Source organism: Bilifractor sp. LCP19S3_H10, from assembly GCF_052119185.1.
GTDB lineage: Bacteria > Bacillota > Clostridia > Lachnospirales > Lachnospiraceae > Bilifractor.
Window position 1 is genome coordinate 1 of sequence record NZ_JBQKFT010000006.1, and the last position, 115,343, is coordinate 115,343.

The 115,343-nt window shown below is 52.1% G+C and carries 98 protein-coding genes (1 of these 98 running past the window's edge); 89 read left to right on the forward strand and 9 right to left on the reverse strand.

Annotation, left to right across the window (positions count from 1 at the left end):
- The 9 genes from ACTQZS_RS06150 to ACTQZS_RS06190 all read left to right on the forward strand — a co-directional run.
- The coding region (locus tag ACTQZS_RS06150) for a phage holin (RefSeq protein ID WP_441475184.1) at positions 1-105 on the forward strand (105 nt) is incomplete at its 5' end.
- 119 nt (positions 106-224) lie between these two features.
- A complete protein-coding gene (locus tag ACTQZS_RS06155) occupies positions 225-485 on the forward strand; it encodes a type II toxin-antitoxin system HicB family antitoxin (RefSeq protein WP_441475042.1) in 261 nt (86 codons plus the stop codon).
- A gap of 34 nt (positions 486-519) precedes the next feature.
- Positions 520-1,593, forward strand: coding sequence for a GH25 family lysozyme (locus ACTQZS_RS06160; RefSeq protein ID WP_441475043.1), 1,074 nt, complete (start codon positions 520-522; stop codon positions 1,591-1,593).
- Positions 1,594-1,839: 246 nt separating this feature from the next.
- Positions 1,840-2,526, forward strand: a complete 687-nt coding sequence (locus ACTQZS_RS06165) for a transposase (protein ID WP_441475044.1) — start codon at positions 1,840-1,842, stop codon at positions 2,524-2,526.
- A 137-nt stretch (positions 2,527-2,663) separates the two neighbouring features.
- The gene (locus tag ACTQZS_RS06170; protein WP_441475045.1) at positions 2,664-3,200 is read left to right on the forward strand and encodes a transposase; all 537 of its coding nucleotides are present in this window, start codon (positions 2,664-2,666) and stop codon (positions 3,198-3,200) included.
- A 76-nt stretch (positions 3,201-3,276) separates the two neighbouring features.
- Positions 3,277-4,479, forward strand: coding sequence for a site-specific integrase (locus tag ACTQZS_RS06175; RefSeq protein ID WP_441475046.1), 1,203 nt, complete (start codon positions 3,277-3,279; stop codon positions 4,477-4,479).
- A complete protein-coding gene (locus ACTQZS_RS06180; RefSeq protein ID WP_441475047.1) occupies positions 4,476-5,441 on the forward strand; it encodes a tyrosine-type recombinase/integrase in 966 nt (321 codons plus the stop codon). The genes ACTQZS_RS06175 and ACTQZS_RS06180 overlap by 4 nt, the downstream gene beginning before the upstream one ends.
- On the forward strand, positions 5,431-6,456 hold the full coding sequence (locus tag ACTQZS_RS06185; protein ID WP_441475048.1) for a tyrosine-type recombinase/integrase: 1,026 nt from the start codon (positions 5,431-5,433) through the stop codon (positions 6,454-6,456). The genes ACTQZS_RS06180 and ACTQZS_RS06185 overlap by 11 nt, the downstream gene beginning before the upstream one ends.
- Positions 6,457-6,632: 176 nt before the next feature.
- Positions 6,633-6,866 carry an IS3 family transposase gene (locus tag ACTQZS_RS06190; RefSeq protein ID WP_441475049.1) on the forward strand — a complete coding sequence of 78 codons (234 nt, stop codon included), beginning with the start codon at positions 6,633-6,635 and terminating at the stop codon, positions 6,864-6,866.
- Between the two features lie 235 nt (positions 6,867-7,101).
- On the opposite strand, the gene ACTQZS_RS06195 is transcribed toward ACTQZS_RS06190, so the two are convergent.
- Positions 7,102-7,731 carry a hypothetical protein gene (locus ACTQZS_RS06195; protein WP_441475050.1) on the reverse strand — a complete coding sequence of 210 codons (630 nt, stop codon included), beginning with the start codon at positions 7,729-7,731 and terminating at the stop codon, positions 7,102-7,104.
- A gap of 613 nt (positions 7,732-8,344) precedes the next feature.
- Between ACTQZS_RS06195 and ACTQZS_RS06200 the strand changes: the two genes are divergently transcribed.
- The 12 genes from ACTQZS_RS06200 to glmS all read left to right on the forward strand — a co-directional run bounded on the left by ACTQZS_RS06200 (position 8,345) and on the right by glmS (position 18,097).
- Entirely contained in the window at positions 8,345-8,731 is a 387-nt protein-coding gene (locus tag ACTQZS_RS06200; protein ID WP_279198801.1) for a hypothetical protein, read from the forward strand.
- Between the two features lie 60 nt (positions 8,732-8,791).
- Complete coding sequence (locus tag ACTQZS_RS06205; protein WP_441475051.1) at positions 8,792-9,085, forward strand: hypothetical protein; 294 nt, start codon at positions 8,792-8,794, stop codon at positions 9,083-9,085.
- A gap of 78 nt (positions 9,086-9,163) precedes the next feature.
- Positions 9,164-9,895: a LytR/AlgR family response regulator transcription factor gene (locus ACTQZS_RS06210; RefSeq protein ID WP_279198803.1), complete on the forward strand. Its 732-nt coding sequence runs from the start codon at positions 9,164-9,166 to the stop codon at positions 9,893-9,895.
- A gap of 20 nt (positions 9,896-9,915) precedes the next feature.
- The gene (locus ACTQZS_RS06215; protein ID WP_279198804.1) at positions 9,916-10,233 is read left to right on the forward strand and encodes a hypothetical protein; all 318 of its coding nucleotides are present in this window, start codon (positions 9,916-9,918) and stop codon (positions 10,231-10,233) included.
- Positions 10,234-10,338: 105 nt separating this feature from the next.
- Complete coding sequence (locus ACTQZS_RS06220; protein WP_441475052.1) at positions 10,339-11,040, forward strand: TIGR00266 family protein; 702 nt, start codon at positions 10,339-10,341, stop codon at positions 11,038-11,040.
- 310 nt (positions 11,041-11,350) lie between these two features.
- On the forward strand, positions 11,351-11,677 hold the full coding sequence (locus ACTQZS_RS06225) for a hypothetical protein (RefSeq protein WP_441098975.1): 327 nt from the start codon (positions 11,351-11,353) through the stop codon (positions 11,675-11,677).
- 113 nt (positions 11,678-11,790) lie between these two features.
- Positions 11,791-12,651, forward strand: coding sequence for a patatin-like phospholipase family protein (locus tag ACTQZS_RS06230; RefSeq protein WP_441475053.1), 861 nt, complete (start codon positions 11,791-11,793; stop codon positions 12,649-12,651).
- Positions 12,652-12,716: 65 nt separating this feature from the next.
- Positions 12,717-13,085, forward strand: coding sequence for an ACT domain-containing protein (locus tag ACTQZS_RS06235; RefSeq protein ID WP_441475054.1), 369 nt, complete (start codon positions 12,717-12,719; stop codon positions 13,083-13,085).
- A 158-nt stretch (positions 13,086-13,243) separates the two neighbouring features.
- On the forward strand, positions 13,244-13,852 hold the full coding sequence (locus ACTQZS_RS06240) for a histidine phosphatase family protein (RefSeq protein WP_441475055.1): 609 nt from the start codon (positions 13,244-13,246) through the stop codon (positions 13,850-13,852).
- A 112-nt stretch (positions 13,853-13,964) separates the two neighbouring features.
- A complete protein-coding gene (locus tag ACTQZS_RS06245; protein ID WP_441475056.1) occupies positions 13,965-14,642 on the forward strand; it encodes an acyltransferase in 678 nt (225 codons plus the stop codon).
- Positions 14,642-15,979, forward strand: coding sequence for a phosphoglucosamine mutase (gene glmM, locus ACTQZS_RS06250; protein ID WP_441475057.1), 1,338 nt, complete (start codon positions 14,642-14,644; stop codon positions 15,977-15,979). Before ACTQZS_RS06245 ends, glmM begins: the two co-directional genes overlap by 1 nt.
- A 279-nt stretch (positions 15,980-16,258) precedes the next feature.
- Positions 16,259-18,097, forward strand: coding sequence for a glutamine--fructose-6-phosphate transaminase (isomerizing) (gene glmS / locus ACTQZS_RS06255; RefSeq protein ID WP_441475058.1), 1,839 nt, complete (start codon positions 16,259-16,261; stop codon positions 18,095-18,097).
- 283 nt (positions 18,098-18,380) lie between these two features.
- Here glmS and ACTQZS_RS06260 read toward each other — a convergent pair whose 3' ends face one another.
- Complete coding sequence (locus tag ACTQZS_RS06260) at positions 18,381-19,178, reverse strand: type III pantothenate kinase (RefSeq protein ID WP_441475059.1); 798 nt, start codon at positions 19,176-19,178, stop codon at positions 18,381-18,383.
- A gap of 20 nt (positions 19,179-19,198) precedes the next feature.
- Positions 19,199-19,825, reverse strand: a complete 627-nt coding sequence (locus ACTQZS_RS06265) for an ECF transporter S component (protein WP_441475060.1) — start codon at positions 19,823-19,825, stop codon at positions 19,199-19,201.
- Between the two features lie 415 nt (positions 19,826-20,240).
- Here ACTQZS_RS06265 and ACTQZS_RS06270 point away from each other — a divergent pair, with 415 nt between their 5' ends.
- Positions 20,241-20,948 carry a 4'-phosphopantetheinyl transferase family protein gene (locus ACTQZS_RS06270; protein WP_441475061.1) on the forward strand — a complete coding sequence of 236 codons (708 nt, stop codon included), beginning with the start codon at positions 20,241-20,243 and terminating at the stop codon, positions 20,946-20,948.
- Positions 20,941-22,020 (forward strand): HAD hydrolase family protein, encoded by a 1,080-nt coding sequence (locus tag ACTQZS_RS06275; RefSeq protein ID WP_441475062.1) that lies wholly within the window; start codon positions 20,941-20,943, stop codon positions 22,018-22,020. The genes ACTQZS_RS06270 and ACTQZS_RS06275 overlap by 8 nt, the downstream gene beginning before the upstream one ends.
- Positions 22,021-22,743: 723 nt before the next feature.
- Here the strand turns inward: ACTQZS_RS06275 and ACTQZS_RS06280 are convergent.
- Positions 22,744-23,286 carry a cation transporter gene (locus ACTQZS_RS06280; protein WP_441475063.1) on the reverse strand — a complete coding sequence of 181 codons (543 nt, stop codon included), beginning with the start codon at positions 23,284-23,286 and terminating at the stop codon, positions 22,744-22,746.
- Positions 23,287-23,717: 431 nt separating this feature from the next.
- On the opposite strand from ACTQZS_RS06280, the gene ACTQZS_RS06285 reads away from it, so the two are divergent.
- The 21 genes from ACTQZS_RS06285 to ACTQZS_RS06385 all read left to right on the forward strand — a co-directional run bounded on the left by ACTQZS_RS06285 (position 23,718) and on the right by ACTQZS_RS06385 (position 56,688).
- Entirely contained in the window at positions 23,718-24,278 is a 561-nt protein-coding gene (locus tag ACTQZS_RS06285; RefSeq protein ID WP_441475064.1) for a prolyl-tRNA synthetase associated domain-containing protein, read from the forward strand.
- Between the two features lie 208 nt (positions 24,279-24,486).
- Positions 24,487-25,362 carry a helix-turn-helix domain-containing protein gene (locus tag ACTQZS_RS06290; RefSeq protein ID WP_441475065.1) on the forward strand — a complete coding sequence of 292 codons (876 nt, stop codon included), beginning with the start codon at positions 24,487-24,489 and terminating at the stop codon, positions 25,360-25,362.
- Between the two features lie 556 nt (positions 25,363-25,918).
- A complete protein-coding gene (locus tag ACTQZS_RS06295) occupies positions 25,919-26,455 on the forward strand; it encodes a hypothetical protein (RefSeq protein WP_441475066.1) in 537 nt (178 codons plus the stop codon).
- Between the two features lie 388 nt (positions 26,456-26,843).
- The gene (locus ACTQZS_RS06300) at positions 26,844-31,961 is read left to right on the forward strand and encodes a hypothetical protein (protein ID WP_441475067.1); all 5,118 of its coding nucleotides are present in this window, start codon (positions 26,844-26,846) and stop codon (positions 31,959-31,961) included.
- A 22-nt stretch (positions 31,962-31,983) separates the two neighbouring features.
- Complete coding sequence (locus ACTQZS_RS06305) at positions 31,984-36,171, forward strand: Ig-like domain-containing protein (protein WP_441475068.1); 4,188 nt, start codon at positions 31,984-31,986, stop codon at positions 36,169-36,171.
- A gap of 222 nt (positions 36,172-36,393) precedes the next feature.
- Positions 36,394-37,674 carry a DUF4430 domain-containing protein gene (locus ACTQZS_RS06310; RefSeq protein WP_441475069.1) on the forward strand — a complete coding sequence of 427 codons (1,281 nt, stop codon included), beginning with the start codon at positions 36,394-36,396 and terminating at the stop codon, positions 37,672-37,674.
- The gene (locus ACTQZS_RS06315) at positions 37,664-38,767 is read left to right on the forward strand and encodes an energy-coupling factor transporter transmembrane component T (protein WP_441475070.1); all 1,104 of its coding nucleotides are present in this window, start codon (positions 37,664-37,666) and stop codon (positions 38,765-38,767) included. The genes ACTQZS_RS06310 and ACTQZS_RS06315 overlap by 11 nt, the downstream gene beginning before the upstream one ends.
- 84 nt (positions 38,768-38,851) lie before the next feature.
- Complete coding sequence (locus tag ACTQZS_RS06320) at positions 38,852-40,732, forward strand: ABC transporter ATP-binding protein (protein ID WP_441475071.1); 1,881 nt, start codon at positions 38,852-38,854, stop codon at positions 40,730-40,732.
- 45 nt (positions 40,733-40,777) lie between these two features.
- The gene (locus ACTQZS_RS06325) at positions 40,778-41,644 is read left to right on the forward strand and encodes an ECF transporter S component (RefSeq protein ID WP_441475072.1); all 867 of its coding nucleotides are present in this window, start codon (positions 40,778-40,780) and stop codon (positions 41,642-41,644) included.
- Between the two features lie 20 nt (positions 41,645-41,664).
- The gene (srtB, locus tag ACTQZS_RS06330; RefSeq protein WP_441475073.1) at positions 41,665-42,513 is read left to right on the forward strand and encodes a class B sortase; all 849 of its coding nucleotides are present in this window, start codon (positions 41,665-41,667) and stop codon (positions 42,511-42,513) included.
- Between the two features lie 223 nt (positions 42,514-42,736).
- Positions 42,737-44,101 (forward strand): adenosylcobinamide amidohydrolase, encoded by a 1,365-nt coding sequence (locus ACTQZS_RS06335; protein WP_441475074.1) that lies wholly within the window; start codon positions 42,737-42,739, stop codon positions 44,099-44,101.
- 30 nt (positions 44,102-44,131) lie between these two features.
- On the forward strand, positions 44,132-44,554 hold the full coding sequence (locus ACTQZS_RS06340; RefSeq protein ID WP_441475075.1) for a C40 family peptidase: 423 nt from the start codon (positions 44,132-44,134) through the stop codon (positions 44,552-44,554).
- A 172-nt stretch (positions 44,555-44,726) separates the two neighbouring features.
- A complete protein-coding gene (locus tag ACTQZS_RS06345; RefSeq protein WP_441475185.1) occupies positions 44,727-45,104 on the forward strand; it encodes an ABC transporter transmembrane domain-containing protein in 378 nt (125 codons plus the stop codon).
- Positions 45,105-45,306: 202 nt separating this feature from the next.
- Complete coding sequence (locus ACTQZS_RS06350; protein WP_441475076.1) at positions 45,307-46,386, forward strand: ABC transporter substrate-binding protein; 1,080 nt, start codon at positions 45,307-45,309, stop codon at positions 46,384-46,386.
- Between the two features lie 690 nt (positions 46,387-47,076).
- Positions 47,077-48,027, forward strand: coding sequence for an ABC transporter permease (locus ACTQZS_RS06355; protein WP_441475077.1), 951 nt, complete (start codon positions 47,077-47,079; stop codon positions 48,025-48,027).
- On the forward strand, positions 48,028-48,825 hold the full coding sequence (locus ACTQZS_RS06360) for an ABC transporter ATP-binding protein (protein WP_441475078.1): 798 nt from the start codon (positions 48,028-48,030) through the stop codon (positions 48,823-48,825).
- A gap of 368 nt (positions 48,826-49,193) precedes the next feature.
- A complete protein-coding gene (gene tadA / locus ACTQZS_RS06365; protein ID WP_441475186.1) occupies positions 49,194-49,652 on the forward strand; it encodes a tRNA adenosine(34) deaminase TadA in 459 nt (152 codons plus the stop codon).
- Between the two features lie 164 nt (positions 49,653-49,816).
- Complete coding sequence (gene rpsO / locus ACTQZS_RS06370) at positions 49,817-50,083, forward strand: 30S ribosomal protein S15 (protein ID WP_441098961.1); 267 nt, start codon at positions 49,817-49,819, stop codon at positions 50,081-50,083.
- Between the two features lie 234 nt (positions 50,084-50,317).
- Positions 50,318-52,465, forward strand: a complete 2,148-nt coding sequence (locus ACTQZS_RS06375) for a polyribonucleotide nucleotidyltransferase (RefSeq protein ID WP_441475079.1) — start codon at positions 50,318-50,320, stop codon at positions 52,463-52,465.
- Positions 52,466-52,821: 356 nt separating this feature from the next.
- Positions 52,822-55,329 carry a TIM-barrel domain-containing protein gene (locus ACTQZS_RS06380; protein WP_441475080.1) on the forward strand — a complete coding sequence of 836 codons (2,508 nt, stop codon included), beginning with the start codon at positions 52,822-52,824 and terminating at the stop codon, positions 55,327-55,329.
- Positions 55,330-55,497: 168 nt separating this feature from the next.
- Positions 55,498-56,688, forward strand: coding sequence for a trimethylamine corrinoid protein 2 (locus tag ACTQZS_RS06385; protein WP_441475081.1), 1,191 nt, complete (start codon positions 55,498-55,500; stop codon positions 56,686-56,688).
- A gap of 6 nt (positions 56,689-56,694) precedes the next feature.
- Here the strand turns inward: ACTQZS_RS06385 and dut are convergent, their stop codons facing one another.
- Both dut and ACTQZS_RS06395 read right to left on the reverse strand, forming a co-directional pair.
- Positions 56,695-57,132 carry a dUTP diphosphatase gene (gene dut, locus ACTQZS_RS06390; protein ID WP_441475082.1) on the reverse strand — a complete coding sequence of 146 codons (438 nt, stop codon included), beginning with the start codon at positions 57,130-57,132 and terminating at the stop codon, positions 56,695-56,697.
- Positions 57,129-57,476, reverse strand: a complete 348-nt coding sequence (locus tag ACTQZS_RS06395) for a DUF1292 domain-containing protein (RefSeq protein WP_441475083.1) — start codon at positions 57,474-57,476, stop codon at positions 57,129-57,131. Before ACTQZS_RS06395 ends, dut begins: the two co-directional genes overlap by 4 nt.
- 398 nt (positions 57,477-57,874) lie before the next feature.
- Between ACTQZS_RS06395 and ACTQZS_RS06400 the strand changes: the two genes are divergently transcribed.
- On the forward strand, positions 57,875-60,721 hold the full coding sequence (locus tag ACTQZS_RS06400; protein ID WP_441475084.1) for an NYN domain-containing protein: 2,847 nt from the start codon (positions 57,875-57,877) through the stop codon (positions 60,719-60,721).
- A 382-nt stretch (positions 60,722-61,103) separates the two neighbouring features.
- A complete protein-coding gene (locus tag ACTQZS_RS06405; RefSeq protein WP_441475085.1) occupies positions 61,104-61,649 on the forward strand; it encodes a TetR/AcrR family transcriptional regulator C-terminal domain-containing protein in 546 nt (181 codons plus the stop codon).
- 37 nt (positions 61,650-61,686) lie between these two features.
- Here ACTQZS_RS06405 and ACTQZS_RS06410 read toward each other — a convergent pair whose 3' ends face one another.
- Positions 61,687-62,748, reverse strand: coding sequence for a hypothetical protein (locus ACTQZS_RS06410; protein WP_441475086.1), 1,062 nt, complete (start codon positions 62,746-62,748; stop codon positions 61,687-61,689).
- A gap of 257 nt (positions 62,749-63,005) precedes the next feature.
- Here ACTQZS_RS06410 and ACTQZS_RS06415 point away from each other — a divergent pair, with 257 nt between their 5' ends.
- From ACTQZS_RS06415 to ACTQZS_RS06480, 14 genes are all read left to right on the forward strand, one after another.
- A complete protein-coding gene (locus ACTQZS_RS06415) occupies positions 63,006-64,127 on the forward strand; it encodes a 4-hydroxybutyrate dehydrogenase (protein WP_441475087.1) in 1,122 nt (373 codons plus the stop codon).
- 283 nt (positions 64,128-64,410) lie between these two features.
- The gene (rpsF, locus tag ACTQZS_RS06420; RefSeq protein WP_441098951.1) at positions 64,411-64,701 is read left to right on the forward strand and encodes a 30S ribosomal protein S6; all 291 of its coding nucleotides are present in this window, start codon (positions 64,411-64,413) and stop codon (positions 64,699-64,701) included.
- Positions 64,702-64,728: 27 nt separating this feature from the next.
- Entirely contained in the window at positions 64,729-65,019 is a 291-nt protein-coding gene (rpsR, locus tag ACTQZS_RS06425) for a 30S ribosomal protein S18 (RefSeq protein WP_441098950.1), read from the forward strand.
- Between the two features lie 178 nt (positions 65,020-65,197).
- Positions 65,198-66,424 (forward strand): FtsW/RodA/SpoVE family cell cycle protein, encoded by a 1,227-nt coding sequence (locus tag ACTQZS_RS06430; protein ID WP_441475088.1) that lies wholly within the window; start codon positions 65,198-65,200, stop codon positions 66,422-66,424.
- Between the two features lie 289 nt (positions 66,425-66,713).
- Positions 66,714-66,953, forward strand: a complete 240-nt coding sequence (gene acpP, locus ACTQZS_RS06435) for an acyl carrier protein (RefSeq protein ID WP_441098948.1) — start codon at positions 66,714-66,716, stop codon at positions 66,951-66,953.
- Between the two features lie 79 nt (positions 66,954-67,032).
- Positions 67,033-67,770: a Sir2 family NAD-dependent protein deacetylase gene (locus tag ACTQZS_RS06440; RefSeq protein ID WP_441475089.1), complete on the forward strand. Its 738-nt coding sequence runs from the start codon at positions 67,033-67,035 to the stop codon at positions 67,768-67,770.
- A gap of 98 nt (positions 67,771-67,868) precedes the next feature.
- The gene (gene gltX, locus ACTQZS_RS06445) at positions 67,869-69,317 is read left to right on the forward strand and encodes a glutamate--tRNA ligase (RefSeq protein WP_441098946.1); all 1,449 of its coding nucleotides are present in this window, start codon (positions 67,869-67,871) and stop codon (positions 69,315-69,317) included.
- Entirely contained in the window at positions 69,317-71,179 is a 1,863-nt protein-coding gene (locus ACTQZS_RS06450) for an ATP-dependent helicase (RefSeq protein ID WP_441475090.1), read from the forward strand. The genes gltX and ACTQZS_RS06450 overlap by 1 nt, the downstream gene beginning before the upstream one ends.
- Positions 71,180-71,205: 26 nt before the next feature.
- Positions 71,206-71,622, forward strand: a complete 417-nt coding sequence (locus ACTQZS_RS06455; RefSeq protein WP_441475091.1) for a zf-HC2 domain-containing protein — start codon at positions 71,206-71,208, stop codon at positions 71,620-71,622.
- 65 nt (positions 71,623-71,687) lie between these two features.
- A complete protein-coding gene (polA, locus tag ACTQZS_RS06460; RefSeq protein WP_441475092.1) occupies positions 71,688-74,411 on the forward strand; it encodes a DNA polymerase I in 2,724 nt (907 codons plus the stop codon).
- 78 nt (positions 74,412-74,489) lie between these two features.
- Positions 74,490-75,101: a dephospho-CoA kinase gene (coaE, locus tag ACTQZS_RS06465; RefSeq protein WP_441475093.1), complete on the forward strand. Its 612-nt coding sequence runs from the start codon at positions 74,490-74,492 to the stop codon at positions 75,099-75,101.
- 32 nt (positions 75,102-75,133) lie between these two features.
- Positions 75,134-75,931, forward strand: a complete 798-nt coding sequence (locus ACTQZS_RS06470) for an MBL fold metallo-hydrolase (protein ID WP_441475094.1) — start codon at positions 75,134-75,136, stop codon at positions 75,929-75,931.
- 110 nt (positions 75,932-76,041) lie between these two features.
- A complete protein-coding gene (locus ACTQZS_RS06475) occupies positions 76,042-76,314 on the forward strand; it encodes an ACT domain-containing protein (RefSeq protein WP_441475095.1) in 273 nt (90 codons plus the stop codon).
- 16 nt (positions 76,315-76,330) lie between these two features.
- Positions 76,331-77,695 (forward strand): PFL family protein, encoded by a 1,365-nt coding sequence (locus ACTQZS_RS06480; protein WP_441475096.1) that lies wholly within the window; start codon positions 76,331-76,333, stop codon positions 77,693-77,695.
- 19 nt (positions 77,696-77,714) lie between these two features.
- On the opposite strand, the gene ACTQZS_RS06485 is transcribed toward ACTQZS_RS06480, so the two are convergent.
- Positions 77,715-79,016, reverse strand: a complete 1,302-nt coding sequence (locus tag ACTQZS_RS06485; RefSeq protein ID WP_441475097.1) for a tRNA(Met) cytidine acetate ligase — start codon at positions 79,014-79,016, stop codon at positions 77,715-77,717.
- A 313-nt stretch (positions 79,017-79,329) separates the two neighbouring features.
- Between ACTQZS_RS06485 and pta the strand changes: the two genes are divergently transcribed.
- The 29 genes from pta (at position 79,330) to ACTQZS_RS06630 (ending at position 114,755) form a co-directional block, all read left to right on the forward strand.
- Positions 79,330-80,328 (forward strand): phosphate acetyltransferase, encoded by a 999-nt coding sequence (pta, locus tag ACTQZS_RS06490; RefSeq protein WP_441475098.1) that lies wholly within the window; start codon positions 79,330-79,332, stop codon positions 80,326-80,328.
- A gap of 176 nt (positions 80,329-80,504) precedes the next feature.
- Positions 80,505-81,707 carry an acetate kinase gene (locus ACTQZS_RS06495; RefSeq protein ID WP_441475099.1) on the forward strand — a complete coding sequence of 401 codons (1,203 nt, stop codon included), beginning with the start codon at positions 80,505-80,507 and terminating at the stop codon, positions 81,705-81,707.
- Positions 81,708-81,808: 101 nt separating this feature from the next.
- A complete protein-coding gene (rpmF, locus tag ACTQZS_RS06500) occupies positions 81,809-81,994 on the forward strand; it encodes a 50S ribosomal protein L32 (protein ID WP_441475100.1) in 186 nt (61 codons plus the stop codon).
- 392 nt (positions 81,995-82,386) lie between these two features.
- Positions 82,387-83,130, forward strand: coding sequence for a hypothetical protein (locus ACTQZS_RS06505; protein WP_441475101.1), 744 nt, complete (start codon positions 82,387-82,389; stop codon positions 83,128-83,130).
- Between the two features lie 123 nt (positions 83,131-83,253).
- On the forward strand, positions 83,254-84,321 hold the full coding sequence (plsX, locus tag ACTQZS_RS06510) for a phosphate acyltransferase PlsX (RefSeq protein ID WP_441475102.1): 1,068 nt from the start codon (positions 83,254-83,256) through the stop codon (positions 84,319-84,321).
- 9 nt (positions 84,322-84,330) lie between these two features.
- The gene (locus ACTQZS_RS06515; protein ID WP_441475103.1) at positions 84,331-84,600 is read left to right on the forward strand and encodes an acyl carrier protein; all 270 of its coding nucleotides are present in this window, start codon (positions 84,331-84,333) and stop codon (positions 84,598-84,600) included.
- Between the two features lie 224 nt (positions 84,601-84,824).
- On the forward strand, positions 84,825-85,568 hold the full coding sequence (gene rnc / locus ACTQZS_RS06520) for a ribonuclease III (protein WP_441475104.1): 744 nt from the start codon (positions 84,825-84,827) through the stop codon (positions 85,566-85,568).
- Positions 85,559-89,125, forward strand: a complete 3,567-nt coding sequence (gene smc, locus ACTQZS_RS06525; protein ID WP_441475105.1) for a chromosome segregation protein SMC — start codon at positions 85,559-85,561, stop codon at positions 89,123-89,125. The genes rnc and smc overlap by 10 nt, the downstream gene beginning before the upstream one ends.
- Positions 89,126-89,266: 141 nt before the next feature.
- Positions 89,267-90,196 (forward strand): signal recognition particle-docking protein FtsY, encoded by a 930-nt coding sequence (gene ftsY, locus ACTQZS_RS06530; protein ID WP_441475106.1) that lies wholly within the window; start codon positions 89,267-89,269, stop codon positions 90,194-90,196.
- 112 nt (positions 90,197-90,308) lie between these two features.
- Complete coding sequence (gene ilvA, locus ACTQZS_RS06535; RefSeq protein WP_441475187.1) at positions 90,309-91,520, forward strand: threonine ammonia-lyase; 1,212 nt, start codon at positions 90,309-90,311, stop codon at positions 91,518-91,520.
- A 77-nt stretch (positions 91,521-91,597) separates the two neighbouring features.
- A complete protein-coding gene (locus ACTQZS_RS06540) occupies positions 91,598-92,233 on the forward strand; it encodes an epoxyqueuosine reductase QueH (RefSeq protein ID WP_441475107.1) in 636 nt (211 codons plus the stop codon).
- Between the two features lie 145 nt (positions 92,234-92,378).
- Positions 92,379-93,755: an argininosuccinate lyase gene (argH, locus tag ACTQZS_RS06545; protein WP_441475108.1), complete on the forward strand. Its 1,377-nt coding sequence runs from the start codon at positions 92,379-92,381 to the stop codon at positions 93,753-93,755.
- A 97-nt stretch (positions 93,756-93,852) separates the two neighbouring features.
- Complete coding sequence (gene asd / locus ACTQZS_RS06550; RefSeq protein WP_441475109.1) at positions 93,853-94,938, forward strand: aspartate-semialdehyde dehydrogenase; 1,086 nt, start codon at positions 93,853-93,855, stop codon at positions 94,936-94,938.
- 257 nt (positions 94,939-95,195) lie between these two features.
- Positions 95,196-97,238, forward strand: a complete 2,043-nt coding sequence (locus ACTQZS_RS06555) for a DNA topoisomerase (protein ID WP_441475110.1) — start codon at positions 95,196-95,198, stop codon at positions 97,236-97,238.
- Between the two features lie 121 nt (positions 97,239-97,359).
- On the forward strand, positions 97,360-98,052 hold the full coding sequence (locus ACTQZS_RS06560; protein WP_441100399.1) for an iron-sulfur cluster assembly scaffold protein: 693 nt from the start codon (positions 97,360-97,362) through the stop codon (positions 98,050-98,052).
- Between the two features lie 18 nt (positions 98,053-98,070).
- Positions 98,071-99,090, forward strand: a complete 1,020-nt coding sequence (locus ACTQZS_RS06565; protein ID WP_441100397.1) for a GGGtGRT protein — start codon at positions 98,071-98,073, stop codon at positions 99,088-99,090.
- A gap of 94 nt (positions 99,091-99,184) precedes the next feature.
- Positions 99,185-101,107 carry a YgiQ family radical SAM protein gene (locus ACTQZS_RS06570; RefSeq protein WP_441475111.1) on the forward strand — a complete coding sequence of 641 codons (1,923 nt, stop codon included), beginning with the start codon at positions 99,185-99,187 and terminating at the stop codon, positions 101,105-101,107.
- Complete coding sequence (locus tag ACTQZS_RS06575) at positions 101,104-103,047, forward strand: BMP family ABC transporter substrate-binding protein (RefSeq protein ID WP_441475112.1); 1,944 nt, start codon at positions 101,104-101,106, stop codon at positions 103,045-103,047. The genes ACTQZS_RS06570 and ACTQZS_RS06575 overlap by 4 nt, the downstream gene beginning before the upstream one ends.
- A gap of 22 nt (positions 103,048-103,069) precedes the next feature.
- Positions 103,070-103,756 (forward strand): metallophosphoesterase family protein, encoded by a 687-nt coding sequence (locus tag ACTQZS_RS06580; RefSeq protein ID WP_441475113.1) that lies wholly within the window; start codon positions 103,070-103,072, stop codon positions 103,754-103,756.
- A 318-nt stretch (positions 103,757-104,074) separates the two neighbouring features.
- Positions 104,075-104,629, forward strand: a complete 555-nt coding sequence (locus ACTQZS_RS06585; RefSeq protein WP_441475114.1) for a DUF3793 family protein — start codon at positions 104,075-104,077, stop codon at positions 104,627-104,629.
- 122 nt (positions 104,630-104,751) lie between these two features.
- Positions 104,752-106,185, forward strand: a complete 1,434-nt coding sequence (locus ACTQZS_RS06590; protein WP_441475188.1) for an MATE family efflux transporter — start codon at positions 104,752-104,754, stop codon at positions 106,183-106,185.
- Between the two features lie 238 nt (positions 106,186-106,423).
- Positions 106,424-107,080 carry a DUF3786 domain-containing protein gene (locus ACTQZS_RS06595; protein WP_441475115.1) on the forward strand — a complete coding sequence of 219 codons (657 nt, stop codon included), beginning with the start codon at positions 106,424-106,426 and terminating at the stop codon, positions 107,078-107,080.
- Complete coding sequence (locus ACTQZS_RS06600; protein WP_441475116.1) at positions 107,073-108,176, forward strand: MurR/RpiR family transcriptional regulator; 1,104 nt, start codon at positions 107,073-107,075, stop codon at positions 108,174-108,176. The genes ACTQZS_RS06595 and ACTQZS_RS06600 overlap by 8 nt, the downstream gene beginning before the upstream one ends.
- 27 nt (positions 108,177-108,203) lie before the next feature.
- Positions 108,204-109,484 carry an NAD(P)/FAD-dependent oxidoreductase gene (locus ACTQZS_RS06605; protein ID WP_441475117.1) on the forward strand — a complete coding sequence of 427 codons (1,281 nt, stop codon included), beginning with the start codon at positions 108,204-108,206 and terminating at the stop codon, positions 109,482-109,484.
- Between the two features lie 407 nt (positions 109,485-109,891).
- Positions 109,892-110,575, forward strand: coding sequence for a (d)CMP kinase (gene cmk / locus ACTQZS_RS06610; protein ID WP_441475118.1), 684 nt, complete (start codon positions 109,892-109,894; stop codon positions 110,573-110,575).
- 13 nt (positions 110,576-110,588) lie between these two features.
- Entirely contained in the window at positions 110,589-111,440 is an 852-nt protein-coding gene (gene ispH, locus ACTQZS_RS06615; RefSeq protein WP_441475119.1) for a 4-hydroxy-3-methylbut-2-enyl diphosphate reductase, read from the forward strand.
- Complete coding sequence (gene rpsA, locus ACTQZS_RS06620) at positions 111,421-112,503, forward strand: 30S ribosomal protein S1 (RefSeq protein ID WP_441475120.1); 1,083 nt, start codon at positions 111,421-111,423, stop codon at positions 112,501-112,503. The genes ispH and rpsA overlap by 20 nt, the downstream gene beginning before the upstream one ends.
- Positions 112,504-112,855: 352 nt before the next feature.
- On the forward strand, positions 112,856-113,467 hold the full coding sequence (locus tag ACTQZS_RS06625) for a TetR/AcrR family transcriptional regulator (protein ID WP_441475121.1): 612 nt from the start codon (positions 112,856-112,858) through the stop codon (positions 113,465-113,467).
- A 4-nt stretch (positions 113,468-113,471) separates the two neighbouring features.
- On the forward strand, positions 113,472-114,755 hold the full coding sequence (locus ACTQZS_RS06630) for a cation:proton antiporter (protein WP_441475122.1): 1,284 nt from the start codon (positions 113,472-113,474) through the stop codon (positions 114,753-114,755).
- Positions 114,756-114,862: 107 nt separating this feature from the next.
- Here ACTQZS_RS06630 and ACTQZS_RS06635 read toward each other — a convergent pair whose 3' ends face one another.
- Positions 114,863-115,343, reverse strand: the 3' end of a protein-coding gene (locus tag ACTQZS_RS06635; protein WP_441475123.1) for a ribonuclease H-like domain-containing protein. It continues 752 nt past the right edge of the window; the window shows 481 of its 1,233 coding nt (coding positions 753-1,233); its start codon lies off the right edge, out of view; it ends in the stop codon at positions 114,863-114,865.

Here is a 115,343-nt window from a genome sequence, read left to right on the forward strand (position 1 = left end):
GTCACCGATCCGACTACTACGGGCGTCTCGGACAGCAAGCAGGCGATGAGCTACGACAGCCCGAAGAGCGATAAAATAAACGATAACACCAAAGATAAGCGATAAAAATAAAAGCGGCCGGAGGTGGCGCAAACCTTCGACCGCTTAGAAATATGAATTGTTCGTGAAATGAGTTGATCAAACTGATATAATACAGTCACTATTTGATAAAGGAGGATGGTGACATGGCAAAATATACATATCCTGCTGTCCTTACCCCGGAGGAGGGCGGAGGATATTCTGTCTGCTTTCCGGATATTGAAGGCTGCTATACTCAGGGAGATAACGTCAAAAATGCTATTTTTATGGCAGAAGATGCGTTGAAATTGATGCTTCGTGAATATGAGGATAGCGGAAAACAGATCCCGGAGCCATCAAGTGCGGACAAAATTAAAACAAAAAACGGAGAAATACTTCACTGCGTTTCGGCCAACACAATGAACTAAAATGAAAAGGAGTCTCTGCGGAGGCTCTTTTTTCATGCCCAAAAAGGAGGATTTCAACATGGAATTGAACGGAATTGATATCTCAGGCTACCAGGCAAATATTGACCTGTCAAAGGTGGCGGCAGATTTTGTAATCGTAAAGGCAACGGAGGGAATCAGCTATGTATCCCCTGTGTGCGATCATCAGTATCAGCAGGCAAAAAAACTCGGGAAGCTGCTCGGAGTGTACCATTATGCACACCCGGAATACAACTCGGCGATCTCGGAGGTGGATTTTTTTGTAAAAAATATCAAAGGATATCTCGGCGAATGTGCAATCTTTCTCGACTGGGAGTCTTCCGGGTTGTGGAATGTATCATGGGCATTGCAGTGGTTGCAGTATTTCAGGCAGAAAACCGGGATCGCTCCGGTATTTTACACCTACGAAAGCGTACTGCAGAGGTATGATTGGTCTCCGGTTGCAAAGGCTGGTTTTAAACTCTGGGCGTCAAAGTATCGCGATTACGGCATCGATAATAATTACGATATGACAAATGCCGGCTCTCGGCCGCGGCTCGGCGCATTTTCGTCCATGATCATGTGGCAGTGGACCTCTGTCGGCCGGTTGAACGGCTACGGCGGAAATCTGGACTGCGATAGATTCTACGGCTCTCCGGATGACTGGCGTGCACTGTATGGCAAAATTGCGCCGACGCAAAAGACACAGACACAGACGAAAACAACAGCGGTATACCGGTTGTACAATCCCACCAGTCAGGATCATTTCTATACGATAGACTCTGGAGAGAAGACTCAGCTTGTCGGAACTGGATGGAGGTACGAGGGTGTTGCATGGATGTCTCCCTCTTCAGGAACTCCGGTTACTCGATTCTTTAATGCAAAGACCGGAGATCACATGTATACCGCATCTGGATCAGAAGGAAATAACCTTGTGAAAACCGGATGGAAACGAGAAGGAACAGCATTCTTCTCGAAGTCTTCCGGGACACCTGTGTTCAGGTTGTATAAATCGAAAACCTGTGACCACCTGTTTACAGCGAGTACGCAGGAAAAACAGTCCGCGCTTTTGATTGGATACAAGGATGAGGGTACGGCATTCTACGTGTAAAATAAATGCAGAATGCCAATCCAAGAGCGACGTAATTCATCTAGCAAACATCTAGCAAAATGTAGTGTTTTGGTGTATCATACCATAAGAAGAAGTTGTGTAATGGGTCTGTTTGTACGGAGGTGATAGGCTTATAAAGTCCCACCACCGGCAGTATAGTAATCCCCGGAAAGCCTTTAAATTGATATGCTCCCCATATGGTAGACATTGGAAACATCCAAAATCTATCATATGAGGAGCATTATCATGTCTAGAAGAAAGTATTCCAAAGAATTTAAGTTAAAGGTACTGGCAGAGCATGAAGAGAAAGGTCTCTCCTTCTGGAAATTAGGAAAGAATTATGGTATAGAGGCGAGTATCATCAGACGCTGGTGGCATGCTTTTGATGCATACGGTGAGAAAGGCCTTGAAAAACACAACAGCGATCTTTGCAACTTCTCTGCGGAATTCAAGGAGATGGTTGTAAAAGAGTACCTGGATGGAGGAATATCTCAACAATCGCTTGCAAAAAAACATGGGATTTTAGCTCCAAGCACTATCGGATGTTGGGTTAAAGCGTATAATAATCATGAGGAATTGACCGAGTCACGGCCGAAAGGGGAATATCTCATGATTAAGGAAAATAAGAGCAGGAAGACAACTCTTGAAGAACGCCTTGCTATAGTTGAGCACTGCACTGCTAATAACAATAACTATGCGCTTACAGCAAAGGAGTACCATTGCTCCTATGAACAAGTGTATTCCTGGGTAAAAAAATATGAAACAAAAGGCGTCGAAGGATTATACGACCGGCGCGGTCGGAGTAAGCCAATAGAAGAACTTACAGAACTGGAAAAGCTCAAAGCAGAAAACCGGCTACTTAAGGCTCAGGCCAAACAGCAGCAGATGGAGATTGACTTCTTAAAAAAACTCGATGCCGTCGAGAGGAGGTGATTCTGAAGCGAACACGGCATCTGGATATCTATATCACAATAAAAGAGCTTATTGAGGAACATCCTGATTATCCGGTAAACCGTCTGTGTAAATTTGGCCATATCACCAGAGCTTCTTACTACAAATGGAAAAATCGAGTGGATAATGAAAATGATGTTCTTAATAAACGAATAGCTGAAAAAATGGAGCAGATCCATGATGAACATCCAGACATGGGATACAGACGTATCCGTGATATTCTGGAACACGACTACAATATCAAAGTCAACGATAAGCGAGTTCTTCGTATATGCCGGAAAAAGAAAATCCGATCCATAATCAAACACCGTTATAACTGCTGCACAAAACCAGCGTCAGATCCGGCCTATGTAGCAGAGAACATACTGAATAGGGAATTCCATGCCGACAAACTCAATGAGAAATGGGTTACAGATGTCAGCGAGTTCAAATTTGGTACTGGTGAAGACGAACGGAAGGGAAAGATATATCTGAACGTTATACTGGATTTGTGTGACAGGCGACCGGTTGCATATGTTTATGGCGATCATAATGATAATCCACTTGTATTTTCCACATTTGACAAGGCCATGGAGAACACTCCTGGAGCAACCCCGATTTTCCATAGTGACTATGCCGAAGAAAAAACTATGCCGAAGTTTTGCTGTGTTACCTGAAGTTTCTGTAATGATGAAAAATTCTTCGGCATAGTATTTTATACTTGAAGCATCAATTCTAAGGAGGTGCTTCAAGATGGATATAGATACTGTCTGCATGTTACTTATCAATGCCTTGAAAGATGCCGGATATAATGATTCCACCATTTTTAATTACCAAGGTGCTGTACGAAGGTTTAAGACATTCTGCAAAGAACACGATGTTGCGGAGTATAACCATGAAATAGGCAAGCTTTATGCCGATTCTGTAATCAGTCCCAAAACCGGAAAGTTCAGTAAAGAGCGTTATCATCTTCAAGGCCGTTTTATCAGGCTTATTGACTCGTACATCAGGACCGGTCAGTTTGTTTTTACGACCACTTCAAGGTCAAGATTGCAACCGGAGAATGCGTATTATCGAAAAGTCTACACGGATTACTGTTTCTATCTAAAAGATGAGTATGAAAACGAGAACACTCGCCATTTTTATGAGTATGGAATGTATGCATTCCTTTCTTTCCTTGAGGGAAAAGAGGATGTGGTCCCATTAGAAGATCTCACAGCAGCTATCTTCCTTGACTACATAAAGAATTCGAAACCCGAACGGCAACGTGGAATTCTTTGTGAAATCAGGAAAATCTGCCGATACCTTGAGCGGGATGATCTGCTGGCGGCACTGTCAGGCATTCACGCCCTGCGACATCATCGAATCATCCCGGTTCTCGAAGCAGAGGAACAAGAGCGTATTAAATCTGTTACTGATGATGATACTACACCATTGCGTGACTCCGCCATGATTCTCCTGGGATTATCCACAGGTATCCGTGCATGCGATATAATCAAGCTTCGACTAACAGATATCGACTGGCGGAACGATACGATCTCATGGAGACAAAGCAAAACGGGAAATCTCGTTTGTGTTCCCTTAACACCGGCCGTGGGTAATGCGATTGCCCGATATCTGACCACGCAGCGTCCAAAGACACCAAATGATTACCTGTTTGTGAGACTTATTGCTCCGTTTGATCCGCTTTCATGTCATTCATCCTGCTACATGATGGTCAAGCGTATTCTTGAGAAGGCAAGTGTATCTACTGATGACCGTATTCTCGGAATGCACATGCTTCGGCATAACGCTGCATCGACAATGGTCAGGAATGAAGTTCCTGTTGAGACGATCGCTGCCATACTTGGGCACTCGGATCCCGATACTACCGGAATCTATATCACAACTGACGAAAACCGGCTTAAAGAGTGTGTCCTTCCTTTTGATGGTATTTCAAGGGAGGTGCACACATGACGACTTTTGTTAGTAGGCTCGGCCCTTCAATATCTGACTTTCTGGATTACAAGCATGCTTTGGGTATTAAATATACATCAGCGTCCGTGTATCTTCGAGAATTAGACAGATACAATGCCGCACACGGAGATCATCACACCCTTATCAAAGAGGTCGTTGATGGATGGGCACTGGAACATGCAGAAAAATCAACTACCAGCGACAGAAGCTGGGTCTCACCGATCCGTGAATTCGGCAGATACCTTGTCAATACCGGCGATATCAGCGCATATGTATTGGATAATTCATTTATCATCCAACGCTATCGTCCGGAAGTTTACCTGATGACAGAGGCTGAAATCCATTGCTTTTTTAAAGAATGCGATCAGTACGTACTCAGAAAAAAAGTCCCGGGCAGGGCATATGTCCTTCCAGCGCTATACCGTTTTATGTATTGCTGCGGCGTCAGATCAGCAGAAGCAAGACAGTTAAAGTGTCAGGATGTTCATCTGGATAAAAGCTATGTCGATATCCTGTGGGCTAAGGCACACCGTGACAGGCGACTTTTTTTATCAGAAGAACTGACGCAGTATCTTATAGATTATGATGCTGCCATACACAAGGTATTCCCGGAAAGAGAATACTTTTTCCCTGGTGGGCGTGGAGGAATCTGTTCCAGTACTGCTTTATCCGTAAACTTCAGAAATATCTGGCTGTCAGCAGGCTTAAAAAGAGACGGCAAAGTCAAGCCTCGGGCTTATGATTTTCGACATCACTTTGCATGCGCAAATATCATGCGTTGGGCGTCGGAAGGCAAAGACATCCACGCAATGCTCCCGTATCTGATGCGGTACATGGGGCATTCTTCATTGGAAAGCACTTATTACTACATACACCTGATACCAGATTTCTTTCCCCAATACCATGGCATGACTGCCTCCACAGAAGAATTGATACCGGAGGTGGATGCCGATGAAGTATAAGAGGAAGAAAGATAAAGACTTCTGGCAGATGGCACGGGCATATCTTCATGATTTTATGCCGGCGGTGCGCAACCAGTCGGATAAGTCCGTAGCAGCTTACAAACAATCCCTGAATTCTTATCTCACCTTTTTGGAAAGCAAGAAAGGGTTAAAGGAAGATCAGGTGACATTTGATGCATTCAGCCGAAATAACGTCAAGGATTTCGTTGAATGGCTGCATAAGAAGAAGTACGCCCCCAAAACGATAAATCTGAAGCTGACTGCAATCCGCTCTTTCCTTAAATACTGTGCTGATGAGGATTTTGAACTCCGCGGCATTTATAATGATGTCTGCACAGTCAGAAAAGTCAAGGAGGAGAAGAAACCAATCGAATACCTGCAACCGGAAGCAACAAAGGCCATACTGACGTCATATGATACCAGAACAGCCAAGCATCGCCGGAACCGTATGATCCTGATACTCCTCTACGATACAGGAGCTAGAGTACAGGAACTATCCGACCTGTCGATCTCATCGCTTCATCTGGATGTGCCCCATCCTTATGTTACGCTGATCGGAAAGGGACGAAAAACCAGAAATGTACCGGTTATGAATAAAACAGTTGCTCATTTAAGAAAGTACCTTAATGAATTTCATCCCGACTTGAAGGAAGCTCCGCTGTTCTATAGCCGACTTGACGGAAAGCCTCATCAGCTTTCTACGGACAGCATAAGCCTGATTCTAAAAACGGCAGCGAATGCAGCGCGTGTTACTTGTCCGGAGGTTCCGAAAAACGTTCATTGTCATTTGATCCGTAAAACAAAAGCAATGGATCTATATCGCAATGGAGTGCCGCTTCCTTTTATCATGCAGCTGTTGGGTCATGAAAGTATGTCAACAACATCCGGCTTTTATGCGTTCGCAACCCTTGAAATGATGACAGAAGCAATGAATAAAGCCGCCCCGGCATTTGAGGATGACGAAAAAATCTGGAAGAAAGCTGCTATAAAGAAGCTGCTCTATTCTCTGGATTGACCCGAAATACTATGCCGAAGAATCTTTTAACATCGAAGAAAACTCAAGCGACAAAGAAAAACTTCGGCATAGTTTTTTCTTCGGCATAGTCTGAATTATGCCGAATTCAGGATAATTCAGACAGAGGGTACCAATACACATCAAAAGAATTCCGGCAGAAAATCGTGGATGCAGGAATGACGCAAAGCATGTCAAGAGTGGCTCATTGTATAGATAATGGCCCCATGGAAGGCTTCTGGGGAATCATGAAACGAGAGATGTACTATGGACATAAGTTCAAGACGAAAGAAGAGCTTTTGCAGGCCATTGAAGAATATATGACCTATTACGCAACCAAGCGCGTACAGAGAAATCTGAACGTTATGACTCCAATGGAATACCACGAAATTAAGTTGAAGGAAGCAGCATAAAAACTGCCCGGCAGTAATACCGGGCAGAAAAAACTTTTGTGTTTTTTGATTGTCTACTTGACGGGTCGCACACCAGGATAATGACAATTTTGACTTTTTATTTGTCTCAAAAAAGCAAAAATCCGAGGCGTTGTGCCTCGGACTTTGTCTACAGTCTGAAGAGAGCCCGTTTTGGGCTCTCTTTTTTACAAAGTGTCTTCCTGGAGATGGTCAGACTCTGCAAAGAACTGGCTTTTTACTGACCATTTGCTGCAAGTAAACCAACTGCAGTGCCAAAGTAAGTGATGGTCTGATCTGCATCCAGGTACTCCGCAGTGTAGGTAGTGCCATTCTGATCATAGAAAGCAGCAGAGCCGTCGTCTCCCTCAACACATCCGATGCTGAAGCTATTACCGGTATATACATCTGTTCCGTCCAGTACCGTCCACGTAATTCCGTCATCGCCGGATTCCTTCTGGGTTGCAGTGTACTGTCCGCAGAGGACGTCTCCGGTACCATCTGTATCCACAGTGATAAGTGCTACATAATTATTTGCATCCGATCCCTGGAACAGAGCGAATACAAGCTCATTTCCGTTGTCATCCTTTGCGTACAGGCCAGTCTGAATCATATCAGCAGTAATATCGCCAAGAGAGAAGGTACCGTCCGAAGAAGTGCTTGCAGTATCCACGGAAGCGCTTGCGGACGCAACGGAGTCACCGGAAACATCTTCATAGCTGCCGGAATTTGCATAGCTGCTTGCGTCTTCTGTATAGCTGCCGGAGCTTGCAGATGCGCTGGATGCATTGCTGCCGGACCCGCATCCGGCGAGTACGGAAACGGAAAGTACACCAGTTACAAGAATCGTGACAAGTTTGTTTTTCATAATTTCTCCTCCTGATATTGTGGGATAATTCCCGGATTTATTAGATTTGCTGTGGGACGATGGCTTCAGGATCTGTCTCATTTCACCAAAAGCCTTATCATCTTTTTAGGGAAGAAAGATGATGTGTTGTCCGCAATATCTTTAAACACATTATGCATGAACAGCGGCGTGTGAAAAAGTACAGCTTCTCGACAAAAAAAATCAAAATTGGTACTTGACAATAGAAAAGATGATAGAAAAGGCGATAAAAAAGGCAGGAGCTGGGCAGAAGTTCAGACTATTGATAAATTTGCAAAACAAATAATTATATTATATCTCAAAATAATAATCAATAACCGATTTTACCGGCTGTATCCGATTTTCTGTACTACAAAGAGCCGATTAACTCTGACATAATGGAATCGAAGCAAGGAGATAGGAACGCAGCAAGGAATATTGAATTCCCTGAAACCAGACAAAGCGTTCCCTCAAACGAGATAAAACACGCTGCGCGAGTTTTATCTCGCTATCGCGACGCTCGCCGCACACGAATACTTCGCATTCGGCTGCGGCTCACTGTTCGCGTAAATAAGAGCTTTTATAATACTTATATACTTATGAGGAGGTTACAAAGATGCTAGGAGTAAAAATCAAAACAGTGAAGACAAAGAATGAGTACACCATCGAGGAGTTCTATGATGCGATTAAGGACAAGAGCTTCTCCGCCGGAGCACCGGCATTGACAAAGCATGGATTCAGCACCATCGTAACATTCCCGCCGCTGGATCGCAGAAATCAGATCTGGATTGTTCCGGTATTAGGCGTCGGCAAAAAGAAAGCAAGCAAATTCCAGCTTTCCAAGCAGGAGATCGCAGGAGCAGGCAACGCCGCCGTCAATATGGCATTAAATGATCTTACAGGCGGACTGCTGGGACTTCGAGGCATTGCCGGAAAGAATACAAAGACAGCGGAGAAACTGATCGACATCACGGTTGAAGAGCTGAATGCATTAGGACTTTGATAAACAGGTAATTCCTATTATGGGAAAACATAATTCGCTGAAATAAAAGGAGAAATAATTATGAACCAGAATGCACCCGCTCATGGGAAAGCCATAGCAAGTTTAATATGCGGTATTGTAGGATTTATTTTCTGCTTCTTTGGTTACTCGGCGATTGTCTCCGTCATTCTCGGAATCGTTGGAATAGTTCTTTCAAGGAAAGCTAAGGAGGAAGGCAACGATGAGGCTATTCGCAAGATCGGATCTATTATTTCAATTATCACAGTGATCGCGGGAATTATCGGCATTATTGTTGCGGCGTTTGTTGTAGGTGCTGTAGTAAGCGGACTTGGCGCTATAGGAAGCAGTATGTAATACAATAAGCAGCAGGATTGCCTGGCTGCGCAAATAACAGCCCTGGAAAGGAACGGTTGACACATGGAGCAGCTTCGGGTGGGTATATGTGAAGATGATAAGGAATCGCGTATCCGGCTTCTGGGTATGGTGACGGATTCCGCAGAGAAAGTTACCGCAGAGGCATTTGAAAGTGCTGAAGATCTGCTGGATCATTTCTTTCCCGGAAAATTCGATCTTCTGATACTTGACATCTATCTGGGAAAGATGACCGGAATTGACGCTCTGGAACAGATCCGAAGAAAGGATACACGTGTGGTGGCGGCGATTGCCACAACCAGTCAGGATTTTGCGCTGGAATCCTATCGTCTTCGTGCCGCCCGTTATCTGGAGAAACCTGTAAAAGAGGATGATATCCGGGACCTGATCCGGGATGTTATTCACAAGAAAGAATCTGAGCCGCATTTCGAAGGTGAATCGGGAGGCAAGAGGATACGGGTGCCTTTTGACTGTATTCTCTTCGCAGAACAGAGAGGGAAAAACATATGTCTGCATATGGATGACGGAGAAGAACTGGTCTTCCGCGGAAAACTGGATGACGAGAAGAGCAAATTTTCGGAGAAATATTTTTTTCGCTGTCATAAGAGCTTTCTGGTTAACCTCTCGAAAATTTGCGGTATAGACCGCGAGCTGCTGACCTTTGTCATGCAGGGGGGAGAACAGGTTCATATTCACCGACAGGGATTTTTTGCCGCAAAAAGAGCATATGAACATTATCTGTTTTCCATTGTTGAAGGGTGGAAAGATGAAGGACAGGGGACGGACAAGTAAACGAATGCCGGGAGGTAATCATGAAAAACGTTCTGAAAAAGCTTTGGCAGGCACTTTGCATCCTTTGGGAAGACGTCATGATCGGTCTGAAAATACTTTTTTACGTCTTGGTTATCATATTTTTTCTGTTCGGTGTGATTGCATTGTTTTCAGGAGGTCCTGAACTTGGTATCGTTCTGATAATTGTTAACTTTTTACTTTTTCTGCTTCTTCGTAAACTGGACCATGTCGCAGACTTGAAATTTGAGGAAGAGTTCAAGGAAATCACACGTAGAAATCGTGAAGAGTCAGGTGTGCAGGAACAGCAGTGCAAGGAGAGAAAAGACCTTGGGGGATGAAGATCCGAGCGATGGATTCTTCCTGTATATGTATGAGACAACAGGTATTTTTTAACATCAATAAACAATAACAGTTAAATTCTTATAGAACAAGGAGGTAACGAAATGAATCTGGAATTAATCGGTGATGCAGGATCTCAGCTGGCGAAAATTCACCTCGGAAATGGCGAGGCCGCTAAAATTGAAAATGGCGCAATGGTTTATATGCAGGATGTGAAGCTTGAAGGAAAGCTGAACAGCAGCAAGAAGGGTCTCGGCGGTCTTCTCGGCGCAATCGGAAGAAGTCTTGTCAGCAATGAGAGCATGTTTATTACGCAGGTTGTTGGTACGGCTCCGGAAGGCGTTGTTGCAATTGCCCCCTCAGTTCCCGGAAAGATTGCAAAGCTTGAGGTTGGTGCAAAACAGTACCGTTTGAATGATGGAGCATTCTTTGCCTGTGATGATTCCGTAAACTACAAGATGCAGAAGCAGAATATCAGCCAGGCGGTATTCGGAGGATCCGGCGGACTGTTTGTTATGGAGACAGAAGGACAGGGAGATCTGCTGATCAGCGCATTCGGCGATCTTATTGAGCTGGAGTGCACACCTGCGAAGCCGATCACCATTGACAATGAGCATGTTGTAGCATGGGATGCAAGTTTGAATTACAGTATCGAGGTAGCGTCCGGAACCTTCGGTTTCACAACGGGCGAGGGACTGGTTAATAAGTTTACCGGGAATGGAAAAATCCTGATTCAAACCAGAAATATTCATTCTCTTGCAGATGCTGTTAAGCCGTTCCTGCCGGATAAGTCGGATGGAGATTGAGCGTTAGAAATTGTTAAACAAAAGCCCCGGTTTCCGGGGCTTTTTATGTTGCAGTTGTAATTTACGTGCATTTCCCTTTATACTTAGGATTACAGGGACCTGTAACAACAAGATGGCGGGGAACTTCAATACAAAAACCGCCGCTTGAAATTCTAGCTCTGCCCCACACATTAAAAGTCCTATTGATTTAAGCGGTTTAATGCAGTATGATATAGAATAATGAATCAACACCGGCATATTACTTACCCGGAAATCTGTCGTATCGGATTTTCGGGTATTTTCATGGAAAACGAGGAAATGTAAAGCAATCATGATGAGTCTGGAGAACCGAGAAAACATGTATGATACGGACGAATTCTACCACCTTGAGAAAATTTTTGTCGGACTGATTATCGCAGCCGCGATACTGATCGGCGTTGTTTTCGGTTTTTTTATCGACCATACCCGGATACCCAGAATTGTGTTCGGGGCAGTCGGAGCCACTTCTGTGATTTCCTCTCTGGCGGGAATCATTCTGATCAATTCTCTTCAGCTCGGTTACTGCGATAACGCGCTGCCGGTGAGAATTCTTCTAATTGTATCAGCTGGTCTCATGGTCTGTTTCCTGGTTCTCGCAGTGATCGGCCTTTGCATCTGATCTCACCTGAACCTGTGGCTTCATCCGCAGGGACTATTTCACCTGAACCTGTGGCTTCATCCGCAGGGACTATTTCACTTACAGCTGCGTTTCCAGCAGAAAGAGGCAAAAGAATGAGCAAAATCGGACTTGTAGTCGAAGGCGGAGGTATGAAATGCGCATACAGCGCCGGCATTCTGGATAAATTTCTGGACGATACGATCTGCTTCGATTATGTGATCGGCGTGTCCGCTGGATCGGCGAACTGTGCCTCCTTTCTGGCAGGCCAGCGAGAGAGAAATCTTCGCTATTACACCGAACATCTGAAGAGAAAGGAATATTTTGGATTTAACAGTTTTCTGAAAACAGGTGATCTCTTCGGGTTGGATTTTATATACAGCACAATGACGAACCACGACGGCGACGATCCCCTCGATTATCCGAAACTTTCGGCGAATCCGGCCGAATATGAAGTCGTCGCTACCAATGCGCTCACCGGCGTTCCAGCCTATTTTTCCGGGAAGCAGATGTCCCAGGACAACTATGAAATTATCAAGGCGTCCTGTGCCCTGCCTGCCGCATGCAGACCCCGCTTTATCAACGGTACTCCGTATTTTGACGGCGGCGTCTCCGACCCGATTCCTGTCGACCATGCTCTTCGTCAGGGCCGCTGTGACAAGATCGTTGTCATTCTCTCAAAACCCAGGGATTTTCAGAAAAAGCCAGAACATATGCGGTTATTCTACTCTCTGCGTATTATGAAATATCCAAAAATCGTGGAAGCGCTGAACAACAGGCACATCAGCTATATGCAGCGTTTCCGCAGAGTCTTTGAGCTCGAGAAGGAGGGGAAGGCTTTTGTATTCGCGCCGAGCAGGCATCTTGAGATGAGTACCTACGCGATGGATCCGGAAGAAAACCGCCGCCTCTATGATCTCGGAATAGAGGACTACCGGAATGAGAAGGATCGTCTGGGTGAGTTTCTGACTCATTGACAACGGGTATCTGTTTCAACTGACAGGTTGCTGTAAACTATATCAAATATGTTTCGGAGGATGATATGAATATCAAGGTAATAGACGAGGAATTTTCCGTCTGCAAGGTAAAGGATTTCAGTGAGACAAATCTGGAGAAGAATTTCTGCTTCATGGAGCGTACCGATGAAGAGAATTCTCTGGTCTGCCTGACCAGATATATCCCGGAAAACGCCACCGATGTCGACTACGGATGGAAGGCTATGAGATTCGATGGACAGCTTGATTTTAATCAGATCGGTATCCTTGCAAAGATCTCGGAAATACTCGCAGAGAACAGCATCAGTATTTTCGTAGTCTCTACCTATAATACAGATTATATCATGGTCAAGAAGCAGAACATCGAAAAAGCGCTCCACGCGCTGGAAAATGCCGGCTACCATATTGACCTGTAATGTTAAAAACAGACTCCTCCGGCACCTGTTACCGCAATTTCAAGATGATTCCGGCTGTTGCTGCCGGGTTTTCCAGATGATTCCGGCTGTTACCGATGGAATCTCCAGATCATTTCGGTCATTATTCCGATATCCATCCACGAGCGAAAGGATCTATTATGAAAATCTATCTTCTGAGGCATGGCGAAACCAGGATTAACGCGCTCGGCGGCCGGTTCCAGGGTCAGATTAACACCCCGGATGCCGCTCTTACCGAAAAAGGCAGGAGGCAGGCCAGGGAAGTCCGGGAAGAATTCCGGACAATGGGACTGCATTTTGATCTCGTATACACAAGCCCGCAGGAGCGCGCGGTGGAGACCGCCATGCTTGCGACAGGTCTTCCGGCCGAGCGGCTGACCATGGATGACCGGCTGAAAGAGATCAGCTTCGGGCCGTTTGAGGGACAGAAGTGGGAGAAGATGAACCCCAAAACCCTGCACACCATGTTGTATGACTTCGGCAACTATATTCCCGGTCCGGGCATGGAAAGCGGAATCCGTCTGATCCAGCGGGTGAGCAGTTTTCTCGAGGATTTGAAAAGAGAAAAACCGGCAGAAAGCATTCTGATATCCACTCATGGAGGCGTGATCCGTGCCGCTCTCGTTCACATTCACGCAGACCCCCTGAAGACCTTCTGGGAGAATCCTGTCGGAAACTGTGCGTGGTTCGAAATCACATGCGAAAATGGCGTCTTAACCTTGACAGGCTGCGACAGGAAAGAAAACTAAAGAAGACTGACCGGTGCGCGACATCACGGCGAGACCAGGGCAGTAGCGCTTCCTTACATTTTGTGATATAGTAATAAACTATATATTATTCCAACATATAGAGGAGCATCATATGTACACTATCAGAGATTTGTATGATCTGGATCATACTCTTGCAAAGGACTATCTCAGCCGTTTCACCTATCCCTGGGAGGCTCTTGCAGGAATTAAGGACCTGATTCTCTCCCTTGGCAGGGATCTCGACAAAAATGAATATACAGAGGTTTCCGAGCACGTCTGGGTTCATCGGACAGCACGGGTTTTCCCGTCTGCCTACCTCGGCGCACCGTGTATCATCGGACCGAACACAGAGGTCAGGCACTGTGCCTTTATCCGTGGCTCCGCCCTTGTCGGCGCTGACTGCGTAGTCGGAAATTCGGTTGAATTGAAAAATGTCATTCTCTTTGACCATGTTCAGACGCCGCACTACAACTACGTCGGGGACTCGATTCTCGGATATTTCTCCCATATGGGCGCAGGATCCATCACCAGCAACGTCAAATCCGACAAGCTCCCGGTGGTTGTCCACGGACAGGATGAAAATATCGAGACCGGTCTCAAGAAATTCGGAGCCATGCTCGGAGATCATGTGGAAGTCGGCTGCAACAGCGTCCTCAATCCGGGCACGGTCATCGGAAGAAACTGCAATATTTATCCGACCTCCTGTGTCAGAGGAGTTCTTCCTGAGAATTCCATCTGGAAGGACAACGGAACAGTAATCAGAAAAATTATCCCGGAGGAGAAGAGATAATGGGAAGATATTTCGGTACAGACGGCATCCGCGGCAAGGCAAACGAGGGTCTCACGGCGTCCCGCGCTTTTGAGGTTGGCAGATATCTCGGCTATTATTACAGCAGGAACGGCAGAAGCAAAATCATCATTGGAAAGGACACCCGTCTTTCCTCTGATATGCTGGAGAACGCGCTTGCTGCCGGCATTGCTTCCGAGGGATGCGACGCATATCTGGCAGGATACTGCCCGACCCCGATGATCTGCTACCTCACGGTTCATGAAGATTTTGCCGTAGGCGCCATGATCAGTGCCTCCCATAATCCGTTCTATGACAACGGAATCAAAATTTTTTCAAAGGACGGCATAAAGCTCCAGGGCGAGGTGGAAGCTCTGATCGAGGATTATATCGACGGCAAGGAGACCATTCATTTTGTGACAGATGAAAAAATCGGACGTGTAATTCCCTACCCGCAGGGCATTGAACATTATATCGATTTTATCTGCCGTACATTCCCGACAGACCTCACCGGAATGCGTGTTGCCATGGACTGTGCAAACGGATCCAGCACCTATACGGCAGAAAAGGTTCTGACCCGTCTGGGCGCATCCTGCACGGTTATGAACAACAAGCCCAACGGTATTAACATCAACAACAACTGCGGCAGCACCCACCCGGATGCTTTCCGCGAATTTATGAAGACAGGAAGCTTTGATCTCGGCCTCACCTTTGACGGAGACGCGGACCGGCAGATCCCGGTACGGCCTGACGGCGCACTTGTAGACGGAGACTTTGTGCTTTATATCTGCGGCAAATATTATCGTGACAAAGGAATGCTGAAGGGGAATACCGTCGTCACCACTGTCATGGCAAACCTCGGTCTCTGGAAAGCGATGGAGCGTGAGGGCATCCATGTGGAAAAAACCGACGTCGGCGATAAGTATGTCTATGACTGTATGCTGAAAAACGGCTATATCGTCGGCGGAGAGCAGAGCGGTCATATCATCTTCAGTGAATACGAGACAACGGGCGACGGACTTGTCACCGCCCTCGCGCTTCTGAAGATCATGAAGGAGACCGGCCGCACGATCAATGAGCTCTGTAAAGGACTGAAGATCTACCCGCAGCTTCTGGTAAATGTAAAGGTTACCGATAAGAATCAGGTCATGGGCGATCCGGAGGTTCAGGATGCCATCGATCAGGCGAACAGGAGCCTTAACGGCAACGGACGAATCCTGGTGAGACCGTCCGGCACGGAGCCACTGCTCCGGATTATGGCAGAGGCAGAAACCGACCGGATCTGCGAAGATGAATGTGAGAGAATAGCCTGCATCATCCGCAGAAAATACGGGGCCTGAGAACTCTGCCGGCTGTCTCGGTTCATGACATTAATTTCACAGCTCTGCTGTATTCACGAACCGGCAGACATTTCACTGCCCTGCTGTATTCACGAACCGGCAGGCATTTCACAGCTCTGCTGCATTCACAAACCGGCAGGCGCTTCAGATATGGCGGTCCGTGCCGCCCGGGTTGATTTTCTCCGGGTACTGATGTATGTTAGATTATATGCAGGCGGAAGGGTCTGTTCCCTTCCGCCTTATGCAGATTCATATGAAGAAAGACAGGAGATATTTATCATGTGTGGAATAGTAGGATATACCGGCGACTGCCAAGCGGCTCCGATCCTTCTTGAGGGTCTGACACGGCTGGAATATCGCGGATATGATTCCGCCGGAATCGCCGTACGAAATGGAGACAAGACAATCATCGTCAAGGCTAAGGGCCGTCTTTCCGAACTGAAGGACAAGACCGACAACGGCGCTGCTGTTCCGGGCTTCTGCGGAATCGGGCACACCAGGTGGGCAACACACGGTGAACCCTCGGAGATTAATGCCCACCCTCACTGCAGCGATGATATGAATGTCGTCGGCGTCCACAACGGAATCATCGAGAATTTCCAGGAGCTCAAGGCAAAGCTTCTGCGCCATAACTACACCTTCTACTCCGAAACCGATACGGAGGTTGCGATCAAGCTGATCGACTACTATTACAAGAAGTACGAAGGTACCCCGATCGACGCCATCAACCACGCACAGGTTCGTATCCGTGGTTCGTATGCTCTTGCCATCATGTTCAAGGACTATCCGGGTGAAATCTATGTAACCCGGAAGGACAGTCCCATGGTGCTCGGCACCAACAAGGACGGCTCCTTCCTCGGTTCCGATGTTCCTGCCATTCTCAAATATACCAAGAGCGTGTATTACATCGGAAACATGGAGGTCGGACGGCTTACCAGAGACGGAATCACCTTCTATAATCTGGACGGCGACGAGATTCAGAAGGAACTCAAGACCATTGAATGGGATGCGGAGGCAGCGGAAAAGGGCGGCTACGAGCATTTCATGATTAAGGAAATTCATGAACAGCCGAAGGCGGTCAGAGACACGGTCAATGCCTATCTCAGGGACGGCCATGTAAACCTCGAGGCACTTCATCTGACCGAAGGACAGCTTGCGGATCTCACCCGCGTATACATTGTGGCCTGCGGTTCTGCCTACCATGTCGGAATGGTCGCGAAATACGCGCTCGAGAAGATGACTGACATATGCGTAGAGGTTGACTTCGCCTCGGAATTCCGTTACCGGAACCCCAAGCTTCAGAAGGAACATTCTCTCGTTATTATCATCTCCCAATCGGGAGAAACCGCCGATTCACTGGCTGCACTTCGCCTGGCCAAAGACCGGAATATTCCGGTTCTCGCCATTGTCAATGTTGTCGGATCGTCGATCGCACGTGAAGCCGATCACGTGATGTACACCTACGCCGGACCGGAAATCGCAGTTGCCACTACAAAGGCATACAGCTGTCAGCTTATTGCCAGCTACCTCCTCGGCATTGCAATCGGTACCGCACAGGGCTCTATCTCTGAGGAACGGGAAGCACAGTATATCGACGCCCTTCTGGCGCTCCCGGATCACATCGAAAAGGAGCTTGAGGACAAAGAGCGCATCCAGTGGTTTGCGGCAAAATATGCCAGCGCCCACGATGTCTTCTTCATCGGCCGTGGTATTGACTACGCGATCTGCATGGAAGGCAGCCTTAAGATGAAGGAGATCAGCTATATTCACTCCGAGGCATATGCTGCAGGCGAACTGAAACACGGAACAATCAGCCTGATCGAAGACGGGACTCTTGTGGTCGGTGTCTGCACACAGCAGGATCTCTATGAGAAGACCCGCAGCAATATGGTCGAGGTCAAGAGCAGAGGCGCTTATCTCATGGGGCTTACCACCAATGGAAATTACAGCATCGAGGACGTCGCGAACTTTGTCGTATACGTTCCGAAAACGGAACCGGCTTTCGAAGCAAGCCTTGCCGTAATTCCGCTTCAGCTTCTGGGCTATTATATCAGTGTCGCAAAGGGCCTCGATGTTGACAAGCCGAGAAATCTAGCGAAATCCGTAACCGTAGAATAACCGCAGAATAACTTCAAGTGGATGTAAAAAAACGCCTGCAAACGCTGCCATCGCCATATGACAGTGCGCAGACGGTTACAGCCTGATCGTGCAGATTATTTACAGGTTGTTAGCGCAGACGATTACATCCCGATAAGGACTACAAAGCCGGGAAAAGCGGCACCTCCACGGTGCCGCCTTTCCCGGCTCTATCTTTTCCCCGATATTCTAACCATTCATCGGAATTCTCCGTTCTGATTCAATTTTTCGTTTCGTTCTGATTCAGTTCATCGGGATTTTTCGTTTACTTCTGATTCAGTTTCCAGATAATTCCCAGTCCTTTCAGAAGCAGTTCATTGTCTACAATGATCGAATGACGGCAGAACGGCGCGATCAGCCGTCCCATACCGCCAGTGGCAAGACATGTAGGTGAAACCTCTCTTCCCTCAATATCAGAAAGTTCTTTCGTGAACCGGTCCAGAAGACCGTCTATCTGTCCGGCAGAGCCGTAGACGATACCGCTGCGGATCGCGTTCACAGTATCTTTTGCTATTGCCCGGTCCGGCGCTATAAAATCAACGGCGGGCAGAAGAGAAGTATCCGCAATCAAGCCCTTCAGAGCAGTTCCCGGCCCTGGAAGTATGCAGCCTCCCAGATAAACTCCCCTGGACGAAAGAGCGGTCATCGTAGTCGCCGTTCCCATATCGATGATCAAGGCCGGCATCGGATATTCCGCCTTTGCGGCGACAGCGGTTGCCAGCAGATCCCCAGCAATTGCCGACGCGGGAATTCCGTTCATATCAAGTTCCAGACCGACCTCGACGCCTTCTCCGAGGATTCGTGCATTCTCACCGGTCAGAAGCCTTACTGCCTCAGCCACCACATGGGTGACAGACGGTACAACCGATGAAATCAGACACCCCCGGAATTCCTTCGGGTCTATCTTCTCCAGAGCAAGTATTCTGCTGATTTCGGCGGCATATTCATGGTAGGTCTCGATTTTGTTGGTACTCATCTGAATGTGACGAATCACTTTATTATCCGACTCACGGATACAGCCGAGAACCATATGTGTATTTCCGATGTCGATTGCGAGAATCATTTGTATTCCCCCGTTTACGCTCAGCTTCTGTCTTTCTTCACAATCCGGAGAATGCGGATGATTACCGGGGTGAGTGCGACATTGATTATGAACTCAACTACGAAGTTTAGTCCGATAAAGGTTGTCAGAAAAACGCCGAGCAGATTCTGGTCTGTTCCGAGCGCACCTGCAATGAGTCCGCGGAAAATCGTAAGCGCGGTGACACTGAAAATTCCCGTATTTATGATCGGCGCGATAATCGCCGCCAGGACAACTCCTGCGTAGAAATTGATTCTGGAGAACAGACGGAAAAACAGTCCGCTCACCAGACCGGCAAAGGTTCCCTTCAGGATGCAGACGAGAATCGTAGCCACCGGCTGGTACTCAAGCATCATTGTCGAAAAAGCGCCTGCCGCTCCGGTAATAACCTGAATCGATACCACGACCCCGAATACTGCTCCCAGAAACGCTCCGCCTGCCGGGCCATCAAGAATCGCTCCGATAATAATCGGAACCAGTGTCAACGTGATGGTGAATGGCCCGAGCGGTATGCTTACTGCCGCCTGCAGGATGATTACAATCGCCGCCAGGATCGCAAGCATGGTCATACGCTGAACCCTGCTCCTTGGTTTGTTTACAGAATCCTTTGTTACTGCTGCTGTATTCATTTTTTTCCTCCTTGCTGCTGTTTTGGTCAATCCAAATATAGCGCAGAATTACTGTAACATACTTTTCCCCGCATGTTAACCTTTTGTCAAAAAAAATGCTACAATGTACTGTATAAAGCCGTCGTCAAGCGGGCAGTTTTTGGGCATGCGAAGCATGCACAGAAAACTGCATGCTTGAACGACGCTAACATGTATGAGCATGGAGCGGTGTGAAACACCGCGAGAATGCGAATATACGCGGGCAGTGAGCCACACCCGCTCACACAAAGTGTGAAGCGGTGGGGCGAACGCCGCGACAGACCGACGAAGTCGGTCACATGTGGCAGCTGCGAGAGTTGCGAAGCAACGGAGCAGCTGGCTTTATACAGTATCGTAGTCTCATCAGCTCTTCGAAAGCGCATACAGGAGACATTCTATGACCATTCGTCTGTATATATTCGACAACAATTGCCCCATTCAGAGAGAAGATCGTATCCGGGCTGCTGTCCGTTCTTTTACACACGACTCTCAGGGCAGCCTGACCGCATCTATTAAAATTTGCAGGACGAACAGGGGCCGCCCATATCTGGTTCAAAACGGAAAAACATCGGAAGAGGACCCGTCTGTTCCGGAAATATCTATAACGGACAGTGGTTCCTGCTGGATTGTTGCTGTCTCGGATCAGCGAATCGGCATTGATCTCCAGGAAAACCGTATACGAAGACAATCCTGCCCGACGGATGACGCCGCACGCTGCCGGCGGCTTGCGTCCCGGTATTTTCACGTTTCAGAAAGTTCCTTCATTCTCTCTGCACAGACAGACGAAGAAACCATCCGTCGATTTTTTCAGATATGGACCGCAAAAGAAGCCTACGTCAAATATACAGGCACCGGGATTGATGGCACCTTTTCCTCCTTTGCGGTTAATACCGGAACAACATATGCCAGCCGTGATCCCGATCACCCATTTTTCTACCTGAATCCGGAGCTTGACTGTGCGTTTCTCTATCCCCGCACTGACAGTTCCCGCACCCTCTGCGTCTGTACCGGCTGTTCCTGCAGGATTCCGGGATCAGTGCCGCCCGCCGACTTCCGGCTTTATTATTATGATCTCAAACAGAAAGGATTCCTTCTTTATGATTAAAATGATCGCTTCTGATCTCGACGGCACACTGCTTCTGGATTCCCGGACTGTCAGCGCACGCAATCGTATGGCCCTGACCCGGGCTGCAGCATCGGGCATCGAGGTCGTCATCGCAAGCGGGAGAGTATTGACCTCCCTTCCGGAGACAGTTTTCGGGATTCCCGGAGTGCGCTATGCCATCACCTCGAACGGAGCAGCAATCTACCGGATTCCTTCTGATGCAGATGCCTCATCTGGTGCAGATGCCTCATCCGGCGCAGATACTTCATCCGGTACAGATGCCTCTTCTGGTGCAGATGCCTCATCTGATGTTTCCTCAGCTCCCGCCCGGATACTCCCCGGCTTCCAGCCAGATAGACGGAAGAATTTTTACACAAAGTCGTATTCTGACTTTCAAAGTATTCTGGCCCGCAATCCCCAGAACTATTCTGACAGTTTCCGCGGCCGACTGTTGTCTTCGAAGCGAATTTACCACCGTCCCCTGTCAGAGAAGGCTGTACTCGACCTGCTGGAGCTCACCGCGGCATATCCTTCAGACCGTTTTCCACTTTCTTATGAGACCTTTATTAACGGCGTCGCCTATGCCTGTACCGCCTACATCAATGAACCCGGAAACTTCGGAGCGTCCTCAGCATATGTCAATTATGTGCGGACAACCCGTGTCATGAAGGATGATATCCGCGGCTTTATCTTTCAGCACAGAAAGGAGCTTGACGGACTTGATCTTGTCATCGGTGACGATGCGCTCTGCGAGCAGCTGCGCAATAAAATCCACAGCACGCTCAGGAATATCTATACCACCTCTTCCGTATCAAACCGCATTGAAAATTCCTCCCCTGAGGCGGGTAAGGGAGCAGCGCTTCGATTCCTGTCTTCTCAGTTAAAAATACGAAAGGAAGATATCGTCGCCTTCGGAGATGCAGACAACGATATCGACCTTCTGACCTCCGCAGGTACCGGAATTGCCATGGAAAACGGCACCGAGCGATGCAGAAAATCGGCCGACTACGTAGCCGGCCGCTATGACAGCGACGCAGTAGCAGAAGTTCTCCAATCCCGGTTCGCGATCTGACATCACATCCGAATTACAAGACTAGCCCGAGATCCTATGACGAAATCTTAATATTCCTCGTCGGGAAATCCGATCCGGACGAGGAATAATGTCCGATTGTGATTTGAGCGTTAATTTTTTGTGAAAGTTAAGGTCTTTCTTTGCTCTTCTTCCTGCCTTCTTTTGTGTCTTGGGAAAATATGTTAGAATACTCTGGGTGAAAATGAGAGCGTCGGCGGAGAATGCAGTTTGCTATGTGGGCGCCCGGCTGTGAAGCAGAATGCCAGGCTGTTGTCCGGCTATTTGAAGGAGTGATATGGGCTGGAGAGATTTTTTTCAGAGGTTATTCTAAAAAAGAGGCTGGATCTTTATAAGAAGAAAAGGGTTCTGGGGTTCAGCCGGACAGATGATTCGGCCATTGCCAGGGTTGCAGACGGAAGAAATTACCAGGTGACTGTCTGGTACAGGGATGAAAAACTGGCCGGAAGGTGCAACTGTGAACCTGCCAGGAATGGGCGTGTCTGCAAGCATATGGCAGCTGTTCTGTTTCAGTGGAAGGATATGACTGATCTGGTGGATAAGGTGGAGAAGCACGAGACGCTGCAGCTGGGAACCAAAAGCGCGATCTCCTTTGCCACGGACACCTTTGTGGACAGTTCTCTGCCCTTCTACCGCCTGATACGGAGCGAGGTTCGTCTGGGGGAGAAGCTGATGGACCAGATGATGAGTAAGCAGGTCTACTATTTAAGCGGCAGGGATCTGCTTGTCAAGAACCGGATTATCCTTTCCGGCAGCGGGCTGGATCGTTTTTATACCCAGGAGCTTGGGAAGGATGTGCCGGTGGCCGGCGGGGATGCCGAGCAGCTGCTCCGCCGCGACAGAAAAAATGGTGATGGATGTCGTCAGGCAGTCAAACAGAGAGTCCATCGCCGTGGCATGGAGAACGGTGGAGGAAATTTTTTTGCCGATTGCGTTGTAGAAAAAATACAGCCACAGCTTTGCCAGCACGGCAATGACCAGCAGCACCATCAGCACCGCGGAAAAACCCAGATTTTTCGGGTGAAGGATGTTCTGAAAAGACTCGCGGAAGAAGCTGATGCCGGAGGAAACCGCGTCGGAAAGGTTGTTTACGGCGTCCGCCGTTACCGCCATGGGAGAGAGCAGGATGCCGATGACAAGTTTGACCGCGAACAGAACCAGGTTTGTGCCGATTCCCACAATGCCGGCGGCGGTTCCGTAGGCGGCGCGCACGCGGACATCCTGCACATCAGAGCTGTTTTTAATCATTTTATCAAGAAATTTCCCATAGAAAGAACCCTCTTTCAGATTTTCCGCCGGATTCCTATTCGGTCTTTACTGTTCCCGTGCGGTATCTTTGTTTCCACCGATATTTTTCAGATAGAAAGAATCCGGCGCAGCCTGTTCCTGCCGCTCCGGATTCTCTGTATCTTATCACAGGAATCGGATATGAGTCCAGCCTAACAGCGATCAGGTGGCAATTTATTCTGCCTGTGCTATACTGGCAGAGACGGTTTCCGGAGCTTCCAAGGCCAGGCCGGATCAGACCGTGACGGAAATTTGATGTGGAGACGGTTTCCGGGGCTGCCAGGACCAGGCCGGATCAGACCGTGACGGATATTTGGCATGGAGACGGTTCCGGGGAACAGTCGGAAATGGAAATCTGCCGTACGCATTAGGAAAGGAGCAGCAGGAGAGAAATGAGCAGATATATACTGGAAAAAGGAAGGCCGACATCCATGGAGGGAAGGCTCGAAAAGGAAATCAGGGTCTATGATCTGCTGGACAGCCTTCACATGGAATACTGGCACACGGATCATCCGGACGCCCAGGCGTATACCATGGAAGCCTGCCGGGATATTGATGAGGTGCTGGGAGCCACCGTCTGTAAGAACCTGTTTCTGACGAACCGTCAGCACACAGACTTCTATCTGCTGATGATGCCGGGAGACAAAGTGTTTAAGACAAAGGAGCTGTCCGGGCAGATCGGCTCCGCGCGGCTATCCTTCGGATCGCCGGAGGAAATGGAGGAGATGCTGGACTGCCATCCCGGCTCGGCCTCTATTATGGGACTGATGAATGACAGGGACAACCGTGTCCGGCTGCTGGTGGACAGGGATGTGCTGAAAGGGGAATTTATCGGTGCCCATCCCTGCATCAATACATCCAGCCTGAAGCTCCGGACGGAAGAGGTTTTCGGAAAATTTCTGGAGGCGGTGCACCATCCCATGACAGAGGTGACGCTGACCGGGGAGGCCTGAGCGCCCGAAGATGCCTGCACTGCCGGTCAAGAAGAAGGCTGTTCCGGCAAAGAAAGCAGGAAAAACGGGCTGCTTGCGTAAAGGGACGGAATAGACTTAAAATAACCGGAGGATGACCGGCGCCGGAGCGGCCGGCTGCGGTCATTTGGAAGCAACAGGGCGAAATGCGGCGGAAAGCGGAAACAGATTGCGGAGACAGGGGATACTTATGAGGAAAGATCCGACACAGGACAGCGTTTTACAGTATATTGACTCAATTCTTGATACGGACGCGGACACCGGGCAGATTGCCCGGCAGTTCGGTTTTTCTCCCGACCACTTCCGGCACCGTTTTTCGGTGGACTACGGCATCAGCCTGGCCGCGTATGTGCGCAGGCGGCGGCTGACCCGGGCAGTGCGGGAGCTCCGGGACGGGAGCACAGCAGAGGATGCGGCGCACAAATACCAGTTCTCCGGCGTCGCGTCCATGTCCAAGGCCTTTCGGAAGGAGTTCGGCTGCTCCATGAAGCAGGCGCTGACGGAAGGGGACTTTGCCGGCCAGACATTCCCATGCCCGGAATACGACAGGGAACAGGTGCTGGTCAGCATTGCGGAGATCCCGGAGCTGTACATGGTCGGCAGGCCGGTGGAGATCGGCGGCGCGGAGGCGTCGGAGCGCCTGGACCGCGCGGCGTGGTGGATTGACCATTCCCTCCCGGAATTCAGCGAAGAAGAAAAACAGCAGATCGGCGCGTATCAGCGCGACGTGATTGCCATGTGGTATCACCCGGAGGAACTGCCGGAGATCGTCTATCTTGTCGGCCCGGTGGTGCAGCCGGGGCGCGCCGCAGGACCTCTTCCGGAAGGACTGATTGCGGTGCACATTCCAAAACAGCGCTACGCGGTCTTTCAGGTGCGCCGCCGGGTAAAGGCGCCCGGCAGGCAGCCGGAGATGGCGGAGGATATCCGGCATCTCTGCCGCTACATCTTCTGGGAGTGGGTGCCGGAGCACCACGCCGAGACGGACAAGTGGGGCTTTACCTTCGAGCGGTATCACGAGAGCAAGGCGATGATCTACCTGCCCCTGCTCCCCGAAAACGGATAAAAGTCAGCCGTTTTGGACAACGACAAATTCACAGAATTGTGCTACAATAGACACATAAAAGACACAAACATCTGTACAGAGACATCACAATTCAATAGAAGTGTCGCGGCTCCCGCAGACGTTCGCAGAGACAGGAAGCCGCGTAGATGGAAGAAGGAACCGTGAAAGCTTAAATAACAAAGGGAAGCTTTCCGTTTCTGACGTCGCCGACGCTGTGCGCGAGAGCGTTCCCCGAAGCAGGAAACTGTGAGCCGAAAGGCTACCACTGTGAGAGAACTCATGGGAAGGGAGGAGGAACGCGTAGGGGAGAGAAATTCTCCTCCTATCGCTAGTCAGAAGACTTACATTTCTAGTTGGATGTTACGCGGCGGGCGTGCGTCCAAAACAGAGTATACAAATACGGGTATACCGGTCAGAGATGATTGGTGTGCCCGCTTTTTTGTGTCCGGAAAAGCAGTAACAGGGCGAGAGTCCTGCCAAGGCGTACAGAAGCTTCATAAAAACTTTATGCATAAAAAAGGAGGGAAAAACTATGAAGCAGCTTAAAAAGAAACTTTTGACACTTGTATTGTCCCTGGTCATGGTGCTGGGAATGGCTGTGCCTGTACTGGCGGACGACACTGCTACAGCCAATAGTACACCGGCGTCTGTAACAGTTAGCTTTGAGTTTAACGATGTTACATTCGACGGTGATAATTATGACAATGATAAGGTAGATTCAATTAGTACAACTGTTGTTACTACAACTGATGCAACGCTGTATGATACGGTTGTCAAGGCACTGAGTCAGTTAAATATTTCCGAATCGGATTATGTGTTTAAGACCGTAACGGATTTTTATGATACTTCAAAAACACATAAAGCATTGGACAGTATTACTTATCAGGATGTGACTTATGCTACAGACAGCACGCACAATACCGCTAATTACTATCTTGGTGCCGGCTGGACCTATGACGGATCATACAGCAATAACGGCTTTGTCACTTCAACAAAATACAATAGTTACAACTATCTGGATTCAAATACAGTTACCGGAACATCAGCAAACATCAAATTAACCTATGGCGGATATAAATATAGCAAGAGCTGAAAAAGCCGCCTGCATTTATCCAGAATAAAGGACAACGGATACTGACAATCTAAGTCAACCCCCTTTGTTTCAAAAGCAAAGGGGGTTTTTAATAGGAATTAATAATATGCAAGAAAAACATAAAAAAACAGGTATCACAGGCTTCTTAATTTTACTGTTTTTATTACTCGGAATACTGGCCTTTTTCCCACAAAAAGCGTATGCGGATACGACTAAGCATGATGTCAGTTTTACCATATCCGATGCTTCGTCTACGCTGTTAGATAAGAAATCAAATTTATATACAATCAATAAAGGTATATGGACTCTCAATTTTAATCTGGAAATTCAGGTACAGCTTCCAAGCGATACTTCCAAGATCGTTTCAATTAAAAGCACCTACGATTCTATGAATGTGGACTATGACAAGGCAGCCACTATTACCTATGGAGATAATGGCCTGTGTACGGTTCTTTTTGCAAAACCGTCTTCTAATATCGTTCGTTCTACGCTTATAAACGGAAGTGCATATTTCGATTTTCTTGTCGATACGGACGGTGTTCAGACGACCTATCGGCTTTTGGTAGCTGCCGATACTTTTGATTCTCAATTTTGGGGAAATGTTAACAGGATCAATGTGAAAGACATGGAGAGCAATGAAATACTCAGCGACAACATGTCTATTGCAAAAGGAGATCTGAACAGCAAGGTATTATATTTAAGTCCATCGGATTGTTCAGGAAAGCTGGCATTCAACGTGCTGCGCACGCAAGATGATCTTGAGCCGGTGATCAAAGCGACACAATACGGACAGTGGATCAGTATCGGATGCAACTATATTTCGGTAAACGGCGGAGCGCCCCAGCGCTTTGATGTAGATTCTAGACAGTCTCAGAATAATGTCAGCGAAACGGTGACTTTAAAGAAGGGCTGGAATGAAATCAATCTGTTTTTTATACGTGGAAAAGGTGGCTACCTTGGTTCAAAAAAAAGGTTTTCGATATATTTTCCTTTTCCAGATTTTTCCAATCCTCTTGAAAGCAAGCCAATCAGAGATGATACTAACTGCACGGTTGCTACTTATCTGATTCACTGGGATGGAGCGGATGCTGAATCGGCGCAGGCAAGCTCAGATGCTTCTATTAAAGCGTTGGACCCGATCAATTACGGACGGGATGCGACAGACGAAATGACTGTGTACCCATATCAGTTGGGCGATAATTCAGCGGAAATTGTTCTGCCAAAATCTACGACAACAACCGCTATGCTTTGCGGAATTATCCCGAACAGTGCCGGCAGCCAGGTGACGGTGGAAGGACTGGACGAGAGCAAGTATGTCTGTGGGAACTATTTTTTCATAAAATACGCAAACAGCCGACTGTTTGGAGAAGACATAGAAAAAAATGTGGTGCAGAAAGATGACCAGGGCAGGCAGTATTTTACTGTTCATGTTACCGCACCTGACGGAGTGACGAAAAAGGATTACAAAATTTACCTTTTGTATAAATCCAGTGAGGCGCAGCTGAAGTCTGTCAATATCAAGGGAGCAACGGTAGACAATCTGGAGGAAGGGCTTGGAAACGGAGAGGACTCCTTTATCATGAAGCTGGATGCCGATGACGGAGATGTTACACTGTCGGATTTCCAGGTATCGGACGGCGCGACCTTTACCGTGGACGGAAAGACGGTGCAGGACGGAAGCATTACCGTGAAACCCGGCAATATTACCAGGATTCATGTCACGGCCGAGGACACCATTACAAGTAAGGATTACTATTTGGTGCATCAGAAGCAGGACGGAACATACCCGTACTTTACGGTATCGGACGAGACCAGGAAGCAGGCGGAAGCGCTGCTTGGCAACTGGTATGACCGGACGTACAGCAACCTGAGTTCCATGAAGCTGAAGAAAGACCTGACAGGCGATGTCTGGCCGGTGTTTGAGGTCGCCGCCACGGATAAACCGGGAGACGGGAAAAATGATCTGGACGGCATGGTTGTCTCTGATCCGAACGACAAAAATGCAAAGCTTTCGGAGTGGAGCCAGCCTTCCGATTACGCCAAGGTGATCCTCTACCTCTGCATGATCGGGGAGAACCCCTGGAATTATACCGATCCGTCCGGGAACAACCTTGTCACATATCTGCAGGCAAACTGGGACGGACCATACGCACAGCCGGTCTGGTCTCTGATGGCATTAAAGGCAGCAGGAGCGGAGATTCCGGAACAGTGCAAGACAACGGTTAAAGGAATGGCTAAGAGCGCTTCTGTGGATCTGGATATCCGCGGATGGTGCCTGAGCGCAATCGGAGACATGGTTTCTAAGGAGGAACTGGCAAAAATCGTTGAGAGTTTCCGTCCGGCTCTTCTTACCAGCGGTCCGGAGGCCGGCATGTTCTACAACAGCTGGTATCCGGAAGCCAATACAATCTCCCACGGCTGCGTGCTGGAGGGTCTGGCCGGGGCAGGCGTGGATCCGGAGAATATCTTCTCTGTATCAGACACCGCTTCTCCGCTGAAGTCGCTCTGGCAGTATGTCAATGCGGACGGAAGCTACGCATATAACAGAAGCGGCTCCGTACCAAACAACTACATGAAGGACATGATCATTGGTCTGGGCGATACGCTGAACGGCGACAACGTCTGGAAGCGCTACGGATTGACCCTGACCAAATACAATACGCTGCTCACCTCTGTGTCCGCTTATCTGGGCGGAGAGGATGCCAAAACCGCGGACGCGGACAAGCTGGCAGCGCTGAATAAAGCTTATGAAGCGGCGAAGACTGCCTATACCGGAGCGGCAAGTCCCTACGGAATCGGGCAGCAGTACTACAATCTCTATGAGGCGATGGCGGCGCTGGATCCGACAGTTGTCGGAAAGCCGGATGTGCGCATCTGCACCATGGAGCAGTCGGATCAGGTGGATGCAGTGATCGAAAAGCTCGATAAGCTTCAGGATCTGGCCAGCGTAACCGACGACCAGGTGAAAGAGGCCAGAGAAGCCTATGACGCCCTGGGCAGCGATGACGAGACACTGCAGAAGAGACTGCAAAGCTATGTCAAAAATGCTTCCAATCTGACGGAGGCGGAGAGCTACCGCGCCTTTGCGGGCAAGGTGGACGCCATCGGAGAGGTCACCGCGGACAGCGGGGATGCGATCGCGGCAGCGCAGGAAGCCTATGGCAAGCTGGACGAGCCGATGCGTGAAAAGGAAATCGTGCAGCAGAAGTACAGCGTTCTGCAGGATGCGGATGCGATTTACAAGGCACTCACTGCCATTGCGGCAATTCCGGAGACGGATCAGCTGACGGCGGCAGACGCGGACACGGTAAAGGCGGCGCGGAAAGCCTATGACCTGCTAAGCCGCACGCAGAAGGCAAAGATTACAACGGCGTCCAGACTGATCCAGGCGGAAGAGCGGCTTCGCGACCTGACGGCTATTTCGTCTGTGGTACAGGCGATTGACGCCCTGCCGGCTGCGGCGGATGTAACGCTGGACAATCAGGATGAAGTGGCGAAGGCGCAGGCGCAGTTCCAGGCGCTTACGCAGGCGCAGCAGGCGCTTGTGGGAGATGAGAGATTCTCCAAGCTCCAGGCGCTTGTGGCTGCCATTGCGCAGCAGCAGTCGGATGCCCAGCAGGTGGTGGCGGTTGTAAATGCCGTTGATGCCCTGCCGGATCCGGCGGCGCTGACGGTGGACAACTATGAGCAGTACGAGACGGCCGTCACCAATGCGGCAGGAATGTACAACGCCCTGGCGACAGACATCCTGCGCAGCCGTGTGACCAACGCAGACAAGCTGAAGAAGCTGCAGGACAGCATCGCGGATCTGCGCAGCCGGAACCTGCAGGCACAGGCGGAAGCCCTGCCGGATGCCTCGGCGCTGACCGGCAAGGAAGAGGACGGATCGGATGTGCAGGTTACCTCGCAGACGCTGAAGGAGATCGCCTACGCGCAGAATCTCTACGACGCGATGGCGGACGACGACAGACAGATTTTTGCCAACGAGCATCCGGAGCTGAATACAAAGCTGCAGGAACTCTTTAAGGCTGCCGGCGTCTACGATGAATATGTACAAGATGTGCTTCAGCCGCTGGTGGATAAAATCGGTGCGCTGGAGACGCCGCTGACCAGGGAAAATCTGGCGGAGGCAAACGAGCTGATCGACAAGTACAACAGCAATGATGCGGCGAAGACCTATCTGGACAGCATCACCTACAACGAGGGCACCGAAAACGCGTTTACTCTGAAGGACAAAATGGCCGAAGTGCAGAAGCAGGCGGATCAGCTGACCAAGGATCTCGCGGACGCCGCGGAAGTGGACGCGGAGCTGGAGAAGCTTCCCCAGACCGTGACCAGCCAGGAGGAGCGGGACGCCGCAGAGAAGTCTCTTCAGGCGGCGGAAGAAAAGGTAAAGGCATTGAACGATCAGGCGCGCGCAAATCTGGCGTACGCAGACCGTGTGACCGCACTGCAGAACGCAATCAATGCCTTTGACGCGGATAAGACGGCGGCGGATGCCCTGCAGGAGAAAATCGAGGCGGCTCAGAACGCGCTGAATGAGAGCCAGACGGCGGACAGCACCGTGGCGGCGCTCAAGACGGCGGAGGAAGCATACAACGCCGCGGAGAGCACGCCGACGGTAAAGGCGCTTCTGACAGACGGGGCGAGAGAATTTATGGAGGCCAGCGCGGACGCGGAGCAGCAGATTCAGGCTGCCAAACAGAAGGCGCTCCAGACCAAGGCGGAGAAGAACGGCCTGCCGCAGCTGGCGGAAGGCTCGGCCCTGCCCTGGGATGTGATGCTCACCGTTGAGCCTCTGGCGCAGAGCAATGACAGCTACGGAACCCTGCAGAATGCCATGAAGGGCAAAGACGCGGAGGCACTGAAGGCCTTCACGCTTACCGCAAAGCGCATCCTCGCGGACGGCACGGAAGAGAGCTGGACGCCGGACACGGCCCTGCCCTTTACACTTGACGCGGGACAGGATCTGACGGGAAGAACCGTCTACCTGGCACTGCTTCCGACAGCCACGCAGCGGACGCACGGACTGATGCGCGCGGCAGTCAGCACGTCCGGCACGACGGATCCGGCATGGGTGAATACCTCCGTCAACAGCTCCCTGGTCAGCTTCTCGGCAGATCAGATGGGAAGCTACATGCTTGGCCTGAAGAACGCCGCGGCGGCGGACAATCAGGAAGAGGAAGACGACAACAAAAACAATAATGAAAATCTGAACGGCCAGGGCAGCGGCCAGAACGGATCCGGAGGAAATGCCGGAACGCCGGCTTCTTCCGGAAGCGGAAACACCGGCAACACGGGAAATGCCGCAAAGACGGCAAACGGCACGGCGGGCAAGACGGCTTCCGGTACGACAGCGGCTCTGAACGCGACGGCGGGCGGCGCGTCCGGCGTGCCCCAGACGGGAGATCCGATTCCGCAGGAGACTGCGGCGGCGCTGGCCATGGTGCTGCTGGGCGCCGCGGTGTTCGCGCTTGCGCGGAAAAAGAAAAAAGAGCTGCAGTAAGAAAATCAGGAGGATTGATTCGATGAAGAAGAGAATCACAATCGGAAAAAGGCTGCTGACCATGCTGCTTGCCGTCCTCCTGACAGCGGGGCTTCTGGCAGGGGTATCTCCTGCGCCGGTACAGGCGCAGGAGGCCGCTGCCTCCTCCTATGTTGTGCTCTCGGTGGAGAAGTTTGCCATCGGGCGCGGCTGGATTACGGAGCCGGACATCGTCCCGGTGACGGAGGGGGAGACGGTGGCGCAGGTGCTGCAGGATTACCTGCCGGCCAGGGGCTATCCGCTGGAGATCAAGGAGACGGCGTCCTACGGCGCCTACCTGTCCGGAATTCAGAACGCGGATCCGGACGGTACGCTGGTGCTCCCGGAGAGCACAAGAAAGATGGCGGCAAAGGCGGGCATTACCATCCCGTCCGACCTGGCCAATAAGGATGCCCCGCACCTGCGGGAGTTTTCCTATGGGAACGACGCGGCCGGAACCAACACCTCCGGCTGGATCTATTCGGTAAACAATACGATTCCGGGCGTCGGAATCGGCTACTACAAGGTCAGTTCCGGAGATGTCGTCCGTCTGCAGTTTACGCTGTACGGCACGGGCGAGGACATTTCCGGGGAGGTCTACGGAGGCACGCCGGACTATGTCCGCGCGGACAAGTCGGCGCTGCTGACCAGGCTGGCCTATATTAACCAGAACCCGTCCCAGTGGCTGGACACAGAGGCAAAGCAGAGCGCCTATCAGGCGGCCTGCGCCGTCGCACAGCAGCTGGACGCCACGCAGTCCCAGGTGGACGCGGCGCTGAAGGCTCTGCCGGAGCGCGCCATGGTCTGGCCGGAGCTGGTGACGCTTTCCGTATCGGAGCTGACGCTCTATGTAAACGGGGAGTCCGAAAAGCTGACGGCCACCGTCAGCCCGGAGAACGCGGATTTTTCGGAGCTGACCTGGGAGAGCTCCGACAGCAGCATTGCCACGGTTGACCAGAAGGGAAATGTGACGCCCCACGCACGGGGCGACGTGCAGATTTCGGCGAAGACGCAGAGCGGCCTTGCCGGCCAGTGTACCGTGCATGTGGTAGACAGGCCGTACCAGAGCATCACGATGAACACGGCCTCCGTTTTTCTGGAGGCGGACCAGACGGCGCAGCTCTCGGTAACGGGTTCGCCTGCCAACGCCACGGAGGCGCTGCGTCTGACCTGGAGCAGCGACCGGGAGTCGGTGGCAAAGGTAGACCAGAACGGACTTGTCACATCGGTGGCAAAGGGCACCGCGAAGATTACGGCGGTTCAGCAGGGCTCCGGCATCCAGGCGGCCTGCACCGTAACGGTCGGGGACGCCAAGGAAGTGGCGGAGCAGGTGCAGGCGCAGATCGAGGTACTTCCGAAGGCAGGAGATCTGAAAATCAGTGACGCGGACGCGGTACACGCCGCGCAGACAGCGTGGGACAGCTTGAGCGATACGGCGCGCGGCTACCTGAAGGATGCGGACGCCCTGGAGCGCCGGCTGAAACGCTGCACGGAGCAGATGACGCAGCTGGAGAAAACCTACGCTGGCGTACTGGCTGTGGAGGCACAGATCGAAGCCCTGCCGTCCCTGTCTGCCCTGATGCTGGCGGACCAGACGGCGGTGGACGCCGCCCAGGCAGCGTATCAGGCGCTCTCCACCACGGAGAAGGGACTGATGGACGCCAGCCTGCTGCGGAAGCTGACGCAGGCATCCGGCAGAATCGAGGAGCTGCAGAAGCAGCTGGCCGCGGCGCAGCAGGCGCTTGCCGGGGTGGATCCGGACGGGGGTCTTTCCCAGGCGGCTGCGGTGGCGGCCGCGGCGGAGGCATACCAGAACCTGGACGACGGGCAGAAGAGCCAGCTGGACGGCGCGCTTATACAGAGACTGAACACAGCCCTTGCCAACCTGACGGCGCAGGTGGAGGCCGCGGTCAACGCACTGGACACCGGGGCGGCCTTTAATCTTCAGGCGCAGACCGTACAGGACTACCTGGCGGCGGAAAACGCGCTGAACCTCTGCGGCGGCCTGCTGACGGTGTCGGATTCCGTCCAGCAGAAGCGCCCGGCGGCGCAGGCGTATATCGCCGGCGGCATTTCCACATCCGGAAAGGTAACGCAGAGCGGGTCGGACTGGTACTTGAAGCTGGAAGCCTCGCGGCTCTCGTCCCTGACAGCGGTCAGCAAGGCGGTGCGGAAAAAGGACGCCACGGCGGATGATGCCGCAGCGGCATGGAAGATCAGCTGGAAGGATCTGCGCAGCGGATCAGAGGCGGTTCCGGATCAGCCGGAGACGCTGACCTTCTCGGTCGGCGGCCTTTCCGACCTGTCGGATCCGGCGCTGTATCTGGTGCAGGACGCATCCTCAGGCGCGGGAAAGACAACAGTTAAAAAACTGCAGGCGCAGTTTAACGCCGCGGCCGGTATCGTAACGGTCCGGACGGATGTGCCGGGAACCTATGCGGTTGCCGGGCATGTGGTGCCGCTTACCGGACTGACGCTGCAGACAACGGCGTCCCTGCTTAAAGGAGAGTCCCTGCAGCTGACGCCCAGACTGGTGCCGACAGAGACGACGGAGCGGCCCTCCTACGTGTGGAGCAGCTCTTCGGAAGATGTGGCGACGGTCAGCAGCAGCGGCGTGGTAAAGGGTGTAAAAAAAGGAACCGCCACCATCACGGTGCGCGTAAAGGGAGACAGCTCCCTCTACGCATCCTGCAAGGTTACGGTGCGCACCGGGGCGAACGCCCTCTCGAAATCGGTCGGCACGATCCTGAAGGAAACGGACGCCTACGTGCAGTCCGTCGATACCAGCCCGACGGTCGGAAGCGAGTGGTATGTGCTTGCCTCCGCCCGCTACGGAAGGAATCTTTCGGACAGCTATTTTTCCACCTACTATAACCATCTGGCCAACTACCTGAAGGAGAAGAACGGCGTGCTCTCGGACACGAAGATGTCGGAGTACTCCAAGACAATCCTGGTGCTGACGGCTATCGGGAAGGACGCGCAGAATGTGGCGGGCTACAACCTGCTGCAGAATCTTGCGGATTTTGACAAGGTAAAGAGCCAGGGGCTGAACGGCCCGATCTGGGCGCTGATCGCGCTCAAGTCCAACCCGGCCTACAGCATCCCGAAGGTGAGCGGGGTCGGCACGCAGACCACGGAGGATGTGCTGGTGCAGTATCTTCTGGACCGACAGCTTTCGGACGGCGGCTGGGCGCTCTCCGGCACCTCGGCGGACACGGATATTACGGCCATGACGCTGCAGGCGCTTGCACCCTACTATCAGAAAGAGGGAAGAGAGAAGGTAACTGCGGCCATCGACAGGGCACTGGACCGACTGGGGAAAATGCAGCTCTCGGACGGCGGCTACGGCACCATGGGCGTGGAGACCTCGGAATCTGTCGCACAGGTGCTTACCGCTCTCACGGCGCTGGGAATCGACCCGAAGACGGACGCGCGCTTTATCAAGGGCGGCAGCTGGACGGTGGAGAACATGATCTCCTACCACATCGACAACAGTGGCTTTATGCATGTAAAGCCCGGCGCGGCCAATAACGGGGGCGCCGCCGCCGGATCGGTGGACGGGCTGGCGACAGGCCAGGGCTTCTATTCGCTGGTGGCCTATCAGCGGATGCTGGACGGAAAGGCTTCCCTGTATGATATGTCCGACGTCACTCTGACGGCGGGAGGACAGGGAGACGGCAAAGGCACGGGGCTGGAGAATACCAAAACCGGCACGTCCGGAACCGGAAGCTCCAGCGGAAAGACAGCAGGAGGAATAAACACCAGCAGCGGCTCCGGCAGTTCCGGGGGCTCTTCCGGCGGAAGCGGTTCGGGGGCTCGCGTCTACAGCGGCACAGCGGCCGCGTCCGGCGCAGCCGGAAAGACGGCGGGAAAGACGGCGGCCGGCTCCACGGGCGCAGCCAAGCCCGCAGAGTCCGTTTCTTCGGACAACTCCGGGAACAGCGGCTGGCAGTTTACCGGAAAGGATATGGACCTGACCGGGGATGAGGACGGAGAGGCCTCCGCGGAGATGGCGGTCGGCAGCACCTCCGGCGATCCGGGCAAGTCCGCCGCGGCTTCCGGAAATGGGGCCGAACAGGGCGTGAATTCCCATGCGGGCGCGTTCCTGCCGTATATCATCTGCATACTGGCAGGTGCGGCGGTGCTCGGTGTGTGCCTGTACCTGGCTTACAGGAAAAAGCGCAGGCCGTAGCGTGGGACAGAGTTTTACATAACGAGATATGTTGGGGTCAAAAGGTCTTTTGCCCCCAAATGATGTCAATAATTATTTATTTTTTGAAACTTCTGGCATCATCAGATAACTTTTGTGGTGAATTTCAAATCAGACGGAAGCCGGACTGCGTGGCGCCTCTTACGGGGTACTGCGCCGGTTTCGGTCTGATGGTTTCGGTCTGGTACCGGGAGGCAGATGATCATGCGGAGGAAACTCAGAAAGGGGTTTGCCGCGTTTCTCGCCCTGTTTGTGCTGCTGGCCTGTCTGGCCGGATGCGGCGGCGTAAACAGCAGTCAAGTAACGCGGATGGACCGGGACGCGCAGAAGACGGCAGAGGAGGTTGTCTCTTCCTCTTCCGGCGGCGCGGAGACACTGGAGCGGGAGACAGAGTTGCCCGCGGACGGCGTGATAACGCAGAAGCAGATGGAGTCCATTGCGGGGAAGCAGGGAGAATACAGCTTCTACGCGATGGACAAGGAGACTGGAATCCTCTATACGTGGATTTACGACGGAGCCAGGATACAGAACCCTGTGGAACAGAATCTTAAAGTCAGCTTCCCGCAGGACAAAACGGAGGAGGTAAAGAAAGCGGCGGATCACGCATCGGTCGGGCTGGGGATCTCTCTGCCCAAGACCAACCTGGCCGCTCCGGCGCGCCTGCGCCTGACGCTTACGGAGAAGTGGGACGCGGACACGGTGATCCTGGTCGGCATGGCGGACGGCTCCCCGGAAAAGGTGACGGATGTCACAGTGGGGGAGACGGAGAAAGACGGCGGCAAGGTGACAACGCTGGAATTCCAGGTGCGAAAGACGGGAGACGTCTTTTATCTGGTCGGCGGGAAGTCCGCGGCCGCGGACAGCAGCTCCTCTTCGGTTTCTTCCTCTTCGGGATCGGCCGGAAGTGAAAAGGGATCACAAAGGACGGCCGCTGGCGGCAGCACGCAGGGAAGTGCTGCGCAGGGCGGCACCGGGACGGCCGGAAACACAGGCGCCGCGAAGAATACGGAAGGCAGCGGCGGCACAGACGGTACGGACGGGACAGGCGGTTCCGGCAGCGGAAACAGCGGATCGGCGCATACCTGTACCATCTCGATCGACTGTATGACTATCCTGAACAACATGGATAACCTGAAGAGCACCAAGACGTCCTTTGTTCCGGCGGATGGGTATATTTTGTACGCCTCGACGGTGGAGTACACCCCCGGCGAGACGGTCTACGACCTTCTGTACCGGATCTGCCGCGACACCGGCATCCAGATGGAGGCTGACTACACGCCGGTCTACAGCTCCTACTATGTGCGTGGCATCAACCAGCTGTACGAATTTGACTGCGGCGAGCTTTCCGGCTGGATGTACAGCGTAAACGGGTGGTTCCCGAACTACGGCTGCTCGAAATACACTATCAGCGACGGCGACGTGATCCAGTGGCGCTATACCTGCGACCTGGGCCGCGATGTGGGAGACCAGTATTATGACAACTGAGAAAGCCGGACAGTCCGCCCCGGCCGGCAGCGCGGGTGCAGAACATAGCACGGGTCCGGAAGGCAGTCCGTATATGGAGGGCAGACCGGGGGCGGGGCGCAGTTTTTGTGCGAAACGCAGGGCGGATGCCTTTTCGTCCTGCCATCCGGCCGTAAATTTTGTGTATTTTCTGGTGGTGCTTCTGACAACGGTTCTGATGACCCATCCGGTACTGCTTGGCATCTCCTTTGCGGGGGCGCTCTGCTATGCGGGGCGCCTGCGCGGCTGGAGGCCGGTGCTGAAATTTAATATTCTTTATTCTATTCCGGCAATGATTCTGGTCGCGCTGATCAACCCTCTGTTCAACCACTACGGCGTGACCTTTCTGTTTTATCTGAAAACAGGGCCGGTCACGGTCGAGGCGATTGTCTACGGCGTTGTCCTCTCCTCGATGCTTTTTATCTCCATCCTGTGGTTTTCCTGCTGCAACGTCGTGATGACGACGGACAAGTTTGTCTACCTGTTCGGGCGCGTCATTCCGGCGCTTTCGCTGGTTCTGTCCATGGTGTTCCGGTTTGTGCCCCGCTTTCACGCGCAGGCGAAAATTATCCGGAACGGGCAGAAGGCGGTCGGCAGGGACGCGGGCAGCGGTAACCTGATACAGAGAATCCGGCACTCGATTACGATCCTCTCAGTGCTGATCACCTGGGCGCTGGAGAACGCGATCGATACCTCGGATTCCATGCAGTCCCGCGGCTACGGGCTGCACGGGCGGACGGCGTTTTCGATTTTCCGCTTCGATGCCAGAGACGGGATGGCCTGCGGTGTTCTGGGCGCGTCCATGGCGGTTTTTCTGCTGGGCGCGTCGCAGGGCGTGACGACGGCGGTATATAATCCGTATATCAGCATCGGGGGCTGGCCGCTTACGCCGGCCGGCGTCCTCTGCTTTGCGGCGTGGGCGGTTATCTGCTTTTTTCCGTCCGTGCTTGGTGCGGTGGAGGATGCGCGGTTCGCCTCCCTTGCCAGGAAGGCGCGGCTGGAGAGGCATCTGCCCTGGTACCTGCAGGACCCGGTACAGCACGGGAAGGAAAGCTCCTCCCCGAGCACCGAATAACATAGACATAAGTACAGATACATGATGACTGCCGCGGTGCTTCCATCCGGAAATGCTCCGCGGCTGCCTGGGAGAGATTAAGACGTGCATATTTTAGAGGTGGAAGCGTTCAGCTTCCAGTATCCGGAGGCTTCGGCTCCTGCCCTGAAGCAGGTAGACATGTCAGTAGAGGAAGGCAGCTTTGTGGTGCTCTGCGGAAAAAGCGGATGCGGAAAGAGCACGCTGCTCCGGCAGTGCAAGAGCGTTCTTGCCCCGCACGGGCAGCGCAGCGGCGCGATACGCTACTGCGGCGTGCCGCTGGATGAGGTTTCCCACCGCACGCAGAGCGCGGAGATCGGCTACGTCCTGCAGAATCCGGACAACCAGATTGTGACGGACAAGGTCTGGCATGAGCTTGCCTTCGGGTTGGAAAGCCTGGGGTGCGACACGCCGACCATCCGTCTGCGGGTGGCGGAGATGGCGTCCTATTTCGGAATCCAGGACTGGTTTATGCGCAATGTGTCGGAGCTCTCCGGCGGGCAGAAGCAGCTGCTGAACCTGGCCTCTGTCATGGCCATGCACCCGCGGCTGCTGATTCTGGACGAGCCGACCAGCCAGCTGGATCCGATTGCCGCCTCGGATTTTCTGGAGACGGTGCGGAAGATCAACCGGGACATCGGAACGACCATTCTGCTTACCGAACACCGGTTGGAGGATGTCATACCGTGGGCGGACAGCCTTCTGGTTATGGACAGCGGGCGCATGATCGCAACGGGAACCCCATCGGAGATCGGACAGCGCCTTCACGATATGGGACACGACATGTTTCTCTCCATGCCCACGCCGATGCAGATTTACGCCGGGGTGACGGCGCGGGAGCAGAAAGCGCATGCACTTCCGTGTCCGCTGACGGTCAGCGAGGGACGCAGATGGATGCAGGAGTTGCTGGGTGCGGAAGCGGTGCGGACAGAACCGCAGCCCTCGGACGCGGCGGGCGCCAAAGAAAGAAATGGGAAACCCCAAAATCCGTCTGCGGGCAGAACAAGCCCGGAAGAGACTTTGGCGGCCTGCGGGGAAAGAGAAAAAGGAGCTTCGGCAGCCGCGGAGATGCCGGAACCTGCGGGCAAACGTAATCCGAAGGATGCCCGCGGCGGGGACATCCCGGCGATCCGGGTCCGGGATGTCTGGTTCCGCTATGACCGCGATCTGCCGGATGTCGTGCGCGGCCTCTCCATGGACGTGCGGCGCGGCGAGATTTTTGCGATTGTCGGCGGCAACGGCACGGGCAAGAGTACGACCATGAATCTGATTGCGCACATTCGTTTTCCCTACCGGGGGCGGATCTGGCTGAACGGCCGCGACATCAATAAGTATTCCGATGATGAGCTGTACCACGGTTTTCTGGGAGTGATGCCGCAGAACCCGCAGAGCCTCTTTGTAAAAAAGACGGTGCGGGAGGATCTGTACGAGATGATAGACGGAAAAAGGCAGAAAAAAACCTCTGCTTATCCGATTGACATGCCGAAAAAGGAAGCCGTGGAGGGTATCGTCTCGCTGACCATGCTGGAGGATCTGCTGGATCGTCATCCGTATGATCTGTCCGGCGGAGAGCAGCAGCGGCTGGCTCTTGCGAAGGTGCTGCTGCTGCGCCCGCAGATTCTGCTTATGGACGAGCCGACAAAGGGTATCGACAATTACTTCAAGCGGGATCTGGGGCAGATTCTGCGCCGGCTTACCGCCCATGGGGTGACGGTTCTGATGATCTCTCACGATGTGGAGTTCTGCGCTCAGTACGCGGACCGGGTGGGGCTGTTTTTCCAGGGCAATCTTGTCACAAGCAACACAACCCGCGCCTTTTTTGCGGGGAACAGCTTCTACACGACAGCGGCGAACCGGATGGCCCGTCACTTCTATCCGGATGCTGTCACCGCGGAGGATGTGATCACGGCGATGAACCGCACATTAGCCCAGAACCGCGAAAGCTGATATGGCGGAAGCCGGACGGAAAAGACTGGAAAGGAGAGACGATTCATGCTGGAGGAAGAAAAGCTTGACCGGTTTCTGGATGCTTTTCTGGAAAACAAGCGCCCGCAGCAGCCGGTAGACACGGATTTCCGCGACAGCGAGGCTGCGGCGCAGCCGGAGGATTCTGTTTTTGCGCAGGCACAGCAGATCCTCGTGGCTCCCTTGCACAAGGGAAAGCTGACAAAGCGCACCATTGTCTCCATTTTTATCATCCTGCTTCTGATACCGCTTACCATCTGGGTCGGCATTAATGTGTTCGGAGACAGAAAATATCTGGTCATCAGTCTGGTGATCCTGGTTTTTTCCATGCTGCCTTTTTTTATGGTGTTCGAGGGAAGAAAGCCGAAGGCGCGGGAGCTGATGATTATCGCGGTGATGACGGCTCTGGCGGTTGCTTCGCGTGCCGTGCTGTTCGCGTTTCCCAGCTTTAAGCCGGTGGAGACCTTTGCCATCCTTACCGGCGTGTGCTTCGGCGCGGAATCCGGTTTTCTGGTCGGATCGCTGACCATGCTCTCCTCCAATATGCTGTTCGGGCAGGGGCCGTGGACGCCCTGGCAGATGTTCTCGGCCGGCATCATCGGCTTTCTGGCCGGGATTCTGTACCAGAAGGGATGGCTGAAGGCCAGCCGCTGGTCTCTGTGCGTCTATGGTTTTCTGACCACGGTTTTTATCTACGGCGGCATTATGAATCCGGCGGCGCTGGTGATGAGCTCTTACGCGATTAACTGGAAGAACCTGCTGGCGATCTATATCTCCGGCGTGCCGGTGGATCTGGTACACGCGCTGGCAAACGTGCTGTGCCTCTGGTTTATCAGTCAGCCGATGCTGGAAAAGCTGGAGCGGATTAAGGTAAAATACGGTCTGATTGAATGAAGGGAAAGGAGTGCAGAAAAGTGCACAGTTGTATGGAACGGATTCGGAAATGGGCGCAGAGCCTGACACAGCGTCAGAAACTTATCATCCTTCGGGTGGTGATGGCCGCGGCGGCTGCGCTGATTGTTTTCGGCGCGGCGCGGATGTTCTGGCTGCAGAAGCAGTATGCGGACGCGGATCGGGAGTATGCAAAGGTACGGGAGCTGGCAGGTGTTACCGATCCGTCGGGGGATAACGACTTGGAGTCTGTCGGTACAGTTTCTTCTTCCTCATCGGGAAGTGCCGCGGCGCTTTTGCCCGGGGAGCTGCCGACGGTCGCGCTGGACAAGCTGCAGAAGGAGAATCCGGACACGGTCGGCTGGCTGTATGCGCCGGCGCTGGGAATCAACTATCCGATCATGCAGGATACGGACAACACGTACTATATTAAGCATACCTTTTCCGGCGGCCGCAATGACAGCGGCAGTATTTTCCTGGACGCGGAGGCAGCGGCGGACTTTTCCGATAAGAATACCTACATCTTCGGGCATAACATGCGGAACGGCTCCATGTTCGGGAGTCTGAAAAAGGTGCGGGAGACCGGGCTGGTATCGGAAAATCCGTATTTCTGGATTTACCGTGAGGACGGCTGGCACATGTACCAGATTTTCTCGTATCATAATGCCAATGCGGACCGGAAGGACATGGCCTTTCAGACGTCATTTGAGAATGATCAGGCGTATCAGCAGTTTCTGACCTACCTGCAGGAGCAGTCGGAGGAGGATCTGCATGTGGCGCTGGATGTGAACGACAAGATTGTCTCGCTGTCCACCTGCACCGGGGATTCCGCCGTGCGGCTTGTTGTGCACGGGAAGCTGGTGGACGTGTAAATCCACCGGCAGGTGAAAAGCGCTTACGCACGGACATAGTGCGCGGAGGTGGAAAAAGAGAATCTGCAGGAAGAAGGCCGGGCAGATTTCATCGGAGGAATACCCTCGGAACCTCGGAAACTTCTGTGGAGGCTCCGACCGCCAGAAAGCTCGTCGCACCACATCACAAATCTGAAATTCGGGCTTGACAGGAAGGAAAAGAAAGCGGAGAAAGAGAACAGAGATGGAAAATCTGAGCGGAGAAAAAAACGAAGCGGAAATGACATTCCGAAGGACAAACAGCAGCAGTATCTTTCACTTTAACAGCCCAAGAAAGACACTGTGCACCTCTCCTTTGAACGGAGGCATCCGGGAGGGAATTACCACCCTGATGAACATCAACTGCCAGGGCGACGGCTCCTATGAGGTTGTCATGAAAGAGGACGATTACGGGGAGGAGCTAGCGCGGCAGGTGCGGGAAGAGGGGGAGAATCCGGAAACTACGGTGGCCATGAGCACGGCGGCCTGGATCGAGCTGTCTGCGGAAGCAGAGGAAACCTATGAGGATCTGACCGTGCGCGCCGTGGTGTCCGGGGGAATTGAGCACAACGCGGTCAGTCCGGGAGATCCCACCTGGTATATGGAAAAGAACAGGCAGTATATCCCGGCTCCGGACGGCCGGGAGGACTGTCAGAAACGGATCGGGGGCACATCTGTCCGGAGCATGAGCCGGGAAGAACAGGCAGAGAAAGCAGGAAAAAAAGAACAGGGAGAACAGGCAGAGCAGGCAGGAGAAGAAGACCAGGCAGAACAGGAAGAGAAAGCGGGAAAAGAAGAACAGAAGGAGAAGACAGAAGCGGACGGGAAGGATCCCGGATTTATCGGAACCATCAATATTATTCTGATGGTAAACCAGCGCATGACGGACGCCGCCATGCTGCGCGCGCTGGTTTTGTGCTCGGAGGCGAAGGCGGCGGCGGTTCAGGAGCTGCTTCTGGGATCCTGCTATTCCCATGAAATTGCCACGGGGTCCGGGACAGACGGAACGATCATTGCTGCTCCGATGGAATCGGAATACCTGCTTACCACCGCCTCCGGCCATGTAAAGCTGGGGGAGCTGATCGGAAAGACCGTCAAAAAGGCGCTGAAAGAGGCTCTGGTGAAGCAGTCCTCCGCCTGTCCGGCCAGACAGTTCCAGATTCTCCAGCGAGTCCGGCGGCTCGGGCTGAACGTGGGAAGCTTCTGGGATTTCTATGAAAAAAACAGGGAATTGTTTCAGAAGGCCGGCGTCTGTTTCTCCGGCGCGGAGGATCTGGTGACCAGGCTCCAGGCAGTCAACCAGTCCTCCACAGGCGTTATCGTCACCTCTCTCTATGTTCATCTGATGGATCAGTACCGGTGGGGTCTGGTGATGTACCCGGAGGTCATCCGGGAAGGGAAGCGGCTGCTTCAGCAGAATCTGTACTGCGGGAACGGGAAGTTCCTCTGCGATGTCTTTCCGGAAGCGGTCTTAAATCCGGAGGAAGGGAAGAAATTCAATTCCGTGACACAGTATATGTATTTTCTGATGTTATATATGTGGGTTCTGACAGGAGCAAATCTGCACTGACAGACGGCCGGCGCATCGGATTCATCCGGGGTGTCTGAGACATTTGCGGGCATCCGGCCTGGCAGCTGCAGTACATGCCATCATCCGGGTTTTCCGCGATACTTGCGGGCATCCGGCCTCACCGGCGGACGGAACCTCTGGGGCGGCAATGATATCTACAACGGCTGCGACTGCTCCGGCCTGGTGCAGCAAATCTACGCACGGGTCGGTATTTCCCTGCCCAGGGTAGCGGAAGCGCAGTCGCAGGTCGGAACCAAGATCACACCAGCCTCCGCTCAGCCGGGAGACCTGATCTTCTACGCGGAAAACGGCTATATCTACCATGTGGCCATCTACGCAGGGGAGGGGAAAACAGTAGAAGCTTACGGCACGGATTACGGCATCCTCTCGACAACAGCCTTTTCCGGCCGCCCGGTCTGCTGGTGTACCAATGTCATAGACGAACTGAATTAACGCCGGAACGGCAGAAGGCAGAGAATGAGTATTCACAGAAGCTCGTTCTCTGCTTTTTCTGTTTCTGTCCAAATTCTGTCAGTTTCTGATGAGAAAGCCTGGGATTCTTGTCAGCAAATTGAAATGCAGGCAACTGGATTGTGTTTTTTGAGATGGAGGATAGATTTCTATCATTCTATCTGTTCTGCTTTCTTTTGTGAATCAGATTGTGATTGATCATTTTACAGAACAGCGTAGTTATACGGGTTCCCTGAACGCTGTCTTCCGGGAAAGCTTCCGCTGGATCCCTATGGCGGTTGTATCCTTAATTCTTGTTCAGATGGTACTGGGACTTTTGCGTAATTGGATGCAGATGCGTAAGTCGCTCAGGGTCAGCCATCATCTGATGGAAAGGTATTCTGAAAAGATTCATCATGTCCCGCTTCATGATCTGGAAAATTATCAGACGGGAGATTTGATCCGAAGAATTCTGAATGGTATCTTTTTTGGATATCCGGAAATGACTTGGCAAGAAAAGCAAGCCTTGAATGACCTGAAATCGCTGAAATGATGAAAAAGGCAAAGGGAGGAAAATAAAGTGAAAGTTAACAATTATTTTTTATAAGCTTCAGATTGACGGCCACCCCGGTATGTGGTAAATTATCTTTTAAATACTTTAATACAGCAACGTGTAACGCTTTTAAGCGTTAAAGCGTTTTGTATGATCCAGCAAAATCCAGCATCAAAACAGTAATATTTAGGGAGGACAAGAAATGAAATTAAAGAAAATTACATCCGTCTGCCTTTCAGCTGTCATGGCAGGAGCGCTTCTCGCCGGCTGTGGAAGCGGCTCTACAGCTTCTTCTGCGGCATCATCCGCAGATTCTTCCGCTTCGTCTGCGTCCGCTTCGGCATCGGTAACCGCCGCCTCCGCATCGGCCGCAAAAGCATCCGGAAAATATACGATCGGTATCTGCCAGCTCGTACAGCACCCGGCTCTTGACGCCGCAACAAAGGGCTTCGAAGACGAGCTTAAATCCGAACTCGGAGAAGACAACGTAACCTTTGACGAGCAGAATGCCGCAGGCGACGCCGCAACCGCGACACAGATCTGCACAAATCTTGTATCTGAAAATGTAGATCTGATTCTGGCAAACGCTACCGCCGCTCTTCAGTCTGCAGCTGCAGCGACAAGCACAATCCCGATCCTCGGAACTTCCATAACAGACTACGGCGTTGCGCTTGATATCGACGACTTCAACGGAACGGTCGGCGGCAACATCTCCGGAACATCCGACCTTCCTCCGCTTGATCAGCAGGCGGACATGGTTACCGTGCTTTTCCCAGATGCAAAAAATGTCGGCATCCTGTACTGCTCGGCTGAACCGAACTCCAAATATCAGGCGGATCAGGTGAAGGGCTATCTGGAAGACGCAGGACTCACCGTAAATGTCTACACTTTCTCTGACTCCAACGATGTAGCCTCCGTCACCGGAGAGGCATGCAACAACAGTGATGTTCTCTATATCCCGACCGACAACACAGCGGCTTCCTGCACCGAGGCCATCAACAATGTAGCCCTTCCGGCAAAGGTTCCGATCATTGCAGGTGAAGAGGGTATCATGGCCGGATGCGGCGTTGCCACCCTTTCCATCGATTACTACGGTCTTGGTCAGACGACCGGCAAGATGGCGGCACAGATCCTGAAAGGAGAGGCAGACATCTCCGAGATGCCGATTCAGTACTATGACAACCCTGTGAAAGAGTATAACCCGGACATCTGCGAAAAGCTCGGCATCACCGTACCGGACGGATACACCGCATATAAGGCCGACAGCTCCGACAGCGAATAAAATTCAATGATTTCACGCGCGAAAATCAAACATTTATGACACCAGCTGTCAATGTGTGATATACTATTCAACGTGTTCGTGAAACAGATCAATCAATGTTTCCCCACCAGGGTGTGAAGAGCACATGGTGGGGCTTTTACTGTATAAGCTCTTCGAAAACGCAGACAGGATCGTCGCACGCGAAGCGCGCGTAAGAGACTGTATGCGATTTCGAAGGCAACAGGTATGAGCACGAAGTGACGCATAAGCGGCACGGAAGTGCGAATACCTGTAGGATTGCGGGAGTGCGAAGCACGGAGCAATCCGTAGCTTATACAGTATGTAGCACGATGTATCTATAAGCTCTTCGAAAACGCAGACAGGCCGCCTGTCGCGAAGCGTGTGTAAGAGACTGTATGCGATTTCGAAGGCAACAGGTATGAGCACGAAGTGACGCGCAAGCGGCACGGAAGTGCGAATACCTGTAGGATTGCGAGAGTGCGAAGCACGGAGCAATCCGTAGCTTATACAGTATGTGGCACGACTTATACAGTATGTGTCACGATGTATCTATAAGCTCTTCGAAAACGCAGACAGGCCGCCTGCCGCGAAGCGCGGCATACATAATCCGGCCATCCGACAGATCTCCGGACACACCTTCGCCAGAAAAGCAACAACAGAGAAAACGAAAACCAGGAGGAACAATTATCTATGGAGGCATATTTCGCATCGCTGAACCCGATGGATCTGCTGGGCAGATTCCCCTCAGGCATTGCACAGGGCCTTATCTGGGGCACCATGGCTCTCGGCGTCTATATTACTTTCCGTCTGCTCGACATTGCAGACCTTTCCGTCGACGGAACCTTTTCGACCGGGGCAGCTGTAACGGTAATGCTGATTCTCGCGGGCTGGAACCCGTGGGCGGCACTTGTAATAGCTTTTATCGCGGGCCTGATCGCAGGGTCGGTCACCGGCCTCCTTCACACGGTATTCGGAATCCCGGCCATTCTCGCAGGAATTCTGACGCAGTACGGTCTGTACTCTATAAACCTCGTAATCATGAAGATGAAGGCCAACCAGGCTGTCAGTGTTGACAAATACAACCTGATCATCTCCGGGCGGAATGTACCGAATGCTATTCTGGTAGGCGGCATCTTCGCCATCGCCCTCATAGTCATTCTCTATCTCTTCTTCGGAACCGAGCTCGGATCGGCGATCCGCGCAACCGGCTGCAACCAGCAGATGGCAAAGGCACAGGGCATCAACATCAATATTATGAAGGTTCTCGGCCTCGCGATTTCCAACGGAATCGTAGCCGTTGCCGGTGGTCTTGCCGCTCAGTACTCCGGTTTTGCGGATGTCAACAGCGGACGCGGATCCATCGTCATTGGGCTTGCGGCTGTCATCATCGGAGAAGTACTCGGAGAAGCGATCCTCCACAAAAAGCTGAATTTCTTCGGCCGCCTGGTTTTTGTAATTGTCGGCGGCATCATCTACTATCTGGTATACACTCTGGTTCTGTGGCTGAAGATCGACTCGAACCTGATGAAGCTTTTCACCGCCATCATCGTCGCCGTCTTCCTTGCAGTGCCGTATCTGAAGGGACAGGCAAAAAGCTCCTTCAGCCGTGCCGGAAAAAACTCGAGATCGGAGGGAAAGTAAATGTTAGAGGTCAAAAACATCAGCAAAACATTTAACCCCGGAACCATAAATGAGAAGAAAGCTCTGCGAGGTGTCAGCCTCACGCTCAATGACGGTGATTTCGTGACCGTTATCGGCGGCAACGGTGCCGGAAAATCCACCCTTCTGAATGCCATTGCCGGTGTATGGCCGGTAGATACCGGATCCATCACAATTGACGGACAGAATGTGACGGGATTCCCGGATTACAGGCGCGCCAGCCTTATCGGCCGGGTCTTCCAAGATCCCATGACAGGAACTGCCGCAACCATGCAGATTGACGAGAATCTTGCGCTTGCCAAACGCCGCGGTGCCAGAAGAGGCCTCAGGTGGGGTGTAACCGCCGCGGAAAGAAACGAATACCGCGAGCAGCTCAAGATTCTGAACCTCGGCCTCGAAGACAGACTCACAGCCAAGGTCGGTCTCCTGTCAGGCGGCCAGCGGCAGGCACTTACCCTGCTCATGGCAACCCTGCAGAAACCGAAATTGCTGCTTCTCGACGAACACACAGCCGCTCTTGATCCGAAGACAGCCGAAAAGGTTCTCAACGCCACAGAAAAGATCATCAACCGCGATCATCTCACAGCGCTGATGATCACCCACAACATGAAGGACGCAATCACCCATGGAAACCGTCTGATCATGATGCATGAGGGGAATATCATCTACGATGTGTCCGGAGAGGAGAAGAAGAATCTTACTGTTTCCCAGCTTCTCGATAAATTCGAGGAGGTATCCGGCAATGAATTCGCAAATGACAAGATGATGCTCGGTATCTGACCACAGAAATTCTGAGAACAAAAGCAGGATAAAGCCGTCAGACAGGCATATCGAGCGTTAAGCACAGCATATGTTAAGCACAGCATATCCTGCTGACAGGGCACCACATTATGAATGACAAGAAAAGAAAAATCGAAATATCCTCCACGGCAGAACAAAAGGCCTTCCCGGCTGCCGGGGAGGATATTTTCCTCTTAAATAATAATAACAATAATATAGAGACCGACCGGACCGCACTTAAGGAGGACCGGCGCGCGGCAGACCGCGCCGCAAAGCAGGTCAAATGGGAGAAGAGAATGCGTCGGAAAAAGGCACAGGAGGACAGCGCCCGAAAAGAAGAAGAACGAAAAGATGCCGAAATCCGGTCCATGCATGAAAAATACATGAGAGCTGCCCTCGAGGAAGCGCAGAAGGCAGCCGCCCTCAGAGAGGTCCCCATCGGGTGCGTCATTGTAAAGCAAGGCACAATCCTCGCCCGCGGATACAACCGGCGCAACACTGACGCGAACACACTGTCTCACGCAGAGCTGAACGCCATCCGGGAGGCCAGCCATGCTCTCGGCGACTGGAGACTCGAGGGCTGCACCCTGTATGTAACTCTTGAGCCCTGCCAGATGTGCGCGGGTGCCATCGTCCAGTCCAGAATCGATGAGGTCGTCATCGGCTGCATGAATCCGAAAGCGGGCTGTGCCGGATCCGTTCTGAACCTCATGCAGGTACCCGCATTTAACCACCAGGTGAAGATTACGCGGGGAATTCTCGAGAAAGAATGCAGTCATCTCATCAGCAGCTTCTTCGAGCAGCTCCGTTCCGAAAAATCCGGATAAAGAAAATCCGAAAAACCCGAAAGATCCGGATAAAGAAAATCATTTACTTTTTCTATACGCTATGCTATATTGAGTGAGCATGAGTTTTAACCTTGATTCAGATCCCGGAAACTCCGACCAGATCTTAATCACAGGCGATTAGAAATATTCAGGAGGAAAATGAAATGATTACAAAAGAACTCAAACAGCAGATTATCAAAGAGTATGCAAGAACAGAGGGCGACACCGGTTCACCTGAGGTACAGGTTGCAATCCTCACCGAGAGAATCAAAGAGCTCACAGAGCATCTGAAGACAAACCACAAGGATCACCATTCCAGACGCGGTCTTCTGAAGATGGTAGGTAAGAGACGTGGACTTCTTGATTACCTCAAGAAGACAGATATCGAGAGATATCGTGCTCTGATCGAGAAGCTGGGACTTCGTAAGTAATCGAATCGCTTTCAGGGCGGGTAGGACTCACCTATCCGCCCTGTTTCCGTGTTTACAAGCAATGAGCCGCAGCCGACCGCGAAGCGTGACTCATCTCGTTTTTCGGAAACCGGGACAGATGTTCCGCACAAGGATCCGTCCGTTTTCAAAGAGTAACATCCGGCGCCGCAGCATGGCCTGCACGGTCATGGCGGTTCGGAACAATGGCATTCGCCGAGAAGTAAAGGAGTAAAGATGGAAGAAAACAAGACATTCTCAACCAGACTTGAGAACAACTACAAGACCTATGAAATGGACCTGGCTGGAAGAAAACTTTCCGTAGATATCGGGAGAGTAGGCAAGCAGGCAAACGGATGCGCGTTCATCCATTATGGCGACACCACACTTCTGTGCACCGCAACCGCTTCCAAAGAGCCGCGGGAGGGAATCGATTTTTTCCCGCTTTCCGTTGAATTTGAGGAGAAAATGTACTCGGTCGGCAAATTCCCGGGCGGCTTCAATAAGAGAGAGGGAAAAGCTTCCGAGCATGCCGTACTCACATCCCGTGTTATCGACCGCCCGATGAGGCCTCTTTTCCCGAAGGATTACAGAAACGATGTCACACTGAATAATATGGTGATGTCCGTTGATCCGGAATGTGACCCGGAAGTTGTCGCCATGCTCGGCGCGTCTCTCGCCACATCCATTTCCGATATTCCTTTTGACGGTCCCTGCGCCGCCACACAGATTGGAATGATCAACGGCGAATTTGTCATCAACCCGGGTTATGAGAAGAAGGCAGAATCAACGCTTGCACTGACCGTTGCCTCTACAAGAGAAAAGGTCATCATGATCGAAGCCGGCGCACAGGAAATTCCGGAGCAGAAGATGATCGAGGCCATTTATCTTGCCGATGAGACAAATAAAAAGGTTATTGCTTTCTTTGATCATATCGTGGCAGAGTGCGGAAAACCGAAACACACCTACGAGAGCTGCGCGGTTCCGGAGGAGCTTTTTGCCGCGATCCGCGAGGAGGTTCCGGATTCTGAGATGGAAGTTGCCGTGTTCACGGATGACAAGCAGACCAGAGAGAACAACATCGCCGCGATCACAGACAGACTGAAAGAGAAATTCGCGGACAACGAAGACTGGCTTGCCCTTCTGCCCGATGCTATCTACCAGTATCAGAAGAAGACTGTCCGCCGCATGATTCTGAAGGAGCATAAGAGACCGGACGGACGCCAGATCCGCCAGATCCGTCCTCTGGCAGCCGAGGTGGATGTCATCCCCCGTGTACACGGCTCCGCGATGTTCACCCGCGGACAGACACAGATCTGCGACGTTGTGACTCTCGCTCCTCTTTCCGAGGCGCAGAAGGTAGAGGGACTTGATCCCTATATCACAAAGAAGCGCTACATGCATCAGTACAACTTCCCGAGCTACTCTGTCGGTGAGACAAAGCCGTCCAGAGGACCGGGGCGCCGCGAAATCGGTCATGGCGCTCTTGCAGAGAGAGCTCTCCTTCCGGTTATGCCTTCGGAAGAGGAATTCCCATATGCAATCCGTGCCGTATCCGAGACCTTTGAGTCTAACGGTTCCACCTCACAGGCTTCCGTCTGTGCTTCTTCCATGGCTCTGATGGCTGCCGGCGTGCCGATTAAGAAGCCGGTTGCCGGAATTTCCTGCGGTCTTGTTACCGGAGATACCGACGACGATTATATCGTGCTCACAGACATTCAGGGTCTTGAAGACTTCTTCGGAGACATGGACTTCAAGGTTGCCGGAACACATGACGGCATCACCGCAATCCAGATGGATATCAAGATCCACGGCCTTACCCGTCAGATCGTGGAGGAAGCCATTTCCAGATGCAAGGAAGCCAGAGAGTATATTCTGACCGAGGTAATGGAGAAGGCAATCGCCGGACCGCGTCCAACTGTCAACGAGTACGCGCCGAAGATCGAGCAGATCAAGATTGATCCTGACAAGATCGGTGATGTTGTCGGCAAACAGGGAAAGAATATCAATGAGATCATCGCCCGCACGGGTGTAAAGATCGATATCGACGAAGACGGATCCGTCTCCATCTGCGGAACGGACCGCGCGAAGATGGATGAGGCCGAGAAATACATCGAGGTCATCACCACAGATTTCGAAAAGGATCAGGTTCTGAAAGGAAAGGTTATCAGCATCAAGGAGTTCGGTGCTTTCCTTGAGTTTGCTCCCGGCAAGGAGGGAATGGTTCACATTTCCAAGATTGCAAAGCAGCGTATCAATCACGTGGAGGATGTCCTCACCCTCGGCGATGTTGTAAAAGTTGTCTGCCTTGGAAAGGATCGCATGGGAAGGCTGAGCTTCTCCATCAAGGACTGCCCGAAAGACGCAAAGGCGATCAACGAATAATCAGCAGTATACATATTTATATGGGGAATCCCCTGCCATACACCAGAAGGTATGGCAGGGGATTTTTATGTTCATGCCCCGTCAGCGGGACGCCACGATGTGTATAAGCCAACGTGTCACTTATGTTCTTGCCCACTGGTGAGCAAGCTTCCCGTGGGCCAAGAACATTGCGGCTGGACTTCTACAGAAAAAAAGTACATAAAACGGACAAACCGGTGCATGGCAGTTTTTGGTACTTTTTTATAAAATGTAGTTGTAATTCGATCACGGAGCAATCCGAAGCTTATACAATAGGTGGAGCCCCGCCTGCGGGGCATGGACATTTATGAACAAGATATGGAAAGAGAAAATCCAGAATGAAGATACAAGATTGTCAGAAAATCAGCGATAACAAGATCCGGATCCGGACAGACCGGGGACTGCTTCTCGTCTCTGCAGAGGCGGAAAATATTATACGCTGCGTCTATACCGGAAGAGAGCAGGAAGCTTCCGTGTCTCCTCTTCAGATCAGGCACAACGAGTCCGCATGTCCGCTCGCGCTGGAGGTGCTGGATGGGGGTCTGCAAATTTCCACAAGCCTTCTCACACTCCGGATCAGGCAGGCAGACGGCTGTTTTGTCTGGATTCGAAGAAAAGATGGTTTTCAATTACTGGAAGAGGGAGAGAAAGAACTTACCGGGATTCCTGTCATGAAATACTCCACCTGCGGAGAGAAGCCAGTCATCCGCAGAGTGAAAACAGTAGACGGTGAAAGAAATTTTGTTGAAAACCTGAGGGAGGTTGAGGACCACAGAGCATATCGGGCGAAGCTTTCCTTCCGATTCCAACCCGGAGAACAGATCCACGGGCTCGGACAGGGGGAAGAGGGCATCTACAACTACAGAGGCCACACCCAGTACCTCTACCAGCACAACATGCGCATTCCGGTTCCTTTCCTGATCTCGGACAGAGGCTACGGTATCCTCGCGGACTGCGGAAGCCTCATGACCTTCAACGATGATGAGCGCGGCTCCTATCTCTTCTGCGACACCGTGGAACAGCTTGACTATTACTTTATCTCCGGGGACTCTGCGGATGCACTCATCGATGGATTCCGGCGACTGACGGGAAAGGCGGCGATGCTCCCGAAGTGGGCGTTCGGATACATCCAGTCCAGGGAAAAGTATTCCACGCAGGATGAACTCGTGGACGTCGCCGAAAAATACCGCCGGATCGGTGTCGGTCTCGACTGCGTCGTGCAGGACTGGAAGACCTGGCCGGCAGACGACTGGGGATGCAAGATTCTGGACAAAACACGCTATCCGGATATCCGGTCGGCAATCGACAGAATTCACGGACTCCATGTCCACACCATGGTGTCTGTCTGGCCGAATATGAATTACGGAACGAAAGATTATTGCGAGATGTCCGACGCGGGCTTCCTTCTCAATGACCTGGCGACCTATGACGCTTTTGACGAAAAAGCCAGAGAGCTGTACTGGAAGCAGTGCAGCCGTGAGCTTTTCTCCGGTGGCTTTGATTCCTGGTGGTGTGACTCCACAGAACCCTTTTCCGGTCCGGACTGGAACGGAGAGTATGAGCGGGAACCCTGGGAACGGTTTCTTCTTGTCGGCGGAGAGCACAAGAAATTCCTCGGCGCAGACCGGGCCAATCTCTATGCTCTCGCCCATGCCAGAGGCATTTTTGAAAACCAGAGAAAGGCGGATCCGAACCGCAGAGTCCTGAACCTCACCCGCTCCGGATATGCCGGAAGCCAGAAATACGGAACGGTTCTCTGGTCCGGCGACATCTCCGCAAGATGGGATGTGCTGAAAAAGCAGCTCCCCGAGGCGCTCAACATGGCGATGAGCGGCATGCCTTACTGGACCTTCGACATCGGAGGATTTTTCGTCGTACATGAAAACTGGGCTGCACGCGGCTGTGAGTGCAGCGGGGATCCTTCAATGAAATGGTTCTGGCGCGGCGACTACGAAAACGGGCTCAAGGACCCGGGCTACAGGGAACTGTATGTCCGCTGGTTTGAATTCGGCTCCTTCCTCCCGATGTTCCGCTCCCATGGAACCGATGTGCCGCGTGAAATCTGGAACTTCGGAAAGCCCGGCGATCCTTTTTACGATGCGCTGGAAAAAACGATCCGCACAAGATATCGCCTCATGCCCTATATTTATTCCATGGCAGGCGCGGTCGTACAGCAGAACAGCACCATGGTCCGGAGCTTGCTCTTTGATTTTCCCAATGACAGCAGGGCAGCTTCGCTTGATTCCGAGTACATGTTCGGGAAAAGCCTGCTGATTTGTCCGATCACCGATCCGATGTATTACGGCAGAGGCGGCAAACAGCTCAACGCCCCGAAAACCTGGACGGTCTACCTGCCGGAGGGAACCGGATGGTATGACTTCTACACGGACAACTATTATGAAGGCGGACAGACACTGACGCTCACGGTTTCTCTGGATCACATCCCTGTGTTTGTGCGGGCGGGAAGCATCCTGCCGATGGAGTCCGGCCTCACCTATGCAGAAGAAGTGCCCGACACGCCCTTTGAATTTCATCTGTACCCGCTTCGTCGTCCTGGGCAGAAAATTTCCCCTGTGCACCGGATTCTGTACTACGAGGATGACGGCGACGGATATGGTTATGAAACCGGAGCATTCCAGCAGATTCCCGTTATCTGGGATGAAAAAGAGAGCCTCTTCTCCATTGGCCCATCGCCCTTCCGTTTCAGGGGAGGTATCGCCGGCAGGGATATCCGCCTCGTATTTGCCGGCGGCGGAGAGCAGCTCTTCCGTTACCGGGGTGAAGAGCACACCGAACATCTTTCAGCTTCTTGCCGGTCACTGAGCCACATACCGGAGAAAGAATAACATACGAAAGGAAGCGCACAAATAATCAGGCGTAGAACAACACCCTCGAATAATCGATTGATATAATCGGTTGATATACAGGCCCTGAAATAAATCCGCAAACAAAGGATCTCCAATTCAGAGATTTGTTATTTCAATCCATAAAAAAGCAAAGTAAAGGAGAATGCAATGCAATACAAGGACAACTGGGATGAAACGAAAAAGAAATTTGACGGCTGGTGGCACCAGAGCAATACCGGAAGACCGCTGATGCACATCGTCGCGCGGAAACCGGAGATTGAACACCTGTCCGATGGTCAGCCGCACGAGGGAGGAATGGATCAGGTCTTCTGCCAGGGACTGTATTATGATCTGCCAGAAAATCTCAGATGGAAAGATATGGAGGACAAATATATGAACCCGGAGCGCATGGTACTCCGGTACCGCGACTTCTGTGAGAAGCATCTGTTCCTGGGAGAGGCATTTCCGAACATGGAGACCAACTTCGGACCAGGCTCCGTCGCGGCTTATCTCGGCTCTGATATCGGATTCAAGGAGGACACGGTCTGGTTCAAGCCCTGCATTGACGAAAATGAAGACTGGGAAGATGTTCCTCCGCTGAAATTTGACCCGGAAAACAAATGGCTTCGCAGACATCTCGAAGTGGTCGAAGGCTGCAGAAAATTCGCGGGCAATGATTTTTGCCTGGATATGCCGGATCTCATGGAAAACGTTGATGTGCTTTCCTCTCTCCGGGGCGCTCAGACCCTCATGATGGATATGATTGAAGACCCGGACTCCATTGAGGAGCGGGTCGGACAGGTGACCGACGCATATTTCGAGTTCTTTGACCGTTTCTATGATCTCGTCAGAACCCCTGACGGAGGCAATTCCTATTCCTGCTTCCAGATCTGGGCTCCGGGAAGAATGGCAAAGCTTCAGTGTGACGCCTCAGCCATGATGTCGGTTGACTTCTTTGATGAATTTGTTCTGGATTCGCTGAAAAAACAGACGCAGAAGCTCGACTATGCCATGTATCATCTGGATGGCCCCGGAGCCATCCGCCATCTCGATCATCTTATGGAAATTCCCGGCATCAATGCCCTTCAGTGGACACCGGGAGACACCGGTCCGGACGGTACTTACGAAGAGTGGGACAAGATCTATGACAAGGTAATTGCCTCCGGCAAATCCCTGTGGATCAAGGTATACAGCGGCGGCTTTGACGACTGGATCCGGAACTGCGACAGAATCGTCCGTAAATACGGCTCCGCGTCCATCATGTTCTATTACCCGGAGATGTCTCTGTCACAGGCTGAGCAGCTTCTGAAATACGCGGAAGAAAACTGGTCGGATATCAAAGGATCCTTTCGCGGATAATTAAGATCAGGATTTTCCGGTGCTTCCAAAGCCCCCTTCTCCCCGTTCCGTCTCGCCGAGCTGTTCCACTTCCTCAAACTCGGCGGGAAGGAAGGGAAGGATCACAAGCTGCGCAATCCGCTCTCCCGGAGTCACGCGTCGGGCTGTCTCCCCGTCATTGTGAACTGCGATCATAAAGGGACCCCGGTAATCCGCATCAACGACGCCGACACAGTTCGCCGGTCGGAGAGATTCCTTTGCGGCAAGTCCGCTTCTGGCAAAAATGGCTCCGAAATAGCCTTCCGGAATCTCCATCGACAAGCCTGTGCCAACCATAACCGTCGCATGAGGCTCAATTTCCACCGGAGTTTCCACGTCGGCATAGAGATCGTAGCCCGCAGCCGACGCACTTCCGCGCGTTGGCATCTTGGCGGTATCGGTCAGTTTCTTCACTCTGATTTTCATGTCTCATCCTCCGTAAGGTCAATATTTTTCGTCATAGCCTCGAAAATCTCCGAAGCCTCTGTGTATTCATCTTCACTTTCAATCTGTGTCACAACCGGTGCGCCTTCATCATCTGTATCAAAATGATACAGATACGCCGTACCTTTCGTACTTCCGTCCTCCGGAATCAGAACGATATATTTCTGCGCTGGTGTCTGGAAGATCCTGACGATTGTGCATCTCACGTCCCTTCCGTCCTCATACGTCAGTGTCAGACTTTCCTTATCCGTATCTATAAAAGAGCAGCCCTCCGTGCGGGCCCCACCTTCCGGCGCATTGTTCTTCTGTTCCCTTTCTTCCGCCATATTTTCCTCCATTTCAGACTGTTGAGTCAGCCATCCATATTCCTCTGGTTCAGGCTGCCTTGAGCCGGTCATCTATTTCCTTCTGATTGTACCTGTTTCCGGAGCATGTTACAATACTTCACAGAAAGATCTGTCTCCCCGGATGGCATGCGGTCAAGCTGATGTGTAGCATCCTCCGGAGGCAGTACGGAACGACGCCTATGCCCTGCAGGCATGACGCCGCAATATGAACGAGATAAAACACGCTGTGCGAGTTTTATCTCGCTATCGCGACGCTCGCCGCACACGAATGCTTCGCATTCGGCTGCGGCTCACTGTTCGCGTAAATAAGCTACAGATTGCTTCGTGCCTCGCACTTTCGCAATCTTACATATATGAGCAGAACAGAAGGATAAGCAATGAGCAGCAGACATATCACAGCAGGAATTCTGGCACATGTAGACGCAGGAAAGACAACTCTTTCCGAGAGTCTTCTGTACCTTTCCGGAAAAATACAGAAACAGGGAAGAGTCGATCATAAAGATGCCTATCTTGACACCTGGCAGCTTGAGAAAGACAGGGGCATCACTATTTTTTCCAAGCAGGCGGAGCTATCCTTCGGCGGCACCGACGGCCTCTCCGTAACCCTTCTGGACACACCGGGTCATATCGACTTTTCACCGGAAACAGAGCGGGTTCTTCAGGTTCTCGACTGCGCAATCCTGGTTATCAGCGCGGCGGACGGCGTCATCGGGCAGGTCCGGAATCTCTGGAATCTTCTCGCACATTACAGAATTCCGACATTTCTTTTCGTAAATAAGATGGATCAGCCGGGTGCGGACACCGCAGATCTTCTCCGCGATATCCGGGATAATCTCAGCTCGCAATGCGTGGATTTTACCGGAGTTCAGTTTGACCCTGTGCTGCAGATCCCGGAAAATCAGGCAGAGAATATTGCTGTCTGCGATGACCGTGTTCTGGAACACTATCTGGAGACAGAAGAGATCCGGGAGGACGATCTTCGCACCATGATCCGGGACCGGAAGCTCTTTCCCGTTTTCTTCGGATCCGCGCTGAGAAACGAAGGCGTCAGCGCGCTGATGCGGGCGATGGACGCTCTTACGCTGATGAAACATTATCCGGACGAATTCGGCGCGCGAATTTTCAAGATATCCCGCGACGATTCCGGAAACCGCCTGACCTGGATGAAGATCACCGGCGGCAGTCTCAGTGTCCGTTCTGTCATCTCTGTCAGAAATGAGGACAGCACAGGAGGCGGCGGAGAGAACACGGACCAGAAGGTCAACCAGATCCGTATCTACTCCGGCAAAAGCTTCGTGCAGGTGTCCCGGGTGGACGCAGGCTCCGTCTGTGCGGTTACCGGACCAGACAAAACCCGGATCGGAATGGGCCTCGGCTTTGAACATGACTCAGATGCATCCGTTCTCCAGCCGGTATGGAAGAGCCGCATCCTTCTTGCGCCGGACCAGGACAGAACCGAAGCTCTCCGGAATCTTCGGGTTCTTGAAGAGGAAGAGCCGCTTCTTCACATTGACCAGGATGACGCATCCGGTGAGATTTCTGCCCGCATCATGGGAAAGGTCCAGATGGAAATTCTGAAAGAGCTCTGTGCACAGCGGTTTAACATGCGGATTGATTTCGCACAGCCTTCGATCATGTACAAAGAGACCATAGCTGATTCCGTCGAGGGCGTGGGTCATTACGAGCCTCTGCGGCATTATGCAGAGGTGCACCTTCTGATGGAGCCCGGCGAGCCGGGAAGCGGGCTGGTTCTGGAATCCGACTGCAGCACCGATGATCTGGCTCTCAACTGGCAGCGCCTTATCCTGTCTCATCTGGAGGTGCAGCCGTTTCCGGGCGTTCTGACAGGATCGGAAATCACAGATATTAAGATCACCGTGATCGGCGGAAGAGCATCGGAAAAGCATACCTCCGGAGGGGATTTCCGACAGGCGGCACACAGAGCCGTCCGTCAGGGTCTGATGATGGCAAAAAATGTTCTCCTTGAGCCGGTCCTGCGGCTGCACGCAGAACTGCCGTCCGGGAGCATGGGCCGCTTCATGACAGATATCCAGAGAATGGAGGGATCCGCGGATCTTCGCGAGAATGACGGCAGCACTGCGGTCATCACAGGTTCTGTGCCCGCCGCTGCCCTCGGAGATTATCAGCAGGATTTTATGTCCTATACCCACGGACACGGAAGACTGAGTCTGACACTCAGGGGTTATGAGCCCTGCCGCCATCCCGAAGAGGTGATTCTCGAAAAGGGTTATGATCCCGAGGCGGATACCGATCATCCATCCTCCTCCGTATTCTGCTCCCACGGAGCCGGAATCCGGGTGCCGTGGAATCAGGTCCGGGACTATATGCACATCGACACCGGATGGCGTCCCGATATGAAATGGCTAACCGCAGAGGACCAGGAACTCTCTGCCGACGGTCTGAAAGCAGAAAATACAGAAAAGACAGTCGAAAATAAGATTTTTTCCGCGGGCTGGCAGAAAAAACACAGGACAAGAGAGAAATCATGGACAGAAGAGCAGCGCACCCGCGAAAACGAGGAAAATGAGCTGCAGCAGATTTTCGAAAAAGCCTACAGCGGATCGAGCTGGAACACTCCCATCCACAGTGCTGCGAACAGCTATTCAAATGAGACCGGAATATGGAGCCGTGACGGCTCTCTGGAAAGGGCGGAGAGAGACAAAACAGAGCAGAATAAATCGGAGAGCTGCGGAACAGCGGCCGCAAAATCAGCTGGTGAACAGACCTCCTCCGGCAAAAATCAACGCTCCGGAATCACCGGAGTCACTCCGAAGAAGGAGGATTATCTGCTGGTTGACGGATACAACATCATCTTCAGCTGGGAAGAACTCCGCAGCCTTGCGGCTTCCGGCATGGATGCCGCAAGAGACCGTCTGATCGACATTATGAGCAACTTCCACGGCACAAGATCCGGTACCCTGATTCTGGTTTTTGATGCGTATAAGGTGCCTGGCGGGAGAGGTGCGGTCTGCCGTTACCATAACATCTATGTTGTTTACACGAAGGAGGCGGAAACTGCAGACGCCTACATTGAAAAGACTGTACATAAAATCGGAAAGCAGGGCAATGTCACCGTCGCGACCTCCGACGGCCTCGAACAGGTGATCATCTTCGGGGAGGGCGCGCGCCGTATGTCTGCCCGGGAATTGCTGCTTGAAGTAGAAGCCTCCCGGAAGGAACTCCGTTCGACCTACCATTTATAATTACCTTTGATAACGGACTTCAATGATGGGTTTCGATGGCGGTCCTCGATAACAGCCATCGATAATGGTCTTCTATAATAGCTTTCGATAACAGCCCTCGATAATGATCTTCTATAATAGCTTTCGATAACAGCCTTCATAATGGCCTTCAAGATACAGAATCTGGCTTTCCCTGTATCCTGTCCTGTGATATAATTGGAACAGATTTTGGAATGTGTTACCGGATAAATATCTGTACATATATGATATTTATTTACAAGATCAGACACCTCTGCCTGCCATAAGCCGGCAACAGTCTGCTTCCGGCCCGGCGTGCAAAACGCCCTGCGTCGATCTGGCGCAGTCCGGTGTCTGATTTCAGAATGGACAGGAGTGTGATTTTGTGCCCGACGCTAACATAACGAAGAATGCACTTGCCTCTTCCATGAAAAAGCTGATGAAGGAAAAGCTTTTTGAGAAGATCAGTGTCATCGACATCTGTGAGGGCTGCGGAATGAACCGCAAGAGCTTTTATTATCACTTCAAGGACAAGTACGATCTGGTCAACTGGATTTTCTACACCGACTTTATCAAAACCGCCAGCAAACGATCCTATACCAACGGGTGGGATCTTCTGACCGCGGTTGTCGAGCTGTTCTCCAGTGACCGTGCCTTCTACAAGGCGGCTCTTGAGATCCAGGGTCAGAACTCCTTCCGTGATTATTTTTATGAGGCGACCGTGCCGATCTTCTCCATGTTTTCGGAGGCAATGATCTCCGACACGGAAAGCGCTGTCCTCGATCCACATTATTTCACGGACGCCTTTCTGGTCATCATGTACCGCTGGCTCAGCCAGAAGACCGATCAGAGCCCCGAGGAATTTATCGAGAGTCTGAAGAATGTACTCGTAAAGATCGGAAAGGATATTGTCAGATCAGAAAATTCCTGATACATCTCCCCCGTGGATCCGGTGACAATCATCGGATTCATGAGGGATTTTCTCTTGGAAGGCCGATCGTAAACAGCTGATCCAGCGATGTCGTGTGTCTGAAATCAGAGATCGTCTCCGTCGTGGTCTTAATGTCTCCGTTCTCGAGAAGCTCGAAGTAACATTCATCCTCTGAGATGATGTGGTTGATCTGCACAGCATCTCCTGCCAGATCGAACAGGATCATCGGATACTCCGGATGCGTACGCAGAGACCGGCAGTACTTCGCGACCTTTGCTCCGTTCCTTTTCGAACAGGTGTCGTCGCTGACCAGAAGATTGATACCTGCATTGAGCTCCGCGAGCCCCTCGGCTTTCTGATCATTGTACCAGGCAGCCGCGTCTTCATTCCCGTACACCGCGTAAATGCCATAAAGGATCTTGTTTTTCTTCATTGCGCTTACATTATCTGCCGTTGCAGCGCCCCTGTTCTGGAACATAACCATGCTGTTGGTACACTCTTTGATTCCCGCAACCTGAACCGGATTCAGCGGCTCATCCGGAAGCAGCGACACAAAAGCACACTCCGGATGCTGCTTCACCAGATCCATGAGTCTTCCAATACAGGTAATTGCGCCGGAGAGACGGATGAAATAGCAATATATTCCCATCGAAGTTCCCTGACGGACACAGCTTTCCAGTTCGCTGACCGACAAACCGTCCTTCAGCGTCGGATTGATCCGGAGTGTAAGTGCCCACGGAATGTGATAGGGAAGCGACCGCTCATGTTCCCGTATCACCTTGCCGCCATAGGTAAGTCCACTGTATCCAAAGCTGATCCCGAAATCCTTCAGATTTTTCCGGTCCGTATTCCGCAGCATCTGCTCAATTGCCTCATAGTAAGGGCTGTCATCATTGCGAAGGAGATCCTGCACGATGCTCAGCACCTCGTCCATGAATCTTCCCTTGATGAACATCCGGCCCATGTCCGTGAGCTTCCGGATACTCCGCTTCGGGTCCTCCTCGATCTCACGAAGCCCCCGGTCTACAGACGCGTCGATTAGCGCCCTTGTTATATTATTCGGTCCCTGTGGCTTATTGTCATCCCTCGAATTTTTCATTGTTTTTCCTCGTTATTTTCTAAAATTCAATTCATTATAGAAAAAATGAAAGCAGATTCACACGGTCAGATTTTTCCGTTTGTCTAAAGAATCTGTCATTCCCAGTCCGTTCCGGAAATCCGGGATCACCAGCAGTTTAATGAAATATAAGTAGCCGATCGGGCAGAATCCATACAATAAAAGAATGGAATATTTCAAAGCGGGTTATATAATTGTTATAAAAAGCATATAAAATACGAACAAGGAGGCAGAAGAAATTGGAAGGTTTTTGCATTCGCACCAAAATAAAGGAGTATGACACATTTAAGGAGTTCGCGAATGATGAGCAGCTTGGACCGGATGACCTGATTCTGACCAATGAATACATTTACAGTCCGTCCATCGAGCCGCTGGGGCTTGGATGCCAGACATTGTTTCAGGAAAAATACGGAGCAGGTGAACCGACAGACAACATGGTAAACGCTATTCTCGATGATCTGCGTGACAAAAATTTCACCCGGATTATCGCAGTCGGAGGAGGAACAATCATTGATATCGCAAAGGTTGTTGCTGTAGCGTCTCCGGAAGACCATGTCGACGATCTGTACGATCATAAGGACAGCCTGAAGAAGCATCACGAGCTGATCATTGTGCCCACGACCTGCGGAACCGGAAGCGAGGTGACAAACATCTCGGTCATCAACCGTGTCAGCAGGGGTGTAAAAATGGGTCTGACCTCACCGTCCATGTATGCGGATGCCGCCGCCATGATTACAAATATGCTGGCAACCCTTCCCTACAAGGTATTCGCTACCTCCTCCATCGACGCGATGATTCACGCCGTGGAATCTTATCTGAGCCCGAACGGTTGCAGCATTTCCAGAATCTTCTCCGAGGCTGCCCTCCGCACGATTCTGAAGGGCTGGAGTCTTTCCGTGGAAAACGGAGGAAACGAGGCCTGGAAGGCGTACAGCGCAGACTTCCTGAAGGCATCCAACTGGGCAGGCCTTGCCTTCGGCTATGCGGGATGCGCTGCCGTTCATGCCCTGAGCTATCCTCTCGGAAGTGTGTACCATGTGCCGCACGGCCAGTCCAATCAGCTGATGTTCGCGGATGTAATGCGTAAGTACAAGGAGATCAAACCGGTCGGAAGAATCAACGATCTCGAGAACCTTCTCGCGGAGTGCCTGGGCACGAAGCCGGAGAACGCGCTCGACGCTCTGTACGCATTGATGGATAAAGTTCTGAAGAAGGAGCCGCTCCGCAGCTTCGGCGTGAAGGAGTCCGACCTTCCGGTATTCGCGAAGAATGTACCGCAGACGCAGCAGCGTCTTCTGAAGAACAACTATGTACCCCTGACCGAAGCACAGATACTCGAAATCTACAAAGCCGCCTACTGAACATGCTCTTCGAAAACGCAGTGCGGAGCAATCTGCAGGTTATCCCGTACGGTATCATGAATCCCTCTTCGGAAGCGCCTTTGATAGCGCCTTCGATAGCGCAGCTCAGGGTTTAAAAAAATTTGCAGCACAGAGTATTAAAAATTTACGCAGCACAGGGCATTAAAAATTTACTTTACATTCGAAAAGCCATATGCTAAAATATCTAGCCGTGAGACAATCTCTTACACCTTGTTTTCTGCGAGACGCAGAAAGCCACTAATGTCCAGAAGGGAGAAATACAATGCATAAGTATGAACTGGCACTGGTAATCAGTGCAAAGCCGGATGATGAGACCAGAGCAGCTATTCTTGATAAGGCGAAAGGTTATATCACCCGTTATGATGGAACAATCGGAGAGATTGAGGAGTGGGGCAAGAAGAAGCTCGCTTACGAGATCCAGAAAGAGACTGAAGGATTTTATTACTTTATCCCGTTTGAGGCACCGGTAACCGCACCGGCAGAGATCGAGAGACATTGCCGCATTATGGACAACGTTCTTCGCTATCTGATTGTACGCACAGACGAAGAGTAATTCATTTTTTATAAGGAGGATAAAGTAATGGCAGAAGTAGAAAATACAACAACTGCAGCAGCAAACGAGAGACCGGCAAGAACCGAAGCTCCGGCAAGAAGAAGAGTACAGCGCAGAAGAAGAAAAGTATGCGTTTTCTGCGGTAAGGACAACGTTATTGATTACAAGGACGCGGCAAAGCTCAGAAGATACATCTCCGAGAGAGGCAAGATCCTTCCGAGACGTGTCACCGGCAACTGCGCAAAGCATCAGAGAGCAATCACCTCTGCGATCAAGCGCGCAAGACATCTGGCAATTCTTCCGTATGTTGAGGATTAATTCCGGATATTTCAGTCAGGTTATTTCGCTGTAATGGCAAGGAAGCTGTCAGGCTATATAATAGCCGGGCAGCTTCTTTTGTTTTGCGTAATCATCCGCTATGTGCTATACTTTGCTAAAAGATGAACCGTGAGCCGTACCTGCTGCGGTCCACACATCGAAGGAGAGAGTAAGATCCATGCCTTTTTCCAGAAAAACTGCCCGGAAACCTTCCGCGTCCCGCGCATCCAGAAAGAAGGAACCGGGATATTTTGATTATAATCTGCTCGCTGTTATCATTATTCTGATCTGCTTCGGCCTTGTTATGCTATACAGTGCCAGCGCATATGAGGCAAAGAACGATCCCGTGATCAACAGCGACATGTATTATTTTATCCGACAGGCGGGATTCAGCGCCGCAGCCGTTGCGATCGCTCTTATTATATCCCGGATCAACTATCATCTCTGGATTCGCCTTGCGCCGGCAATATATGTCCTCGCCATGATCCTCATGGCGATGGTCCGTTTCACACCATTCGGAATCACGGTAAACGGTGCCAGGAGATGGCTGAAGATCGGCATACAGTTTCAGCCGGCAGAGATCGCAAAGATCGCGATCATCCTGTTCATGCCATACATGATTCTTCTCATGGGCAGAAATCTTAACACCATAAAAGCGGTCGCCTGTCTTGTGGTATTCGGCGTTGCCCAGGCAGCCGGCGCGTATTTCTTTACCGACAACCTGAGTACTGCGATCATCATCGCGGGAATTGTAATCGGAATTATTTTCCTCGCACACCCGAAGACAAGGGAGTTTATCGTGTTCGGTCTGGGGGTAATTGCGCTGGTCATTATTATCCTGATCATTATGAACTACTCCATGACTTCGAGCAGCAGCTTCCGTCTGAGACGTATTCTGGCCTGGCTCCATCCGGAGGAGAATCTGAGCACTGACAGCTATCAGGTACTGCAGGGATTGTATGCAATCGGTTCCGGCGGGCTGTTCGGAAAGGGCCTTGGCAACAGTGTCCAGAAGCTTTCCATCATCCCTGAGGCTCAGAATGACATGATCTTCGCGATTATCTGCGAGGAACTCGGGCTTTTCGGAGCGATTCTGCTGATGCTGTTATTTGGCTATATGCTCTACCGGCTTATCGTTATCGCGCAGAATGCACCTGATCTCTACGGGACGCTGATTGTCAGTGGTATCTTTATCCATATATCCCTTCAGGTCATTCTGAATATCGCCGTTGTTCTCAACGTCATTCCAACGACAGGTGTCACGCTTCCGTTCATCAGTTACGGAGGTACGTCGGTCATATTCATCATGATTGAAATGGGAATTGCGCTGAATGTCGCGCGTAACATCCGTAATACGGAAACTGCGGAAAACCGGCGGTTTGAAAGGGTATTTCGTGAGAATTGATCTCCTGCCTGCACAGAACCGCTTTACCGGCAGAATCCGCGTCTTCGCTTTCCGGATCTTGTGCTGACCCATGTGTGCCGCCAGCCGGCGTCCGGCTTGTATTCCGCCGCATGACTTAGACAGGATTAAAAGATAACCTGCAATACAAATTCTAAAATGGAATGCCAAAATATAGTGCGGCAATATTAAAACAGAGTACCGGGATATAGTGCTGCAATATAACACTGCAATACTGTACAGAGAAGTATAAAAGGAAGTATAAAAGAAATAATGACAGAGAGGTGATAATATGTTAGAGAAAATGAAGAAAATCCTGTCGGAGCAGCTTGATATTGACGAAAATGAGATTACGCCGGAATCCAGATTCAAGGAAGACCTTGATGCCGATTCCCTTGACCTCTTTGAGCTGCTAACCACACTCGAGGAGCAGTATGACATCGAAATCCCTGCCGAGGACATGGAGGGACTGACTACTGTCGGAAAGGTAATTGACTATCTGAAATCAAAGGGGATTGAATCCAGGATGTAATACCGTAAACGATCAGGCGGGCTTCGCGTGTCCGAAACCGCCCGACGACGGCTTGATACAGTAGAAGGGGGCTTTTACTATGAGCATCGGTTACTTAAAATCCATTCTGGAGAATGGAAGAAATATCGTATGCCTTCTTGGGAGAGGTCCGGCGGCTGAGCAGGGATGCGACCTGTATCGCGAGGATTTCAGCTACGATGTCGAAGTGCGCTACGGGCGTTCTCCCAGTGAAATCGTCAACAGCACATTCTACAACAACCGGCCAGAGGTCTTCTATGAATTTTACCGCGAAGATATTCTGAACCGAAGAGGGGAGCCCGACGAGGTGAACTTCTGTCTGAAAAGGCTTGAGGATGACGGAAAGCTCAGAGGCATTGTAACAAGAGGATTTTTTGATCTGTCACGGCGTGCCGGCTGTCACAATGTGATTCACCTGTATGGCAACATTGACCGGAACTTCTGTCCGCATTGCGGAAAGATTTATGACGCGGAATATATATTAAGCCATAAGCCGCTGCCACTCTGCGAGAAATGCGGAACCCTGATTCACCCGGGAATCGCGCTGTCAGGCGAGATGCTGGACCGCCGCACCATGAACCGGGCGATTGAACTCATCAGCTCTGCGGACATTCTTCTGGTCGTGGGCACTGATCTGCAGTCCAGGCTCGGATCGATGGCAAAGTACTTCACCGGCGACAGAATCTGCCTGATCAATACGACAGATCATTATTCTGATGAAGCGGCGGACTGTGTGTGCATCGGCAATATCGCAAAAATCATGCACGAGGCATATCCGGTTTCCCTCGGCATTAAATAATGTTCTGAACCAGAGCATACAGCCCGGCTTTATAAAAGCCTGTGTCAGAAACGCCACAGGCAGTTACTAACCATACCAACATGAAGGAGATTTTGAAAATGACACCAGTAAAAACCAGATTTGCTCCAAGTCCCACCGGACGCATGCATGTAGGCAACCTCCGCACAGCATTATACTCCTATCTGATCGCCAAACATGCCGGAGGCACCTTTATGCTTCGCATAGAGGACACCGATCAGGAACGTTTTGTCCCGGAAGCGCTGGATATTATCTACCAGACACTGAAGGACACCGGTCTTGAGCATGACGAGGGTCCGGACAAAGATGGCGGTGTGGGGCCCTACATCCAGAGTGAGCGCTGCAAGCTCGGCATTTACCAGAAATATGCCGACCAGCTCGTGGAACAGGGCGATGCCTACTACTGCTTCTGCAGCAAGGAGCGTCTGGAAAGCCTGAGACGTACCGTCGGAGGCAAGGAGATTTCTGCATACGACAAGCATTGTCTCCACCTCTCGAAGGAAGAGGTGCAGGCGAAACTGGCAGCGGGAGAGCCCCATGTCATCCGTTTCAACATGCCTCTGGAGGGCACCACGACCTTTCACGATGAAATCTACGGAAACATCACGGTAGAAAACGCGGAGCTTGATGATCTGATTCTGATCAAATCTGACGGCTATCCGACCTACAATTTTGCAAACGTCGTCGATGATCACCTGATGGGCATCACACACGTGGTCCGCGGTAATGAATATCTTTCCTCGACGCCGAAATACAACCGGATTTACGAAGCCTTCGGCTGGGATATTCCGACCTACGTCCATTGCCCGCTGATCACCAATGAAGAAGGACAGAAGCTCTCCAAGCGTTCTGGTCACTCCTCCTTTGAGGATCTGATCGATCAGGGCTATCTGAAGGAAGCCGTTGTCAATTTCGTTGCCCTTCTCGGATGGAGCCCGGCGGGAGACCGCGAGATCTATTCGCTCAAAGAGCTGACCGAAATCTTTGACTATCATCATATCAATAAGTCCCCGGCTGTCTTCGATATGACCAAGCTGAAATGGATGAACGGCGAATACATCAAGGCCATGAGTGACGAGGATTTCTATCCGCTCGCGGAGCCGTATCTGAAGAAGTATGTTACCGGCCCATACGATCTGAAAAAGATTGCCGCGATGGTTCGGACCCGTATTCAGATCCTGCCCGATATTGAGGAGCAGGTGGATTTCTTCAATGCCGTTCCGGACTATGATGTGGATCTGTTCAACCACAAGAAATCAAAGAGCACCATCGATTCTTCGCGCGCCATCCTGAAGGATGTTCTCCCCCTTCTCGAAGACGCCGGAAGCTTCGACAACGACACCCTGTTCAATATCCTGAAGAACTACGCGGCGGAGAAGGAATACAAGGTCAACACCGTGATGTGGCCGCTCCGCACCGCAGTTTCCGGCAAACCGGCGACACCGGCGGGCGCCACCGGACTGATGGAGGTGCTTGGCAGAGACGAGACCATCGCCCGTATTCAGGCTGCGATCCGGAAGCTCGGCTGATGCAGTACAATTCTTCTCAGCTGAAGGCGATTGAGCACGGAGACGGTCCTGCGCTTGTACTTGCCGGGCCCGGCTCCGGCAAGACCGCCGTCATTACCGGCCGAACCGTCCGGCTGATTCAAAACGGAATCTCTCCTTCCTCCATTCTTGTTGTGACCTTTACCAGGGCAGCGGCAGCGGAGATGAAGGAGAGATTTTTAAAAATGACCGGACGTTCCGCCAGTCCGGTAACCTTCGGAACCTTTCACGGGATTTTTTACGGAATTCTGAAAAACACCTATCGCATCAGCGGCAGCAACATTCTTGCGGACGCCAGAGCTCTGCAGCTTCTCCGTGAGATTCTTGATCACACCTGTCCCGATACGCAGGAGGCAGATCTTCCCTCATCCGTGGCAAGGGAAATCAGTCAGGTCAAGGGCAGCCGGATGGACATCAGCCATTTCTACTCCGGAGTTCTTCCCACGGATGCCTTCCGCAAGGTCTTCCGCGCTTATGAAAACTGGAAGAGAGATAACCGGATGCTGGATTTTGACGATATCATTACCCGCTGCTACGAGCTTCTGACGACGCGCCACGATATCCTGAGCCTCTGGCAGCAGAAGTTCCGGTACATCCTTGTCGATGAATTTCAGGATATCAGTCCTCTGCAGTATGAGATCATCCGGCTTCTCGCCCTTCCCGAAAACAACCTCTTTATTGTCGGAGACGACGACCAGTCGATTTACCGTTTTCGCGGCGCCAATCCGGATCTGATGCTGAATTTCCCGAAGGTCTATCCGGGCTGTCAGGTCATCGCGCTGGAGGAAAACTACCGCAGCACTCCCGAGATCCTGAAGGCTTCGGAAAATCTGATCTGCCACAACCGGAAACGCTTCAGGAAGAATATTCTCTCTTCCAGGCCCTCCGGTTCTCCCGTTTCCTTTGAATGCTTTGACAATCCGAGAAAGGAATGTGTGCGCATGGCACAGCAGATCCGGGAAGCACATGACGGAGGAGTGCCATATGAGGAAACCGCGGTACTGTTCCGCACGAATGTCGGATGCAGACAGGCTGTTGAACAGCTGATGGCCTATCAGATTCCTTTCCGGATGGGTGATGTCATCCCCTGTGTCTTTGATCACTGGATCGCAAAGGATGTCATGGCCTACATGGATCTTGGAGCCATGAGCCGCGAACGCAGAGGAAAGAGAAGTGATTTTCTCCGCGTATACAACCGCCCGAACCGTTATTTTTCCAGAGAAGCGTTCTATGACCCGCTGGTCACCTATGAGAGTCTGTACAGTTATTATGAAGATAAGGACTGGATGGTACGGAGAGTTGATGAGCTGGAAACCAATCTCACCATGATTCGTCACCTCGCCCCCTATGGTGCCCTGAACTACATCCGGAGAGAGATCGGTTACGAAGGTTATCTCCGTGATTATGCGATGCAGCGGAACATTCCGCCGGAGGATCTTCTGCAGGTTCTCGATGAGCTCACGGAAAGCGCCCGCAATTACAGGACCTGTGAGGAATGGAAGGAGTCCATCGAAAAATATCGGGAAAAGCTGGAGCAGCAGCGGGCTCTCCGTTCCGAGGAGCATTCCGGCGTTGTTGTATCTACTCTGCACGCCTCCAAGGGTATGGAATATGACACCGTATATATCCTTGACGTAAATGAGGGAATCATCCCCTATCACAAGGCAGTTCTTGACGCCGACCTGGAAGAGGAACGGCGCATGCTCTATGTCGGAATGACACGCGCCCGGAAAGACCTGTACATCTATTCTGTCCGGGAGCGGTACGACAAGAAGATCGCTCCGTCCCGCTTTCTGCGGGAAATCGAGGCAGGGCTTACCGATACCGCCCGTCAGCAGACGTAAGCCGTATTCTATCAGGGAGAGAACATATGGATTCTTCTGAATTTATCAGCAAAAGCAGGAAAATCACCTGCCGCGAGGCGGAAGCAATGATCCCCGATTACCTTGAGGACAGGCTGTCGGACAAGGATCTTGCGGTTTTCCTGAACCATATAAACAACTGCAACAAATGTCACGATGAGCTGGAGACGAATTTCATGGTGGACCTTACGGTCCGTTACCTGAATGAGGAGGATCCCCAGGGGTCCTTTAATCTGAAACCCATGCTGCAGAAGAACATCAACGAAAAAACAGCCCGTCTCGTTCATAAGCACCGCATGAGGAAGCTGAGAGCATTGATATTCTTTATCACCATGATGCTGATTATTCTCTGGCTCCTGGACCTCGCCCATGTTCTGGGAATCACCGACGCGGCTGCAGAGTTCTTCCGCGGAATCGGACTGTAATCAGCATCCCTGCAATCCTGCAGCATATGATCATCCTGCAGCATATAATTTAAGGAGAGAATGCTTTGAGTGAAACATTTCTGGTAATAGACGGACACAGTATGATGAACCGCGCCTTTTACGGTCTTCCTGACCTCACCAATGCCGAAGGCAGACACACCAATGCCGTCCTTGGATTCCTGAACATCATGCTGAAGGTTCTCGAGGAAGAGAAACCCGCGTATCTGGCGGTCGCCTTTGATGTGCACGCCCCGACCTTCCGGCACCGTATGTTTGAAGCCTACAAGGGCACGCGTCATCCGATGCCGGAGGAACTAAAAGAACAGATTCCCCTCATTCAGGAAGTCCTGAAGGCGATGGGAATTCTGATCCTGACAAAGGAAGGCTACGAAGCCGACGACATCATCGGCACTATATCGAGAAGAAGCGAAGCGAAGGGGATGAACGTCACCATCCTCTCCGGCGACCGGGATCTCCTTCAGCTCGCCACGGACAAGGTTCTGGTCAGGATTCCGAAGACGAAGGGCGGGCAGACCGTTGTCCAGGACTATCATACCCGGGAGGTCATTGAAGAATACCAGATCACCCCCGCCCAGGTCATTGAACTGAAAGCCCTGATGGGAGACAGCTCCGATAATATCCCGGGTCTTCCCGGAGTCGGTGTCAAGACGGCGACAAAGATCCTGCAGAGCTATGGAACTATTGAAAATGCCCACGAGCATCTCGAAGAGATCAAGCCAAGGAAAGCCATGGAGGCGATGCGGGATCACTGGGATCTTGCAGTGCTCTCCAAGAAGCTGGCTACGATCAACACCGACAGTCCGATCGTTCTGGACTATGATCAGGCAAGACTTGGCAATATTTTCACGCCTGAGGCATACCAGCTCTTCAAGGAACTGGGCTTCAAAAAGCTATTGCTTCATTTTGACTCCTCTGCCCAGAACACAGAAGACGCACTCACGGTTCAGACGGTCAGAGACAGCGAGGAAGCCGACCGCATCTTCACGAGGACAGCCTCCTCCGCGGAGGCCGGGATCTATCTGCTGCAAAGCTTTGAACCCATATCCCGCACGCCAGAGATCTTCGGTCTTGCTGTCTCACTGGCAGATGCCGGAACCTGGTACATCCCGGCTTCCGAAACGATTTCCGCCTCAACGCTCAGGGACGGAGTACTGCGGATCGCACAGAGTTCCTGCGTGCTTTCCACCTTTGAGCTCAAAGACCAGATGAAATCTCAGCCGCTTCCCGAGGAGTTTTTTACCGAACCCGCGAACGGCAATCCGGAGGTTTCCTCAAAGGAAAACGGCACGGATCCCTCCGTCACCGGAATCTTTGACATCAGCATAGCCGCTTATCTTCTGGATCCTCTCAAAGCAGACTATCCCTTTGACAGCATCGGCGCCGCGTATCTCACAGAGCCCGTTTTGTCCGCCGGGGAGATTTTCGGCACAAAGAAGCTGCCCGCTCCGCAGGAAATGGAAGAGTCGAAGGCTGCGCTCTACGCCGGACAGATTGCCCGGATTTCGCTGAAGTCAAGGGCTCCGATGATCCGCGCGCTGAAGGAATCCGGCATGTACCAGCTCATGACAGATATCGAGATGCCGCTTGTGTTCACCCTTCATGATATGGAGACAGAAGGGATCCGCATTCTGCCGGAGGAGCTTGCAGCTTACGGGCAGAGACTTGCCGGAGGAATTGCCTCCCTTGAGAAACGGATCTATGAGGAGGCGGGGGAGGAATTCAATATCAATTCTCCGAAGCAGCTCGGCGTCATTATTTTTGAAAAAATGAAACTTCCCGGCGGCAAGAAGACAAAGACAGGGTATTCAACCTCGGCAGACGTGCTTGAAAAGCTCGCTCCCGATGTCCCCCTTGTTCAGGATATTCTGGATTACCGGCAGCTCTCCAAACTGAAATCCACCTACGCGGACGGTCTCGCCGGCTTTGTGTCGGACGACGGACGAATCCACACGACCTTCAAACAGACCATCACCGCTACCGGCAGAATCAGCAGCACCGATCCGAACCTTCAGAACATCCCGGTGCGGATCGAGCTTGGCAGACAGATCCGGAAGGTCTTTGTCCCCAGGGAAGGGTATATCTTCGTGGACGCCGACTATTCGCAGATCGAACTGCGTGTGCTCGCGTCAATGTCCGGAGATGAAAAACTGATCGAGGCATATCGGGAGGCGAAGGACATACACCGCATCACTGCATCGCAGGTCTTCCACGTTCCCTTTGACGAGGTCACACCGGTCATGCGGCGGAACGCAAAGGCTGTGAACTTCGGAATCGTATACGGGATCAGCGCCTTCGGCCTGAGCAGGGACCTCGACATCTCACGGAAGGAGGCCGCGGATTACATCGAGCGCTACTACGAAACCTATCCCGGAATCCGGTCGTTCCTGGAGGGTCTCGTCACAGACGCCAGGGAGAAAGGCTATTCCGTCACCAGATTTGGCCGCCGCCGTCCAATGCCAGAGCTGAAATCCTCCAATTTCATGCAGCGCTCCTTCGGTGAAAGAGTCGCGAAGAACGCGCCGATTCAGGGCACGGCCGCCGATATCATCAAGATCGCCATGAACCGGGTGGACCGGCGCCTCCGGAGAGAGCATCTGAAATCACGGCTTCTCATCCAGGTTCACGATGAGCTTCTCGTAGAGACGGCAAGGGATGAGGAAGAACAGGTGAGGAATATTCTCCGGGAAGAAATGGAAGGCGCAGCAGACCTTGCCGTCCGCCTTGAGGTCGATATCCATGACGGATCAAGCTGGTACGAGGCAAAATAAGACGCCTGATACTGCGGCGTCTGGCTTTTTACAGTACATGTTGCCCCGCTCTTGCGGGGTACGGCAGGAGGAATGACATTGAAAATAATCGGAATTACCGGCGGCGTCGGAAGCGGAAAAAGCGAGGTCATGAAGTATCTGGAGACCCATTACGACTGTGATATGATCCGCTCGGATGAGCTGGCACATACGATGATGAAGAAGGGACAGGCCTGTTACGGCCCGATTCTTGACCTGCTTGGGCCCGGCGTTCTGGCCCCCGACGGTGAGTTTGACCGGAAAGCCGTTGCGGCAAAAATCTTTGCGGACAAGGGGCTTCTGGAACAGATGAACCGGATCACACATCCGGCTGTCCGCAGAAGCATTGCCCTTTCCATGAAAGAGGCGGAGACAGAGGGCCGGCCGTTTTTCTTTCTCGAGGCAGCCCTTCTGATCGAGGAAAAATATGATGAAATCTGCGATGAACTATGGTATGTTTATGCAGATGCGGAAGTAAGAAAGAAACGTCTCCGGGAAAGCCGGGGATATTCGGACGCGAAAATCCGGGAAATCATGGCAAATCAGCTCCCGGATGCCGAGTTCCGGAGAATATGTGCGTTTGTCCTGGACAACAGCGGCCCGTTTACGGATACCATTCGCCAGATTGACGCCAGAATGCGTTCCTTCGCGACGCAGCCGAATACCGATTAATCCATTTCAGAACAGAGGAAGCGTATTATAATATGAAAATGTGCAGTCTCTCCAGCGGAAGCAGCGGCAACTGTATTTTCGTCGGAAGCGAACATACCAGCCTTCTTGTCGATGCCGGGATTTCCGGCAGGCGGACAGAACAGGGGCTCAACACCATCGGATATACCGGGAAGGATATTGACGGAATCCTGATCACCCATGAGCACTCGGACCATATCAAGGGTCTGGGCGTTCTTTCAAGAAAACTGAATCTTCCGATCTATGCCACTAAGGGAACCTGGGACGCGATCCGGAGTAAAAATTCAACCGGAAAAATCCCCGAAGATCTGTTTCACGAGATCCGGCCGGATCAGACCGTGCGGATCGGAGATCTTGACGTCGAGCCCTTCAGCATTATGCACGACGCCGCAGACCCTGTAGGGTATCGGATCTGCAGCGACGGGCGTTCCTGCGCCGTGGCGACCGATATGGGAACCTACACAGATTATACAATCCGTCATCTGCAGTATCTGGATGCCATTCTGCTGGAGGCCAATCACGACGTCAACATGCTGGAGGCCGGGCGCTATCCATATCCGCTGAAGGTCCGCATTCTCAGCGACAGAGGCCACCTCTCCAATGAAACTTCCGGACAGCTTCTCTGTCAGATTCTGCATGACAACATCCGGCATATTTTTCTGGGCCACCTGAGCGCGGAAAACAACTATCCCGCCCTCGCCTATGAAACCGTATGCAGTGAAGTCACCATGGGAGAGAATCCCTACAAGTCCGGCGACTTCCCGATTACCGTCGCAAGAAGAGATACGGTAAGCGAATTCGCGGAATTCTGAAAAAAGCCGTGCATCTTCCACGAATCGTAGTATAATCGAACAAACAACGCAAACCGAAGGTGTCCCTGATCTATCATTCAGGCACCGCTATTCACCGAGGAGACAAGATCATGAAAAAAACAATCATCACAGTCACCGGAAAAGATACTGTCGGCATTATCGCCAGGGTCTGCAACTATCTTGCAGAGAATAATGTGAATATCGAAGATATCTCCCAGACCATTCTGCAGGGATATTTCCATATGATGATGATCACCGATGCGTCCAAATCCGAGAAGAATACTGCGGAACTCGCCGAGGATCTGAAGAAAGTCGGAGAGGAGATCGGTGTAATGATTCACTGCCAGCGGGAAGACATCTTCGACATGATGCACAGAATCTGAACAGAAAGGTACAGCCATGATTAACATTTTTGAAGCAAATGAAACCAATGAAATGATCGAAAACGAAAATCTGGACGTGCGTACCATTACTCTCGGCATCAGCCTTCTGGATTGCATCGATTCAAACCTGGACCGTCTGAACCAGAAGATCTATGACAAGATCACAACACTCGCCCGCAACCTGGTGCAGACCGGAAAAGACATCGAGGCCGAGTACGGCATCCCGATCGTCAATAAACGGATTTCCGTGACACCGATTGCCCTGATCGGAGGCGCAGCCTGCAAGACACCGGAGGATTTTGTGACAATCGCCGAAACGCTGGATCGAGCAGCTCATACCGTCGGCGTCAACTTCCTCGGCGGTTATTCCGCCCTTGTATCCAAGGGCATGACAAAGGCTGACGAGCTCCTGATCCGTTCTATTCCGATGGCAATGGCACGCACCGAACTTGTATGCAGCTCCATCAATGTCGGTTCCACAAAGACCGGCATCAACATGGACGCGGTGAAGCTGATGGGCGAAATCGTGAGAAGCACCGCGGAGGCAACAAAGGACAACAACTGCCTCGGCTGCGCGAAGCTCGTTATTTTCTGCAACGCGCCGGATGACAACCCCTTCATGGCAGGCGCCTTCCACGGCGTCACGGAAGCGGATGCCATCATTAATGTCGGCGTATCCGGCCCCGGCGTCGTAAAGCATGCGCTGGAAAAGGTAAGAGGGGAGAATTTCGAAGTTCTCTGCGAGACCATCAAAAAGACCGCCTTCAAGGTCACCCGTGTGGGACAGCTCGTCGCCAGGGAGGCATCAAGACGTCTCGGCGTCCCCTTTGGCATTATTGATCTGTCTCTGGCTCCGACTCCCGCGGTTGGCGACTCTGTGGCGGACATTCTTGAGGAGATCGGCGTGGAATCTGTCGGTGCTCCCGGAACGACAGCTGCACTTGCCCTTCTGAACGACCAGGTAAAAAAAGGCGGCGTTATGGCTTCCTCCTATGTCGGCGGACTCTCCGGTGCCTTCATTCCGGTCAGTGAGGACCAGGGAATGATCAATGCCGTTAACCGCGGTTCTCTCTGCATGGAAAAGCTCGAGGCGATGACCTGTGTCTGCTCCGTCGGTCTTGACATGATTGCTATCCCCGGAAACACAAAGAGCACTACCATCTCCGGCATCATCGCCGATGAGATGGCAATCGGCATGATCAACCAGAAGACAACAGCAGTCCGTGTAATTCCTGCCATCGGTAAGGATGTCGGAGATTCCCTGGAGTTCGGAGGTCTCCTCGGAAGCGCGCCGATCATGCCGGTCAGCCGCTTCGGATGCGACGCACTGATCAGCCGCACCGGCAGAATCCCTGCCCCGGTACACAGCTTCAAGAACTGACAGCGTTTCAGCATTCTCATCATACCCGGATCACCTGTCTCCTGAATTCATGAATAAAATCCTGACCGCTCTTCACTGACCGGACCGATTCATACAGATTCGACGCGAACACATCGGCCCGGGTCAGCTCCGGCGGAAGAGATGAGATTTTTGCCACAGGACAGATCCGTCCCGTTTCTCCTGTCTTGATCTCCCTCAGTACCTCCCGTCCTTTTTCAGAGAACCCAAGCAGATGCACATATTCCGGATGAAGTGCCCGGTTCAGATCATCCTCCCGGATATTCAGAAGAATATGGAGCAGTGCGCGGTTCATCTGCGTCACCGGATAATTTTTTGCCGAAAGCAGTTCTGCAAATTGTGAAAATGACCGGTATCTGCTCAGATGATTTCGTATCCTCAGAGCAAGATCTTCCGTCACATCCAGATACTGTGAAAATGTCCGGCTCTCCGGCGCTTCCTTCCCGCTCCCTTTTACCTCCGTCACACCTGAATGCCTGAAGATATTCCCGCTGTCCTCCCGCAGCAGCTGATACCGCAGCATCGCGGAAAAATCATCTCCCCGGACAGGAGCGGACGAACGGCAGGCCTCCCTGAGAATGTTGTACACCCGTGGCGGAACAGAGTCCTCCAGAAGTTCGGGACCATTCTTCTCAAAAATCTGACAACGGATTGCGGATGCCGAATTATAGCCGTTTTCCTGTTTAAAGATGCTGTCATTGAAGCCGGCTCCGAGCCTTTGAATCGTCCTCGGTACAACGGCGCTGGCTGTTTTTTCGAGAGCGATGCAGTACTCCAGACCCAGAATATTATTCGGCATGCTCAGAAACTCCCGGATTTCTTCACCCATCCTCGGTGTTCCCTTATCTTTGAAATAACCGATGAGTGCCTCTTCCCTCGCACGGGGAAAAGAGAACCCTGCAGCCAGCCATTTTCTGAGAAGGGACCGGTATTCCTCCGGCTCGGTGGAGAGAACCGGCGCGAGCAGACGGAACATGTCCATTTTCCCGAATTCACTTCCGAACCACAGTTCATCGGCCACGCCGATTTCATTCAAAACAGCCACGGAGCCCTCCGCAAACCGCTGGGCGGACGAAGCGGCGGCTGCCGTCGGAAGCTCCAGCACCAGATCACATCCGCCCGCGAGAGCCATTGCCGTCCGCGTATACTTATCGAATACTGCAGGCATCCCCCTCTGTACAAAATCGCCGCTCATAACCGCCACCACAGCGTCAGCGCCGGAAATCTCCCTCGCCTTCCTGACCAGATATGCGTGACCGTTATGGAACGGATTGTATTCCGCTATGATACCGATTATCTTCATGAACATTCTCCTCGAAAAACCTGCTGCAGGACTGATTTTTCTGCACTTTATCATATCGTATCATGATATTCCTTCTCCTGGCAAAAGGAAATGGATCTTCCGGGACTTTCCCCTCGGGCAACCCTGTCTGGAGACGACCGGATCCTCCTGTTTTTCTGCTTTTGTATTATTTATAATACAATTTTACTGCTTGTCGAAGGCCTGAGAAGGTACTATACTTTATTCATGAAAGTGAGTGCGTACAGGTATGTTGCGGACTTTTCAATCAGTGTGTTCGGAATGCGTTAAGGCATATCCAGAAAGGAGCCTGGAAATGGCATTTATTGACAGTATCAAAGAAAAAGCAAAATCCAACAAGAAAACAATCGTATTACCGGAGTCGATGGACCAGCGCACCTATGAGGCCGCTGTAAAGTGCACCAAAGAGGGAATTGCGAACATCATTATTCTCGGTACTCCTGAGGATATCCAGAACCACGGTACCGGTTATGATCTGACGGGAATCACGATCCTTGATCCTTTCACCGATCCGAACCGCCAGAAATATATTGACAAATTCGTTGAGCTTCGCGCAAAGAAGGGCGTTACCCCTGAGATCGCAGAGCAGCAGATGACCAAGGACTATATGTATTATGCATGTCTGATGTGCAAGTGCGGAGATGCCGACGGTGTTGTCTCCGGCGCATGCCATTCCACCGGCAACACTATCCGGCCGGCTCTTCAGCTTCTGAAGACAAAGCCCGGTGTAAAGAGCGTTTCCGGATTCTTCATCGTAGAAGTCCCGAACTGCCCGTACGGTGAGAACGGTACCTTCCTCTTCGCCGACTGCGCTGTCAATACTGATTTCGATTCTGAGAAGCTTGCAGAGATCGCAGGCCTTTCCGCTGACTCTTTCCGCGCATACATCGGAGCGGAGCCGAAGGTCGCTATGCTTTCCTTCTCCACAAAGGGCAGCGCAAAGCACGACAATGTAACCATGGTAGCAGAAGCAGCAAAGATCGCGAAGGAGAAATATCCTCAGGTGAAAATCGACGGAGAGCTTCAGTTTGACGCGGCTATTGTTCCGGAAGTTGCGAAACTCAAAGCTCCGGTCAGCGAGGTGGCCGGCCACGCCAACACCCTGATCTTCCCGAGCCTTGAGGCCGGAAATATCGGATATAAGATCGCGCAGAGACTGGCTCACGCGAATGCGTACGGTCCGGTTCTGCAGGGTCTTTCCATGCCGGTTAACGATCTGTCCCGTGGATGCTTTGCGGATGATATCGTAGGCGTCGTAGCCATGACAGCAGTAGAGGCCATGATGAACAGCTGATTTCCGGTCATTCTTTTGCAAAACAAATCGAGAAATAACCGAACCCCCAGAAGGCTCGGTTATTTCTTTGCGTCCTTTGTAAATCCGCTGTCCGTCACGGATGGCATCTGCGGCAGGCTTTTCCACCTGTGTGCAGGATATAATCTATATAATCACATGATCAGGAGGGTTTATTCATGAAAGTTTTAGTCATTAACTGTGGAAGTTCTTCTCTGAAATATCAGCTGATCGACTCGGATTCCGAGGAGGTTCTTGCCAAGGGACTCTGCGAGCGCATCGGAATCGACGGCCGTCTCGTATATCAGAAGGAAGGCCTCGACAAGGAAATCACAGAAGCACCGATGCCGACACACAAGGAAGCCATCAAGATGGTTCTCGATGCGCTCACCAATGACAAGACCGGCGCGATCCGCTCCCTGAAGGAGATCGATGCGGTAGGTCATCGTGTCGTACACGGCGGCGAGAAGTTTGCGTGCTCCGCAAAAGTAGACGATGCCATGATCAAGGCACTGGAAGACTGCTCCGATCTGGCACCGCTTCACAACCCTGCGAACCTGATCGGAATCAATGTCTGCAAGGAGCTTATGCCGGGCGTTCCGATGGTCGGCTGCTTCGACACCGCCTTCCATCAGACCATGCCGGAGAAGGCATATCTGTACGCGATTCCGATTGAGTATTATGAGAAGTACCGCATCCGCAAATACGGCTTCCACGGCACAAGCCACAGCTTTGTCTCCAAGGAAACCGCAAAGTTTCTCGGTCTCGATCTCAACAACAGCAAGATTATCGTCTGCCATCTGGGCAACGGCGCGTCGGTCAGCGCTGTGAAGAACGGCAAATGCGTGGACACCTCCATGGGCCTTACTCCTCTTGCCGGTCTTGCCATGGGAACCCGCTCCGGCGACCTTGATCCTTCCGTAGTTGAATTCCTCGGAAAGAAGCTTAATCTCGATGCTTCCGGTATCCTTAACATTCTGAACAAGAAGTCCGGCGTATACGGTCTCTCAAGAGGACTTTCCAGTGACTTCAGAGATCTGGCCGATGCGGCGAAGAAGGGCAATCACGACGCAGAGGTTGCGCTGGAGGTATTCGCGTACCGCGTAAAAACCACCATCGGTGCTTATGTGGCGGCTATGGACGGCGTTGACGCAATCGCGTTCACGGCAGGAATCGGAGAGAACGACGGAGCCACCCGCGCCAGAATCATGGACGGCTTCAGCTACCTCGGCATCAAGATTGATCCCGAGAAGAACAAGCTCCGCGGACAGAACGTAAAAATCTCCACAGACGACTCCAAGGTAGCTGTCTGCGTCATCCCGACAAACGAGGAACTCGCGATCTGCCGCGACACCGTAGCGATCCTCGGCGGAGACAAATAATTTTCCTTGACAAACCCAAACCTCCTGTGTATAATTCTTAAAGTGCGATTGAGAAAATCAGCGGTTTATTTTGAATTCAGGAAGTATGAGGAGGTGTTATAATGTCCATCTGTCCAAAAAATAAATCATCCAAGTCACATAGAGACAAGAGAAGAGCAAACTGGAAAATGTCCGCTCCGACCCTTGTTAAGTGCAGCAAATGCGGAGCACTTATGATGCCTCACAGAGTATGCAAGAACTGCGGAACCTATAACAAGAAACAGGTTATCAACGTAGAAGAGGCATAAACTTCTGCATCCAATATGTGAACGATCCGGACTGTCACGAAAGTGGCAGTCCTTTTTTTACGCGAACAGTGAGCCGCAGCCGAATGCGAAGTATTCGTGTGCGGCGAGCGTCGCGATAGCGAGATAAAACTCGCGCAGCGTGTTTTATCTCGTTGTCTCATTTTTGCTTCAGGTAACGGTCCGACGCCCACAGGCGCGTTTTGCGTGATAGCGCCGGCAGGCGCATTTTACGTGACATTGACAGTCACCTGAATCGCGTGATATAATTTCGAATAACTATGAGATTGTAACAAACCTGTAACTTTTTATCGGATACAGGCACCACTGCAGCCGGCGAGCCGGCTCACGAATTTCTTCCGGTAAGAGTTGCGCAATCAAAAGGGGAATACAGTATGAAGGCTCTTAAAATTTCAGGAATACTTGCTGCCGGAATAAGCACGGCGATGCTTCTTGCAGGATGCTCGTTCTCAGGCGGCATGAACCGTTTGGTCGGCACCGTCACAGACACCGGAAAAGAGACGGTTGTCTCGGCTTCCAGTGAAGAGGGCACGCCGGTTCAGGCGCTTTCCTTCAATACAGATGTAGCGGCACCGGCTTTTAAAAGCGATCTTTCCGGCTCAACCGATGTAGCGGTAAACGGAAAAACCACTCTCTCTGCCACAGCATCCGCTTCTGACGGAGGCAAGATTACCTATCAATGGTACTCTAACAACGTAGATTCAAATGGCGGCGGAACGAAGATCCCCGGAGCGACCTCTGCAGACTATACACCCGATACTTCAGAAGGAGGGACCACCTATTACTATGTGGTCGCGATCAATACTGTGAATGGTCAGGTCAACGAGACCACCAGTTCCACCCACAGCGTCACCGTCTGGGCGAATATGTACTGGCAGCGGAATGCGGACAATGGCGGCTATCAGTATCTGAACCATGACGACGGATCCTATCCCAGTAATACCTCGATGGAGATCGATGGCGTCACTTACACCTTCAATGACAGCGGATTCGCGGTGGATCCGGACACCGGCGATTATGTCGATGTGACACAGTTCGGAGAAAATGCTTCTGAAAGCTCATCCTCGAACAGCAGCGCATCCGCAAACGACGCGGTGCAGTCTTCCTCCGCCCAGTAACATTGTACTGTTCCGGCGGGACAGACGGATTGCTGCTCCCCCGCCTCGGGAAGCTGCCGCAGAATAATGAACAGCTGTGAAAACTGCTCAGCTCATATTTTATATAATGGAAGTGAAGAAATCATGAATGAAAAAGTCAGAGTAGTTGTAGATGCCATGGGCGGTGATTATGCTCCGGAGGAGCCCGTGAAGGGGGCTTTGGATGCGCTTCAGGAGGACAGCAGAATCGAGCTCATACTGACCGGTCCGGAGGCCCGCATCCGCTCGGAGCTTTCCAGGTATACCTATGAGGAAAGCCGTGTGAAGGTGGTGGACGCTCCCGAAGTCATTGAAACCGGAGAGCCGCCCGTGAAAGCCATTCAGACCAAAAAGAATTCTTCCCTTGTGGTTGGGCTGAATCTCGTTCACAAGGGCGAAGCAGATGCCTTTGTATCCTCCGGAAGCACCGGAGCCGTCCTTGTCGGCGGCCAGGCAATCGTCAAAAAGATCCGTGGAATTCACCGCGCGCCTCTTGCCCCCCTCCTTCCGACCGCAAATGGCGTATCGCTTCTGATCGACTGCGGTGCCAGCGTAGATGCCAGACCGGCTCACCTGGTACAGTTTGCCGTCATCGGATCCATCTATATGAAGAGTGTTCTGGGTATCCAGAACCCCCGTGTCGGGCTTGTGAACATCGGCGTCGAGGAAGAGAAGGGCAATGCGCTCTGCAAGGAAACCTTCCCTCTTCTCAGAGAATGCAGGGACATAAACTTCATTGGAAACGTTGAGGCTAGAGATATCGCCAAGGGCGTTGCGGATGTCTATGTAACAGAAGCCTTCGTCGGCAATGTCATTCTGAAAATGTACGAGGGCGTCGCGAGCACCCTGCTTCACGAGATTAAGGGCGCGATTTATTCCTCCCCACGAAGCAAGATCGGCGGACTTCTGATCAAACCGGCTCTGAAGGCCACCCTGAAGAAATTCGACGCAACCGCCTACGGCGGCGCACCTCTGCTTGGTTTGAAGGGACTTGTCGTCAAGACACATGGCAGTTCAAAAGCTGTCGAATTCAAAAACACCGTTCTACAGTGCATCCAGTTCAAGGAAGAGGACGTAAACGGGAAGATTCAGGAATTTCTTGCAAAGGAATCCGCCGCGAGAGAGAGCGGGCGTTCAGACGCAGCCGCCTCTGCTGCAGGGAATCCGCAGTGAGGCTGACGAATGGAATTTCAACTGCTTCAACAAATCATCGTGGAGATCCTGCACGTTGATCCGAGAGAGATCACAATGGACACCACCTTCGCAGAGGATCTTGGTGCCGACTCCCTGGATCTGTTTCAGATCGCCGCGCTTACCGATGAAAAATTCGAAATAGAGATCACCGAAGACGAATTTCTAAATATCAAAACAGCTGGAGACCTTGTGAAGCTGATCCGGAATAAAACCAGCAAACCGCCGCGCTCCACAGGCGGGGTATCGCACACTGTATAAGCTGCGGATGGCTCCGCGCTTCGCAAGCGGGGCACCAAAATATGTATCAGCAAGCGTATAAGAAGACTGCTCCCGGTTAACTGTATCCTGTAACCGTCAGCAGTCTTTATGTTACCGGCCGTGTAACGCCTGACAGGCAGCGTTTTTACACTCATACCTGTCAGCTGTCCGCAGACGGCAGCATCCTTACCGCTTCGGCCAGACAGTGCAGAAAGGAAGAGAATATGGAAGAAAAGCTGTCGGAACTGCAGCAGAAAATCGGCTATGACTTTACAGACGTCGGCTGGCTCGAACTGGCACTTCGTCACAGCTCTTATGCGAATGAGCATAACCTCGGGCATGAGGGCTGTAACGAGAGGCTGGAATTCCTCGGAGACGCAGTCCTCGAACTGGTATCAAGTGAATACCTTTATGATCATTATCCACAGCTCCCGGAAGGGCAGCTGACAAAACTGCGGGCGAGTCTCGTATGTGAACCGACACTTGCCTATGACGCGCGCCAGTTCGGGCTTGAGCATTATCTTCTGCTCGGAAAAGGAGAGGACGCAACCGGAGGAAGAAAAAGAGACTCCGTGGTCTCCGATGCCCTTGAGTCCGTCATCGGCGCAATTTTCAAGGATGGAGGCTTTGCACAGGCAAAAGCTTTCATTCTCCGCTTCGTGATGGATGACGTGGAGCACAAGCAGTTGTTTCACGACTCGAAGACTCACCTTCAGGAAATGATTCAGGCCGTTTCCGAAGAGCCGATCCGCTATGAAATCACCGGAGAAAGCGGGCCCGATCACAACAAGAAGTTCACGGCACAGGTATGGCTCGGCGCAAAACTCCTTGGTCAGGGAGATGGTCATTCCAAAAAAGCGGCGGAGCAGCAGGCAGCATATCAGGCAATTATGCGTTTTTCACCGGCTGATATTGAGGCAGGCACGCAGAACGGATCACAGAAGGAAAGAACAAATCCATGTATCTAAAATCAATCGAAATGCAGGGCTTCAAATCCTTTGCACTCAGAACACGGCTGGAATTTCATAATGGTGTCACCGGAATTGTCGGACCGAACGGGTCTGGCAAAAGCAATGTCGGCGATGCGGTCCGCTGGGTTCTCGGAGAACAGAGCGCCAAGTCTCTGCGCGGCGGCAATATGCAGGACGTTATTTTCGCCGGAACGGAAAACCGGAAGCCTGTCGGATTCGCCATGGTCGCCATCACGCTGGATAACGCCGACCGGAAGCTCAATTTTGACGCGGACGAAGTGACGGTCATGAGAAAGCTTTATCGCTCCGGCGAAAGCGAGTATCAGCTCAACGGAAGGAGCTGCAGGCTCCGCGACATCAACGAGCTTTTCTATGACACGGGAATCGGAAAAGAAGGCTATTCCATTATCGGGCAGGGACAGGTCGAGAAGATCCTCAGCGGCAAACCGGAGGAACGCCGAGAGCTCTTCGATGAAGCGGCAGGCATCGTGAAATTCAAGCGGAGAAAAGCAACCGCCCTGAAAAAGCTCGAGGATGAGGAGGCGAATCTTGTCCGCGTCAACGACATCCTCAGTGAGGTCACCCGTCAGATCGGACCTCTGGAGAAGCAGTCCGGAAAGGCCGAGGAATATCTCAGAAAACGTGACAGCCTCAGAACCCTTGACATACAACTGTTTCAGATTGACGAGGGGAGAACCGAGGAGCAGCTTCGGGATCTGAATCAGAACAAACAGATCGCGGAAGAGCATCTTCGCGATCTCAATGCCCGGTTTGAAGAAACCATGCTCGAATATCAGCGAGTCGAGAAAGAGCTGGAAGACCTTGAGTCAAACATCAGCAGTTCCAGAGAAAGCCTGCAGGCAGCCGCGCTGGAAAAGCAGCAGCACGAAGGCCAGATCAACGTTCTCCGCGAACAGATCCGCGCGGCAGAGACCAATCGGAAGCTCCTTCGTGACCGGCTTGCTGCCATTGAAGAAGACAAAGCCTCCCGGATACGCAACGCGGACGAACAGCGGCAGGAACAACAGCAGCTGGCAGAAAAGCTCACAGCAGCCGAAGAGGAGAAGAATGCCCGCGAGCACGACGCGGCCGAAATCGAGGCGGAGATCGCCGGAAAAAATTCCGCCGCAGAACAGAGCCGCAGCGATACCATCGCGCTCCTGAACAACCGGACTACGATCCGGGAACGCCTTCAGCGTTACGACACAATGCTTGAGCAGATCGAGATACGAAAATCCGAGCTTTCATCCCGCATCCTGCAGATGAAGGAAAACGAATCCCGGGAAAAGGAAAATCTCAGAAAATATGAGGAAGAATTTTCCGCAGTCAGCTCCGAGGTCGAAAAATACCGCAAATCGGAAGCGGAAAAGGAAAAGCAGATCATCGCACTCAAGCATCTGCTCGATGAGGAGAACCATCAGCTGGAAACCGGTCAAACCGCCTATCACAGAGAGGCTTCCCGTCTCGAATCTCTCCGGAACATTGCCGAGCGGTACGAGGGATACGGCAACAGCATCAAGCGCGTGATGGAACAGAAAGACAGCAATCCCGGCATTCACGGCGTCGTAGCGGATCTGATCAAGACCGACAAAAAATACGAGACTGCCATTGAAACCGCACTTGGCGGTGCTCTCCAGAATATTGTGACCGACAACGAGAGCACTGCGAAATACCTGATTGAATACCTGAAACGCGGTCACTTTGGAAGAGCCACCTTCCTTCCTCTGACTGCCATGAGAGACGACACCCCCCTCTCTCAGAATATCCAGTCGGTTCTTCGGGAGGATGGAGTCCTCGGCGTCGCCGACACGCTCGTCTCCTGCGATAAAATCTATCAGAGCGTAATCCGCCGTCTCCTTGGCAAAACCGTCGTTGTTGATACCATCGACCATGCGATCGCCGTGAGCCGGCGTCACCGTCAGTCCGTCCGGATGGTCACACTCGAAGGTGAGCTGCTCAGCCCGGGAGGCTCCATGACCGGAGGTTCTTTTAAATACAACAGCAATCTCCTCGGCCGAAGAAGACAGATCAAGGAGCTCGAGAGCAGCGTCCAGTCCCTGAAAAAGGAAATGCAGGAGCTTCAGAAAAAAATCGAGGGACAGCGCGCTCAGAGAAATGACCTGCGCAGCCGCCTCGCGGAAGAGCAGGATGCCCTCCAGAAGCTTCTGATCCGTCAGAACACTGCCCGCGTAAACCGCGACGGCGCAAAGGAAAAGAGTGATTCTCTGAGCGCAGATTTTGGCCGCCTGACGGCAGAGCGCGACGAGATCAACGGCCAGATCGCCGAGATCCGCGAAAAGCGCTCCCTGATCGGCGGCGAACTGGAAAGCTCTCAGAAGGAAGAGGAGAATCTGGAGGATAAGCTCCGGCAGATCACAGATGAATCACAGGCGCTGCGTCAGAAGCAGCAGAATGCTATTGCCGAGAGGGATCAGGCGCGGCTCACATGTTCCAACATCCGCCAGCAGGCTGCCTTCCTCGAAGAAAAACTCCGCACTACAGAATCCGAAATCCGCCGTCTCGACGAGGAGCGGGAAACTCTTCTTCACTCCATTGACGACGGTGAGAGCGACACCGACAGCAAAGAATCAATGATCACGGCAATTCAGAACAAAATAGACGAGCTGACCGGGACAATCTCAGATGCCCGCGAATACGGCGAGTCTCTTCAGACCAGAAAAGAGGAGCTCACCAGAAATCACCGTGAATTTTTCGAAAAACGCGACCGCCTCTCTGCCGAGAAGACCGGGATGGATCAGGAAATCTTCCGTCTCGATTCCCAGATTGAAAAGCTTCGCGAGCAGAAGGAAAATCAGATCAACTATCTGTATGAGGAATATCAGATTACACCCGATCAGGCCGAGGCCGTCCATTTCGACGAAATGCCCGACCGCACCCCCCTGCGCAAGCAGATCACACAGCTGAAATCCGAAATCAAGGCGCTCGGAACCGTAAACGTAAACGCCATAGAGGAATACCGTGAGCTGAAGGAACGCCACGATTTCCTCCAGAGCCAGCACGATGACCTGATTAAGGCCTCCGACGATCTGAAGGGAATCATCCGACAGCTCGATGAAGGCATGCGCAAGCAGTTCAAGGAGCGTTTCGAACAGATCCGGGTGGAATTCAACAAGGTATTTCAGCAGCTCTTCGGCGGCGGCAAGGGAACCCTGGAGCTGACCGATGAGGAGAATATTCTGGAATCCGGCATAACCATTACGTCACAGCCGCCGGGGAAAAAGCTCCAGAACATGATGCAGCTGTCGGGAGGCGAGAAAGCTCTCACCGCAATCGCGCTTCTCTTCGCGATTCAGAACCTGAAGCCGTCCCCCTTCTGTCTGCTGGACGAGATCGAAGCCGCTCTCGACGACAACAACGTAGGGCGCTTCGCCGCGTATCTGCACAAGTTGACAAAAAATACGCAGTTTATTATTATTACTCACAGACGCGGAACCATGGCGGCGGCCGACCGCCTGTATGGAATTACCATGCAGGAAAAGGGCGTATCGGTCCTTGTCTCCGTTGACCTGATCCGCGAGCAGCTCGACAACTGACAGCAGCATTGCGATGAAAAGCAGCTGCTTCCCGGCTCTATCGCAGCTGTATTCTGTTTCTACAACAGCTGTCTCATGTTTCTACAGCGGCCGCATTACGTTTCTGCAGCAGCTGCTTCATGATTTTAAAGGAGAAAAAATATGGCAGGTTTTTTCAGCCGGCTGTTTAAGGGACTGTCCAAAACCCGTGACAGCATGAACGAAAATCTGGACGAGGCTTTCGGATGCTCAGAGATCGACGACGAGTTCTATGAATGTCTGGAGGAAGCCCTTGTCGCAAGCGACATGGGAATCGAAACCACTGAGACGGTCATCGACAATTTGAAGGAAATTGTGTCAGATCTCGATCTCAAAAAGCCGGCGGACTGCAAGAAATACATGGTTGACTGTTTTCGCCAGCAGATGAAGGTGGAAGAAAACGCCTATGAATTTGAAAACCGAAAGTCCGTCATCCTCGTCGTCGGGGTCAACGGCGTCGGCAAGACAACAACCGTCGGCAAGCTTGCCGCCAAACTCCATCATCAGGGCAGAAAAGTCATCATCGCAGCGGCGGATACCTTCCGCGCGGCAGCGATTCCGCAGCTGGAGACCTGGGCGGACCGCGCGAAGGTGGATATCATCACCGGACAGGAGGGCGCAGATCCCGCCTCCGTCGTATACGATGCGGTCGCCGCGGCGAAAGCCCGCAATGCTGATGTTCTGCTGATCGACACGGCGGGACGTCTCCATAATAAGAAGAATCTCATGAACGAGCTTCAGAAGATTTATAAAATTCTCGCCAATTCATACCCGGAGGCATATCTGGAGACCCTGCTGGTTCTTGACGGAACCACCGGCCAGAATGCCATTCTTCAGGCCAAAAGCTTCGCCGAGGTCGCACACATCACAGGTCTTGTCATCACCAAACTCGATGGCACCGCGAAGGGCGGCATCGCTGTCGCCGTGCAGTCCGAGCTTCAGATCCCGGTTAAATATATAGGAGTTGGAGAGCAGCTTGACGACCTGCAGAAGTTCGATCCGGATTCGTATGTAAACGCACTCTTCGAATCCAATCCTGAAAACGCACAATGACAAGAAAGCCGGGACAGAAGTGCGTATCCTGACGCGGATCCCCTTCCTCCCTGAAAAAGCACAATGACAGTTCCCACACCGCAGAAAGGAAAACAAGATGAGTGAGAAAGAAATGCTTACACTGAACGCCTTTGAAGAAGCCTCAGAGATCGTAAAGAGGGTCACCTCTGACACCAAGCTGGTATACAGCGAATACTTCACCAATCAGACCGGAAACCGCTGCTATCTGAAGCCGGAGAACATGCAGGTAACCGGCGCATACAAGATCCGCGGTGCCTATTATAAGATCAGCACGATGAGTGAGGAGGACCGTCAGAAGGGTCTCATCACGGCATCCGCGGGCAACCACGCACAGGGAGTCGCGTACGCCGCAAAAGCCTACGGCTGCAAGGCTGTCATTGTCATGCCGACAACGACACCCCTGATCAAGGTAGAGCGGACAAAGAGCTACGGCGCGGAGGTTGTTCTCTACGGAGATGTCTATGACGATGCCTGCAAGAAGGCTCTTCAGCTCGCTGCGGAAAACGGCTACACCTTCATCCATCCCTTTGATGATCTGACCGTCGCAACCGGCCAGGGCACCATCGCCATGGAAATCATCAAGGAGCTCCCAGTTGTCGATACCATCCTGGTACCCATCGGAGGAGGCGGTCTCGCGACCGGCGTTTCTACCCTCGCCAAGCTTCTGAATCCGAAGATCCACGTCATCGGTGTGGAACCGGCAGGTGCGAACTGCATGCAGGTATCCCTGAAAAACGGCAAGGTCACCGAGCTCCCGAGTGTGAACACAATTGCGGACGGCACTGCCGTAAAACGTCCCGGCGAAAAGATTTTCCCATATATCCAGAAGAACATCGATGAAATCATCACCATTCCGGATGAGGAGCTCGTGGTGGCATTCCTCGACATGGTGGAAAATCACAAGATGATTGTTGAAAACTCCGGTCTTCTCACCGTAGCTGCCCTCAAGCATCTGAAACCGGAAAATAAGCGCGTCGTAGCAGTCATGAGCGGCGGCAACATGGATGTCATCACCATGTCCTCCGTCGTTCAGAACGGTCTGATCGCGCGAGACAGAATCTTCACCGTCTCTGTCCTTCTGCCGGACCGTCCGGGAGAGCTTGTACGGGTGTCCACCGTCATCGCTCAGAATCGGGGCAATGTCATCAAGCTGGAGCACAATCAGTTCTACAGCACTAACCGCAACGCAGCGGTTGAACTCCGGATTACAATGGAGGCCTTCGGAACCGACCACAAGAATCAGATCCTCAAGGCGCTTGAAGAGGCGGGATTCAACCCGAAGGAGAAACACACAAGTCTCTGATTCCTCTGATATTATTAAAGCACTACAGGAATCCTTCCGGCATCCACCCGGATCAGCGGAATCATCGATCAGAAAACATGAATCAGAAAATCAACTATCAGAAAGAAATGGAAAAGATTCTGGCAGAGCTGGAAGCGGAAGGCCGTACGCCGCGCCTTCTGCTTCACAGCTGCTGTGCCCCCTGCAGCAGCTATGTGCTGGAATACCTGTCACCGTATTTTTTTATCACAGACTTCTACTACAATCCAAATATAGCTCCGGCGGATGAGTACCGGAAACGTGTCAGCGAGATGCAGCGCCTGATCCGTGAGATGCCTCTGCCGCATCCCGTGGAATTCGAGGAAGGTGTCTACGACCCTGACCGTTTCTACGAGATGGCAAGGGGTAAGGAAGATATCCCCGAGGGCGGGGAACGCTGCTTTGCATGCTTTGAGATGCGTCTGCGCGAGGCGGCACAGGAGGCTCTCCGCCTGCATATGGATTACTTCACCACCTCTCTGTCGATCAGTCCGCTGAAGGACGCGCAGAAGCTCAATGAGATCGGCATTCGGCTCGGAGAAGAGTACGGCGTTCCCTATCTGGTTTCCGACTTTAAGAAAAAGAACGGATTCCGCCGCTCCACCGAACTTTCCAGAGAATATCATCTCTACCGCCAGAACTACTGCGGCTGCGTTTATTCAAGAAGGCAGGCGGAAAGGGAAGGCAGAGTATAGCAGAAGATATTGTTTTTATCGTCAGCCGCCGGGTGCCTTGATCTCAGATCTCAGCAATCCGACGATTTCGTTTTTCAGCGTCAGCAACCCGATGGTCTTGTTTTTCAATATCAGATCTTTTCAGTATCAGAAAGGGAAATTCACTATGGCACAGCTCTGGGGCGGACGGTTCACCAAAGAAACCGACAAACTCGTATACAACTTTAACGCGTCAATCAGCTTTGATCAGAAATTCTACCGGCAGGACATCCGCGGCAGCCTTGCACATGTGCGGATGCTCGCAAAGCAGGGAATCCTCACTGAACAGGAGAGGGATCAGATCATCGACGGATTGAACGGCATCCTGAGGGATGTCGAGAACGGCACTCTCAGCATTACCGACGAGTATGAAGATATCCACAGCTTTGTCGAGGCGAATCTCATCGACCGGATCGGCGATGTGGGCAAAAAGCTCCACACCGGAAGAAGCCGGAACGACCAGGTTGCTCTGGATATGAAGCTTTATGTGCGGGACGAAATTGACGAGCTTGATCCGATCCTGAAGAAGCTTCTTCTTGTGATCGAGCGGATCATGGAGGAGAACACGGAAACCTATATGCCCGGCTTCACCCATCTGCAGAAAGCGCAGCCGGTTACTCTCGCACATCACTTCGGCGCATATTTCGAAATGTTCCGCCGCGACAGAAGCCGCCTCGCCGATATCCGCAGAAGAATGAACACATGCCCGCTCGGAGCAGGTGCCCTCGCCGGCACCACCTACCCGCTTGACCGTGCGTACACCGCCCAGCTGCTTGACTTTGACGAGCCCACCGCCAACAGCATGGATTCCGTATCGGACCGTGACTATATCATCGAGCTTCTTTCCGCCCTTTCCACCATTCAGATGCATCTGTCCCGTTTCAGTGAAGAGATTTGCATCTGGAACTCAAACGAATACCGTTTTGTGGAAATCGATGACGCATACAGTACCGGAAGCTCGATCATGCCTCAGAAGAAGAACCCAGACATCGCCGAGCTCGTAAGGGGTAAAACCGGACGTGTCTACGGCGCGCTGATGCAGATGCTGACAAGCATGAAGGGCCTGCCTCTTGCCTACAATAAGGACATGCAGGAGGATAAGGAGCTCACCTTTGATGCCATCGACACCGTAAAGGGCTGCGTGGTCCTCTTCACCGGCATGCTTGACACCATGAAATTCCGAAAAGACATTATGGAGCAGTCCGCAAAGCACGGCTTCACCAACGCCACCGATGTCGCGGATTATCTGGTCCGCAAGGGAATTCCGTTCCGCGACGCACATGGAATCACCGGCCGTCTTGTCCTCGACTGCCTGGACAGAGGCTGCTCCCTGGATGATCTTCCACTCGAAGAGTTCCGCAGATATTCTCCGGTCATCGATAGCGACATCTACGAAGCCATCAGCATGAAAACCTGCGTGGAGCGCAGAAACACCACCGGTGCCCCCGGACCCGAAGCCATCCGCGCGGAGATCGAACGGAACCGGAAGTACCTCTCCGCCTGATAAAATCAACTTTTTGCGGGATACCGGTTGCATTACCGGAAAAAAAGGAATAGAATACGTGAAAACAATGAAAGATCAAATGTAAGGAGATTGAACAATGGACAGAAAATTAAGAGTCGGTATCCTCGGTGCCACCGGAATGGTAGGTCAGCGTTTTGTCACACTCATGGAAAATCATCCTTGGTTTGAAGTCACAGCTGTGGCAGCCAGCGCCAGAAGCGCCGGACAGACCTATGAGGAGGCTGTCGGAGGCCGCTGGAAGATGGAAACTCCGATGCCGGAATATGTAAAGAACATGACGGTAATGAACATTACAGAGGTTGAAAAGGTCACCGCTCTCGTTGATTTTGTGTTCTGTGCTCTGAATATGCCGAAGGATCAGATCCGCGAAATCGAGGATCTCTACGCAAAGGCAGAGACTCCTGTCGTATCCAATAACAGCGCAAACCGCTGGACACCGGACGTACCGATGGTCGTTCCGGAAATCAATGATTCCCACTTTGATGTAATCCCGTATCAGAGAAAGCGGCTCGGCACCACCCGCGGATTCATCGCCGTAAAGCCCAACTGCTCCATTCAGAGCTATGCTCCGGTTCTTACCGCGTGGATGAAGTTCGAGCCGACCGAGGCCGTTGTCACGACCTACCAGGCAATTTCCGGTGCCGGCAAAACATTCAAGGACTGGCCGGAAATGGAGGGAAATGTCATTCCCTTCATCAGCGGTGAGGAAGAGAAGAGCGAGCAGGAGCCGCTCCGCATCTGGGGTCATATTGAGAACGGTGAAATCGTAAAAGCGGAAGGTGTAAAGATCACCAGTCAGTGTCTTCGTGTTCCGGTACTGAACGGACACACCGCCGCCGCTTTTGTGAACTTCCGGAAGAATCCTTCCAAGGAAGAGCTCATCGATGCGATGGAGAGCTTCCGCGGATATCCGCAGGAGCACAATCTTCCGAGCGCTCCGAAACAGTTCATCCGCTACATGACCGAGGATGACCGTCCTCAGGTTCGCCTGGATGTAAACTTCGAAAATGGAATGGGCATCAGTGTAGGACGTCTCCGCGAGGACAGCATCTTTGACTGGAAGTTCGTCGGCCTCTCCCACAACACCCTCCGCGGAGCTGCCGGCGGTGCGGTTCTCTGCGCAGAGACCCTCGTCGACAAGGGATATATCACTGCAAAATAAAATCCGGCCGTCGGAAAGCCGTCGAGCCGACCGACATTCTTTTTCAGTAAACCGGGATCCTGCCGCGGCAATGCCGGGCAGGATCTTTTTTCCCTTTCCCCTTTCTATGTTCTTCCCTTATGCCGCCAGCCCTCGTCTGTCCCGTCTTCCATATGACAATCAGAGTCCTTGTAGAAGAACCCTTGTTCACGTAAATAAAGAAATCACCATCCACAACAGGCGCAGTATCTCTGTATAAAGGAAAGTGAGGCCCCTCATTGCCGAAATCACTCTATATCGCCGAAAAGCCCAGCGTCGCGCAGGAATTTGCCAGAGCGCTCCATGAAAACCCGGTCCGCCATGACGGATATATGGAATCCGACAACAGTGTCGTCACCTGGTGTGTAGGACATCTCGTAACCATGTCCTATCCGGACAAATACGACGAAAAATACAAGAAGTGGTCCTTTGACACGCTTCCTTTTCTTCCCGCACAATTCAAGTATGAGGTCATCAGCTCCGTCCGGAAGCAGTTCCAAATCGTCAGCGGTCTTCTGAATCGCGAGGATGTTGAAACCATCTACGTCTGCACCGACTCGGGGCGGGAAGGAGAATATATCTACCGCCTTGTCGCCATGATGGCGAAGGTTCCCCCAACCAGGGACCAGCGGAGAGTGTGGATCGACTCGCAGACAGAGGAAGAAATTCTCAGGGGGATCCGCGAGGCGAAAAACATATCGGAATACAACAATCTGTCCGAAGCTGCGTTTTTGCGGGCAAAGGAAGATTATCTGATGGGCATCAATTTCTCCCGGGCACTTTCCCTGCGTTATTCCTATGACCTCTCCTCCTACCTCGGCGGCAAATATCACGCCATCGCCGTTGGAAGAGTCATGACCTGTGTACTGGGCATGGTTGTTCGCAGAGAGCGTGAGATCCGGGATTTTGTAAAAACCCCGTTTTTCCGTGTTCTTGCTGACCTGTCCTGGCAGGGCAGGCCATTCGAGGGCGAATGGAAAGCCGTTGAAGGCAGCCGCAGCTTTCAGTCACCGAAGCTTTACAAAGAGAACGGCTTCCGGAAAAAAGAAGATGCAGAAGAACTGATTCAATACCTTGACGCAATCCATCCGCAGGAAATGAAGGCGGTCCGCGTGGAGAAGAAAACCGCCCGGAAAAACCCGCCCCTCCTGTACAATCTGGCGGAAATTCAGAACGACTGCTCCCGGTTCTTTAAGATCAGCCCCGACCAGACGCTGAACATCATTCAGGAGCTCTACGAGAAAAAACTCGTAACCTACCCCAGAACGGACGCGCGCGTTCTGTCCACCGCGATCGCAAAGGAAATCAACCGGAATATCGGAGGCCTGCGGAATTACGGCCCGGCTGCGTCCTTTGCCTCTGAGATCCTGGATAAAGGTACCTGGAAGGGCATCGGAAAGTCCCGCTACACCAACGATAAACAGATCACCGACCACTATGCGATCATTCCGACCGGACAGGGCCTCCAGAACCTGAAAAATCTGACCCCGCTCGCCGGTAAAGTCTATGATCTGATTGTCCGGAGATTCCTGAGCATTTTCTATCCGCCCGCAGTTTACCAGAAGGTCAGTCTCGAGACACAGATCGAGACCGAGCATTTCTTTTCCAATTTCAGCGTACTCACAGAAGAGGGATACCTGAAGCTGGCGTACCGGAACACTGCGAAAAAAACAGGCGCGTCCACTGACAGCTCCGGGGAATCCTCTCCGTCCGAGAATACGGAAGAGCAGGTCGACACGGCCTTCCTCGAAGCATTGAGGCAGCTGCATAAAGGCAGTATCCTTCCGGTCGGCGGCTATAAGATCAAGGAAGGGGAGACCTCCCCACCCAAAAGATATACCTCCGGTTCCATGATACTCGCGATGGAAAACGCCGGACAGCTGATCGAGGACGAAGAACTTCGGGAACAGATCAAGGGAAGCGGCATCGGCACCTCGGCTACACGCGCGGAAATTCTGAAAAAGCTCTTTAACAATAAATACCTCGAACTGAATAAGAAGACCCAGGTCATCACCCCGACACAGATCGGAGAAATGATCCATGATGTGGTATACTGCTCGATTCGATCTCTTTTGAATCCGGAGCTCACCGCATCCTGGGAGAAAGGACTCACCTATGTCGCGGAAGGAACCATAGAGCCCTCTGAATATCTGAACAAACTCGAGACCTTCGTGGCAAACCGCACAAACGCGGTCAAGCAGACGAACAACCGGGCAATCCTTCAGAAGCGATACAATTACATCTCCCAGTTCTACAAGAAAGGCCGGCGCAAAAAATCATAAAGACGCCCGTGATCCCCGTGTGGAATCGTTCTTTTTCTGACGAAATCCCCTTTACGAAAAGGCGGATTTATGCGAGAATATAAACGGCTATGTGAAAAACTTTTTTGAAAGGAGTTTTACAATGATTTATTCACAAGAAGTAGAAGATATGTGCGTTGTACATCAGGGCGTACATCATGGCGCTGCTCCTATTCCTGAAGAAGCTAAATGGGTTCAGGCGAAGGAGGTTAAAGATATTTCCGGGTTTACACATGGTGTAGGCTGGTGCGCACCGCAGCAGGGTGCCTGCAAGCTGTCTTTGAACGTCAAGGAAGGAATCATCCAGGAAGCTCTGATCGAGACGATCGGCTGCTCCGGTATGACCCATTCCGCTGCAATGGCAGCAGAGGTTCTTCCGGGACTTACCGTTCTGGAGGCTCTGAACACAGACCTTGTCTGCGACGCTATCAATACTGCTATGCGTGAGCTCTTCCTTCAGATCGCTTACGGCCGTTCCCAGAGTGCGTTCTCCGAGGATGGTCTTCAGATCGGCGCTGGTCTTGAAGATCTTGGAAAGGGTCATCGTTCTCAGGTCGGAACCATGTACAGCACTCTTGCGAAGGGACCGCGTTATCTTGAGATGACAGACGGCTACGTAAAGGAACTTGCTCTTGACGAGAATGATGAGATCATTGGATATAAATTCGTAAACTTCGGAAAGATGATGGACTTCATCAAGGCCGGCGACGATGCGAATACCGCATTTGAGAAGGCTTCCGGTCAGTACGGCCGCGTAGCTGACGCCGTGAAGTTCATTGACCCGAGAAAAGATTGATAGAGGAGGACGACAAAGATGGCTTTATTTGAATCATATGAAAGAAGAGAAAAACAGATTCTCGCAAAGCTTGCTGAGTACGGGATCAACTCTATTGAAGAAGCTGCAGAGGTAACAAAGGCCGCAGGTCTTGATGTATACCATCAGGTTGAGAGCATCCAGCCGATCTGCTTTGAGAACGCAAAATGGGCTTACACCGTAGGCGCAGCAATCGCGATCAAGAAGAACTGCCGCACAGCCGCTGAGGCTGCTGCCGCAATCGGTGAGGGACTTCAGTCCTTCTGTATCCCGGGATCCGTAGCTGACCGCCGCAAGGTTGGTCTCGGACATGGAAACCTGGGCAAGATGCTCCTGGAAGAGGACACCGAGTGCTTCGCATTCCTCGCCGGCCACGAGTCCTTCGCAGCAGCAGAGGGCGCGATCGGTATCGCCGAGAAGGCAAACAAGGTACGTAAAAAACCGCTGCGTGTCATCCTGAACGGTCTCGGAAAGGATGCGGCTCAGATCATCTCCCGTGTAAACGGCTTCACCTTTGTGGAGACCTCCTATGATTACAAGACAGGCGAGCTCAAGGAATTAAGCCGCACCTGCTATTCCAAGGATCCGAACGGCGCGCGCGCAAAGGTTAACTGCTACGGTGCCAACGATGTACAGGAAGGCGTTGCCATCATGTGGCATGAGAACGTTGATGTTTCCATCACCGGAAACTCCACCAACCCGACCCGCTTCCAGCATCCGGTTGCAGGCACCTACAAGAAGGAGCGCCTGGAGGCAGGCAAGAAGTACTTCTCCGTTGCTTCCGGCGGCGGCACAGGCCGTACCCTTCATCCGGACAATATGGCTGCAGGTCCTGCATCCTACGGTATGACAGATACCATGGGACGTATGCACAGCGACGCTCAGTTCGCAGGATCCTCCTCCGTTCCGGCTCATGTAGAAATGATGGGTCTGATCGGTGCAGGCAACAACCCCATGGTCGGCATGACCGTTGCGGTTGCAGTTGCGGTTGAGGAAGCAGCAAAAGCCGGACGTTTCTGATCTGACACTGCCCGGGCTGTATACACCAGTTTCCACGCCCCGGAAACATCCGAACCGGATGTTCCGGGGTTTTTCTTAACGGAGGCACTGTTTCATGAGTTTTTTGCCCGTTTCCAGAGAAGACATGAAAAAGCAGAACATCACACAGCTTGATTTTGTCTATGTCTGCGGCGACGCCTATGTGGACCACCCCAGCTTCGGTTCCGCGATCATCGGAAGAGTCCTTGTTTCCCGCGGCTACAGCGTCGGTATGATCTGCCAGCCCGACTGGAGAGATCCGGCAAGCATCGCCGTTCTTGGTGAGCCGAGGCTCGGTTTCCTGGTATCCGCGGGGAATATGGATTCCATGGTTCTCCACTATACTGTCGCGAAAAAGCGCCGGCACGAGGATCTGTACAGTCCAGGCGGGAAGGGCGACTGCCGCCCCGACCGGGCTGTAATCGTCTACTGCAACCTGATCCGGCGAACCTTCAGGCACCCCCCGGTCATCATCGGAGGAATTGAGGCAAGTCTTCGAAGACTCGGTCACTATGACTACTGGTCCGATAGGGTACGCCGGTCCATTCTTCTGGAGTCCGGCGCGGACCTCCTGTCCTACGGGATGGGAGAGCGCAGTATTGTTGCGATCGCTGACGCTCTCGCCTCCGGCATCCCCGCAAGGGATATTACCTACATCGACGGAACCGTTTACAAGACCAGGGATGAAGAGAGCATCTACGATGCCGTCCGCCTTCCCGATTTCAGCGAGATCAGTGAGGACAGTGAAAGGGGCCGCAGAAAATACGCCGAAAGCTATGCGGTGCAATACGCCAATACAGATCCCTTTCAGGCAAAACGGATCTATGAGGGCTATGGGAACGGTGTCCGCGGCAGCGACGGCTCCGATCACGGATCCGGGATGACCTATGTCGTCCAGAACCCGCCCGCAAAGCCGCTGACGCAGATGGAGATGGACGACATCTACGCGCTTCCCTATATGCGCCGCTGGCATCCGATGTACGACAGGCAGGGTGGAATCCCCGCCCTCGCCGAGATCCGTTTCAGTCTGACCAGCAACCGGGGCTGTTTCGGCGAATGCAACTTCTGCGCGCTCACCATGCACGAAGGCAGAATCGTCCAGGCCAGAAGCCATGAATCCATTCTCCGGGAAGCGCAGCAGATGATACGGGAAAAGGACTTCAAAGGCTATATCCACGATGTCGGAGGTCCCACGGCGGAGTTTCGCGCTCCCGCCTGTGACAAGCAGCTGAAGTACGGTGCCTGCGTGCACAAGCGATGTCTCTATCCCCGCCCCTGCAGCAATCTGCGCGTTGACCACTCCGACTACCTGAAGCTTCTGAAAGAGCTGAGAAGTCTCGACGGTGTGAAAAAGGTATTCGTCCGGTCCGGCTTCCGCTTCGATTATCTCATGGCGGACCGGGACAGGAATTTTCTCCGGGAGCTTTGCCGCTATCATGTGAGCGGACAGCTCCGGGTCGCCCCCGAGCACATCTCCGACAACGTTCTGCGGGAGATGGGAAAACCGCCGGTGAAGGTATATAATGCCTTCGTACATGAGTTCGAAAAGGTGAACCGTGAACTCGGGATGAAACAGTACATCGTTCCGTATCTGATGTCTTCCCACCCCGGCAGCCGTCTTTCAGACGCAATTACCCTCGCCGAATATATACGCGACATGGGATACATGCCGGAACAGGTTCAGGATTTCTATCCGACACCCGGCACGGTTTCCACCACCATGTATTATACCGGTCTGGACCCTCTGTCCATGCAGCCGGTGTATGTCGCAAGAAATCCGCATGAAAAGGCGATGCAGCGGGCCCTGATCCAGTACCGCAGGCCGGAAAATTATGATCTGGTAAAAGAGGCCCTCCAGAAAGAGGGGAGAGAGGATCTGATCGGATTCGGTCCCCGATGTCTGATCCCGCCGAGAAAAATGGCAGAGCATTCCGCACACAGCACCGGAAGAAACGTTCATTCTCACAAAAAACCGTCCGGAAGGAGGAAGAGAAGATGAGAGAGGATTATGTAAAGGCAAAAAAGCAGGCTGACAAGGCGCTCCGGAAAGCAGCCAGCGAGGGAAGATATCCGTATCTGACCTCTCTGGACAGTTTCCTTCCCAATTACATGACACTGGCGAAGGTACCCGTAGGAGTCAAGGACATCCCCATCCGCATGATTGCCGGCACCGTAACAGAAAGCCGGCAGAATGCTTTTACCTGGAACTTTCTGCCGACTCTGAGATACTACACCGAATTCGGTCAGAAGTGGTCCACCCTCTACGACGCCCAGCAGGCCGAGGGAATCCACGACCCGATCAAGTGTTTTGAATATCTCAACCGTTTCTATGTCCTTGAGGGCAATAAACGGGTATCCGTGCTCAGCTACTGCGGAGCCAGATCGATTGCCGCAGACATCACGCGCATTCTTCCGACAAAGTCCGATGATATTGATATCCGCGTCTATTATGAATTCCTGGATTACTACAAAGTCACTCAGCTCTACGGCATTGTTTTTTCCAAACCCGGCTGCTATGCAAGACTGGCCACATTGTACGGAAGAGACCTGACCGAACCCTGGCCCATCGAGACGGTCGAGGACCTGCGCTCGGATTTCAACCGTTTCTCCGACGCATACGACGCAAAAGGCGGGGAAAATCTTCGGATTTCCGCAGGTGACGCCTTCCTGATTTACCTGGGTTTCTACCACCGCCAGAGTCTTCAGGAGGACACCCGTTCCTCCATCGAGAAGAAAATCGGCTTGATCTGGAACGAGCTTCTGAGCGCAGAGAACGAGGGAAATGCGGCCCTGCTCGATACTCCGGACACCTCACGAAAGGGGAACATCCTCACCAATCTGTTTACCCCTGTATACACAAGAGAGCAGCCTCTCCGCGTCGCCTTCCTCTACTCCCGTCCGCCGAAGACCTCGCGCTGGCTTTATGGCCATGAGCTCGGCAGAAATGAGCTGAATCAGACCTACGAGGGCGTCGTGGATGCCATCTGTTTCGATGACTGCAATACAGAGGAAAAGCTCGACGCCGCCTTTGATGCCGCTGCAGCGGATCTCGATGAAGTGGTCTTCACCACCTCACCGGACATGATGGACGCTTCCAAACGCGCAGCTATAAGATATCCGAACATGAAGATCCTTAACTGCTCCATCGACCTTATGAGCAGCGCGGTCCGCACCTATTATCCGAAGATGTACGAGGCAAAGCTCATCATGGGCGCACTGGCCGCATCCTACTCAGACGACCACCGCATCGGCTACGTGGCAGACTATCCGCTGAACGGAAACATCGCGAACATCAACGCTTTCGCGATCGGAGCCGCCATGATTGATCCGGAAGTCAGGATCATCCTGAAATGGAGCGGCATAAAGAACAGCCGATGGGAGGAGGAGTTCAATGAGCAGGCGATCGGTGTCATTTCCGGTCCGGATCTTATCCGGCCGGATGAAGCATCCCGAAAATACGGTGTGTACAAACGTCTGGCGGACGGAACCATACACAATATCGCCGCGCCCCTGTGGAACTGGGGACAGTTTTATATTCAGATTGTAGACACCATCCTCGACGGCTCCTGGAACAACCGCGAGAACATCAGCAAGGAGCAGGCAATCAACTACTGGTTCGGCTTTTCCAGCGGCGCCATCAATGTGATTCTCTCCCAGAATATTTCGTATTATTCCCGCAAGATGGCATTTCTGTTCCAGCAGGGAATCGAGAACGGAACCATCAATCCATTCTGTGGCGAACTCCGCAGCCAGACCGGACTCATCCAGGATGCAGGCGGAGGATCACAGCTGACCAATGACCAGATCATTCATATGAACTGGCTCAACGACAACATCATCGGATCACTCCCGGATCCCTCGCAGCTCACAGATACGATTCATTCCACGATGGAGCGGAGCGGGGTTCAGGGAATCCCCACTGCTGAAGAGCAGAAATAAGGAACAGAACGGAGAGATAAAAATGAAATTACTGCTACTGGCCGACGAGGAAGTCAAACAGCTCTGGGATTTCTACAGACCCGGCATGCTCAGGGATTACAATCTGATCGTATCCTGTGGAGATCTCAACAGAAAATACCTGGAATTTCTTGTCACAATGGCGAGCTGCCCGATCCTCTACGTCCGGGGCAACCACGACAAAACTTACATGGAACAGCCGCCGGAAGGATGCATCTGCATTGAAGACACCGTCTATGACTACCATGGTCTGCGGCTTCTCGGACTGGGCGGATCCATGCGCTACCGTCCGGACGCCGACAACATGTACAACGAAAAGGAGATGGAAGACCGTATTCGCAGAATCACGCGCGAAATCCGTCTTCGCAACGGCTTCGACGTCCTTGTCACCCATGCTCCCGCAAAGGGCTACGGAGATCTCGAGGATCTCCCGCACAGGGGATTTGAATGCTTCAATGAGCTGATGAACAAATGGCACCCGAAATACATGTTCTACGGCCACGTTCACAAATCCTACAACAACTGCCACTTTGAACGTGAAATTCTCCACCCGAGTGGAGCCCGTCTGATCAACGCCTACCAGAAATACGAGCTGGAGATCGGTGATGACGAATATCCTTCCGTCGGACATACCGGTTCTTTTATCTACGACCTTGTAATGTCCATGAAGAACAAAAAGAATCCATACTGACAACAGCAGCATCGCGCCGATGTACCTTCTTTTTAAAGAACCGGGGGGATCCATCGGCGCGATACGGATTCAGCTCTTCTTGAATTCTTCTTTGATTCTTATCCGATCCTTATCCGATTCTTATCCGATTCTGCACACACTTCCCGTTGACAGCGACGCATTCGTATGATATATTGAATCTGTGTTAGATATATCTAATATTTGTAAACATTCTTGTACTTCTGCACACAGATGTCGGAGAAGCCGCGTTATTTAAACCGCAGACACGGTATGATTCAGGTCATTCATTATAGATGAAGACCGGATATCGGAGGAATCATGTCAGACCAGACACTTGTCGATCACGCCTCACCTACACTCGCCGGACTGAAGACAGGGGCCCTTTTTCCTGTTCATTACCCGGACGAACAATCCATGAGAGAAGATATTCGACGTTACAACAGACGCATGCAGACGGCCGGGCTCCGGCTTCTTCCGGTCCGCTACAGAGACGGCCGCGCTCTGCTGTATCTGTACCGCGGAAAAGATCTGGACAGGGATCTCGGGCAGGAGAAGAGCCGGCGAATCCTCGCGTCAGCGGGCTACACAGGGACACATGCCTCGGAGTGCGTCTGTGAACTCATCTGCCGCATGCGGCAGAACCGGGATTTTCCCCACGAAGTCGGCGTCTTTCTCGGATATCCGCCGGAAGATGTCGAAGGGTTCATACAGAACCATGCGAAAAACTTCAAATTTGTCGGGACCTGGAAGGTTTACGCAAACGAGGATGAGGCTAGAAATTCCTTCGACCGGTACAGAAAATGCACCCGGTGTTACCAGAAGCTTCTGTCGGTCGGTATTCCCCTGGAAAAGCTTCTGGTTTCTAACCGGTAATCAAACGAGATAAAACACGCTGCGCGAGTTTTATCTCGTTTGTGCCGCAGCCGGCCCCTGTGCAGATCGGCTGATCTATAGAACAGGAGGATATTCATATCATGAACGAAACAGCAGATACCGTGCACACAGAAAACAAAATGGGGACGCAGCCGATGGTCCGTGTTCTGTGGACGATGGGAATTCCGATCATTGTTTCGATGATCCTGCAGGCGTGCTACAACATTGTGGACAGCATGTTTGTAAGCCGGATGCCGGATATGAACGGACTGGCTAACACAGGAGAGTACGCCATGAACGCGCTGACTCTGGCGTTTCCCATCCAGATGCTGATCGTCGCCTTTGGCATCGGTACAGGCGTCGGCGTGAATGCACTGATGTCAAGAACCCTCGGGCAGGGAAACCGAACGAAAGCCGCGAAGGCAGCGGGAAACGGAATAATGCTTGGAATCATCATCTACCTGTGTTTTCTTGTCTTTGCAGTCTTCGGTATTCGCGGATATCTGAAAACCCAGACCAGCGATCCCGTCATCCTTTCCATGGGTACAACCTATCTGGCGATCTGCACCTACCTCAGCTTCGGAAACATTATGTACGGAATCTATGAGAAGCTGCTGCAGTCCACCGGAAAAACCCTGCTTTCCACCATTGCTCAGATTGCCGGTGCTCTCACCAATATCATATTTGATCCGATCATGATCTACGGACTAGTTGGCTGTCCCGCCATGGGAGTTGCCGGCGCCGCCTACGCGACAGTCCTCGGTCAGTTCGTATCTCTCGCCCTCGATATGTTCTTCCACTACAAGATGAACAAGGAGGTTCCGGCAGGTATCCGCTATCTGAAGCTCGACGCGCAGACGGTGAAGGAAATTTACCAGATCGGTATTCCCGCCATTATCATGCAGGCCCTCATGTCCGTCATGACCTATGGCGTAAACATCATCTTTGCAGGAGTTTCGACAGCAGCCGTCACCGCCTATGGCATTTTCTACAAGATCCAGCAGTTCATTTTCTTCGCCGGCTTCGGCCTCCGTGATGCCATCACGCCACTGGTCGCATACAATTACGGCATGGGAAGCTATAAACGGGTCAAAGAAGGAGTCCGGTACGGAATCCTTGACACAAGTCTTATTATGATCATCGGAATCATCGCCATGGAGATGTTCGCGCATCCGCTCGCACAGATTTTCGGCCTGTCCGAGCACACGGAAATTCTCTGCGCGCGGGCGATGCGCATTATCGCTCCCGGATTCATCTTCGCCGGAATCAACATTTCCTCGCAGGGAATCTTTCAGGCGCTTGAAAAGGGCACATACTCTCTGTATGTCTCTCTGCTGCGGCTGGTTATTGTTGTTCTGCCCCTTGCTTATCTCTTCTCCATTATGAAGACTGCGGAATTTCTGATCTGGTTTGCCTTCCCGATCGCGGAGGCAGTCGCCATGCTCGCCGCCGCTTTCCTCCTGAAGCGAACCCGCGTTCAGAAGATTGAACCGATGAAGAACTGGGGCATGGATCAAAATAAATCCAATAGAATAGATAAGAAACAACCCGGCTGACGGCAAGTGCTTTCACAATTCTTCCTGTTCGTTAAAGACCGGCAGAGGCATTGGTAAATATTGTCCCTGTGAGTTGCGCCCGAACCGGAAGTGTGATACCATCGGCATAAAAAGCATGACGTGTAATCTTGCAGAATCCCCGGAAAATCTGTCGGCAGTACCTGTTTTTTTACTGCCGGATCAAAAATCGGGGCCGATATGAATAAATATCCGTCATAATAATACCGGGGGTATATCAATGGAAGAAAAAACAGAAACAGCAGCACAAAACAGGAAGCCGGACTACAACAGACACAGCCTGCAGGAGCAGCCCATCGAATTCTATACGCAGAAGTTTCGTGAAGCCGATCCTGCAGAGATTGCGGCCAGGACTCACACAGATTACAACGAAGAGAAGCAGCGCTTCACCCTGCGTTTTCTGGGCAGGGATTACAGCATTTCCTGGCCCGGCTTTGAGATCACACCGCAAATCGCAGACAACAGCGGAAGAGTACTGATTCTCCGCTATCTGCTTTTTGCGGAATATGAAGCATTCAGCAATCACTTCATCTCGTTCCGCGACATGCCTTCCGGCGATCTGTATTTCGGTCCCTTCCAGGGCAGATGCATCTTCCGCTTCAATCACAAATACGGCAGCCGGAAAAGCGTCTTTCAAAAAGTCCTTGAGGGTATGGGAGCCACAAAGGTAGACTATGCCGACGCCTGCTATGACATCGAGCTTCTCCCGGAGCTGTACATCCGCTTTATCCTGTGGGAAGGCGACGACGAATTCCCGGCATCCTCTCAGATTCTTTTTTCCGATAACTTCAAAAAGGCATTCGCGACCTACGACCTCGCAGAGGCCGGCGGCGTCTGTCTCAACGCCTTCAGTGCATGGGAGGCAGATCATGCGTAAGGAAGACGAAAGCTTTTCTTTCAGCGCGGCGCCCCGGTCCGGCAGGTCAGATGATAGCATCTGTGAAGGCAGCTTTTGTCCGGAACCCGACGAATCCCCGGATCCCGGCGAAAAAAAACACATTCAGGAATTCTCCATCAGCAGTCCCTCCGCAGATCACCGGAAAGCACAGGAGGACAGTCTCTCCTCCAGAATCAGCCGGCTCTACCCAAACATGAGCAAGGGGCAGAAACGGCTCGCCGACTATGTCACCGAGCACTACGAGAAAGCCGCCTTTATGACCGCTGCAGAGCTCGGCAAGCAGGCCCGCGTCAGCGAATCCACTACGGTGCGCTTCGCAACCCTTCTGGGATACCGCGGATTTCCCGAATTTCACCAGACACTGGAGGAGCTCGTTCGCAACCGTCTGAATTCTATCCAGCGTATGGAGGTCACCTACGAACGGATTCCTCAGGACAAAATTCTGGACACCGTTCTGACAAGCGACATCGAGAAAATCAAGCTGACACAGGAGCACATGGACCGAAAAGCCTTCCATCTGGCCATCGAGACCATTCTCTCCGCGAAAACCATCTATGTCATGGGGCTCCGGAGCTGCGCGCCGCTTGCCGCTTTTCTCGCCTTCTATCTGAATGAAATTTTTGACAATGTCCGCCTAGTGAATTCCACCGGCTCAAGTGAGGTATTTGAGCAGCTGATCCGAATCGGAGAGAAGGATGTCATCATCGGGATCAGCTTTCCCAGATACTCGATGCGCACGCTTAAGGCGATGGAATTTGCCAACAACCGCAACGCAAAAGTCATCACGCTGACCGACAGCATTCACTCCCCGATGAACCTGTATTCCTCCTGCAATCTGATTGCCAGAAGCGATATGGCTTCCATCGTAGACTCGCTGGCTGCGCCCCTCTCCGTGATCAACGCGCTGATTGTGGCGCTTTCCATGCGGCGGCAGAATGAGGTTGTGAACACCATGACCACACTGGAGCGGATCTGGAATGAATACCAGGTATACTCGCGCGACGAGATCAATCCTCTTGATGATCACCGCGGGATAAACCTGAAGGATCCTGACCGGAATACAATTGATGACTGAATTTTTCAAAAGACCGGGGGAATATCTATGTCTAAAATCTGCGTGATCGGAGGCGGAGCGGCAGGCATGGCTTGTGCCATGTTCGCGGCGGAACGCGGCTTCAAAGTTCACCTTTTTGAGCGAAACGAAAAACTGGGCAAAAAGCTCTTTATTACCGGCAAAGGCCGCTGCAACTTTACAAATGCGTGTGAGAAAGACGAGCTTTTCCCCCACGTCGTGACCAATCCGCGCTTTTTGTACAGCGCCTTCAACAGCTTCAGCAGTCAGGATACCATCCGTCTCTTTGAGAGCCTTGGCGTGCATACAAAGGTGGAACGCGGCAACCGGGCATTCCCATCGTCTGATCACTCCTCTGACATCATCCGCGCGCTGGAAAGCCGTCTCCGGCTGCTGGATGTGAAGATTCATCTGAAGACCAGGGTCATGAAAGTTCTGACGGAGAATCTCTCCCCGGAGGAAACCATAAAGAAGCAAAACCGGAGAGTCAGCGGCATCCTTCTGGAAAACGGATCCGTAATCCCCTGCGACGATGTGATCCTTGCGACCGGAGGGCTTTCCTACCCTTCCACCGGCTCCACCGGAGACGGCCTTATCATCGCGGAAAGTCTCGGCCATACCCTCCAGAAGCAGCGCCCCGCGCTGGTTCCTCTCGAGACCGCCGAGCCCTATATACCCGAACTGCAGGGACTGTCCCTGAGGAATGTCACACTGACCATCCCCTACGGAAAGAAAAAACAGTTCCGCGAATTCGGCGAAATGCTCTTTACCCACTTCGGAGTCAGCGGTCCTCTTGCTCTGACCGCGAGCTCGTATATTGGAAAGTACCTGGAAGACGGACCTCTTGCGGCATACATTGACCTGAAGCCCGCTCTCACCGACGAACAGCTTGACGCAAGGCTCCTCAGAGAATTCGAAAACGCACGGAATAAAGAGCTGAAGAACGCCACCGCCTCCCTTTTCCCGGCGAAACTTCGCCCGGTCATGATGAAGCTGAGCGCAATTCCCGAAGACAAACCGGTCAATGAAATCACCAGAGAGGAAAGAGCCGGCTTCCGCCGACTGGTAAAAGCCTTTCCTTTCACCATAACCGGTCTTCGCAGTTACAACGAGGCCATCATCACCCAGGGCGGGATCTCTGTGAAGGAAATCAATCCGTCCACCATGGAATCCCGTCTGGTTCGCGGCATGTATGCGATCGGAGAGATCCTTGACCTTGACGCCGTCACCGGAGGCTTCAATCTGCAGATAGCGTGGTCTACGGCAAAGGTATGCGCCGACGCGCTTTCAGACAATAACCGGTCTTCATAACCAGCTCAGATGGGCCGGCCGCGGCAGCTCCGGACAGAAGATACGGACTAAGTCGAGTCACTCGTGGACAGGGAAGCGGATGACGGTCTTCACAATTTCTGCCGGATCGTTTATAATTTCCTGCAGTGTATCTATACAAACAGCCGCTCCGCCACCGCGGAGCGCCACATTATTTCTGCCGGACGGTTTATCATGTGCCGGCAATGTAACCAGGTAAACAGCCGCCCGCGAGGGCGGGACACAACATTTATTCAGCCTGCGGATTGCCCAACGAGATAAAACACGCTGCGCGAGTTTTATCTCGCTATCGCGACGCTCGCCGCACACGAATACTTCGCATTCGGCTGCGGCTCACTGTTCGCGTAAATTATATGCTTCTCCGGCGTCCGGCAGGCACGAGGTCAGAAATGAGTTTTCAGATTGCAATTGACGGCCCCGCCGGAGCGGGGAAAAGCACTATAGCCAGGCGAGTTTCCGAAGCACTTGGCTTTATTTACGTTGATACCGGAGCCATGTACCGCGCCATGGGCCTTTATTTTCTGGACCTGGGAATCGACACGGAGGATGAAAACGCCGTCAACGCGTCACTTCCCGGCGCCAGGCTGAGTCTACAGATCATCGAGGGCGGCCAGCATGTATTTTTAAACGGAAGAGACGTTACCGGACGGATCCGTTCCGAGGAGGCGGGAATGATGGCCTCCAGGACAAGCCGGTACGCCGCGAACCGTGAGAGAATGGTAGCCATGCAGCAGGAGATCGCCCGCTCGCAGAACGTTGTGATGGACGGAAGAGATATCGGAACCGTCGTCCTGCCTGACGCAACGCTGAAGATCTACCTGACCGCAAGTGTTCAGGTCCGCGCTCTCCGCAGATACCGGGAACTGCTTCAGAAGGGTCAGACCCCCGTTCTTGAGGAGATCGAAAAGGACATTGCCGCAAGGGATGACCAGGACATGCACCGGAAGAATTCCCCGCTTCGAAAGGCAGAAGACGCCGTCCTCGTAGACAGCTCTGACATGACGATCGAGGAGGTTGCAGATACCATCACAGATCTTGCCCGTGCCAGAATTGCAGAAAAGGGCAGCTGCTGAGAGGAGAGGACGGATGGAGATTATCAAAGCAAAGAGCGCAGGATTCTGTTTCGGCGTAAAAAGAGCAGTTGACGAGGTTCAGAAACAGATTCGCGATGGCCGGAAGCCCGTCTATACTTATGGACCGATCATTCACAACGAACAGGTGGTAAATAAGCTCGCGGCCCAGGGAGTCCGGGTCATCCGCTCAGAGGAAGAGCTCGATCAGATCCATGAGGGTACCATCATCATCCGCTCTCACGGCGTTCCCGAGCGGATACAGAAAAAAATGGAATCACTGGGAGTGGACCTTGTGGACGCCACCTGTCCCTTTGTCAAAAAAATCCATGAGATTGCCCGGAAGGCAGGCGAAAACGGTGACATCCTCATCATCGCCGGAAACCCGAATCACCCTGAAGTACAGGGCATCATGGGATGGACCAAAGGAGAGGTCTATGCCGTCGAATCCCCCGAAGAATTGCAGAATCTGAAGATCCCGGAGGGCCGGAAGGCGGTTCTGGTCGCCCAGACCACTTTTGATAAAGTAAAATTTGAAGATATTGTTGAAATTTTTGCCAGAACGCGTTATAGTAGTTATGTTGTAAATACTGTGTGCAATGCAACTGACGAGCGGCAGACAGAAGCGCGGGAGATTGCGCAGAAAGTAGATGCTATGGTTGTCATCGGAGGCAGGCATAGTTCTAACACACAAAAGCTGTATCATATTTGCAGTGAGAAATGTGCGAATACTTACTTCATTGAGACACTTGTTGATTTGGATTTGAAACCTTTTCAATCTTATTCTCGTGTAGGTATCACAGCTGGAGCATCTACTCCAAATAGTATAATTGAGGAGGTTACAGAACATGTCAGAATTAAGCTTTGAAGAAATGCTGAACGAGTCTTTCAAGACCGTACATAACGGAGAGGTAGTCGAGGGAACGGTCATCGACGTCAAACCGGAGCAAATCATCCTGAACATCGGGGTTAAGGCTGATGGCATTCTGACCAGAAACGAGTATTCTAATGATAACTCTCTGGATCTGACAACCGTCGTTAAAGTCGGTGACAAGATGGAAGTCAAGGTCATGAAGGTCAACGATGGCGAGGGTCAGGTACTTCTCACCTACAAGAAGCTGGTTGCCGAGAGAGGCAATAAGAAACTCGAAGAGGCATTTGAGAACCATGAGGTTCTGAAGGCAAAGGTTGTCCGCGTTCTGAACGGCGGACTGAGTGTCAACGTAGACGGCGCGCGTGTATTCATCCCGGCCAGCCTCGTATCTGACACCTTTGAGAAGGATCTCAACAAATACATGGATCAGGAGATTGAATTCGTGATCATCGAGTTCAATCCGAGAAGAAGAAGAATCATCGGCGACCGCAAGCAGCTTGTTGTAGCCGAGAAGAAGAAAGCCCAGGAGGAGCTCTTCTCCAGAATTCACGTGGGCGATGTTGTCGAGGGAACTGTTAAGAATATCACTGATTTCGGTGCATTCATTGATCTCGGCGGAGCGGACGGTCTGCTTCATATCTCCGAGATGAGCTGGGGCCGCGTTGACAATCCGCGTTCTATCCTTTCGGTAGGACAGAAGGTTACCTGCCTGATCAAGGATATCAAAGGCGATCGCATTGCGCTGAGCCTGAAGTTTGACGATCAGAATCCGTGGCTTACCGCCGATGAGAAGTACGCGGTTGGAACCGTTGTAGAGGGCAGAGTAGCCCGCATGACTGACTTCGGCGCTTTCGTTGAGCTTGAGCCCGGCATTGACGCTCTTCTTCATGTATCTCAGATTTCCAGAGATCATGTCGACAAGCCGTCTGATGTGCTGAATGTCGGCGATATCATCACTGCGAAGATCGTTGATTTCAATGCAGAGGATCGCAAGATCTCCCTCAGCATCAAGGCTCTTCAGAACGATTCTCAGGATGAGGCTTCTGACGAACAGTAATCCGCCGGAGAATCCCCGGATTTCTCTTATATATCTTATATATCAGAGTTTTATAAAGCACAGATGAGTACGCAAAACCCGCAGATCCTGTTTTTCAGGATTTGCGGGTTTTTCTCTTCTTCGTTTCATGAAAGCTCAATATCGCATACAGTCTCTTACGCGCGCTTCGCGGCAGGCGAGCTGTCTGCGTTTTCGAAGAGCTTATACAGTAATATATTGACCATGTAGTCGATAAGTGGTATATTTCATATATCGACCACATGGTCATTTATTTTAGAGACACCTGATCTGTCAGCTCCAGCATCGGCAAGGCAGTGGGTTTCCGACTGCAGCAAACGAAAGGATTATATGTATGAACAGAGAAGAGAAGAACCGTCAGACCCGGGCAAAAATTCTGGCAGGCGCAACCGCTGAGTTTGCGGCGCATGGATATGAGGCTGCATCATTGAATACCGTCTGCCTTTCCGGCGGCATTTCCAAGGGGATCATCTATCATTATTTCGAATCCAAGGACGTACTTTATCTGGCCTGTCTTGAGCAATGTTTTCACTCTCTAACGGAATACCTGAAGGAACATCTTACAGGGGAAGCAGAACCGGAGGATCTTCTTACCGCCTATTTCAGCACCCGCCTGGATTTTTTTCAGGCACACGAGGACTACGCCCGCATTTTCTGCGGTGCCGTTATTTTTCCACCGGCCTGTCTGCAGAGCAAAATCGCAGATATCCGGCGGGATTTTGACGAGGTGAATGATAATTACTTGCGCAGGATTCTCAGAAACCGGAAGCTGCGCAGTGATCTCACGGAAGAAGAAATCATAAGAGCTTTTCGCATGATGCAGGATTCACTGAATGCCAGTTACCATCATCCGTCAGAGGACGGTCTGGATCTGGCGAGACACGAAAAGGATTGCAGAACTCTCGTGAATATCTTCTTGTACGGAATTCTGAAAAGAGAGGAATAATGACATGGAAACTCTGGTTATGATTCTTCGCTGGGCAGGGACCCTGGTTCTTGCCTGGCTTTGCGGAAAACTGATCACAAAAATAAAAATGCCGGCGATTCTGGGATGGCTGATTGCCGGCATGCTGCTCGGTCCCTGCGGAGCAGGCCTGCTTTCACCGTCAATTCTGGAGACCGGATGGTATAAAATGATTATCATCTGGATGCAGTGCGCGTTTGGACTGATGCTGGGGACGGAACTTATCTGGACGAAAATAGCATCTTATGGGCGGGCGTTAATCATTACGACATTGACGCAGTCCCTCGGAACCTTTGCCATAGTCTCTGTGACCTTCGCTGTGGTACTTTATCTGGCGCGTCAGCCCGTCTGGCTTGCGCCAGCATTTGGAGGCATCGCTCTTGCCACAGCTCCTGCGCCTGCCTTATCCATTGTCCAGGAATTTCATACGAAGGGGCCGGTTACAGACACGCTGCTTCCCATGGCGGTATTGGATGATATTGTCGGAATTGCCGTCTTTTTTACCGTAAATTCCTTTATTGCCAGCAGAGTTTCCGGCGGAGCAGTGCCCCTGTATATGATTCCTGTCATGATTTTTCTGCCAATCGCGATCGGCATTTTTACCGGTGTTCCGGCAGGAATGCTGTTGAAGAAAAAACCGGGAAAGTCCGGAACACTTCTGATTCTCCTGGCCGGGATTACGCTTACAGCAGCAATTGGTCTGTTTTTCAACCGGGTGGTTTTTACAAATATCACACTGAATTACATGCTGATGGGAGTATCCTTCTCCGCTGTATTCTCCAACCGGATCCCGCAGAGACAGCTGGAGCAGACAACGACATGGTTTCATCCCATCCTCGGCGTCAGCCTGCTGGCCGCTATCACCGACCTTGGTGCTCCGCTTGACTATCACCTGATTCTGGGAGCGGGGCTCTATACCTTTGTCTACATTGCTTCTCGTGCCTTTGGAAAATATTTCGGTGCAAGAGCAGGTGCCAGGGCAACGCATATGCCGGTCACGGTTCAGAAATATCTTGGGCTCACGCTTCTCCCGCATTCCGGTGTATCTCTGGTGTTTACCGGAATTGTATGCAGTGTTCTCGCGGCTTCCCGGCCCGAGCTCTCATCCCTGGTAAAAGGGACCATCGCGGCCGCGGCCGTGATCAATGAGATCATCGCGGTAATCGCCGCAAAAAAGGGCTTTGAACTTGCCGGAGAGACTGAAGCAAAACCAAAGACCATTCATGCATCCGACAGCACAACGGGCAGGACATCAGGCCCGGTTAACTGACTGTCAGCGGCAAAAGATCAGAGCCGGTATGCCTCTTAACGGCTGTCTAACGGCTGATTTAGCGGTTTTTCTAAGCGACCGGTTTAAAGGCTGGTCTAATGACCGGTTTAGCGGCTGGTCCTGCGAAAAACTCCCAAAAAATCCAGAAGATACTGCCGGAGGGTCTCATCTTCCGTCTCTTCACTCCCGGCAAGCCTCGATTGAAGATCCTCCCACCGGAAGTAGGCGGGCTTTGATTTGTAGTCCATGTAAAAGGCCGGCTCGATCTGACCGGAAAACTGCGGCAGAAAGGTTCCCCGGGCTTTTTGGTAACAGGTTGCCGCCCTGGCTTTTTCCCGATGCTCCGGATCTACAAATATCGCAACGTCCCGATGAATTGCCCTGTCCTCATCCGGCAGATAGAAGTAATTCCTGTAATCGGAAAAGAAATGCTTCATCTCCATCTTTCGTGTGCGGATCAGAAGATCCGCGCTCAGCGGATTCTCCCCGCATCCTAAACGGAGAACCGCCCCGTACTCCCGGTCCGTGACCGCAGCCGGGACAGGGAAGGCGTGATCGGCTTTCATGCGGATCCGCAGTGCCTGTCTC

Excerpts from the sequence above, each read along its gene's own strand:
- ACTQZS_RS06155 (WP_441475042.1), top strand. The coding sequence starts at position 225 with ATGGCAAAATATACATATCCTGCTGTCCTTACCCCGGAGGAGGGCGGA.
- ACTQZS_RS06160 (WP_441475043.1), top strand. The coding sequence starts at position 520 with ATGCCCAAAAAGGAGGATTTCAACATGGAATTGAACGGAATTGATATC.
- ACTQZS_RS06165 (WP_441475044.1), top strand. The coding sequence starts at position 1,840 with ATGTCTAGAAGAAAGTATTCCAAAGAATTTAAGTTAAAGGTACTGGCA.
- ACTQZS_RS06175 (WP_441475046.1), top strand. The coding sequence starts at position 3,277 with ATGGATATAGATACTGTCTGCATGTTACTTATCAATGCCTTGAAAGAT.
- ACTQZS_RS06180 (WP_441475047.1), top strand. The coding sequence starts at position 4,476 with ATGACGACTTTTGTTAGTAGGCTCGGCCCTTCAATATCTGACTTTCTG.
- ACTQZS_RS06185 (WP_441475048.1), top strand. The coding sequence starts at position 5,431 with ATGAAGTATAAGAGGAAGAAAGATAAAGACTTCTGGCAGATGGCACGG.
- ACTQZS_RS06190 (WP_441475049.1), top strand. The coding sequence starts at position 6,633 with ATGACGCAAAGCATGTCAAGAGTGGCTCATTGTATAGATAATGGCCCC.
- ACTQZS_RS06195 (WP_441475050.1), bottom strand. The coding sequence starts at position 7,731 with ATGAAAAACAAACTTGTCACGATTCTTGTAACTGGTGTACTTTCCGTT.
- ACTQZS_RS06200 (WP_279198801.1), top strand. The coding sequence starts at position 8,345 with ATGCTAGGAGTAAAAATCAAAACAGTGAAGACAAAGAATGAGTACACC.
- ACTQZS_RS06205 (WP_441475051.1), top strand. The coding sequence starts at position 8,792 with ATGAACCAGAATGCACCCGCTCATGGGAAAGCCATAGCAAGTTTAATA.
- ACTQZS_RS06215 (WP_279198804.1), top strand. The coding sequence starts at position 9,916 with ATGAAAAACGTTCTGAAAAAGCTTTGGCAGGCACTTTGCATCCTTTGG.
- ACTQZS_RS06220 (WP_441475052.1), top strand. The coding sequence starts at position 10,339 with ATGAATCTGGAATTAATCGGTGATGCAGGATCTCAGCTGGCGAAAATT.
- ACTQZS_RS06225 (WP_441098975.1), top strand. The coding sequence starts at position 11,351 with ATGATGAGTCTGGAGAACCGAGAAAACATGTATGATACGGACGAATTC.
- ACTQZS_RS06230 (WP_441475053.1), top strand. The coding sequence starts at position 11,791 with ATGAGCAAAATCGGACTTGTAGTCGAAGGCGGAGGTATGAAATGCGCA.
- ACTQZS_RS06235 (WP_441475054.1), top strand. The coding sequence starts at position 12,717 with ATGAATATCAAGGTAATAGACGAGGAATTTTCCGTCTGCAAGGTAAAG.
- ACTQZS_RS06240 (WP_441475055.1), top strand. The coding sequence starts at position 13,244 with ATGAAAATCTATCTTCTGAGGCATGGCGAAACCAGGATTAACGCGCTC.
- ACTQZS_RS06245 (WP_441475056.1), top strand. The coding sequence starts at position 13,965 with ATGTACACTATCAGAGATTTGTATGATCTGGATCATACTCTTGCAAAG.
- glmM (WP_441475057.1), top strand. The coding sequence starts at position 14,642 with ATGGGAAGATATTTCGGTACAGACGGCATCCGCGGCAAGGCAAACGAG.
- glmS (WP_441475058.1), top strand. The coding sequence starts at position 16,259 with ATGTGTGGAATAGTAGGATATACCGGCGACTGCCAAGCGGCTCCGATC.
- ACTQZS_RS06260 (WP_441475059.1), bottom strand. The coding sequence starts at position 19,178 with ATGATTCTCGCAATCGACATCGGAAATACACATATGGTTCTCGGCTGT.
- ACTQZS_RS06265 (WP_441475060.1), bottom strand. The coding sequence starts at position 19,825 with ATGAATACAGCAGCAGTAACAAAGGATTCTGTAAACAAACCAAGGAGC.
- ACTQZS_RS06270 (WP_441475061.1), top strand. The coding sequence starts at position 20,241 with ATGACCATTCGTCTGTATATATTCGACAACAATTGCCCCATTCAGAGA.
- ACTQZS_RS06275 (WP_441475062.1), top strand. The coding sequence starts at position 20,941 with ATGATTAAAATGATCGCTTCTGATCTCGACGGCACACTGCTTCTGGAT.
- ACTQZS_RS06280 (WP_441475063.1), bottom strand. The coding sequence starts at position 23,286 with ATGATTAAAAACAGCTCTGATGTGCAGGATGTCCGCGTGCGCGCCGCC.
- ACTQZS_RS06285 (WP_441475064.1), top strand. The coding sequence starts at position 23,718 with ATGAGCAGATATATACTGGAAAAAGGAAGGCCGACATCCATGGAGGGA.
- ACTQZS_RS06290 (WP_441475065.1), top strand. The coding sequence starts at position 24,487 with ATGAGGAAAGATCCGACACAGGACAGCGTTTTACAGTATATTGACTCA.
- ACTQZS_RS06300 (WP_441475067.1), top strand. The coding sequence starts at position 26,844 with ATGAATGTGGACTATGACAAGGCAGCCACTATTACCTATGGAGATAAT.
- ACTQZS_RS06305 (WP_441475068.1), top strand. The coding sequence starts at position 31,984 with ATGAAGAAGAGAATCACAATCGGAAAAAGGCTGCTGACCATGCTGCTT.
- ACTQZS_RS06310 (WP_441475069.1), top strand. The coding sequence starts at position 36,394 with ATGCGGAGGAAACTCAGAAAGGGGTTTGCCGCGTTTCTCGCCCTGTTT.
- ACTQZS_RS06315 (WP_441475070.1), top strand. The coding sequence starts at position 37,664 with ATGACAACTGAGAAAGCCGGACAGTCCGCCCCGGCCGGCAGCGCGGGT.
- ACTQZS_RS06325 (WP_441475072.1), top strand. The coding sequence starts at position 40,778 with ATGCTGGAGGAAGAAAAGCTTGACCGGTTTCTGGATGCTTTTCTGGAA.
- ACTQZS_RS06335 (WP_441475074.1), top strand. The coding sequence starts at position 42,737 with ATGGAAAATCTGAGCGGAGAAAAAAACGAAGCGGAAATGACATTCCGA.
- ACTQZS_RS06350 (WP_441475076.1), top strand. The coding sequence starts at position 45,307 with ATGAAATTAAAGAAAATTACATCCGTCTGCCTTTCAGCTGTCATGGCA.
- ACTQZS_RS06355 (WP_441475077.1), top strand. The coding sequence starts at position 47,077 with ATGGAGGCATATTTCGCATCGCTGAACCCGATGGATCTGCTGGGCAGA.
- ACTQZS_RS06360 (WP_441475078.1), top strand. The coding sequence starts at position 48,028 with ATGTTAGAGGTCAAAAACATCAGCAAAACATTTAACCCCGGAACCATA.
- tadA (WP_441475186.1), top strand. The coding sequence starts at position 49,194 with ATGCATGAAAAATACATGAGAGCTGCCCTCGAGGAAGCGCAGAAGGCA.
- rpsO (WP_441098961.1), top strand. The coding sequence starts at position 49,817 with ATGATTACAAAAGAACTCAAACAGCAGATTATCAAAGAGTATGCAAGA.
- ACTQZS_RS06375 (WP_441475079.1), top strand. The coding sequence starts at position 50,318 with ATGGAAGAAAACAAGACATTCTCAACCAGACTTGAGAACAACTACAAG.
- ACTQZS_RS06380 (WP_441475080.1), top strand. The coding sequence starts at position 52,822 with ATGAAGATACAAGATTGTCAGAAAATCAGCGATAACAAGATCCGGATC.
- ACTQZS_RS06385 (WP_441475081.1), top strand. The coding sequence starts at position 55,498 with ATGCAATACAAGGACAACTGGGATGAAACGAAAAAGAAATTTGACGGC.
- dut (WP_441475082.1), bottom strand. The coding sequence starts at position 57,132 with ATGAAAATCAGAGTGAAGAAACTGACCGATACCGCCAAGATGCCAACG.
- ACTQZS_RS06395 (WP_441475083.1), bottom strand. The coding sequence starts at position 57,476 with ATGGCGGAAGAAAGGGAACAGAAGAACAATGCGCCGGAAGGTGGGGCC.
- ACTQZS_RS06400 (WP_441475084.1), top strand. The coding sequence starts at position 57,875 with ATGAGCAGCAGACATATCACAGCAGGAATTCTGGCACATGTAGACGCA.
- ACTQZS_RS06410 (WP_441475086.1), bottom strand. The coding sequence starts at position 62,748 with ATGAAAAATTCGAGGGATGACAATAAGCCACAGGGACCGAATAATATA.
- rpsF (WP_441098951.1), top strand. The coding sequence starts at position 64,411 with ATGCATAAGTATGAACTGGCACTGGTAATCAGTGCAAAGCCGGATGAT.
- rpsR (WP_441098950.1), top strand. The coding sequence starts at position 64,729 with ATGGCAGAAGTAGAAAATACAACAACTGCAGCAGCAAACGAGAGACCG.
- ACTQZS_RS06430 (WP_441475088.1), top strand. The coding sequence starts at position 65,198 with ATGCCTTTTTCCAGAAAAACTGCCCGGAAACCTTCCGCGTCCCGCGCA.
- acpP (WP_441098948.1), top strand. The coding sequence starts at position 66,714 with ATGTTAGAGAAAATGAAGAAAATCCTGTCGGAGCAGCTTGATATTGAC.
- ACTQZS_RS06440 (WP_441475089.1), top strand. The coding sequence starts at position 67,033 with ATGAGCATCGGTTACTTAAAATCCATTCTGGAGAATGGAAGAAATATC.
- gltX (WP_441098946.1), top strand. The coding sequence starts at position 67,869 with ATGACACCAGTAAAAACCAGATTTGCTCCAAGTCCCACCGGACGCATG.
- ACTQZS_RS06450 (WP_441475090.1), top strand. The coding sequence starts at position 69,317 with ATGCAGTACAATTCTTCTCAGCTGAAGGCGATTGAGCACGGAGACGGT.
- ACTQZS_RS06455 (WP_441475091.1), top strand. The coding sequence starts at position 71,206 with ATGGATTCTTCTGAATTTATCAGCAAAAGCAGGAAAATCACCTGCCGC.
- ACTQZS_RS06470 (WP_441475094.1), top strand. The coding sequence starts at position 75,134 with ATGAAAATGTGCAGTCTCTCCAGCGGAAGCAGCGGCAACTGTATTTTC.
- ACTQZS_RS06475 (WP_441475095.1), top strand. The coding sequence starts at position 76,042 with ATGAAAAAAACAATCATCACAGTCACCGGAAAAGATACTGTCGGCATT.
- ACTQZS_RS06480 (WP_441475096.1), top strand. The coding sequence starts at position 76,331 with ATGATTAACATTTTTGAAGCAAATGAAACCAATGAAATGATCGAAAAC.
- ACTQZS_RS06485 (WP_441475097.1), bottom strand. The coding sequence starts at position 79,016 with ATGAAGATAATCGGTATCATAGCGGAATACAATCCGTTCCATAACGGT.
- pta (WP_441475098.1), top strand. The coding sequence starts at position 79,330 with ATGGCATTTATTGACAGTATCAAAGAAAAAGCAAAATCCAACAAGAAA.
- ACTQZS_RS06495 (WP_441475099.1), top strand. The coding sequence starts at position 80,505 with ATGAAAGTTTTAGTCATTAACTGTGGAAGTTCTTCTCTGAAATATCAG.
- rpmF (WP_441475100.1), top strand. The coding sequence starts at position 81,809 with ATGTCCATCTGTCCAAAAAATAAATCATCCAAGTCACATAGAGACAAG.
- ACTQZS_RS06505 (WP_441475101.1), top strand. The coding sequence starts at position 82,387 with ATGAAGGCTCTTAAAATTTCAGGAATACTTGCTGCCGGAATAAGCACG.
- plsX (WP_441475102.1), top strand. The coding sequence starts at position 83,254 with ATGAATGAAAAAGTCAGAGTAGTTGTAGATGCCATGGGCGGTGATTAT.
- ACTQZS_RS06515 (WP_441475103.1), top strand. The coding sequence starts at position 84,331 with ATGGAATTTCAACTGCTTCAACAAATCATCGTGGAGATCCTGCACGTT.
- rnc (WP_441475104.1), top strand. The coding sequence starts at position 84,825 with ATGGAAGAAAAGCTGTCGGAACTGCAGCAGAAAATCGGCTATGACTTT.
- smc (WP_441475105.1), top strand. The coding sequence starts at position 85,559 with ATGTATCTAAAATCAATCGAAATGCAGGGCTTCAAATCCTTTGCACTC.
- ftsY (WP_441475106.1), top strand. The coding sequence starts at position 89,267 with ATGGCAGGTTTTTTCAGCCGGCTGTTTAAGGGACTGTCCAAAACCCGT.
- ilvA (WP_441475187.1), top strand. The coding sequence starts at position 90,309 with ATGCTTACACTGAACGCCTTTGAAGAAGCCTCAGAGATCGTAAAGAGG.
- ACTQZS_RS06540 (WP_441475107.1), top strand. The coding sequence starts at position 91,598 with ATGAATCAGAAAATCAACTATCAGAAAGAAATGGAAAAGATTCTGGCA.
- argH (WP_441475108.1), top strand. The coding sequence starts at position 92,379 with ATGGCACAGCTCTGGGGCGGACGGTTCACCAAAGAAACCGACAAACTC.
- asd (WP_441475109.1), top strand. The coding sequence starts at position 93,853 with ATGGACAGAAAATTAAGAGTCGGTATCCTCGGTGCCACCGGAATGGTA.
- ACTQZS_RS06560 (WP_441100399.1), top strand. The coding sequence starts at position 97,360 with ATGATTTATTCACAAGAAGTAGAAGATATGTGCGTTGTACATCAGGGC.
- ACTQZS_RS06565 (WP_441100397.1), top strand. The coding sequence starts at position 98,071 with ATGGCTTTATTTGAATCATATGAAAGAAGAGAAAAACAGATTCTCGCA.
- ACTQZS_RS06570 (WP_441475111.1), top strand. The coding sequence starts at position 99,185 with ATGAGTTTTTTGCCCGTTTCCAGAGAAGACATGAAAAAGCAGAACATC.
- ACTQZS_RS06575 (WP_441475112.1), top strand. The coding sequence starts at position 101,104 with ATGAGAGAGGATTATGTAAAGGCAAAAAAGCAGGCTGACAAGGCGCTC.
- ACTQZS_RS06580 (WP_441475113.1), top strand. The coding sequence starts at position 103,070 with ATGAAATTACTGCTACTGGCCGACGAGGAAGTCAAACAGCTCTGGGAT.
- ACTQZS_RS06585 (WP_441475114.1), top strand. The coding sequence starts at position 104,075 with ATGTCAGACCAGACACTTGTCGATCACGCCTCACCTACACTCGCCGGA.
- ACTQZS_RS06595 (WP_441475115.1), top strand. The coding sequence starts at position 106,424 with ATGGAAGAAAAAACAGAAACAGCAGCACAAAACAGGAAGCCGGACTAC.
- ACTQZS_RS06600 (WP_441475116.1), top strand. The coding sequence starts at position 107,073 with ATGCGTAAGGAAGACGAAAGCTTTTCTTTCAGCGCGGCGCCCCGGTCC.
- ACTQZS_RS06605 (WP_441475117.1), top strand. The coding sequence starts at position 108,204 with ATGTCTAAAATCTGCGTGATCGGAGGCGGAGCGGCAGGCATGGCTTGT.
- cmk (WP_441475118.1), top strand. The coding sequence starts at position 109,892 with ATGAGTTTTCAGATTGCAATTGACGGCCCCGCCGGAGCGGGGAAAAGC.
- ispH (WP_441475119.1), top strand. The coding sequence starts at position 110,589 with ATGGAGATTATCAAAGCAAAGAGCGCAGGATTCTGTTTCGGCGTAAAA.
- rpsA (WP_441475120.1), top strand. The coding sequence starts at position 111,421 with ATGTCAGAATTAAGCTTTGAAGAAATGCTGAACGAGTCTTTCAAGACC.
- ACTQZS_RS06625 (WP_441475121.1), top strand. The coding sequence starts at position 112,856 with ATGAACAGAGAAGAGAAGAACCGTCAGACCCGGGCAAAAATTCTGGCA.
- ACTQZS_RS06630 (WP_441475122.1), top strand. The coding sequence starts at position 113,472 with ATGGAAACTCTGGTTATGATTCTTCGCTGGGCAGGGACCCTGGTTCTT.